Below are 113941 nucleotides of genomic sequence, written 5' to 3' on the forward strand. Positions count from 1 at the left end.
GACGGGGATTGCCGCAAAAATGTGGATTACTTCAGGGTGACGCCGGAACGTGGATCGGCGGCCAGACGGCGAAGCTCCTGTTCCACCAGACCGATAACGTCCGGTTCCAGGTCAATCAGCGGTGCGCGTACATGATGACCGTCAAACCCGCGCAGATTCATCGCTGCTTTCACCAGTTGCGGCTGGCCGAAACGGCGGGCAAGGGCACGGTACGGATACCAGAGACGGTGCAGTTCGCGGGCCGTATTGGCATCGCCGTTCTCCAGTGCGCGGTAGGTCGCCAGAATGATCTCCGGCAGCGCGCCGCTGTTGGTGGTGCTGATGCCGTCAAAACCACACATCATCGGCCCTAAAAATGCCAGATCGGAAGCGCAGAACAGACGCAGACGTCCGCCCAGACGGTTAGCAATCTGGTCGATAGCGGTCGGGTTCAGATCACCCTGTTTGATGCCGACCACGCCTTCGATATCGGCCAGTTGTTCCAGCACCACCGGCGGCAGCGTTATGCCGATACCCGGCGCGTTATACACCAGAATGCCGGTGCGCGATAACGGTGCCATCTGTTTGAAGAAGCTGATGATTTGCGCATCGGTCACTTCAGACACGAACGGAGGCGTAACCATTGGCAGGCCGCCCAGATCGCCCGCCAGTTGGGTTAAATCACGTACAACACGGGCGTCGGATCCGGCGCTGCACAGCATCACCGGCACACGGTCGCCGACCACTTCCATCACATGACGGAACAGTGTGGCGCGTTCGTCTGCGGTCATCGCCGGGAATTCACCGTAGGTGCCGCCAATCAAAATGCCGTCATAACCGAGGCCGATCACCCGCTCGATGTTGCGTGATAACCCGGCAAAATCAAACTCGCCACCTGCCGTAAAAGGCGTCACGGTAATGTTAAAAATCCCCTTCAGGCGTGCCTGACTTTCACTGATGTCTTTCATTTATTCGGTTCCCATCATCTTGTTAAAGGCAAAATCAAAGTAAGGTCAGCGGACGATCCACCGTGCCGAGGGCGCGATAGCCGCTTTCGGTGACCACGATGGTTTCGCTGACGCCGACGGTGAATTCACCGTAAATGCGCAGCGCAGGCGGGATATGGAAGGTCATTCCCGGTTGCAGTTCGGTGGTAATGCCGCTGTAAAGGCTGAGGATCGCGCCTTCGCCCCAGTCCGGTGCGAACGACACGCCAATCGAATAGCCGGTGCGTTTTTTGAAGTTATCGGTGTAGCCTGCGCGGTCGATGACGGCCTGACACGCCAGATGTGGCGCTTCACAGGTTGCCCCCGGCCGGATGGCATCGAGCGCAGCCTGCAAGGCTTCCTGACAGACTTTCTCCATTTCCAGCGCAATGGCAGGCGGTTTGCCGAGCCACGCCGAACGCATCAGGGCGGCGTGATAACGGTCGTGCGTGGCGGCCATTTCGAGGAAAATCGGGTCGCCGTCCAGAATTTTACGGCGACGCCATGTGCCATGCGGTACGCCGGTGCGCGGGCCGCTGGAGACCAGAGGTTCCATGCCCATGTATTCCGAACCGGCGGCAATGGCCGCGCCCATCATGGCGGAGACCAGGTCGTTTTCCGTGGCACCTGCGGCAATCGCCGCGCGGCCTGCCAGCATCCCCGCATCGACGTAACGGGCGGCGTGCGCCATTTTTTCCAGTTCCGCGTCCGATTTCACGGCGCGCAGTTGTTCGATCACCCCGGCCGCATCGTGGATAGTGCCGATTTCAGCCTGCAACGCTTCATACACGGCAATCGGCAGGAACCAGCCGCGCTTGTCGATACCAATCCGGCTTTTCATCCAGCCGCGCGCTTTGAGTACATCAAGCAGGAAATTCACCGGATTATCGCCGTCGGTATAAATAGCGGCGTCGCGGATAAAGGTGTTGGAGATGAAGTTAAAATATTCCAGCTGACGGATAACAAAAACCGGGTCGCCTTCCACCGGCAGCACCAGCGTCTGGAAGGTGTAATAGCCGGGGGTTTGCTGGCCGGTCAGATAAAAGATGTTTTCCGGGCCGGTGATCACCATCACGTCCAGACCGGCGTTCACCAGTAACTGGCGCGCCTTGACCATGCGCTGTTGGTATTCGGCTTCACGAAATGCGGATTCTGCGCCGGGTACGACGCGGCCCAGATCGGGCAATGCTGTTGCTGTCATTGTTCAAACTCCTGAATAAATTCTGCCTGAGAAGGGGTAAAGCGGATGCCGAGCCCCGCGCCCGGCTGGCTGCTGAGTAACCCCTGATGATAGGTAAGGCCGTGAACCGGGTCGTTGCCCAGCCCGTCGGCACCGTAAAGTTCTGCATAGGCGGGCTGGCAGGCACGGGCGACGTGCAGCGCAGCGGCGGTAGCGGCACCGCCTTCGTTCATCTGACCGATCATAAAAGGCACACCGGCAGCGTTGAGTCGTCGGGCGGCGTCAATCGTCGGCGCAATGCCGCCCATTTTGACCAGTTTGAGATGGGCCATGATCTTGCCGTTAAGCTGCAAAATACGGTCTAAATCCGCCTCGCTGCTCATGCTTTCATCGAGCATCAGCGGCACCGGGCTGGCGTCGGCAAGGGCCGGAAAATAGTGCGCATTGGCATCGGACACCGGCTGTTCGAGATAACGCATGTCGAATTTCGCCAGCGCCGGTAAATGGCGGCGGGCGTCCTCCGGCTGCCACTGGCCGTTAGCGTCAGCAGACAAACTGATCTCATACCCGAACCGGCGGCGCAGGGCACTGAGACGCGCTTCGTCTTCGGCAAATGAGGCCACGCCGACGCGCAGTTTGAGCTGGGTAAACCCGCGTTCCACGTAGGCGGTGGCCTGTTGCAGCATCTGATCCATCGGCGTCCAGAACAGCGTCTGGTTGGTGTGATAGCTGACCGTTTCGCTGTTTTCCGCCCCGGCCAGTTGCGCCACGCTGATGCCTTCCTGACGGGCGATGAGATCATGCAGCGCGATATCCAGCAGCATCCGCGTCGGTGCCAGAAAATCCGCCAGCAGGTGCGGCAGAGTGAGCAGCAGCGTGCTGGCAGGCTGGCTGAGATCCAACTGATGCAGCGCCCGGATCACGTCACTCAATACCCGTTCGGCGGGGTAGCCATTGAGATAAGCGATGTTGATACGCACTTCGCCCAGTCCGTTGACGTTTTTGTCTTCAAGCAACAGATACAAGGTGTCCAGCCCCGGCACACTGCCGGAAGAGGCGGTGTAAAGTTGCAGATGCGGATAACGCAAATCGGCGCGATATAACGTAGCTTTCACCGGCTTCCCCTCAGCGTTTCAGCATTTTTAATGCGACATCGCAGTAAATTTTGCTGCCCGCTACGAATTCATCGATGGGGATAAATTCATCGGGTTTATGCGCAACGGCCAGAGAACCGGGGCCGATGATGATGCCTTTGGTACCGAGACTGCGGAAATGCACTAAGTCGCATCCTCCCTGAAAGCCGAACGGGCCGGGTTCCGGATTGCCTTGTGCGGCGCAGGCTTCCACGCCCGCCACCACAATCGGGTCATCGGAATCGGTTTCCGTCGCGCCGCCGGTGGTCGGCTTATAAGTGACGATTTCGCTGCGCACACCGAACTTGTCGTGCGCCAGTTGCAGTAAATCCTGAATTTCCTGTTTGACGGCGTCTTCGTCTTCGCCCGGCACCATGCGGCGGTCGAGCAGCAATTCGCAGGCACCCGGCAGCACGTTATCGGCATGGCCGCCGTTAATGCGGGTCACTGTCAGGCTGGCATTGCCGACCAGCGGATGGCAGCGGCAGCGCACGGTGTGCTGGTGCGTTTCTTCCACCAGCCCGAGCAATTTTGCCGCGCGGAAAATGGCGTTTTCGCCCAGTTCCGGCGTACCGGAATGCGCGGTAACACCGTGAACGCGAACCAGCGGACGTAAACTGCCTTTGTGTGCCGAATACGTGGTGTTAGACGTCGGTTCGCCGATCACCACGTAATCGATATGTGCCGGGGCTTCGCGGACGTAAAACTTCGCGCCTTCGCTGGCGACTTCTTCATCGGCGACGAAAATCGCCATCAGCGTGCCGCTCCAGTCATTCCGGTTGGCGGCGAGCCAGCGCATGGCTTCGATCATGGCGATCAGCGGGCCTTTGGCATCGCAGGCACCGCGGCCATATAACCTGCCATCGCGTTCGGTCAGGGTGAAGGGATCCTGCTGCCAGCCTTCACCGGCGGGAACGACGTCGATATGGGTGTTAAAGGCAAAGCACGGGCCGCTGCCGTTTTCCAGCCTGCCGATGACGTTGGTGCGTCCCGGCGCGTACTCGCTGAGCGTCATGTCGAAACCGATTTCACTGAGCATGGCGCTGATCAGTTCTGCCGCTTCGCGTTCGCGTCCCGGCGGGTTTTCGGTGTTAATCGCGACCAGTGCAGCCAGATCGCGTTTCATTCTGCTGATATCGGGCGATGAAAGGCTCATCGGTGTCTCCTGAAAACAGTGTTGTGGCAAAAGTCAGGCCCCTGGTGAGGGCGCAATAGGTGTCTGGTGGTGCTGAAAATGATCAATGTAAGATTTGATCTAAGAAACGTTGCGCCCGCAGGCTGACGTCGCCGCCGAAGAATTTTTCGCCGGTCGCGTTTTCGATAATCTCGCCGTTTTCCATAAAGACGATTTGGTTGGCGGCGCGTTTGGCGAAGCCCATTTCATGCGTCACCACAATGCTGGTCATGCCCTCGGCGCTGAGATCGGCCATCACATCCAGCACTTCGCGGATCATTTCCGGGTCGAGTGCCGAAGTGGGTTCATCAAACAGCATCAGTTTCGGTTTCATCGCCAGCGCACGGGCAATGGCGACGCGCTGCTGCTGGCCGCCGGAAAGCTCATCGGGGAACGCATCGGCTTTATCCGGAATACGCACTTTGCCGAGCAGTTCCAGCGCCTGCGCTTCGGCTTCGCTCCGGCTGACGCCCAGCACGGTCATCGGTGCCAGCATGATGTTTTCAGCGGCGGTCAGATGAGAAAACAGTTCGTAGTTCTGGAATACCATGCCGATATCCTGGCGCAATTTATGCGGTTCCATGCTGGCGTGGGTGATGTCCTGATTGCGGAAGAAAATCGAGCCGCCCTGGATCGGTTCCAGCAAATTAATGCAGCGCAGCAGGGTGGATTTTCCTGAGCCGGACGGGCCGATCAGCACCACGGTTTCGCCCTGAACCACATTCAGGGAACAGTTTTTAAGCACGTGTTGTGCGCCAAAATGTTTATCGACGCCGATGATTTCCAGAACGGGTTTGGATTTACTCACGGGCCTCTCCTCAGTTTGGCGTGCTGCTGCGCAGCAGGCGTTCAGTCAGTGACAGCGCGGGTTTCTTGCGCTTTTTAGGATCCAGCGAGCGTTCCAGCCACGCCTGTCCGACCATGAAAATGGAGGTCAGCACCAGGTAGTAAATCCCGGCGGCGCACAGTGCTTCGAAATAGCGGAAGCTGGCGCTGGCGGTCTGGTTGGCGATCAGCAGCAGTTCCTGCACGGCAATCACTGACACCAGCGCACTGGATTTCAGCATGCTGATCATCTGATTCCCCATCGGCGGCAGCACAATCCGCGCCGCCTGTGGTAACACAATCTTGCGCATGATCTGGCTTTGGGTCATGCCGAGCGCCATGCCTGCGGTTCGCTGACCGCTGCGCACGGCCTGTAAACCGGAACGTAAAATCTCTGCCATATAGGCACCTTCATTTAATGAAAGCGCCATCACCGCACAGGTAAAGGCCGAGAAACGCAGGCCGAAAGTCGGCAGTACGTTGTAAACAAAAATAATCTGGAACAGCACCGGCGTACCGCGGAACAACCAGAGATAAAAGAACGCCAGTACGGAACCCGCCCGGAAGCGGGATTCCTGCAACAGGGCCAGAACCAGCCCTGCGATAATGCCGAAGAACAACGAGCACACCGTTAACAACAAGGTCATTAATGCGCCCTGAAAGAACGCCGGTGAGAACAGGTATTGCCAAACAAGATCAAGCGACATGAACTTTCCTCAACGTCAGGGCAACGCTTTTCTACACTTCAGGATGTCAGAAAATGGATACGGAAGCCGGGAACTGCCATTTGGTGATGAGTTTCTGGTAAGTGCCGTCTTTCACCAGATCCTGAAGACCTTTTTCCAGCAGCGATTTCATTTCGGCATCGCCTTTACGCACAGCAAAACCGATATGGGTGTCAGCTTCAAACTCGTCACCGACGGCTTCGAAGGTGTCACCTTTTTCGCTCAGTAAGGCCACGGCACCCGGTGTGGAAAGGAATTCCGCGTCAGCCCGTTTTTGAGCCACCGCCACGGCGGAATCCGTCGCGGCCGGGAAGGTCAGTACGGTCAGCGCCGGTTTTTTGGCATCCAGACATTTCTGGTTATCCGCCCGCGCCTGACTCTCTTCAATCCCGCCCAGCGTCACGGCAATGTTTTTGCCGCAGAGCGACAAATCGCGGCCGGTGATTTTTTCCGGATTGCCTTTCGCCACAATCACCCGGCTGCCGATTTTCAGATACGGCACAAAATCCACCTGTTCAGAGCGGGTCGGGTTGATGTACATCGCCGAGTTGATGATATCGAGGCGTTTCCCCTGTAACGCAGGGATCAGCCCTTTGAACTCCATCGACATCGGTTCCGGTTTCAGCGCCAGTGCTTTCGACAGGGCGGTGATCAGATCGATATCGAAACCGGTCAGCTTGCCGTCTTTGGTGAATTCAAACGGCATGAACGTGGCAGCAGTGCCGTACGTCAGCTGACCTTTGCTGACCAGTGCAGGCGCGGCGGCCTGGCTGAACAGCGGGGCACTCAGGCAAATAGCGGCCAGAGAGATGGCGGCATATCGACGCAAAAAAGCTTTTTTTGACATGACAGACTCCCGTTTCCCATGAGCAGGATTGCTCTTTGTGTCTCATTAAATACAATTAAATTTGTGAGTCAAGGCTCTTTTTTGGTGCATTAATTGCACGATTTGGGGGCTTTATAACCAGACTTCACCATCCTCAAGGCTTGTGATATTGTACAAACCTAAACAACAAATACTTTCAGGTACTGCAACTCCATGACCCAAACTACGACAGCCAGCGGAAGGCGTCTGGCAAACCAAATCCTTGACCTGATACGTGAAGCAAGATTTGAGCCAGGTCATCATCTCAGGGAACAACAACTGGCCGATATGCTCGGCGTTTCGCGCACGCCGGTACGTACTGCGCTGAAATTGCTGTGTGAATTGGGGATTATCGAAGCCCGGCGCAATCAGGGTTTTTTTCTGCTGAAAGCCTTTGATGAACTTCAGCGGATCAGCATCGATATTCCCGCCAGCAGCGATCAGGATTTGTATGAGCAACTGGTGAAGGATCGCATTGCCGGAAAGTTGCCGGATTCCCTGACCCAGACGGAAATCGCACAACGCTATGACGTCGATCGCGGGGTGCTGGCGCGGACATTGTTGCGGCTGGCGGAAGACGGTCTGATCGCCCGTAACAAGGGGCATGGCTGGTCGTTTTTACCGACGCTCAATACTGACGTGGCGCTGAGTAACGGCTACGGTTTCCGTCTGATGATTGAGCCGGGCGCGCTGATGGCGGCAGGTTTTCACGCCGATAAAAGCGCACTGCGGCGTCTGCGGATGCAGCATATCTATCTGATTACTCACCCGGATATTCTGGCCGTGGATGGCCGTCAGATTTTCGAAACGGACGCCACCTTCCACGAGCTGCTGGCGGAATTCAGCGGCAATATTTTCGTTTTACAGGCGATCCAGCAGCAAAACCGGCTGCGCCGCCTGCTGGAATTCGGCAGTTACACCAATAAACAACGCGTGCGCGAATGGTGCGAGGAACATGTCGCGATCATCGACGCCGTGCTGGAAGGGCGGATGGAGGCGGCGGCGGAGATGATGCGCAGTCACCTGCAATCGGCTTATCAGATGGTGCTCAACAAAGTCAGCAAGGTTGGGTGATCCGCTGTTTTTGTCATACGTAAACCAGAGGAAAAAGTGATGGATTTTGGTATTCAGGGCCGCGTGGCGCTGGTCAGTGGTGCGGGCGGCGGCTTAGGCCGTGCGATGGCCATTGCCCTGGCGGGCGAAGGCGTTCAGGTGGCGGTCTGCGGGCGTACGCTGAGTGCGTTGCAGGAGACGGTCAGCCTGATTAAAAAGCAGGGCGGCACCGCGCAGGCGTGGGTGCTGGATCTGACGGCACCGGAAAGCTTCGATGACGTGCTGATGCAGATCCGCCGCACACTGGGTCCGGTCGGGATCCTGGTTAACAACTCCGGCGGGCCGCCGCCGACCAAAGCCGCAGGTGTCGCGCCGGAAGCCTGGCAGACGCAATTTTCAACCATGGTCAGTTCGCTGATCCAGCTCACCGATAAAGTGCTGCCGGATATGCACAACGCGGGCTGGGGGCGGATCATTACCAGTACGTCGTCCGGCGTTATTGCCCCGATTGCCCGTCTCGGGATGTCGAATACGCTGCGCATGGCGCTGGTCGGCTGGTCAAAAACACTGGCTTCTGAAGTCGCGGGCGACGGCATTACGGTTAACGTCATGGTGCCGGGACGCATTTCTACTCAGCGTTTGGGGCAGCTTGATGCCGCCCGCGCCGGGCGTGAAGGCACGTCGGTGGAAGACGTTGCGGCGAAAAGTGCCGCCAGCATTCCGGCCAGACGTTACGGAAAACCGGAAGAGTATGGCGCGGTGGCGGCGTTTCTCGCCAGCCAGCAGGCTTCGTATATGACCGGTTCAGTGATCCGCGTGGATGGCGGCATGATCCCGTCAATATAAGCACTTCATCTGAGCGTGATGTCACGGCAGCGTGGCGTGACATCACAGATATTAACCCTGCTAATTTATAAGTCTGCTCCATAAGAATGCATTATGTTGGTGCACTCTTGTGATGCAGAGCCTTACATTCGGCTTAATTTTTTCTGGTCTTCCCGGTTTTTCTTCCCCTCCCGTAATCGTTTTCTCTTATATCTTGCGATGTTAGCCCCGGCGACGGGCGTTTTTCCGCTGTGCGCCGGAGATTGGCGTAAATCTTGCTTTTATCAGTCACGCTTATTATTCACACCAATAACGACAGCCCGGGGTAAACCCTTTTCGCGCAAGATGGAGACCGAGATGAATCTCAGACGTCTGAAGTACTTTGTGAAAATCGTCGATATCGGCAGCCTGACGCAGGCCGCTGATGTTCTGCACATCGCCCAACCGGCATTGAGTCAGCAACTGGCGACACTGGAAGGGGAATTGCAGCAACAATTGCTGATTCGCACCAAGCGCGGCGTCACTCCCACCGAAGCCGGTAATATTCTTTATTCCCATGCGCAGGCGATTTTACGCCAGTGCGACCAGATCCACAGCGCGGTCAACAACGCCGGTCAGTCGCTGAGCGGGCAGGTTTCAGTCGGTCTCGCGCCGGGAACGGCGGCTTCTCAGCTGGCGCTGCCGTTATTACAGGAAGTCCGCAAGCAGCATCCGGGTATTCTGTTGTATCTCAACGAGAATTTCGGCACCGCGCTGGGCGATTTAGTGCTCAACGGGCGCATGGATATGGCCGTGTTTTACGCCACCCATACCGCGACCGGGCTGAGCAGTCAGCCGCTGATGAAAGAAGATTTGTATCTGGTCGGAGCGCATTCCGTGCCGAATCCGGGGAAATATGTCGAACTCAGTGATGTGGCGAGACTTAACCTGTTTATGCCGCGTTCGCACAATGTCATGCGCCGTCTGGTGGATGATGCCATGGCGGTGCGCCGTTTAAGCGCCAATATTATTGGTGAAATTGAATCCTCCGCCACGCTGACGGCTGTTGTCGCCAGCGGGCTGGGGTCGACTATCCTGCCGGAGTCTGCCGCCCGTGCCATGACCGGCCCGGCGAAAGCCTGGATGTCCTGCATCAGCAGCCCGTCGATACAGGTGCCCCTTTCACTTTGCGTGTCAGAAACGCTGGCGTTATCGCAGGAAGCGATGGCCGTGAAGAAGATCCTGCTGTCGCTGGTCTTCGAACAAACCGCGCCGGTGCTGGAACCGATGCTGGTGGCAAGTTAAGCGGGACGTAAACGGTCAGCAGACCAGAACAGGGCAAAAAAATCCCCGGCGTATGCAGGTTGCCGGGGAAGAAGTGGAAGAAGTGAATGTGCTTATTTGGGCACCGGATTGTAGTTATCGATATAACCCGCGATTTTCTTGCCCACCAGCGTGAGCAGCGGACCGGCAAACACGCCTCCTAAACCGGCGACGATCATTAACCGGTCATCGCTTGCATCCCGCGAAAGAACAAAAATACTCACCAGCATCCCGGTGAAACAAGAAACGACAATTTGCAGAAGACAGGCTTTCAACTCTTCAATAAACGGCTTACGTGTTCTCAGCATGATATAGCGGACAAATCCGCCCCACGCCGACATCCCGACAATAGCAAGTATGATACCGTGCTCCATTAATACGATATCCCGGGCTTGTGCTGCACCAATCATGACCTTTTCCTCAGAAGTTAAAATTAAACCGATATAAAACGAATGCGGTCAAATTAGCAGCAGAGGCGTTCCGGCGAAAATCACAAGGCAACACATTTCAATGTGAGGTTTTGAGGCGGTTATCACAGGGGATGTAAAAATATAAATGAGCTCACGGAACAATGGAATACAGGGCGAAGGAGATTCCGGCGGGCAGCCTTCCCCTGTTGAAAGGGGAAGGTCCATGTTCTTTTATTGTGCCGAAGGATACTCACTCAGCACGGACATTTCCCCATTTTCCCGCCTTCGCTCGGGAACCTCGCTTCCAGACATCGCCGGTGGAATTCGCGCTCGGTCATGGGTTGCATTTCCGGGTGCCGGACCTGCATATGCCGGACATAATTCTGATAATCCTGCACGCCGACCATCAGGCGGAAACTTTGCGCGGTGCGTTTGATCGCCAGTTTCAGCCAGTCGGTGACATTGTGCGGTTTTGGCTGCACGGTGAATAAAGGCTGGCAGCGGATAATGTGCAGCGCAGCAGGCCGCGATATTTTGAATAACGCGCGTGACTCAGACATGGCGGGCCTCGCGACGTTGTACGATGGCGGTTTCATGCACTGTCGGGGTGTCGGATTGCAGCGCGCGGCGGATAACGAAGAACGCTGAAATCAGCATAGTGACCGCCACCAGCATGAAGAAGCCGCACAGGATGGCGTTGATCTGATTGTTCAGCACGATGGTATGCATGTCTGCCAGCGTTTTGGCCGGTTTGATGAGTTCGCCACTGTCGATCCCGGCATTGAATTTCTTCGCCTGCGCGAGGAAGCCAATTGACGGTTTTTCATGGAAAATCTTCTGCCAGCCCGCTGTCATGGAGGTGATAAACAGCCAGACGGTCGGCAAAATAGTCACCCACGCATAACGCTGTTTTTTCATTTTGAACAGCACGACGGTCCCCAGGATCAGCGCCATCGACGCCAGCATCTGGTTACCGATACCAAACAGTGGCCACAGGGTATTGATGCCGCCTAACGGGTCCACCACGCCCTGATATACGAAGAAGCCCCAGCCTGCGACGGCGACGGTCGTACCGGCGAAGGTGCCTATCCAGGAACGGTTATTGGCCAGAGAAGGGACGGCGACACCCACCAGATCTTGCACCATAAAGCGGCAGGCGCGGGTGCCGGCATCCACGGCGGTCAGAATAAATAAGGCTTCAAACAGGATGGCGAAGTGATACCAGAAAGCCATCATCGCGCGACTGTTGAACACCTCGGTAATAATGTGCGCCATCCCGACGGCGAAGGTCGGTGCGCCACCGGCACGGGAAAGTACCGACTGTTCGCCGACATCTTTGGCGATCTGGGTCAGGATTTCCGGCGTGATGACAAAGCCCCAGCCGTTGATCACCTGCGAGGCACTTTCCACCGTGGTGCCGATCAGGGCTGCCGGTGAGTTCATGGCAAAATACACACCCGGGTCGATAACGGAGGCACAAATCAGCGCCATGATCGCCACGAAGGATTCCATCAACATCGCGCCGTAACCGATAAAGCGGATGTGACTTTCGCGCTCAACCAGTTTTGGCGTGGTGCCGCTGGACACCAGCGCATGGAAACCCGAAATCGAGCCGCAGGCGATGGTGATAAACAGGAACGGGAACAGGCTGCCGGAGAACACCGGGCCGCTGCCATCAATAAAGCGGGAGACGGCGGGCATTTTCATTTCCGGCATCGCGAAGACGATACCGACCGCCAGACCGGCGATCACGCCAATTTTCAGGAATGTCGACAGGTAATCGCGCGGCGCCAGCAGCAGCCAGACCGGTAAAACGGAGGCGATAAAGCCGTAGATCACCAGCACCCAGGTCAGCGTGGTGCCGTGCAGGGTAAAGAATGGCCCCCAGTAAGGATCGGCGGCGACATTGCCGCCATACACGATGGCCAGCATCATCAGCACAAAGCCAATCACCGACACTTCTGCGATTTTCCCCGGACGCAGGAAACGCATATAGATGCCCATAAACAGGGCAATCGGAATGGTGGCGGCAATGGTGAACAGACCCCACGGGCTGTCAGCCAGCGCCTTGACCACCACTAAGGCCAGCGCGGAAAGAATGATGATCATCACACCGAGCGCGCCGAGCATGGTCACGACGCCAGCGAAATGACCCAGTTCCTGTTTCGCCATTTCACCCAGAGAGCGGCCATCGCGACGGGTGGAAATGAACAGGATCAGGAAATCCTGTACCGCGCCCGCCAGCATCACGCCGATTAAAATCCAGATGGTGCCCGGCAGAAAGCCCATCTGAGCCGCCAGGATCGGGCCGACCAGCGGGCCTGCGCCTGCGATCGCCGCAAAGTGGTGACCGAATAACACCCATTTGTTGGTCGGCACGTAATCCAGCCCGTCGTTATGACGTTCGGCAGGCGTCAGGCGTTTGTCATCGAGTTCAAAGACTTTTTCAGCGATAAACAGACTGTAGAAACGGTAGGCAATGCTGTAACAGGCAATGGCGGCGACCACCAGCCAGAGGGCATTAACGTGTTCGCCACGGCTCAGGGCCAGCATTCCAAAGGCAAAAGCCCCGATTAACGCCACCACCAGCCAGGTAATCCCGGACTTGACGCTTTTCATGATGTACAACTCCTTGTGAGTGGTCCTGCGCAAGGCGGGCCACTTTTTATGTAGAGAGTGTGAGGTAGAGAGGTAAGGGTCGGCGCAGCCGTCATAACGTTGCACCTATGTTAAATTACTGTTTAAAAATAATGTTTTTGAACAAAAAAGTATGAAGTTAAAGATGAATCTGTGATGGGGTTGACGCTTTGCGCAGGGAACGCAGACCGGCTGGCAGAAAAGTTGTGGCGGGGTAGCAAAAAAACAAAAAAAAACCGGCCACGAGGGGCCGGTGTGTTCTCAGAGGTCAGTGATTATTCAGCGGTTGCTGGTTTTTCCTGGCCTGGTTTGTGGTCACGCATCTGTTCCATTTTGGCAGCGCGTTTCTGGTAGTTCTCATTGAACTGTTTTTTCTGCTCAGGTGTCAGCAGGTTGTACATTTTGTTTTCAGCACGGGCGCGGTCGAGCAGACGGTCAGACTGGGCTTTGGTGATGGTATCAATTTGCGATTTCACTTTGGCTTCATCGAAGCTGTCGGACGCCACCAGGCTGTGCATCTGATCCATCTGCGCTTTCATTGCTGCGCGGTCAGGACGCGCGCCGCTGTCTTTCATGATCTCTTTCATCTGAGTTTTTTGCTGCTCAGTCAGGTTCAGGCCAGCGAACGGACTCATGTGGTGCGGGCCTTTATGGTGCAGCATTTTGCCGTGCGGCGCGGTCGTTGCGTCAGTTGCCGGTGTGGCGGTGGTTTCAGCAGCGAACGCGAAAGAAGCAGAGCTAAGAGCCAGAGTTGAAGCCACAATCATTGCGGTAAGTTTACGCATAATTAAATTCCTCATTGGAGATTCAGGCAATTCGCCCGTTTTGTTTCGACGTAAACAAGTCTACTCATTCCAATGAATAGTAATGCGGGGAAGATGTAAAAGAGTGAAAGGCGAAATGTCATTTTTCCGGCGATCATGGAGAAAATGTTTAGAAAGCGTAAGGTTGCGCGAACAGGTGTGAAGGATGGTTCGGATAAATCTCAGTAATGCGGTGAGTAACCACATTAACACGGTGAATGTTTCACCACCAGACCTCTCTGGTAAAGAGTGATGAATGTTGTGCCGCGGTTTACTTCAGGTAAAAGCGCCACAATCAGGCATAATAGTTATCATTTGATTAACAACATCTATAACAGTGCTGATGACTTATGGCTGAATCCCGTTACGAAACGCTGGCGCGCACATTGCGCAGACAAATTGAGACCCAGGTCTGGCTGCCGGGCGACCGTCTTCCTTCATTACGCGATACCTGCAAACAATCCGGCCTGAGTCTGATGACGGTATTGCAGGCGTATCAGTTGCTGGAAAGTCAGGGCGTCATTGTCGCCCGTCCGCAGTCCGGCTATTACGTGGCGGCGGGAGCGCAGCGTCCGGTGCGGGCTGCGGCAGATGAACGGCTGCATGCGGCGGAACAGGTGGACGTGAATGACGCCATTTTCGATATTCTGAAAGCCGGGCAGGATCCTTTTGTCGTGCCGCTCGGTTCAGCCTTTCCTGATCCGACACTTTTCCCTCAGCCCCGTCTGGCGCGTTCTCTTGCCAGCGCCGTCCGCCGCATGTCGCCGCACAGTGCGATTGCCAATCTGCCGCCCGGCAACGAAGAACTGCGCCGCAGCATTGCCCGGCGCTATGCGCAGAACGGCATTGAAGTGGCCCCGGATGAAATCGTCATTACCTCGGGTGCGATGGAATCCCTTGGTCTGAGTTTGCAGGCGGTAACCGAACCGGGCGACTGGGTTGCCATTGAGTCACCGGCATTTTATGGCGTATTGCAGGCCATTGAGCGGCGCAAATTGAAAGCCGTCGCCATTCCCACCGACGTGCGATACGGCATGGATCCGGATGCACTGCAACAGGCGCTGGAAACCTATCCGGTCAAAGCCTGCTGGCTGATGTCGAGTTTTCAAAATCCGCTGGGATGCAGTTTGCCGCCGGAGAACAAGGCAAGGCTGGTTGAGTTGTTGCACAAGCATCAGGTGGCGCTGATCGAGGACGACGTTTACAACGAACTGCATTTTGGCAGCGAGCGGACAGTACCGCTGAAAGCGTCGTCTTACCGCAGCGAAATTCTGCATTGCTCCTCTTTTTCAAAATCTCTCGCACCGGGTTTTCGTGTGGGCTGGGTGGCGGCGGGAGCGTATGCCGAACGTATTCAGCGCCTGCAACTGATGAGCACCTTGTCAGCCAGCGTGCCGGTGCAACTGGCGCTGGCCGATTATTTGCACAAGGGCGGTTACGATACGCACCTGCGGCGTTTACGGCGCATGCTGGAACAACGGCAGCTGGCGATGCGTCACGCGATCCTGGCGGAGTTTCCGGTGCAGGTGTCGGTGACGCAACCGGCGGGGGGCTATTTTCTGTGGCTGGATCTGGGCGATAACGTGGATGCGGCGCGGGTTTATCAGCGCGCGCTGGCCAAAGGCGTCAGCGTCGCGCCGGGCACCATGTTCTCCGCCGATGAGCGTTTCAGTCACTGCATCCGCATCAATACGTCGTTCGAATGGGGACCGCACACCGCGCGCGCCATCTCGGTACTGGCGGCGCTGGTGGCGGAAGAGATTAACGGGTAAAAGTCACGTTTCAGACATCCTGCTCGCGCAACGTTTTGCCGACGTTGCCGCCCGGATGCACTTTCAGCAGGCGCTGCTGATCGAAGCCGTTGCGCAGCATAATGTTGCCGCACAGTGCATCGAACACCGCCAGCACCAGCACGATGGAGGTGGTGGCCAGCATATTCAGCGGGTCGATTTCCCGCCGGATATGCGTTTTCAGCACCAGCGTGGCGGCGCGGGCAATCGCCGAATCCAGATTCTCCGTGACACTGATGATCGCCACCCCTTTGGCTTTCAGCGTCGGTAACAGGCGCGTCAGCTCTTCGGAGTTGCCGCCGCGGGAAATCAAAATCATCAGATCGTTGCTGCGCATAAAACCCAAATCGCCGTGCGCGGCATCGGTGGCGCTGAGATACACCGCAGGCTGTTCAACGCACGCCAGCATATGCGCGATTTTCCGCGCCGCAATCCCCGACGTGCCCACGCCGGTGACCGCAATTTTGCCCTTACAGCCGGTCACCAGCGTCAGCAGTTGCTGCCAGATATCGGCATCAAGATGGTGCTGCAATGCCAGCAATTCCTGACTGTAGGTTTGCCAGCCCTGACACGCGAGGGCAAATTCTTCCTCTGCATTCATTCGGTTTCCCCCTGCATCAGGCGGCGGTATTTCATGCTGTCGTTGTACATCTCATGGAATACGCGGTATTTGCGATCGTAATACTCTTTGATTTTGTTGGTCTGCGGCGTGACGGTTTTGCCGATACGGCTCATCGCCGCCATGGCTTCCGGCAATGAGTCATACGCGCCCGCCGCGACGGTGCCCATCATGGCGCTGCCGAGTAACATCGCTTCGCTTTCTTCCGGCAATAACATCGCGCAGCCGGTCGCGTTGGAATGCTCCTGCACAAACACCGGGTTCTTGGTGCCGCCGCCGCTGGCCATCATGGTATCGATGCGGTAACCGCTCTGGTTCATGGTCTCGATAATGTGACGGGTGCCGAGCGCCAGCGCCTGAATGGTCGCCAGATAATGCAGCGCCATGTCTTCCGGCGTGCGTGACAGTTTCAGCCCGGTCAGCGTACCGGTCAGCGTCGGATTGGCGCGCGGTGAACGGTTGCCGTGGAAGTAGGGCAGCATATGAATGTCTTTGGTCAGGAAGGCGATATTCTCCGGTTCGCCGGCCATTTTGCGCAGGATGCCGTTCAGCACTTCATAAATCGTTTTGCCGCTGTCTTTGCCCTGTTTCAGCAAATCCTGATAACACGGGTGCGACTGGATCACGTGGTCAATCAGTGCGCCTGTCGTGGATTGCCCGCCTTCGTTCAGCCAGTAATCCGGCAGGATCGCCGAATAATACGGCCCCCAGATGCCGCCGATATAACGCGCGCTGCGCGACATCGCCATGTGCGCCGTGGAGGTGCCGCCAATCAGCGCGATGCGGTTGTCGAAATCGGCGGATTCACCGGAAGCGCCGCTGGCCCCGAGAATGCCGAGGCTGCCTGCGTGGGCGTCAATAATCGACACGCTGACCGCCGTGCCCGCCATCAGCCCCATTTCCGCCGCGGCGCGCTGAGTCAGGCCGTGGCCGAGCGGTTCGCCCATGGTTTTCACTTCGCTGCCGATTTTCGCCGCGTTGTTTTCCAGCAAATCTTCCAGCCCGATCTGGCGGAAATAGCTCGGGTCCCAGCGGTCTTCGTGACCGATGTAGGTCCATTTGCAGACGGTGGAACAGAGTGACCGGGTGGTGTCCTGCGTGGCGCGCCAGGTCAGGAAGTCCGGCAGGTCAAACAGATGCCCGACGTTGTTCCAGGTGGTCGGCATATGCTGTTTCAGCCACAGCAATTTTGGCGTCTGCATTTCCGGCGAAATAATCCCGCCGACAAACTCCAGCACGCGGTGACCGGTGGCGTTGATGCGCTCAGCCTGCGTGATGGCGCGGTGATCCATCCACACAATGATGTTCTGCTCGCTGCGTCCGGACGGGCTGACAGTCAGCGGTTTGCCTTCTTTATCCAGCACCACCAGCGAACAGGTGGCATCAAAGCCGATGCCTTTGACCTGAATCGGGTTGATGTCAGCCTGATTGACCGCGTCTTTTACCGCGTTACAGACCGACTGCCAGATCTCATCGGAAGATTGCTCAACGAAATCGGCTTTCGGGCGGTACAGCGTGATCTCACGGCTGGCCTGACCGACCATGCGGCCGGTCATGTCGAATACGCCCGCACGGGCGCTGCCGGTTCCTACGTCAACTCCAACAAAATAACTCGCCATGTTCTTTCCCTTCGGTAAAAAGCTTTCGCTTAAGATTTTCTGTTTTGCAGAGCGATAAACAGGATCAGGACGCCGCCCCACAGGGCCATTGTCAGGTAGCTGCTGACGCCCATCAGGTTCAGGCCGCTTTCCAGCATTTGCAGCACGATCAGCGCCAGTACCAGCCCGATGACCCGGCCAAATCCGCCGTCGGGGTTAATCCCGCCGAGTACGGAGGCCAGAATGGTCACCAGCAAATACGAATCGCCATAGCCTGCTTTTGCCGAGTTAAATTTGGACATCATCAGCAGTGCCGCGCCCCAGCCGAGCAGGGCGGAAAGCACGTACACCGCAATGGTCACTTTGTGAGTGTTGACGCCGCTGAACCGTGTGGCCTGTTCGTTGGACCCCATCAGATACAGACTGCGGCCGAGGGTGGTGTGTTCGAGTAACACCCACAACAGCAGTGCCACCAGCAGGAACAACAACAGGGCGACGGGGATGCCCAGCAGGCTGCCGTTGCTGAGATACTGGATTGCCGCCGGAAAGCCGGAGATCACCGCGCCGTTGGTCAGCAGAATATTCAGTCCGGCAATCAGCGTCATGGTGCCGAGCGTTGCCAGAATCGGCGAGACACCGATATACGCAATCAGCGCGCCATTGAGCACGCCAATCGCCACCGCCACCGCCAGACCGGCGAGCATCGCCAGCACGAAATATTGCGGCTGACCCGGATGCGCCACCAGAATGGCGGCCATCGCCAGCGAACAGGCATTCGCACCGGCAATCACGGAAAGGTTGATGCCGCCGGTGAGCATGGTGATGCCCATCCCCAGCGCCAGCATGCCCAGCACCGGCAACTGCGAGGAGATCGACTGGAAATTGCCGACGCTGTAAAAACTGCCGCCCAGCGTGAACGAGAACAACACGGCCACGGCGACGATGATCAGCAACTGCAAACGGATGATGCGGTCGCCGGGGAAGAATCGGGTTAAGGTCGTCATGTCACATCCCCTTTGCCAGTTTGCGTTTTTCATTCCACGCGGTGCTGCTGATGCTGACCAGAATGATCACGCCGCTGAAAACCTGATGCCAGTAAGACGAAATACTCAGCAGGGTCAGGCCGTTTTGCAGGAAGGCCAGCAACATCACACCGAGAAGGGTGCCGGTCAGCGAGCCGCGCCCGCCGGTCATGCTGGTGCCGCCTAATACCACCGCCGCCAGTACTGTCAGTTCATAACCCAGCAAAGAGTTCGGGGCGACTGACTGGGTAATTTGCGCCTGTACCACGGCGGCAATGCCCGCCAGTAATCCCATAAATCCGTAGACGTAAAAATGCAGCCGCAAGATGTTCAGGCCGAGGCGCAATGCGGCGTCACGGTTGCTGCCCATGGCATAAATCTGACGCCCCACGCGGGTGCGGTTCATCAGTACGCCGGTGGCGATAATCACCCCCAGCAGGCTGAGCAGCGGCAGTGTCAGGCCATAGTCGTACCCGTCGGCGGCCGTAAAGGAGAACCAGTTAATGCCGTTCATAAACCAGTCGGGGAAACCGTACAGCCAGGTGCCGTTGGTCAGATACACCAGCAACCCGTAGAACAGGTTCAGCGTGGCGATGGTGATAATGATCGCCGGAACGCGCAGCCAGTACACCAGAAACCCGTTGACCAGCCCGAGCAGCAAGCCGGTGCCCATCGACAGGGCAAACGCCAGCGGAAAGCTGCCGCCATGATGAATGATGTAGCTCGCCATCACGTACTGGCCGATGGAAGTGACGGCCGGGAAGGAAATGTCGATGCCACCGGCAATCAGCACCACAAACAGTCCGCAGGCCAGAATGCCGAGAATGGCATAACTGGTGGCGACGTCAGTCAGGTTGCCGAGCGTCATAAATTCACGGGTACTGAGACTCAGGCCGATGACCAGCAGCAGTACCAGCAATCCCAGCCAGAATTCATGCCGGGAGAACAGTTTCGAGAGAGAAGTGTTAGCCATTGATCGCCTCCGCAATCTGCGCTTCGCTGCTCTGGTGCGGCGCGAATTCCGCCACCAGCTGGCCTTTGCGCATCACCAGCACGCGGTGACTGTTGTAATATGCTTCAGGAATTTCATCGCAAATCATCAGCACCGCCATGCCGGACTCCGCCAGATCGCGGGCGATGCGATAAATTCCTTCTTTGTTGGCGATATCCACGCCGACGGTCGGCGAATCGAGGATCAGGATATGCGGCTGCGTCGCCACCCATTTGGCGATGGCGATACGCTGCGCATTCCCGCCGGAAAGCGTCTTCACCGGTAAACCACTGTCCGAGACTTTGATGTTCAAATCGCGGATCAGGTCTTTTACCACTGACGCGGCCTTGCGGTGATCCATCAGCCCGGTGCCGGTATGCAGCTTGTCGAAAATCGACACCAGCGTGTTGTCGTAAATGGATTGCTCCATGATCAGCCCCTGCGTCAGCCGGTCTTCCGACACATAAGCGATACCGTGGCGGATAGCGTCGCGGTTGCTGTGAAATTTCACCGCCTTGCCGTTGACGCGGATTTCGCCGCTGTCCGGCTGGCTCATGCCGAACAGGCTCAGACAGAGTTCGGTGCGCCCCGAACCGAGCAGGCCGATAACCGAGGTGATTTCGCCCTGACGCAACGACAGCGAAATATCCTGATACTGGCCTTTGCGGCTCAGATGGCTGACTTCCAGCAGCGGCGTCACGTCGGCGGGCGCGCGGTGCGGCAGATGACTGTAGGTAAAACGCTGTCCGGTCATCAGGAACGCCAGCTCATTGCTGTCGAGTTCACTGGCCGGATAGGTGCCGACCAGTTTGCCGTCGCGCATCACACTGATCCGGTCGGCGACTTCCATCACTTCATCCAGACGGTGACTGACAAACACCACGCAGATACCGGCGGCTTTCAGCTCATTCACCACCCGCAGCAGGCCGTTGACCTCGGTGCGGGTCAGGGACGCCGTCGGTTCATCCATGATCACCAGACTGGCGTCAGCGGCGATGGCACGGCATATTGCCACTAACTGGCGGTCGGCGATCGACAGCTTTTCGACTTTACGATCCGGATCCAGAGAAACTCCGACCCGTTGCATCGCCGCCACAGCTTTTTTGCGCATTGCCTCGCGATGTACCCAAAAATCACCCCCCGGTAAATAACGGTGAATGGCAATATTTTCGGCCACCGATAAATTGGGGAATAAAGACAAGTCCTGATAAATCACCTGAATGCCGTAATAAGAAGAAAGTTGCGGCGTCAGGGTGTGAAAGAGTTTTCCGTCCAGCGTAATGGCCGCGCCTTTTTCCGGCTGATAAACCCCGGAAATGACTTTAATAATAGTGCTCTTTCCGCAGCCGTTCTGACCCGCAAGACAATGCACTTCGCCTTTATTCAGCGTCAGGCTGACATTATCCAGCGCTAATACGCCGGGGAATTTTTTACTGATTTTCTCGAGGCTGATAAAAGCCTCAGCAGGGGCGGGGGACGTGCGCGAACTGGACGACGGAGTGAGAGTGTTCATCACATTATCCTTACAACATACCCTTCATACTTCGCGCTGTGGATGCGTTGGCTGCACTCGCTCACCCGAATCACTTACTTATGTAAGCTGATCGGGATTCACTCATTTGCCGCCTTCCCACAACCCGAATTATTTAGGGTATAAGTTTTCAATGTCTGATTAGAAATTCAGATACGGCACAGCAAACATCGCCGTATCTGTTTCTATTTGCCTGGTGTGGCGCTGGAGATAAATTTATCTCCGGTAAATAAAAGAATTAAAAAACGAAATCAGAAGCCGAGTGATTTCGCATTCTCTGGTGTGACTTCCAGAATCTTATTAAAACGAATCACGTGTTTATCCATGTCCACATCAGCTTTGCCTAAACCTTCGATACTCAGGTCTTTGGTGACTTCTTTACCCTGCAACAGCTGGTCGGCGACGGTGACTAAAGCGTAACCGGCATCTTTCGGATCCCACAGCAGCACTTTCTTCACATCACCGCGCATCAGGTATGGCGCAGCCTGAGCAGGCATGGCGATACCCACAACGGCGATTTTGTTTTTCGCCCGTTTCTGCTGAACGGCCTGACCGGCACCGATCGGGCCGAGGGAGCCGAAACCGATAATCCCTTTCAGGTCTGGATAGGTTTTCATCAGATCCAGCGTGGTGGAGTAAGACTTATCGATGTTTTCTGCCACCGGCAGGCGTGAAGTGACTTCATGCATATCCGGGTATTTTTCTTTCTGATATTTAATCGCGGCATCTGCCCAGGCGTTATGCAACGGCACGGTCAGGGAACCGACATAAATAGCGTAACCGCCTTTGCCGCCCATATCTTTTGCCAGCTCATCCATATTCGCTTGCGCATATTTCTGGCTGTCGATGGTTTCGATATCCCACTGACCAATCTGCTGATCCGGCGATTCATGGGTTAATACCACGATGCCCTGATCGCGGGCTTTTTTCAGCACCGGCTCCAGCACTTTGGCATCGTTCGGCACCACGATAATGGCATCGACTTTTTTGGCGATGAGATCTTCAATCACTTTGACCTGCTGCGCCGGGTCCGGCGTTGACGCACCGACCTGATAGGCATTCACATCCAGTTTTTGCGCGGCTTCTTTTACGCCGACTTCCATGCGGGTGAACCAGGGAATGCCGGTGACTTTGGCGACGACGGCGATGTCGTAAGGCTTGGCGGCGAATGTCGGTGTCGTGAATAACATGCATGCTGAAACCACACATGCGTTAACTAATGCGAGGTTAAATTTCATGTCTGTACCTTTCTTATGATGTTCTGTTCTGGTGTAGGGGAACGGGCAGTGGTGATGTAATCCACATTCAGAGATTAACTGAAGGGGAAAGCGGTTTTCGCGCAGACGTGAATGGAATGTGATCAAAGTCCTTTATTGTTAATTTATGCATTCTTTAATGTTAAATCTAAGTTAATTAAAATCTAAAGTCAGTGGCCGGGAAGACAGTTGCGGCGCGTTACCGATAACAAATTAACTTTAATGGATCATATTATTAACAATAAATGAACATTGCGGGCGTGAAGGCGCCCTTTTTCAGAAAGCAAAGCGACCTGCTGCGTTTTATTTGCGCAGAGTGTGAGGGCAGTCACGCAGATCCGATGCGCGATAAAAGTGCGTGCGCAGCACCGCAAAGGTGCAGTCGTTCTTAAGGGTGCATGGCGGATACGCGCCGGATCACAGTCCTGCACAATAAATCCCGCCGAAATGAAAATAACTCCCTGCATACTCATTCTTTACCCCTCGTTGCTGTGAAAGGGGATTTTTTCTTTTATTCATTTTTTATGCAATTAAAGTGAATAACAGCCGGTTTTAAGTGGTTGTTTTTTCTGGATGTGACTTTTTTTATTCACTTTTTTCCTTTGCTGGCATGAAGACTGCACTCTATGATGTGACTGAGTGAGATTATTTATTAACTTTTAAATAACAAACCAATAACCAAGTTTCCTGCCGGTATGGGGGGCAGGCTCCTGCACCCTGAATTCAGCCAGTCACTGGCCTTACATTGAAGAGGTTTATATGGAACACCAACAGCAACCGCAAAACGTCAGCCGCCAGAACTTCGATGACTGGATGGTGCCGGTGTATGCCCCGGCGGCGTTCATTCCCGTGCGTGGCGACGGATCCTGGCTGTGGGATCAGGCTGGCAAAGATTATGTCGATTTTGCGGGCGGCATCGCTGTCAATGCGCTCGGCCACGCGCATCCGGAAATTCGTAAAACCCTGCATGAGCAGGCGGATAAAGTCTGGCATCTGGGTAACGGCTACACCAACGAACCGGTGCTGCGTCTGGCGAAACAGCTGATTGATGCCACCTTTGCGGACAAAGTCTTTTTCTGTAACTCCGGCGCAGAAGCCAACGAAGCGGCGCTGAAACTGGCGCGTCTGGCTGGCAATAAAGCGGGCGGCGAAAAGAATGAAATCATCGCCTTCAAAAATGCCTTCCACGGACGCACCTTATTTACCGTCACCGCAGGCGGTCAGCCGAAATATTCTGAAGATTTTGCGCCGCTGCCTCCGGCCATCACCCATCTGCCGTTTAACGATCTGGCGGCGGTGGCCGGACAGATTTCCTCCCGCACCTGCGCAGTGATTGTCGAGCCAATTCAGGGCGAGGGCGGCGTGGTGCCTGCGGACAGTGAATTCCTGCAAGGTCTGCGCGAACTCTGCGACAAACATCAGGCCGTGCTGATTTTCGATGAAGTGCAGACCGGCGTTGGCCGCACCGGTGAGCTGTATGCCTATCAGCATTACGGCGTGGTGCCGGATATTCTGACCAGCGCCAAGGCGCTCGGCGGCGGTTTCCCGATCGGCGCAATGCTGACCACGGATCGCCTGGCGGCGTTATTCCAGCCGGGCACACACGGTACCACTTACGGCGGTAACCCGCTGGCGACGGCGGTGGCGGGCAAAGTGTTTGAACTGATCAATACGCCGGATGTGCTGTCGGGTGTCAGTAAACGCCACGAATGGTTTATCGCCGGGCTTAAGCGTATCAACGACCGCTATCAGGTGTTCAGCGAAGTCCGTGGTCAGGGGCTGCTGCTCGGGGCGGTGATGAGTGAACGTTATAAAGATCAGGCCAAACAACTGAACACGCTGGCGGCAGAAGAAGGGTTAATTGCGCTGATTGCCGGACCCAACGTGCTGCGTTTTGCGCCATCACTGATTATTCCCGGTGCGGATGTGGAAGAAGGGCTGAACCGCCTGGAACGTGCCGTGGCGCGCCTGTGCGTATGATTCATTGGGTTAAATGAGGTAGAGCATCATGATGTTGATTCGACCTGTGCGGCCCGGCGATCTCGCCGATATCCTGCAGTTGTCAGGCAAAACCGGCATCGGTTTAACGTCTTTGCCCAAGGATGAAGCGCATTTACGCGGGCGTATTGAACGCTCTGTGGCGACCTGGGAAGGTCGTCTGGATAAAGGCGAGCAGGGTTATCTGTTCGTGCTCGAAGACACGGAACAGCAGAAAGTGGTGGGTGTCAGCGCCATTGAAGTCGCCGTCGGGCTGAGCGAACCCTGGTACAACTTCCGCCTCGGTACGCTGGTTCATGCCTCTAAAAGCCTGAATATCTATAAGCCGGTGCCGACCCTGTTTCTCAGTAACGATCACACCGGTTACACCGAACTTTGCACGCTGTTTCTCGATCCGGATTGCCGCCACGGCAAAAACGGCCAGCTGCTGTCGAAAGTCCGCTTCCTGTTTCTGGCGGCGTTCCGCGAGTATTTTTCGCGCAAGGTGATTGCCGAGATGCGCGGCATGTCAGACGACAGCGGCCATTCACCGTTCTGGGACAGCGTCGGGCGGCATTTTTTCGGTATGGAATTCGCCGAAGCCGACCGCCTGACCGGCATGGGACAGAAATCCTTTATCGCCGAACTGATGCCCAAACACCCTTTATATACCGAACTGCTGAGTCATGAAGCGCGCGAAGTGATCGGCGAAGTCCATCCGCAAACCGCCCCGGCGCGGGCCGTGCTTGAAGGGGAAGGGCTGCGCTACGAAGGTTATGTGGATATTTTCGATGCCGGCCCGACGCTCGAAGGAGAAATCGACCAGTTGCGTGCGGTAAAAGAGAGCCGCCTGCTGCCGGTGCGTCTGGCAGAACACCGCAGAGACCGCGACGAGCCGCTGTATCTGGTCGCAAACGAGCAATATCAGAACTTCCGTGCCCTGCTGATACCCGGCGGCGAAACGCCGGAAAATCTCACCCTTAACGCCGAAGAAGCTGAATTGCTCGGCGTGGGCGAGGGCGATGCTTTACGCGCCGTGGCACTTTTTCCCGGCAGCACGATCACGCCTGCCACCCAAATTCTCAAAAAGGAAAGTCTCGCATGATGCAACCTGCACTTTTTATTCAGGGCCAGTGGCGCAGCGGACAAGGCGCGCAGCTGAACAAAACCAATCCGGCGGATAACACCTTGTTATGGTCGGCGCTGAGCGCCAGTGCGGAGGATGTCGATGCCGCCTGTACCGGCGCACGCACGGCATTTCCGGCATGGGCGCGTAAAACCGTGGCCGAACGCGCAGAGGTGATTCAGCGTTTCGCGGATCTGCTGACGGAACACAAAACCCGGCTGGCGGAAATCATCAGTCAGGAAACCAGCAAACCGCGCTGGGAAACGCTGACCGAAATTCAGGCGATGATCGGCAAGGTGGCGATTTCACTTGAGGCAAATCAGCAACGTACCGGTGAGAAACACACGGCAATGCCGGACGGTGAAGCCGTACTGCGCCACCGGCCACACGGCGTGCTGGCAGTATTCGGCCCGTATAACTTCCCTGGTCATCTGCCGAACGGCCATATTGTTCCGGCCCTGCTGGCGGGGAATACGCTGGTGTTCAAACCGAGCGAGCTGACGCCGAAAACCGCCGAAGAAACGGTGAAATTATGGCAACAGGCCGGGTTGCCGGACGGCGTACTGAATCTGGTTCAGGGCGGACGCAGCACCGGCGAGGCACTGGCGGCCTGCGCCAATATCGACGGCCTGCTGTTTACCGGCAGCGCGGGCACCGGCTATCAGTTGCATCGTCAGCTGGCGGGGCAGCCGGAAAAAATTCTGGCGCTGGAAATGGGCGGCAACAATGCGCTGATCGTCGAGCCGGTGAAAGATATTGATGCGGCAGTCAATCTGACCCTTCAGTCGGCGTTCATTTCTGCCGGTCAGCGTTGTACCTGCGCACGCCGTTTGCTGGTGAAAGCGGGCGCGGCAGGCGATGCGTTTATCGCCCGTCTGCTGGATGTGACCATGCGACTGCGCATTGGTGGCTGGAACGACGAGCCACAGCCGTTTATGGGCGGTGTGATTTCTGATGCGGCGGCACGCAACATGCTGAAAGCGCAGGATGAGTTGCTGGCGCTGGGCGGCAAGCCGTTGCTGTTGCTGACCCGTCCGGATCCGCTCAATACCGTGCTGACGCCGGGCATTATCGATCTGACCGGCGTGGCGGGCATTCCTGATGAAGAATACTTCGGTCCGTTGCTGAGCATTTACCGTTACAGCGATTTTGATGAGGCCATCGCGCTGGCCAATCAGACACGCTTCGGGCTGGCGACCGGGCTGATCTCCGCTGAGCGGGATCAGTTTGAGCAGCTATTATTGGAAGCAAGGGCAGGCATTGTTAACTGGAACAAACCGCTGACCGGCGCGTCAAGCAATGCGCCTTTCGGTGGCATCGGCGCTTCAGGTAATCATCGCCCGAGTGCGTATTATGCGGCGGATTATTGCGCCTGGCCGATGGCCTCGCTGGAAACAGACAAGCTGGAACTCCCTGCGACGTTGTCGCCTGGTATTGATTTAAGTGCAACCTGAGGAGACAGGCATGTCCGGATGTGAAGCAAATTTCGACGGATTAGTCGGGCCGACCCATCATTACGCGGGGCTGTCGTTCGGTAACGAAGCCTCGACAAAAAACCAGAACGCGGTGGCAAACCCGCGTCTGGCGGCAAAGCAGGGCCTACTGAAAATGAAAGCGCTGGCCGATCTTGGTTTTGCGCAGGGGATTTTGCCGCCGCACGAGCGCCCGCATCTGAGCACGTTACGCAAGATGGGCTTTGGCGGCAGCGACCGCGAAGTGTTGCTCAAGGCGCAGGCCTATTCGCCGCGTCTGCTGTCATCGCTGAGTTCGGCATCCTCCATGTGGGTCGCCAATGCTGCCACGGTTTCGCCGTCGGCAGACAGCGCGGACGGGCGCGTGCATTTCACCGTCGCCAACCTGAACAATAAATTTCACCGCGCCATTGAGGCGGAAACCACGTCCGCGATTTTGCGTGCCACGTTCCATGCTGATAAGTATTTTGCCCATCATGATGCGCTGCCGCAGGTGGCGGCGCTGGGCGATGAAGGGGCGGCTAATCACAACCGGTTATGCGGTGCCTACGATAAACCCGGCGTGCAGGTATTTGTTTACGGACGTGACGGGCTGGTCACCGGTGAAAACGAGCCGGTGCGTTATCCGGCGCGTCAGACACGTTTAGCCAGCGACGCCGTGGCGCGTCTGCATCAGCTTGATGAAAAGCGCACGGTGTTTATTCAGCAGAATCCGCAGGCCATCGACAGCGGTGTTTTTCACAACGACGTGATTTCGGTCAGCAACGGCAACGTGCTGTTCCACCATGAACAGGCGTTTGTGAATTCAGATAAAGCGCTGGCGGAAATCCGCAAAAAAATGGCGGCACTTGAGCTGGATTTCTTACCCATAGAAGTGCCGCAATCGAAAGTATCGCTCGACGATGCGGTGGCGACGTATCTGTTTAACAGCCAGTTGCTGAGTAAAACGGATGGCAAAATGATGCTGGTGGTGCCGGAAGAATCGCGGCAGCACAGCGGCGTCTGGGCGTATCTGTCGGCGCTGAAAGACAGCGGCGGACCGGTCGATCAGATTGAAGTGTTTGATCTGCGCGAAAGTATGCGTAACGGCGGCGGCCCGGCCTGTCTGCGTCTGCGGGTGGCGCTCAACCGCAACGAACTGAATGCAGTAAATGTCGCCTCGCTGATGAGTGACAGTCAGTTCGCACGGCTTAACACCTGGGTGGACACGCATTACCGTGACCGGATGCAGGCCAAAGATCTGGCGGATCCGCAACTGCTGACCGAAGTGCGCACGGCGTTAGATGAGCTGACCAATATTCTCGGGCTGGGTGCGATTTATCCCTTCCAGCGCTGAGGCATCACAGGAGTGAGTGTATGTTTGATTTACTGGCGACGACGCTTTCCGGCGACGCGGTGACAGAACCCGCCGGACAAACCGAAATGCTGGACTGGCAATGGCGCGGCGAAGGTATCCTCGAACTGTCACCGCGTCAGCCGTGTGAGGTGGCGGTGGTGATTTCCGCCGGTATCCACGGTAATGAAACCGCACCGATAGAATTGCTGAATCAGCTGGTCAGCGAATTACTTTCTGGCGAACGGCAACTGCGCGTCCGGCTGCTGGTATTGCTGGGTAATCCGCCATCGATGCGCCTGAACAAGCGTTTTGCCGATGCGGACATGAACCGCATGTTTGGCGGGCGTCATGCGCGTTATACGCCAAACGATGAAACCCGCCGGGCGCAGGAACTCGAGCAGGTGATGGCGCTGTTTTACCGCAGTGCGACGGCTGCGGGCACCACGCAGCGGTTCCATTACGATTTGCACACGGCGATCCGCGGATCGAAACATGTGCGTTTTGGTTTATTGCCGCTACAGTCGCGACCAAAAAGCGACGCGATGCTGGCGTGGCTCGGGGCCGCCGGGCTGGATGCGCTGGTGCATCACCGTTCGCCGGGTGGCACTTTTACGCATTTCAGCAGCGATGTTTTTCAGGCTGACAGTTGCACACTCGAACTGGGCAAGGCGCTGCCATTTGGCAGCAACGATCACACGCAGTTCACCGGTATCCGCCGCGCGCTGGAAACGCTGGTCAGCGGCGAACCGTTGCCCGTGCGTGAAGCCACTGCGCCGCTGATGCATTACCGCGTGGTGCAGGATGTGATCCGCTCAGAAGACGATTTCCGGCTCTTTATCCCGGCGGATGCACTGAATTTTACGGCGTTCACCCAGGGTTTTGTGATCGCGCAGGAAAGCGGCAAAACTTACCGGGTGGAAGCGGAGGAGGAAGTGGTGTTGTTCCCTAATCCAAATGTGGCCCTGGGATTAAGGGCAGGGCTGATGCTGGTGAAGATGTGATGAGTAAAAGCAATGTAGTTGCCATTAAAACCCCACCCCAATCCTCCCCTTCGCAGGGGAGGGAGCAGCTCGAGTGTTTACTCTTCCCCCTGCGAAGGGGGAGGCGGGGAGGGGGTATTAATGGCGGCACGAGAAGCTGAGGTGTGTGCAGGGAATGATGTTGCCTGCCAGCAAAATCGCCCCGGCATGAACCACACCAAAAGAAAAGGGCCCTGATTTTCATCAGGACCCTTTTCTTTAATATGGCGGTGAGGGAGGGGTTCGAACCCTCGATACGATTTCTCGTATACACACTTTCCAGGCGTGCTCCTTCAGCCACTCAGACACCTCACCGTGTTCGTTACAGCGCGAGCATTGCAACGGGGCGCTACTATAGGGAGACAGCCGAAAAGGGTCAAGCAGAATTTCGGCGTTTTGCATCAGACGCTCAGAGTCTGTGCAGCCCTGCCGGATTGATCTCCAATCTGTGAAACACCTCAATAGTCGTTGTTACTGAGTGCCATTCTCTCAGGCTGCTGGCAATGAGAGAAAGGTTTCACCCCCGCCTGTTTTTTATACTCAATCCGCGTTCCTTCCTCACAATAATTTTCAATCAGGATACAGCGGAAATGACTTCATCACCTGCCTTTGAAAACCCGTCTGAAATGTCGAAAGTCGTCTTTGGTATGCCCGTCAAACTTTTCTGGGGCTAGATCGCCATTGCTATTTTTATGACCGGCGATGGCGTCGAACTGGCTTTTTTATCGAAATACATCATTGATATCGGCTTTAACGTTTCGCAAAGCGCGATGGTATTCACCGTCTATGCCGTCACTGCTGCGATTGCCAGCTGGTTGTCCGGCGGCATCAGTGAGATTTATGGCCCGCGTAAAATTATGGCGCTGGGCGTTGTCTGGTGGGTCGTGTTCCATGTGCTGTTTATCCACTTCGGACTCGCTGCCAAAAATTATCCGTTAATTCTGGTGTTCTACGCGCTGCGCGGTTTTGCCTATCCGCTGTTCTTCTACGCGTTCTATGTGCTGGTTGTACAAAGAACACCTTCACACAGACTGGCGTCGGCGACCGGGTGGATCTGGTCGATGTTCACTATCGGTTACGGCATTATCGCTTCGTTTCTGCCGAGCATTGCTGTTGTGACTGGAGCATCGGCAGGGATCGGACTGGCGATCACCGAACTGATGATCCAGCTCGGCGCCACCGTCGTGATGGTGGATAAGGCTCCACAGGTTGTCGTGCAGGCCGGGAAACTCACCGGTGACGGGTTCGGGATCGCGGCTGATTTGTCGGACATCGACGCCATTCCCGCGCTGATTGAGCAGGTTATCGGCCGTTACGGGAGGATTGATATTCTGGTGAACAACGCCGGGATCGGCATTCTCGAAGCGGCCTCTCAGGTGAAAAAAGAGAACTGGGATGCCACATTGTTAGTGAATCTGACCACACCCTATTTTCTCTCGCAGGCTGCCGGAAAGTACATGATTGCTCAGCAATACGGGCGCATTGTGAATATCGCCTCGCAGGCGAGTGTGATTGCGCTGGAGAATCATGCGGCGTATTGCACCAGCAAGGCCGGTCTGGTCATTGCCTCAAAAGTGCTGGCAGCGGAGTGGGGGCAATTCGGCATTACGGTGAATACAATCTCACCGACGGTGGTGGAAACGGAACTAGGTAAACGTTACTGGCAGGGCGAAAGAGCGGTGTCCATGACAGCCAAAATTCCCGCAGGTCGATTTGCGATGCCGGATGAAATTGCCGGTGCGGTAGCCTATCTGGTCAGTGAAAAGGCCGGGATGATCACCGGCGAAAATCTTATCGTTGACGGTGGCTATACGATTATCTGAGGTCGGTTTTACGAATTGTGCAAACCAAAAAAAAAGGTCCTGATTTTCATCAGGACCTTTTTTCTTTAATGTGGTGGAGAGAGAGGGGTTCGAACCCTCGATACGATTGCTCATATACACACTTTCCAGGCGTGCTCCTTCAGCCACTCAGACACCTCTCCAGCTGTCAGCCACACCGCAGTGCTGCTGACCGGCGCTAATGTAGGGAAAACTGAGGTCAGCGTCAACCCTCTTTTGCAGGATCTTTACCGATTAGACAAACTTAGAGCAATCTGATGATTTACAGAGCAAAAAATGCGTGAAGGATGAGCAGCGGTTATGCGGTCACGTTGCGTGATTAATCTCGCTTATCATCGTGAATAAATAATTAGCATAACTGCATAAAAGCACAATTTACCGGCAAACGCTTTTTGTGACGGCGAAATAGCAAGATATGTTGTGGCGATCGCCGGTGGTAGCGGTATAACAATGCACTCTAAAAAAATGCTTCGTATAAGAACTGCACAAGTCACCATTTGAAGCAGAGTTTATCTATCAGATAAGGACAGGGGTCTTTCTTGAGTCAGTCAAATAACACTACATCGCAGCACCGGACGGCGATACCCGCCGGTGCGGGCACGTTATTCTTCGTTCAGACATTCGCGACGCTCGGCTTTGCGGTGCTGTATTCCACGCTGGTCCTGTACGCGACCAAAAAACTCGGCTTCAGCGAAGATAACGCCAACGCCATCATGGGCGTGTTCGGCGCGTTCAACTACGGGCTGCACATGTTCGGCGGCTACCTCGGCGGGCGTTATCTCAGTAACCGGAATCTGTTTGTGCTGGGCATGGTGTTGCAGGTCTTTGGCTGCGCACTGATTGCGCTGGAGGGCGTGACCGGGTTGTACTGGGGGCTGGCAATGTTCCTGACCGGCAGCGGGCTGAATGTCACCTGCCTGAATATGATGCTGACGCAGCGATTCGCGCCGGACGATGACCGCCGGGAATCCGCGTTTCTGTGGAATTACGCCGGGATGAACCTCGGCTTCTTTATCGGTTTTGCGGTGGCAGGGTATTTCCAGCTGAGCGAAAACTACCGTGCGCTGTTCCTGTTCGCCACGCTGGGGAATGTGGCGGCGATTGTCGTGACGATCTCCCGCTGGTCAATTCTGGCTGATATCAGTACGCCGCTGAAAGACGTCAGCCGCAGTCAGTGGTTGCGCAGACTGGCGGTCGGTATTGCCATTCTGATCGTGCTGGTGCCGGTGATCCGTATGTTGCTGACCCACGCAGAATTCAGCAGTTACTTTGTCGTCGCGCTGGGCATTGTGATTTTCGCCTTGATGACGCTGGTCACTTTCCGCCATCGTGATGCGGATGAACGCCGCCGGATGAAGGCGTATCTGCTGCTGGCGCTCGGTTCGCTGGTGTTTTGGACGTTGTATCAGCTGGCACCAATGGGGCTGATGTTGTTCTCTGAACATAATATCGATCTGAACGTTTACGGTATCCGCGTGGCACCGCAGTGGATCCAGAACATCAATACTGTTGTGATCGTCATTGGCGGCCCGCTGATGGCGCTGTGGTTCAATCGCCTGCGCCAGCGCGGCTGGAACATCGATATTCCGGCGCAGTTTTCGGCATCCCTGTTCTGTATGGGGCTGGGCATGCTGGTTCTGCCTTTCGGCATCCATTTGGCGGGCGGCGACGGTCTGGTGGCGTTCAAATGGATTGCCATCAGCTATCTGCTGCAAAGTATCGGTGAGTTACTGATTTCGCCGATCGGCTACGCCATGATTGGCAAACTGGCTCCGGCGCGTTATCAGGGCGTGATGATGGGCTGCTGGATGATGGTTACAGGCGTGGCCTCGGTACTGGCGAGTTACATTTCCGGGCTGATGCCACAAAACGCGGGCAGCACGCCGGTGCTGACCAATCCGGGCTACAGCCAGGTATTCAATGCACTGGGCTGGGGGGCGGTTGCGACGGGTGTTGTGCTGCTGGTGCTTATTCCGCTGCTGCGCCGGATGATCCGCCGCGAGCCTGCCACCGCCTGATGTTATCGCAGTATCACCATGTCACCTCACAAGCCCCGGATTCCGGGGCTTGTTCTTTTTTACTCCACAGGGTTGCATCCTGATGATATTCAGGGAAATCTGTCTGTTCACAGGAGGCTTCCCCGATGAACATTATTTTTTACCACCCTACAGCTGATGCAAAACCCTGGATTGACGGAATAACCCAACGATTGCCACAGGCCAACATGCGCGTGTGGAATGCCAGCGATGACCAGCCGGCGGATTATGCGCTGGTCTGGCGACCGCCGCATGCCATGCTGGCGGCGCGTACCATGCTGAAAGGCATTTTTGCGCTCGGGGCGGGGGTCGATGCGATCCTCACGCAGGAACAGCGTCAGCCGGGCACCTTGCCTGCCGGTGTGCCGCTGTTGCGCCTTGAGGATACCGGCATGGCGTTACAGATGCAGGAATACGCACTGGCCTGCGTGCTGCGTTATTTCCGCCGGATGGATGAATACCAGCTGTTCCAGCAACAGAAGCAGTGGCGTCCGCTGACACCGCACTCCCGCAGTGATTTTACTGTCGGTATTCTCGGTGCCGGCGTGCTCGGCAGTCGCGTGGCAGAGGCGCTGGTGGCGATGCAGTTTAACGTCCGCACCTGGAGCCGCAGTGCCAAGTCGCAGCAGGGCGTGCAGAGTTTCTTTGGTGATGATCAGCTGGCGGCGTTCGCCGGGGGCTGCAAAGTCCTGATCAATCTGTTACCCAATACCCCGCACACCGCCGGTATTCTCAATCATCAACTGTTCACACATCTCCCGCATAATGCCTATCTGATTAACCTTGGCCGTGGCGGACATCTGGTGGAAGGCGATTTGCTGCGCGCGCTCGACAGCGGGCAGATTGCGGCGGCCACGCTCGACGTTTTTGTCGAAGAGCCGTTGCCGGGCATGCACCCGTTCTGGTCGCATCCGCGTGTCAGCATCACGCCACACGTCGGTGCGGATACCTTGCCGGAGCAGGCGATGGACAGCATCGTCAGCAATATTCTGGCGATAGAAGCGGGGCGCGAGCCAGCCGGACGTGTCGATCCTGCGCGGGGTTACTGACTTTCATCTGCTAACATTATCAATGCTGCGGTTATTTCGCCGCAGCGGAATACTTTCGAGGAGAGCACATGCCGTACCCGGTTGATTTACATATGCATACTGTTGCCAGCACCCACGCCTACAGCACGTTACATGATTACATTGATGAAGCAGCGGAAAAGGGCATTAAGCTGTTTGCCATCACCGATCATGGCCCTGATATGGCCGATGCGCCGCACTACTGGCACTTTATGAATATGCGGGTCTGGCCGCGTCTGGTAAACGGGATCGGTATCCTGCGCGGTATTGAATCAAACATTAAAAACATTCATGGCGATATCGACTGTACCGGCCCGATGCTCAAAGAAATCGACGTCATTATTGCCGGTTTCCATGAGCCGGTCATGCAACCTGTCGATAAAGAGACCCATACTGCGGCGGTGATTGCGGCGATGGCTGGCGGTGAAGTGCATATTATTTCCCATCCGGGTAACCCGAAATACCCGATTGATATTCCGGCCGTGGCGGCCGCTGCCGCGAAATATAACGTCGCGCTGGAGCTGAATAATTCGTCGTTTATTCATTCACGCGTCGGCAGTGAGCCAAACTGCCGTGCTATTGCGCTGGCAGTCAAAGAAGCCGGTGGCTGGCTGGCGCTGGGATCGGATTCGCATATCGCGTATTCCCTCGGCGGCTTTGAACATTGCGAACGTATTTTGCGCGACATTGATTTCCCGCAAGACCGTATCCTTAACGTCAGCCCGCGTCGTTTCCTTGATTTTCTGGAAAAACGTGGCCGCGCGCCCATTGCTGAATTAAGCGAACTGTGACATTGTCGCGACCAAATTGCGGGTGATTAACCCTTTTCACTGTCTGATCTGGTGACTGTTATGAATGAATTTTCCATTGTCTGCCGTGTGCTGCGCACGCTGTTTTACCGCCAGCCGCAGGATCCGTTACTGGTTCCGTTGTTTGGTCTGATTCAGGACGGGTTGCTTAAGGAAACTTCTTAAGAGTGTGAAATATGATGTAGCCCGCCTTAGAGACATTCTTATCAATATTGATAAGAATGTCTCTAAGGCGGCGGGTATGACCTTAATACTCATATTGAAAACACATGATTTATTTAGCTATATTTTCTCTTCGAATTCGACTTATAAATGGTTTGTGAGATTTCTGACGTAAATATATCTTCATCGAGAAAATCCAATAGTGCTTTTATTTCTCTTTTTCCTTGTGGCATAACTATTTTTTCTACACCAGATTTAGTATTTGTAGTTAACGGGAAGTTGATTTTTGTTGCTGCTTGTTTAAGTTTTGAAATTGTTTGTGTATTCAATGTTCCGCTTTTATTAATAAGCGTAACTTTTGTCCTGATAACTGTGTCTGCAATAGCATCTAGTTTAAAGCCCGGAGGTATTTCAAAAACATTGTGCAACGCAAAGTCATTTACTTCTTTGTCCGTTGCTTCTACGAAGTAATTAGACATATCGAAAATACTTCTTAATTTGAAGAAGCTTTTAAATTGAATATCGTCACCATTAATTATAGCTACCAATTTATCATCGAGGTTAAATCCAACATTATCCGCTTTACTGAAAGTATTGGGCGAGCTTAATAAGTTCATGATAAAAGATTTTGATGTATCAAGTATTTGTTTTTTATTAAAGGTTTGTATTGCAATGAGATTATTATTTTTTGGGGAGGCAATACCTACGAACAACGCTTTTATATGTTTTGCATCTATCAGTTTTGGATCCCAAACTGGAATGGCTGTATTTCGGGTTACTGCATCAATAAGTGCCGCAGATTCTTTGAAGTTAGTAAGTTCAAAGCATTCACCGTAGTTCGGAGTATAACCAGCATAAAAACTAATTGCTGTGCTATGGTGTGATTCAAAGTGAAGTTTTTGTTCGCTAAAAATCTTATTTATAGTTGAACTGGCAGTGCTATCTAATTCGATGCGCAATATTTTAGTTGCGACATTAGCATCCATTAAAGCGAATAGGGCCATAATATCACCGTTTTACATGTAAGAAAGTGTAATCTGTAAGTTTAACAACTGGGAATTGTTTTCCTTTGATATCGGTAATAACATCTTTTGAGATCAAAACGAATCCAACGCCTGTATCATCTTCAGCCTCATAAAATTTATAACCATGTAAAGACAATACAGGGTTGAAATTATAATTTTCAGAGAAGCAAATATAAAAAAGTAGAGAAAGATAAAAGAAAATAGCATACTCTTTTTTTTCAGCTATTGAATCTGTTCCTAATAATGGGAAAAGATAGCTCAAAAAGTAATTTGTAACCTCTTTGTTGGCAGGCGAAAGAGAGTCGATGTTTTTATGTAATGTTTCTAATTTCAACTCCGCAAACTTTACTAATCCCATACAAAGCAACCAGCTTAGGGCTGCAGTGATTAAGCTGTATTTTACCAGCCAGTTAGAGTTCGTCACCCAGCCGATGAAGACCAATGTTACACATACGGGAGCAATAGAGCTTGCAGTGAGTAATAATCTCGCTAATTTATTCATTTAACACCACTCCTTCTGATACTGTTTTTTCATACAGTACTATAGGGTAGTTCTTGGATGGTTTCCACCTATCGTTATTATGACTAACTATATCAATCCCATGATTTATAAGAAAAATCAATGTTTTTTACAAAGCACGTTATGCTTATTAGAGAGATTTTCACCAGTATATTTATAAGTTACATCAAAAACCAAAACCCGATTGATTAGTTTCATCTTGTCGAGCATTGCTGATTGATACGCTCTTGATTGTCTCTAAGAAACTCTCTTTCGACGAAATGGCTTCGTCAAGAATACCTTGCTTAGACAATGATATGTAAAGAGCCGCAGAGTAGGCCTGGCAGTTGATTGACCGTTCAGGATTAAACTCAATATCGGTGAACGCATCATATTCAATGATTTGCTCTGCAAGTTCTCGCTGTTTCCTCAACGCGCTAATGTAAAGCCAGTCATAAAAAGCTGTCTGAGGCTCTAACTCCCACTCTTTGCCGAAAAACTTGAATCCAGTTAGTCGACCAGAGGTGAGAAGGCGCTTATCTTTTTTTGCTTCGCGGGGAGTCATTTCAAACATATCGACAAAGGGCCCCCCACGCTGAAAGACTTTACTACCCTGAAAAGCACATTCGATAGTTAAAGTCCGCTGCTGTTTAAGCGTTGTAAAAGACAGATTGAAAGCACTCAATGCAACTCCGAGGGTATCCCGCGACTTGCTGGAAATCTCAAGAATTTTTTCCACATTAGGCAGGCTTGTTTTGGCTGCTTCATGGAGCGAGTCAATAGACTTCTGTTTTTGTGAAACTGACATGCCCGGAAACCAAGTGAAATCTACAAGCTCAGTTTTAACGAAGAGCGATTTTTCATTAATAGGGACGTATACGGGTCGTTGTGCCATTGAACTACCTTATCGAACAAATGAACGGGAAGCGAATAGCCCGCCTCCCGTAGCTTGGAGTTTTACCTGCCTTCCAGCAAGTAGGCCTTCGTAAGCTGCTTTCGCCTCTTGCTTGTTAAATGCAGCACCAAAGATATATTGCGGTTCAATTGTATCAAATACTAACACTTCTGCTTGTACATCTGTAGTGTCGTAAGGTTGCAAGCGTTGATCTTGCCGCGATGAGAAATTTTCAATTTCATTGAACATGCCAGAGAGCGATGCGAGATTTTGAAGTTGGGGTAAGGGTTGACTGCTAATCCTTCCATCGGCTGCATTATGACAACAAAATGCACAAGGTTTTGTCCAAAGTAATGACGGCTGTAAAAGCAAGACCACCCATTCAACTTGAGGGTTATCTGCACGTAGACCGAAAAACATATGGTGATTAGGACGTGTAATTGATAGACAGGAGGCATCCCTATGCCCATCCCATCTACCTTCGTCATTAATAACCGCTGCAATACGACGCTCTGATGCGTTTCCTATAGGAACTATCCCATGTTGCATAATGCTTGCTAAATTATCAACGCGAGTGAAGTGTATAAGGTGCTTAATGCCACGTTCAGTGACGATTTGTTGTATCTCACGAATTCGCTGTGTCATTTTGTAATCCCCAAAGATTATTTTTTCTTACAATCTATTGATGATTTTGTTGAATAAGAAGTGCTTACATAACTTTATACTAAATTAAGACGATTCTCATGGCGTGAAGGTGTTTTTTAGTGATAACCACCATATGGATAGTTTTAATTTTGTTAAAAACCTATGTGAGTAAATTTGTAATTGGCATTAAAAAATATTTCGGCAACCCGAAATACCCGATTGATATTCCGGCCGTGGCGGCCGCTGCCGCGAAATATAACGTCGCGCTGGAGCTGAATAATTCGTCGTTTATTCATTCACGCGTCGGCAGTGAGCCAAACTGCCGTGCCATTGCGCTGGCAGTCAAAGAAGCCGGTGGCTGGCTGGCGCTGGGATCGGATTCGCATATCGCGTATTCCCTCGGCGGCTTTGAACATTGCGAACGTATTTTGCGCGACATTGATTTCCCGCAAGACCGTATCCTTAACGTCAGTCCGCGTCGTTTCCTTGATTTTCTGGAAAAACGTGGCCGCGCGCCCATTGCTGAATTAAGCGAACTGTGACATTGTCGCGACCAAATTGCGGGTGATTAACCCTTTTCACTGTCTGATCTGGTGACTGTTATGAATGAATTTTCCATTGTCTGCCGTGTGCTGGGCACGCTGTTTTACCGCCAGCCGCAGGATCCGTTACTGGTTCCGCTGTTTGGTCTGATTCAGGACGGCAAGCTGCGTGAACACTGGCCGCTGGAGCAGGATGCGTTGCTGATCCGTTTGCAGGAAAGCGCCAATCCTGAAGCGCTGGCCGCTGAGTTTAACCGTCTGTTTGTCGGCTCAGAATGCGCGGTATCGCCTTTCCGCAGCGATTACGTTGAGGGTGCCAGCGAAATGGATGTGCGGACATTCCTGCAACAGCGCGGCATGCCGTTGGGTGAAACACCTGCCGACCATTTCGGTGCCATGTTACTGGCGGCCTCCTGGCTGGAAGACCAGTCGCAGGAAGACGAAGTCAGTGCGCAGATTACCCTTTTCGATGAGTTACTCTTCCCGTGGTGCGGAAAATTCCTCGGCAAAGTAGAAGCCCATGCCACCAGCGGTTTCTACCGCACGCTGTCTGAAATCAGCCGCGAAGCCTTGCAGGTCATGCGTGACGAGCTGGAAGAACAGTTACCGCAGGATCTGGATGACGCGGAAGAAGACGACCAGTAATCCTGACGACTGACATAAAAAAGCCCGGCGGTGAGTGATCACGCCGGGCTTTTTTATGGCAAGGTTTTGCCGGTCAGTCAGTGAACGGGATCACCAGTTGTCCCGGTTTCACTTCTATCCCTTTCGCCAGTTTTTTCGCCATCGCTTCGCCTTTGCTGCGATCGCCATTAAGCACATACGCCGGGCGCTGGTTGAAATAGGTGTTCAGCGAGTTGTTCAGATAAGGCATCAGGCCTTTCATCACGTTATCCATTTTCTCAGGTTTGATGGTGTAATCAGATACCTGCATATCCCGCAGGAAAATGGCGCCTTTTTCACGGTCATAGGTCGGATGCGCTTTCAGGGTCAGATGCATATCGGCTTTCTGCGGGCCGAACAGGGAGGAAATATCGACATGAGCGTCACCGGTCAGCGTCACGATGCCCGGCTCAGCGCGGCCAATCTGGCTGCTGAGATGGGTCAGTACCAGTTTTGCATCCACCAGTCCCGGAACACCCAACTGTTTTTCGAAGTTGTTGTTCTTTTGCAGATAATCATTCACCTGCTGTTCGCTGATGGTGTACTGCGTCAGCTGGTTACAGCCTGCCAGCAGGCTGGCACACATCAGTACGGCGGCACCTAAAAATCGCTTTGTCATTCTTCCCTCATTACGTAAAAACTATTTTGTCAGCATGACCGCAAAGCGGCATTACTCCAATCAGACAACGCTGATTAGCCTAAGTGCTGAAGGGAGGGAAGAAAAGGGGAAATTGCCGGAAGCGCACTTCCGGCAGATAAGGTTGACGGGCTTAACTTGCCAGGCGGGTCAGTAAATTAACCTGGGTTTGTTTCGCCATGTTGTCGCGATAAGCCTGAACACGTGAAGGCCAGTCGATACCCTGAACAATCGACAGTGAACGCAGCAGCGGCCACAGGTTAATATCATCCTCAGAAAGTTCGCCATTCACCGCATTCGGCTCGACGATCAGCTTGTCGAGTGCGCGCAAATCCTGACTGATTTTCTTCACCAGACCTTCGGAATGTTGCAGGTGTTCCGCGAAGCTGCCACTGGCGGCCTGTTTTTTATCGGAGAAGTATTTACGGGCTTCCGGCGTGGAGAACTCTTCCAGCGGCGCGGTAGCAAAACGCGGCAACAGCAGGCGACCGGTGTATTCAGAAACCTGACGCAACCATGCGGCCACCTGGGCATTCAGCGGGCCGGTCAGCAGCGGCTTACCGTCGCTTTTGTCGATGTAATGCACGATGTCCATGCTCTCCGGCATGAAGCCGCCATCCTCTTTTTGCAGGATCGGCACCATCTTTTTACCCACCATCGAAACGGGCGTTTTTTCATCGTCGTTGAGCAGCACCTTGATCTCAACCGGGATATTTTTCAAACCGAAAATCATGCGTGCTTTCACGCAGAATGGGCAATGTTCGTAAACGTAAAGTCTCATCGTTTTTAGCTCCTGTTATCGCCGGCGCTGACCTGTAGGGTGCATGAAAACTGCCGGATGTAGGTTCGGATTTTATCTAACGCTATGATTCAGTATGGGTATAGATGCGGGTGAGATCAAACCTACCTGTCATGCTTGTCGCTGTCACTGTGTTGGCTACGCTCGTTTACCCGAATCACTGACCTTTGTCAGTTCATCGGGATTCACCCGCTTGCCGCCTTGTTACAACGCCAATCATTTTGGGTATTAAAAAATGAGTAAAAGATCAGCCACCGCTGAGCATGGCCGGTTCGATGCGGCGCAGGTTGAACTGCCAGTACAAACCGGTGAGGGTAATGAAACCCACGACGCCGAGTAAAAACCACGGCAGCTCAGGCAGATCCAGGGCGCGGCCGGTGTCGTACATCCAGCCGCCACCGGTGTAACCGATAACGCCGCCAAGCGCCAGACCGAGACGGCTGAAGCCCATGTAGCTGCCGCGCGCGCGGGCATCGGCCAGTGATGCGCTGAGGGTTTCACGCGCCGGTTCGGCAATAATGGAGCCGATATAGAAGAAACCGATCAGCAGCAATAACGGATTGATAGAAGTGACCAGCCCGACCGGCAGCAGGCTGAGTGTCATGATCAGCAGGCCGAACATCAGACGCTGTTCGAGACGGAAACGTTTTTCGCTCCAGCGGGCAATCGGATACAGCAGCGTCAGGGACAATACGGCTTCGACGGCATACATCCATTTCACCGCCGCCGGACTTCCGGCAACATCATTGACCGCGATCGGCAGCATCAGCATCACCTGCACGGTCAGCATGTAATAGCCGGTCAGCGTCAGCACATAAGCCAGAAAACGACGGTCGCGTAACACGCGCATCATGCCTTCGCGCATCGGCGTACGCAGGGTGGAAATACGGTAAGCGGGTAACAGCCAGGCGTTGCAGGCCGCTGCCAGACAGAAAATAGCGGCACCCGCCCAGCAGACATAATGAAAATCGTACTGCAACAGCCAGCTGCCGATCAGGGCGCCAATGACGGCACCCGCGCTGTCCTGCATCATCATCAGGGAGAAGAAACGGCTGCGCTCGTGCGGACGGGTGAGTTTGATGACCAGCGCGGTACGCGGCGGATCAAACAAGGTGCCGCCAAGGCCGGAGAGAATACAGGAGCACACCAGGATCCACGGCTGGTCAGCCATCGCCATGGTGGCAAATCCGGCGGCACGCAATAACATGCCGGTGATGATCATCGGTTTTGCGCCAAAGCGGTCGGCAATCGCGCCGCCAAAAATGCCTAATCCCTGCTGTGTCAGCTGACGTACGCCCAGTGCCAGACCGACGGCCATGGCGGCCCAGCCAAGCTGATCGACAAATCGGATCGAGATCAACGGAAAAACCACGAAAAAGCCTAAAATAACCAGCGCGTTGTCTAATAACAGAAAATACTTACCCAAGCTCCGAGCTTGTGATACCAGAGACATGCTTCACCATGAGCGATTATTTGTATCCTGTCCGGCAGATACAGAAAGGAGAAAAGACGCATCCAGTCTGAACCGGAATCGGGCAATTAGATAGGGCGCTATTGATAATATTTTTTTATCGTCAAGCCGCGTTCTGACTGGCAGAATTAGCGGTGATCTGTCGTTTCCTATAAATTCTATTTATCGACCCATGCGGGATGTGGAGGGAAGGGATGTTTGGCTACAAATCTGCCGTGCCAAAGGTGCGGCTTACCACTGACCGGATGGTCCTGCGCCTGGTTCATGACCGCGATGCGCACCGGCTGGCTGAATACTACGCTGAGAACCGGGCGTTTCTGAAACCCTGGGAACCGGTCAGGGATGAAAGTCATTGTTATCCTTCCGGCTGGCAGGCGCGTCTGGGGTTAATCACCGAGATGCAAAAACAGGGCAGTGCTTATTATTTTATCCTGCTCGATCCGGACGAAAATCGTGTGATGGGCGTGGCGAATTTCAGTAATGTGCTGCGCGGTTCCTTCCATGCCTGTTTCCTCGGCTATTCGCTGGGTCAGGAATGGCAGGGCAAAGGGCTGATGCAGGAAGCGTTGCAAACCCTTATCCGCTATATGCAACGTCAGCAGAAAATGCACCGCATTATGGCCAATTACATGCCACACAATAAACGCAGCGGTCAGCTTCTCGAACGCCTCGGATTTGAACGTGAGGGTTACGCGAAAGATTACCTGCTGATCGACGGCAAATGGCAGGACCACGTGCTGACGGCACTCACCTGGCAAGAATGGACACCCCCGTCCCGATAAGGAGAGCAAGATGAAACATGAACTCAGCGCCCGGGAAGCCCGTGTCGTGGGCTGTATGCTGGAAAAACAGCTCACCACGCCAGAACAATATCCGATGACCCTCAACGGCCTGACCACGGCCTGCAATCAGAAAACCAACCGCGAACCGGTCATGGAACTGAGCGAAAGTGACGTTCAGCAAACGCTGGATCTCCTGCTGCGTAAACACATTATCCGCACCCTCAGCGGCTCGCGCACCATGAAGTACGAGCATCGTTTCTGTAACTCTGAATTCGGCAATCTCAAATTTTCCCCGCAGGAAGTTGCGGTGGTGACCACACTGTTGTTGCGCGGCGCACAGACGCCGGGCGAGCTGCGCACCCGCACCAACCGCCTGCATGATTTTTCCGATGTCGGCGAAGTTGAACAGACGTTGACCGAACTGGCGAACCGCGAAGACGGCCCGTTTTGCGTGCGTCTGGCCCGCGAACCGGGCAAACGTGAAAGCCGGTTTATGCATCTGTTCAGCGGCGAAGTCAGTGACGCGGCCAGTGCCGCCGACGAACCTGCGTTCAGTGCCGCGCCGGAGAGTGCCGGTCTGGCGGCACGGGTAGAAACGCTGGAGGCGGAAGTCGCGGAACTGAAGCAGCGTCTGGAAAATTTGTTGCAGCATCTCGCCGATTAACAGGAGCAGAGTGTGAGTAAATTGCGTATTGGTGTTATCGGGCTGGGCGGTATCGCGCAAAAGGCGTATCTGCCGGTACTCAGTCATGCACAAAACTGGACGCTGGTGGGCGGTTTTTCCCCTAATCAGCAGAAAGCGCAGGCGGTCTGCGACAGTTACCGGATGGCGAATTATTCGCGGATGGACGAGCTGGCAGGGCAGTGTGACGCCGTTTTTGTGCACAGCAGCACCGACAGCCATTTTGAAGTGGTCAGGCAATTGCTGGCGCAGGGCGTGCATGTGTATGTTGATAAACCGCTGGCTGCAGAACTTGATCAGGCTGAACAGTTGGTTGAACAGGCGCATAAAGCAGGTAAAACGCTGATGGTCGGTTTCAACCGCCGCTTTGCGCCGTTGTACCGCAAGCTGAAGGACCAGATGCAAAATCCTGCGTCGTTGCGCATGGATAAGCACCGTACGGACAGCGTCGGCCCACACGATCTGCGCTTCACCTTGCTGGATGATTATCTGCACGTCGTCGATACCGCGCTGTGGCTGGCGGGCGGCAATGCCAGTCTGGAAAGCGGCCTGATTCAGATTAACGAAGCCAATCAGATGCTCTACGGTGAACATCATTTCCTGTGCGGCGAAACGCTGGTCACTACATCGATGCATCGCCGTGCGGGCACTTTCCGCGAGAGTGTTCAGGCGGTGACTGAGGGCGCGGTGTATCAGCTGGACAACATGCAAATCTGGCGCGAAGAGCAGCAGGATATTCTGACGCAACTTCCGGTACCGGGCTGGCAAAGTACGCTGACGCAACGTGGATTTGTCGGTGCCATTGAACACTTTGTCGATTGTGTGAGCAATCACACTGCGCCGGAAACCAGCGGTGAGCAGGCGATTTATGCGCAGGCAATGATCGAGAAAATCTTGCAGGCAGACTAGGGAATACCGCGCAGGATGGTGCGGTTAACAATCTATAACAACATAAAACAACTGCCGGTGGCTATTGCATGGCGGATGCGTAGACTAAGCGCATCTTTGAGCCATGCCGGTTCATCTTTCACGCCTGCTGATGCAGGCGTGGTCGTTTAACTGTCTGAATTAAAAACAAACCGGTAAACAAGAAAAGTGACATGAATCTACTTAAATCTTTGGCAGCCGTCAGTTCAATGACGATGTTCTCACGTGTATTAGGTTTTGCCCGCGATGCCATTGTGGCTCGTGTGTTTGGCGCCGGAATGGTCACCGACGCCTTTTTTGTGGCGTTCAAACTGCCCAATTTACTGAGACGTATTTTTGCAGAAGGCGCATTCTCGCAGGCTTTCGTGCCGATTCTGGCGGAGTACAAAACGCAGCAGGGCGAGGAAGCCACGCGCACCTTTATTGCTTATGTGTCGGGGCTGCTGACACTGGTTCTGGCGATAGTCACGGTGCTGGGTATGATCGCTGCGCCGTGGGTGATTTATATTACCGCGCCGGGCTTTGTCGATTCGCCGGACAAATTTGCGCTGACCAGCTCGCTGCTGCGCATCACCTTTCCGTATATCCTGCTGATTTCACTGGCCTCGCTGGTCGGGGCGATCCTTAACACCTGGAACCGTTTCTCGATACCCGCTTTTGCACCGACCTTCCTCAACGTCAGTATGATCGGTTTTGCGTTGTTCGCGGCACCGTATTTCCATCCCCCGGTGCTGGCGCTGGCCTGGGCGGTGGTGGCCGGTGGGTTGCTGCAACTGGGTTACCAACTGCCGCATCTGAAGAAAATCGGCATGCTGGTGTTGCCGCGTCTGAATCTGAAAGATGCCGGTGTATGGCGTGTGATGCGCCAGATGGGACCGGCGATTTTAGGGGTGTCCGTCAGCCAGATTTCACTGATCATCAACACGATTTTCGCCTCGTTTCTGGTCTCCGGCTCAGTGTCGTGGATGTATTACGCTGACCGCCTGATGGAGTTTCCTTCCGGCGTGCTGGGCGTGGCGCTGGGCACCATCCTGCTGCCGTCGCTGGCACGCAGCTTCTCCAGCGGTAATCACGGCGAATACAACCGCCTGATGGACTGGGGGCTGCGTCTGTGTTTCCTGCTGGCGCTGCCAAGTTCTGTGGCGCTGGGCATTCTGGCAAAACCGCTGACGGTTGCCTTATTCCAGTACGGTAAATTCAGTGCCTTTGATGCTTCGATGACCCAGCGCGCGCTGGTGGCTTATTCCGTCGGGCTGATGGGGCTGATTGTGGTGAAAGTGCTGGCACCTGGCTTCTATTCGCGTCAGGACATCAAAACGCCGGTGAAAATTGCCATCATCACCTTACTGATGACGCAGGTGATGAACCTCGCCTTTATCGGGCCACTCAAACACGCCGGGCTTTCCCTGTCGATTGGGCTGGCGGCCTGTCTGAATGCGTCCCTGTTGTACTGGCAACTGCGTAAGCAGGACATCTTCCAGCCACAACCGGGCTGGAGAATTTTCCTCATCAAGCTGATTGTTGCCGTGGTAGCAATGTCCGCAGCATTGCTTGGCATGATGTACGTGATGCCAGCCTGGGACGTGGGCGGTATGGCCTATCGTCTGGCGCGTCTGGCGGCCGTAGTGGCCGTGGGCGTGGTGGCTTATTTTGCTGTGCTCGGCCTGCTGGGTTTCCGTGTGAAGGAATTTGCCCGCCGGTTAGATTGATTCATCCGAATCTCAGAAACACAAAAGGGCGCCTGAGCGCCCTTTTTTAATGCCACAAACCGCGAATTACATGCGTTCTACGGTTTCGATACCCAGCGTATCCAGACCGGTTTTCAGCGTGCGCTGAGTCAGCAGTGCCAGTTTCAGACGGCTGTTGCGGCTGGTTTCGTCTTCTGCGTTCAGGATCGGGCAGTGCTCGTAGAAGCTGGAGAACAGACCGGCCACGTCGTACAGATAAGCGCACATGGTGTGCGGCGTGCCTTCGCGGGCGACGACAGTCAGCACTTCTTCGAACTGCAACAGGCGGGTGGCCAGCGCGGCTTCGCGTTCTTCGCTCAGTACGACCGGTTGGGTCAGGCTGTTCACGTCGATGTCAGCGCGTTTGAAGATGGAGGCCACGCGGGTGTAGGCATATTGCATATAAGGCGCGGTGTTACCTTCGAAGGCCAGCATGTTGTCCCAGTCGAAGATGTAATCCGTGGTCCGGCTTTTTGACAGGTCGGCGTATTTGATTGCGCCGATACCTACCGCGTTCACCAGTTTTTCCAGCTCTTCAGCGTCTTTCAGTTCCGGGTTCTTTTCCGTGATCAGCTTACGTGCGCGGTCAATCGCTTCATCCAGCAGATCAGACAGTTTCACCGTGCCGCCAGAGCGGGTTTTGAACGGCTTGCCGTCTTTGCCCAGCATCATGCCGAACATATGGTGTTCGAGCGCCACGGAATCCGGCACATAACCGGCTTTACGGGCGATGGTCCACGCCTGCATCAGGTGCTGATGCTGACGGGAGTCGATGTAATACAGAACGCGATCCGCACCCAGTGTTTCGTAGCGATATTTCGCGCAGGCGATATCGGTGGTGGTGTACAGGTAGCCGCCATCTTTTTTACGGATGATGACGCCCATCGGGTCGCCTTCTTTGTTTTTGTATTCATCAAGATAGACAACCACCGCGCCTTCGCTGTCGACCGCCAGCCCTTTGGCTTGCAAATCGGCAACGATGCCCGGCAGCATGCTGTTATACAGGCTTTCACCCATCACATCGTCTTCGGTCAGGGTGACGTTCAGGCGGTGATAGGTCAGCTGGTTTTGCTTCATGGTCACGTCGACCAGTTTGCGCCACATTTGCAGGCAATATTCGTCGCCGCCCTGCAACTTCACCACGTAGCCACGTGCACGTTCGGCGAAGGCTTCGTCTTCGTCATAGTTTTTCTTGGCGGCACGGTAGAATTCTTCGAGGTCAGACAGGTTCATGTCCGCCGCGTTTTCGTTCTGCACTTTTTCCAGATAGGCGATCAGCATCCCAAACTGTGTGCCCCAGTCACCGACATGGTTAGCACGGATCACTTTATGACCGAGCAGTTCATTGGTACGCACGGCCGCGTCACCGATGATGGTGGAACGGATGTGACCGACGTGCATCTCTTTTGCCACGTTCGGTGCAGAGTAGTCGATGACGATGGTTTGCGGTTCAACCGGCGTGATGCCCAGTTTTTCGTCGTTAAGTGCGCTGTCAACGTGTGCACCCACGAAAGCAGGGTCCAGGAAGATATTGATAAAGCCCGGTCCGGCGATTTCGACTTTGTGAGCAATACCGTTCAGGTCTAACAGTTCAACCACTTTCTCTGCCAGTTGTCGTGGTGGCATACCGAGTTTTTTCGCCACGGACATAACACCATTAGCCTGATAGTCGCCAAACTGTGCTTTAGCGGACTGACGGACTTGCGCTTCGCTGTCGGCAGAAGCGCCTGCAGCGATCAGCGCCTGGCTGACTTTATCTGAAAGAAGTGACTGAATATTCACCGAAGTACCTTTATTTAGGAATGTGGTTGTTTGCTGTTCATCCCAATGCGGACGAACCTAAAATGATGCGTGTTTATATCATATTAGCCCCGCGGCGTCAGTATCGCCGCATGAAGGCAGGTGAGGAAAACGCGTTTCTGCGGCATGTCTCTGGCAACCGGATGAAAGGCTGTGTAAATTACCCGACCCTGAAGACAAGCAAACTAAAATGAGACAGGATAACGGCCATGAAACAGGTGACTGAGTTAGAGGATTTAGCCGGAGATTTGCCGCGTTTTGTCGGTGTGCTGACGGCGTTTGCCGCCAAATTGCAACTCAATCTCGGCGATTTTCATGCGGATCATATTTCAGTCCGTTGCCATCAGAACACCACGGCGGACCGCTGGCGGGCAGGGCTGGAACAATGCGGCAGCCTGCTGAATGAAACCCTGATTAACGGGCGGCCGATTTGTCTGTTTTCGCTTAACGCGCCTTTGCAGGTCGGCCCGCTGAGTATCGATCTGGTGGAATTGCCGTATCCCGGTGATAAGCGTTATCCGCATGAAGGCTGGGAACACATTGAGATTGTCCTGCCCGGCGCGGAAGACGAATTATCTACACGGGCGCTGGCACTGATTGCCGATGAAGCACTGATGACACCCGGTATTAAGCTGAAACAAAGCGCGCCGAAAGGAGAAAACGAACGTTTGCCGAACCCGACGCTGGCGATAACCGACGGCTCCGTGACCATCAAATTCCATCCGCACAGTCTGCGTGCGATTGTCGCCAGTGAAAGGGAAGACCGCTAACGTTGCAATGTCTGCAACGCGGCTTCCATGCGATCCAGCGCTTTTTCCAGTAATGCGCGCTGGCAGCCGAGATTGATACGTACAAAGGCCGGTGCGCCGAAATCCGCTCCGCCTGAGAAACCGACACCGGCTTCAACAAAGAAGCGGTAAGGATCCTGTACCGGCAGCGCACTGGCATCAATCCAGCCGAGATAAGTGCCTTCGGGTGCCAGCATGCGCAATCCCGGCATGGCGTTGATTCTGGCGGTGACTAATTCGCGGTTACCGCGCAGGTATTCAAGCTGCGCGACAAGCCATGCTTCACCGTCGCGGTAGGCGGCCGTGGCGGCGACATAGGCCAGAATGTTGACGTGCGGCACAATGCCTTTGCTGGTTTCCAGAAATTTACGGCGTAATTCCGCATTCGGGATAATCGCCATCGAGGCGCCCAGACCGGCGAGGTTGAAGGTTTTTGAAGGTGACATCAGCGTGATCGAACGCTGTGCGGCATCGGCATTCAGTGCGGCAAACGGAATGTGCTTCAGGCCCGGTTCGAGGATCAGGTCACAATGAATTTCATCCGAGCACACCACCAGATCGTGACGTTGTGCGAAAGCGTGCTGTTCGAGTAATTCCTCGCGGCGATAGACCGTTCCGCCCGGATTATACGGGTTGCACAACATCAGCAGTTTTTCGCTGCCATCAAGCTGGTTTTCAGCCGCTGCAAAATCGGCCACCCAACGCTGTTGCTGCTCATTCACATTAACAGATTTAAACTGTCGTCCTTCCGATTGCGCCGCCTGCATAAAAGGAGGATAGACAGGCATCGGCATCAGACTGGTGTCATGCGCAGCAACGACAGCGCGCACGGCGACGTTCAATCCGCACACCAGCCCCGGCAACCAGACGATCCATTCGGGCCTGATCGCCCAGTCATACCGTTCTGCCATGCGGCTGACCACTAAATCAGTCAGTTCCGGCGGAGTAAAACCATACCCGAAGACGCCTTCGGCGACGCGTTGCTGTAACTCTTTGATAACCTGCGGCGGAGACGTGAAATCGGTATCGGCTACCCAAAGTGGAATCACATCCTGATGGGAGTATTTATTCCACTTAACGCTATCACTGTGACTGCGGTCTACCCATAAATCAAAATTGAGTGTCATAGTTAGCTTTCCTAAGCAAGCAGGTTGGGCGGGGATGCTCATCTCAAAGCCTACGCGACATGGCCGGTTACAGACAAGTGTTGTAGCATAATGCCGTAATCAGGAGAGATCACATGACTAAATTAGAAGTGTGTTGTTACAGCGTGGACTGTGCGTTGACAGCAGAACAAGCCGGAGCCGATCGCGTCGAATTATGCGCCAGTCAGGCTGACGGCGGTATTACGCCGAGTTACGGCACCCTGAAACTGGCGAAGGAAAAAGTGACCATCCCGGTACATCCGATTGTACGTCCGCGGGGCGGTGACTTTTGCTACAGCCAGAGTGAGTTTGAGGTGTTGAAAAGTGACATCGCCTGTATCCGTGATCTCGGCTTTCCCGGGCTGGTCGTCGGTATGCTCGATGCGGAAGGGCATATTGATATGCCAAGAATGCGGGAAGTGATGGCGCTGTGCGGCGATATGGCCGTGACATTCCATCGCGCATTCGATATGTGTCTTAACCCGAAGATCGCATTAGAGCAGTTGACTCAGTTAGGGGTGGCGCGCATTCTGACTTCAGGCCAACAGCAAAATGCCGAGGTCGGATTACCGATGCTTCGGGAACTGAATCAGCTGACGCGTGGTCCTATTATTATGGCGGGCGCGGGTGTGCGGCTGACCAACCTGCAAAAGTTTGTCGATATCGGGCTGACCGAATTGCACAGCTCAGCAGGGCGTCAGGTGCCTTCTTCCATGCGCTACCGCAAAGCCGGTGTCACCATGAGTTCTGACACGGATTTTGATGAATTCAGTCGTTATTGCGTAGACGGCGATATTGTTGCCGCAATGAAAAGCACATTGCAGTTTGACGATGAAATATCCCGCACGGCGTAACGACAGCAAATTTAACCGGGTCACACGACCCTTATTGCGTCGCCCTGCGCAAGTACCAGGCCCCGTCACATTGGCGGGGCTTCTTTTATTTAAAACAATCATTTATATCATTAAGGGGTACTCTTGGGGTGCTGATACACATCTAAATACCCGTGCAATAAATGAGAATCCCCAAAAATAAATTAAAAAAAACCGGGTTTCCCCGGCAGCTTACGCTCTGCTTTGCATACTTTCGAAAAGCTCCTTTCCCTTCTGCCTCTGCCTATCGAGATGGTCCGCTAAGTCTTGAATGTGGATCATCCGTGGCGACTTCTGGCTATCGCTGGCGCGGAAGGTTGGTACCGGAAACTGCCCAATTGCGGCTTTGCTCTCGGCTGTTGATGGTTTCATGCCGAAATAACGTTCTGCTACATCAGAGAGGCTAATGGTGGCTGTTTCAAACTCGGCCATTAATAAAAAAGCTGTGTTCATAATTTTTCTCCACACGTTTAGTTATAGCCGGCTGCACACCGGCTTACTGACTGATCCGAAAACGGCCGTAATATTTCCCAGCTCGCCACCAGGGCATTTTCTCCCCAGGCGGCATTGCTGGCGCAAACTCAACTGGAACAAACCACAGATTCAGCATTCGTTTCACAAGTAACCGTCTGACTAAATGCGAGCGGTTTGACTCAGTCATGCAACATCCGGTTTGAAAGATGTCTGTTGAATCGCAATAGCTAGGCGCTGACCGGCTGCCTTTTGAGCCGGAATACTGGCAATTACCTTTGGCCTTTCTTTGTCTGTATTGGCACAAATGCCTCCCCAATTTGAAATCTCGAAGAAGTTTTCCAGATCAAGAGATGTGCTCTTGTTGGCTAACTCTTCGATCATCAACACAACCCCCTGAACCGGACGATGTTTAAGCAGCTCCTGAATTGCGTAGCCGAATGCATTGATCATCACGGCGTGGAACTGGATGTAATCCCGTTTGTATTCAGCGGGTGAAACAGAATGGTGAAGATCCTTGATAGCGGTAAAGCTAAGCCACGCCTCCCAGATGTCGTAAATATCACCTGTTGAGACTTCATTCCCCTTACTGACAGAGAATTTTGCTGTTGCATCACTCAGCGCCTTAAAGCTGATCCACAACTCGCTTTTGGCCGGAACAACATTGTGCTCAAAGTCAGTGATCACTGAGAAAAGTTCGTGAGTAGAAAGGAAAGACACCATGCTTTGGGCAACAGCATCTCTTCCGTTGTAAACCATATTGATGGCGGCGGACGGTTTCGAGACGTTGTTATTTATGTCAGAGAAAAACTGCTGCCTTACTTTTAGCGGTAATTTCTGTGTCAGCATCAGAGGAACTGAAACCGAGGTGCTGTAGTTCCGGCAAAACTCGCTGATCCCGGCGGCGCGGTGCTGACCATCAAATAATTTAATTTCTGCATCCATAGGGAATCTTACGATGCCGACGTTTGTGTTTCCGAACGGTTCGAATTCAATATCAGAATCGCAGTTACCAACCAGCGGCGGAATAATGAAGGCCGTCTTGGTTTCAACTGAATTGACTAAGTAGTCATGGAATTTTTTAACCCGCGTTTTGTTAATTTCGCGCTGTGAACGGTCCAATGCATGGCCGAAATTATCAGACGACAAGACTCTGGTCAGCGTTCTGCCCGGAATAGCCATCAGCAAAACATACGTGTCGCCCTGAAAACCGTATGACGCAGGGAACTCGAAGTAATATTCCATCTGTGTTTTATCAGTCATGGCTCATTTCCTTCTGCTCGATTACTTCCAACCCCAGCTTTAAAGCCAGTGCATATTCCGCTCTGGCGCCCGCACTGGAGTGCCAACCTGCCAGCAGGTAAATAGCTTCAGCGCGCTGCAGCATCGTCAGTCCAATAGCCATGTAATCTGCCTCAGTAAGTCCGTCCGGCAGGGTCGCAGGATTAAGCGGGACATGCTTTTCGAATGAAAGATTCAGCGCAGCCTGGTTGAAAGAAGGGCGATTGGAATAGGGCCGACCGGTCATCGGGCCGGCGATGTACACTTTCATGACTGATCTCCTGCTGGCGCTACACGCTCGAATTCGATCACCCAGACCCACGGGTTAGCCTGCCAACTGCCCTCACCGTAAATCGACTCCCACAACCAGGAATACACTTCTTTAGCGCTGCGGCTGGCACCACCGAAATACTGATCACCGGGATTAATGCAGTAGCGGCCAGAGGCTGGAAGCTGGCAAATACCTTCGCGGACTGCATCACCTGAACTGATATCCTGAAGACGCTGAACGCCTACATTGATTATTTCCAACTGAATACGGCTTGCCCAGCGAGGCATGTGGATGGATGGAACCCAAGAACCTTCGTATTGCATGTTCTCGGTGTGAGGCTTCCAGAATGCATCATCAGGAATTGACCATAGGCCATAATTGCCGGGTCGCTGCTCGCAGCTTGCGCGATATACTCGTGCTGCATCTGGGCCACCAGTCTTTACCAGATTTTCTTGCCAGTCGATTGCACAGCCATCTTCGTTACCAAGGGTCGCGAACGTCTCCCGCACCCAGAGTTGATCGCCAGGCTGACCCAGTGGGCAGTTACGGTAATCTCCAGCTTTAACCTCACCGGCCAATTCATTACCGGCGAGTTCACAGCCCATGTTCACATCGCGAAGCGGGAATTTAACCACCCGCCGCGTCTGCGTTTTGCGACCACTGAGAATGGCCTTAACCATTTCAGCGTTGAATAAGATAGGGCGCTCTTTCATAGTTAGTCATTCCAGCAAGAGATTTCTTCATCGATGCAGTCATCGATCACATCGACAGTAAGCGCCTGGGCGGCGACCAAAGCTCTGGATAGAAAGTTTTTCCTCTGCGGGTCGTACCAGTCATGAAACTCTGGTGTCCAATACTCTTTCCCCATCCCTTTCCATTCTTCGATAGCAATCTCCGCAGCCATGCCATCCAACCAGCAATCGGCAGAAACTAACGCCGTTTCGCGGATATAGCCTTTTATGTGATGTTTACGCCAAACTGGTGACAACTTTGAATCGCAGAAAGGTTTGAAGCGGACGGCCCAGCGGCGAATGAAACGAGCATGAATTGATTTATTTTTCATAGTTGCACTCCTAAATAAGTGATTGCCATAACCACGCCGAGGATCAGATAGAAAGCGATATCAGTTTTCATGAAATACCCCTTTAGCTGATTTCGGCGTGAGCGAATCCCTTGCCAGTGATGGCAATTAATAAAATTCAGCGGTTTAAATTATCTTTGGGCTTCGCCGCCCAGAGCGGAAATAAGGTTCGAAATCAGCGCGGAATACTCGCTGGTCACCAGAATGAAATCGGCATTAAAGCGCGCGGCAAAATCTTCGCGGTCGATGTCGTCGTTCTGATCGGCCAGGGTGTCGCTCGGTTTCAGCTTTTTCAACATGAATGCATCGTTGATCTGGAAGCTGACGCGTTCCTGCCAATCCATCGAAATCTGAGTGACCAGCTTACCGTTTTCGATGTGGCTGCTGATTTCGTCGCTGACCAATGCCTGTTTCTTACAGCGGATTGTGCCGCCTTCTTCCAGAATGGCTTTCAGCTCGGCTTCATCCTGCAAGGCAAACGTAGCTGGCGGCTCACCGGTGCGCACCCAATCGGTCAGGGTCAGCTCGATAGGCGTTTCCATGGTCAGCGGCACCACCGGCAGGGAACCGAGGCTTTTGCGCAGTAACGCCAGCAGGTCTTCAGCCTTTTTGGTGCTCACCGCGGCGACCATGATCAGACGGTTATCGAGGTCAATCCACATAAAGGTCTGGCTGATACGGCTGAACGCGCGCGGCATCAGGGTATGCAGCACTTCATCTTTCAATGAATCCTTTTCGGTTTTCTTCAGCTTTCGATGCTGCTCGTTTTGCAGCTGATCAATCTTGTCCTGCAACTCTTGTTTGATGACCTGCGCCGGAAGGATTTTCTCTTCACGTTTCGCGCAAATCAGCAGCTGGTGACCGGCGGAATGGACAAGCTTTTCGGTACCGAACTTACCCATCGGCGATACCCAGCCGGTTTTCGCCATGTCCTGGCTGCCGCACGGCGAGAAAACGAACTGAGCCATCTGACGTTGCATTTCCGCTGCATCGAGCACGATATCGCGGCTCATGCGGTAAATCTGGACGCTTTTAAACCAAAGTTCTTTCACGTTAATCACTCCTGTTATGCCCACTGCACTGGGCGTGGAACTCACACACATAGAAAAGGGCCACCGGTGTTGCACTGGGTGTGCTGGTGGGGCCAGCGAACCCTTGTCTATGTATGCGAAAAAATTGGCGGTGGTCATGATCAGAACACTATCTTCGCTCCCCCTGATGTTGGATGGTTGAAGAGTCATGCCACCGCCGAAAGACAACTACACACAGCAATTATCGAGGTTCCACGTCGATCTGATTGGGCGGCGGGAGTCGAACCCGCAATCGGGTAGGGAACCCGACCATCACCAGGATGCTTTGCACAACGGTGTGAATCATCCCCCTGAGCTCTCACTTCTCAGTCCGGTTCTCCACGCTTAACTCCACTCGGGCCGCTTCGCGTTGCGGCTTGTGTGGCTACCTGTCCCCACCACTCGCGAAAAGTGGACCAGAGACAAGAATGATTCACACCGTTGTGTGCTGGTCTTTCCCAGCCGTCACTGCCATGAGAGTGCAGGCAGGTCACTGACCAGATAACGCGCTGGATCAACTCGCGGTTGTGGTGGCCGGTACTGAACTATCTCCGGCATATGTCCATGGCGGCCCGGATTTACGGACTGGCTCCGGCGCATTTTGATAGCGCATCAACCTGCGCATTCACCACAACGGGAAGAACACTGGGACTGTGGTCATACTGGGTTTATGGTAAGTGAGTTCATCAACCCCCCAGTGTTCTTCCCGTTGTGAAGCAGTCGTCAACTTCTGGTTTACATCTGAACTTGTAAAGATGGCTTACAGGTTCCCGCTATTGCGATGGTCGTTGTGATGTTGATGAGGTAAATATACTTACAAGTAAATTTAAAGTAAATACCTTGGAGTAAATAAAATGACAGGACGTGGCTATATCTTTGAATGGTGGGGCAATTTATTTGAGTTTGTGGAGGGGTAAGAAAAGTAACTAACAATGAAAGGATTGAAACTGAGGGGGTTAATATGCTTTTGATTCAATTGGTTAAAATTACTTTACACCAAAGAACCTGATAATGATCAGAGTGACTGCCAAGGATAGAATAAGAACTCCAACCCTTTTCCATGCAATTTTCGTCCCATCGCCATGGATTTCAACCAATGAAGGAAGGGGCGAAACCTCACTGCCGCAATGTTTGCACTTCAAAGCCTGGCGCTTTATAGGCTCAGCACAAAAAGGGCATTCGCGTAATTCAGATGATTTTACAGATGGATTGTGTAAGGACGGGATAATCAGGACATGAATAATCGCAACGATAAAGATGAGGAAACCATAGAGCCACCATGCCCCGAAAGACCTTCCTTTACTTTGAGCAATAAACGCCGGGATTAGCCCGAGCACGGCGGCAATAATTAAAAGTTCCATCAATGATTATTCCTTTAGAATCAATGATAAGTCATGGCAGGTTCGCTATTTTAGCGTCAACAACAACGCCTATAATTTTGCAATTACCATTAATTTCTGTCATTGGCCACTGAGGATTAAGAGCCTTCAAAAATTTCCGCCCGGCGTCCTCAACGTATTTTTTAAATGTAGCTTCATTGTCAGATTCAAGCTTTGCAACAACCAATTTACCGTTCGTCGCTTCGACCTCTGGATCAACTAAAATTACCATTCCTTCAGGTATGCTGAGCCCGGCTGGCGCAGTCATTGAGTCGCCTTTCACGTCAAGCCAAAATGAATTTTCTGAACATTCAACTGTAGTTTCAAGCCAACGATCGATGCTTTTTTGATGATAAGGCTCAATAGCTTCAGACCATGCCCCAGCACTAACCCAGCTTATAACGGGGTAAACACCTGCCGTGTCATTAAAACCGGCAAACGAGACATTACTGCTCTCAGCTGATATTCCATCCATCCAGCCTCTACTGAGTTTTAAGGCGTCTTCTATTTGTCTGACGGCCTTCTCCCCGATATTTCTCTTTCCGGACTTGCCTTCAGGGTAAAGCATTCGAGACACAACTGTAACATCGATACCAGTAGCCTCAGAAAAGGCTCTCTGCGTTTCAAATCGCCCTACCAACTCTTTCAGTTTAAGTCGGCGGCATTCGTATATTTCGGAATTATTGTCTTCTTTCATGACTTCATCTTACTAAAAATTACTCTTAGGTAAATGACCTGTGAGTATTGATTAAAGTTTACTTGTAAGTATACTTTGAGTAACTAACTCAGGAGGAAACATGGACACGCTAAGAATTTATCTCAATGCCCTGAGCATCGGTGAGCAACGCGACTTTGCAGCTAAATGCAGCACCTCCGTTGAATACCTTCGCAAGGCAATCAGTAAGAAACAAAAATTAGGCCCCGCTTTATCAGTACTTATCGAAACAAACTCTGACGGTGCTGTAAGCCGTAAGGATCTGCATCCAGATGACTGGCAGGGAATTTGGCCTGAATTGAATTCTATGATCCCAGCCGCCTGAATATAACTACCAAAGGGAAAACAACATGGTAGACCTGAAATCAGTAGTTAAAGCAATGTGCAAAGCCTATCCCGGCGGCCGGTCGGCAATGGCTGGCGCTCTGGGCATGACTGAAACGCAGTTCAACAACAACCTGTACGAAAAAAACGGCTGCCGGTTCTTCGAAATTGTTGAGCTGGAAGCGATGGAAGACATCAGCGGTACCAACCACCTGGCGGATTATTTTGCTCAGCGCCGGGGAGGCTTTTTCGTTGAAATCCCCAATCGTGACGAACTGGACCACGTTGATCTGTTTATCAAAGGGGTAAAGGTAGCGGCAAAGAGCGGGAAGGTTGATCAGCAAATCAATGCGTCAATTGCAGATGATGGCGTTATTGACCAGGACGAAAAGGCCGAAATTATGGCTCTGCATCGTAAGCATCTAGCTGCCCGCGATGAGTACGTGAAGTCAGTTGTGGCTTTGCATGAAAGGGTTGACGCCTCAGGAGTGCAGTCCCGAGGCGTCGGTGCATTAACAAATCGTGTGGAGTAATTAACGCATGAACAGTCTACTCATAAAAGCTGGCGTTCCGCAAATGCGCTGTAAGTCAGTGACTGGCGGAGTCGCGTGCTCTTTCTCGTATGAAGTGATGATAGGTAACCGCTGGATGCCGTGCAACTACCAGTTCGCGGCGTGGTGGGTAGGTTATGTCTGTGAGCACAGCCGGAAGGTGAGCGCATGTCTGAAGAAATCCAGAAGCTGGACCGGAACTACAAGGATTGGCGTGGCGTTGTGGTACACGTCGTGGGCTTCGACAGAGCAGGGGATCGCGTCATCTTCATGCGCGCCGGTTACCCGCATGAGTGCGCACAGCCTACTGAACAATTCCGGCGAAAGTTTAAGAGGGTCCTATGAGCGTTAAGTTATCCGCATATGTCTGGGATGGTTGCGCTGCTGCCGGTTTAAAAATATCGGCGGTGGCCATTATGGCGCGCCTCGCTGACTTCAGTTCTGACGAGGGCCTGTGCTGGCCGTCTATCACTACGATTGCCCGCCAGCTGGGTGCAGGTGAAAGCACTGTGCGTACAACGCTGGGCAAACTTGAGGCTGACGGCTGGATCACCAGTACCCAGCGCCGCAAGGGAAACCGCAACACATCGAACATGTACCAGCTGAATATTGCAAAGCTGCGTGCAGCTGCTGAACCGTCAGATTCTGACACATCAAAATCTGACACATCAAATTCTGACCGGTCAAAATCCGACGCATCAAAATCGAGCACGAATACCGGTTTTCACCCGCCAGAATCTGGGGGGGATCCGTTAGTAAATTCAAAACAAGATCCATCAGATATTAAAACCCCTTGTCAGCCTGCTGCGCAGACCGACGCAGAAGTCGAAATTACTGATCAGGCTAAACAGGTTCTGAATTACCTGAACCAGACCACCGGCTCACGCTATCAGGTCAGCAAATCCTCACTGGATAACATCCGCGCCAGACTGCGTGAAGGCTTCACCCGTGAAGAACAGCAACTGACCGTTGATTACATGCATGCCAAGTGGGGCGGCGATCTGGAAATGGCCGAATACCTGCGACCGTCCACGCTGTTCCAGCCTTCAAAGTTCCCTGGCTACCTCGAGGGAGCCAACGCATGGAATCGTGCTGGCCGCCCAGCTCGTAAAAACGGGAAGTGGGATCGCGGCGAAGTAGCCGTTGATACCTCAGAACGCGATTCAGCTTACCGCCGGTTCATCAGTGGCATTGCGGCGGCCAAAGCCCCGAGTAATTTGGAAAAACTGGTTTGTACCGAGGCAAGTAAGGCAAGTGTGCGCGGCATGCGCAGTGATTTCGCGATCAGCACCTGGAATCGCATCTGGAAAGAATGCGCCCAGCGCCAGCAGGGAGTGAAAGCCGCATGACTTCTGAATTTGCAAGCACCACACCGATCGAACACAAAGACCGCTGGCAGACGCCGGTTGAAGTCTTCACTGCGCTGGATCTGGAGTTCGGTTTTTATCTTGATGCTGCAGCTGACCACCAGAACGCGCTGTGCGCCCGGTACCTGACTGAAGGCGATGATGCGCTGGCTGCTGAGTGGCAAAGCTACGGCGCAATCTGGTGTAACCCTCCATACAGCGCGATCACCCCGTGGGTTGAGAAGGCCGCCGAGCAATGCCGCGCCCAGCACCAGCCGGTGGTAATGCTGCTGCCCGCCGATACCTCAACAGGTTGGTTCTCGCTGGCGCTGACTACCGTCGACGAAATCCGCTTTATCACTGATGGTCGTCTGTCCTTCATCAATGCCGGTACCGGCAAGCCGGGGAAGAACGGAAACAGCAAGGGCAGCATGCTGGTTATCTGGCGCCCATTCATCAAGCCGCGCGGCCAGTTCACCACGGTTTCACGTGATGTCCTGATCACCGCTGGCGCTGACTATCTGCAGGAGGTGGCTGCGTGAGCCTACTACAGCAAATTTGGATGAATGCATATTCAGGATATCTGAAGGCCATATCCATCACCGGTGAATATTGCCCGGCTGATTACACCGCGGCGCGGGAACATGCTGATGCGGTGCTGAATAGCCTTATCAAGGCGGGGGAGATTGCATGCAATTAACCCTGCCATTCCCGCCAAGCGTCAACGGTTACTGGCGCTCTACCAGAAAGGGCGTGCTGATCAGCGAGCGCGGGCGGATCTTCCGGTCAAATGCGCTGGCGTCAATTTATCAGCAGTTGCGCAGCCGACCGACGGCACTACTCACCGAACTGGATGTGCATCTGGTTCTCTACCCGCCGACCAGGGCGAAACGCGATTTAGATAATTTTCAGAAGGCGCTGTTTGATGGCCTGACCCACGCGGGGATCTGGAAGGACGACAGCCAGATCAAACGCATGCTGGTCGAGTGGGGACCGGTTACCAAAGATGGGAAGGCAGAAATAACGATTACTGATTTCAAAACCGCCGGTGTGCAGCCGGTTTAACCTGTGGAGAGATTATGTCGAACAGTTTGCTGTCAGGAAAAGTGGTAACGATGTCGAGCCGTGAGATTGCTGCGCTGGTGCAGAGTAAGCACAGCAATGTCAAACGGTCGGCAGAACGGCTGGTGGTTGCTGGTATTTTAAGCGCGCCGTTGGAGCACACCCCCTATCAACACGAACAGAACGGGGAAGAATATCAGGAGTACTGGTTCAATAAGCGCGATTCGCTGGTGCTGGTTGCCCGGCTGTCGCCCGAGTTCACCGCCGCAGTAGTTGACCGCTGGCAGGAGCTGGAATCGAAAAGCCAGTTACCTCAGTCTTTGCCGGAAGCTCTCCGCATGGCTGCTGACTTGGCCGAAGAAAAACAGGTACTGGAATCTCAGCTGGCGCTGGCGGCGCCGAAAGTGGAATTCGTTGATCAGTACGTCATGGCTAAGGGATCTATGGGATTCCGCGCCGTCTGTAAATTGCTGCATGCGAAAGAACCGGAATTCCGGATGTTCCTGCTCGAGAAAGACATTGTTTACCGGCTGGAAGGCCAGTTGACGCCAAAGGCCAATCATTTAGAGGCAGGGCGGTTTGAGGTGAAAACCGGTACAAGCCTGAATAGCCAACATGCATTCCGTCAGGCGCGCTTCACGGCGAAGGGTGTTGAATGGGTTGCCGGGTTGTGGGCTGGCTATCTGCGACAGAGACAGGGGAACCCAGCGTGAGAGCATTACTGAAACCATACCCGCAGCGGGATCTGGGGATCGTGCTGTTACGGCCGCCGGGTGACCTGCTGCAGCATTTCAGCGGGAAACGCCTGTTGATCACCGATGAGCCGGCTGACCTGCGCGGCGCGGCAGACGGACTGGTACCGGTGGAGGCTCAGCCGTTATCGCGTGATCCACGCCTTGCAATATTTCTGACCTCAGAGCCGATTATCAATCTGGTTGACGGGTGGGATGCCCTCACGTTGTGGGTTAAGCGCAATCGCGGTTGCCAATGCACCGACTTTGGCGGCCAGTACCATCATCACGAACTGATTCAGTCTCGCCGTGGGCGTGGCGTGGTGTCCCTATGCTGGTCCCATGACAACGAATATCACGGGAAAGGATCCGAGAAACTTGATGCAGCGGCCCGGGCGAACGCCACTGAATTTGTGTCTGAGATGATCCGTGCACGCTCCCGGTTACCTGCCGGCCACCAACTGACTTTGCCGGAGCTTTGCTGGTGGGCTATCAGTAACGGTCTGGCCGCCCATCTGCCGGAGGAAATTATCTGCGAGGCGCTGGGGATGAGATACCGGCCGCCTGGCGAACAGCTGAAGGAATCCGATATCAACCCCGGCGAACGCGAGCCACGTGAAGTGCTGACGAGCAACATCAAACCGGTGCTGGCGCTGGCAATCGATCCGGAGACGCCGGAATCTTACCTTCGTATCCCGAAGCGCCGCCGGTACGAAAACACGAAATACACTCAATGGGTAAAGCGCCAGGCATGCTGCGGCTGTGGCAATGGTTCTGATGATCCGCACCATATAACCGGCAATGGCTTTGGCGGTATGGCAACAAAAGCGCATGACCTGTTCGTGATCCCGCTGTGCAGACGGTGTCACGACTCACTTCATGCGAATACCCAGGATTGGGAAAACGAACACGGTACACAGGAACACCTGTTACTGACGACATTAGACCGCGCGCTGGCGATGGGTGTGATCGCTACCGGCAAAGCAAAATAAGTGTGGAGACAATAATGCGTGATATGCAGGAAATTTTATCCCGTTGGGGCGTTTGGGCGAGAGATAACAGTGGTATTGACTACTCCCCAATTGCTGCGGGGTTTAAAGGTCTTTTGCCACCATCGGGTTCCTCAAAACCTTCATGTAGTGATGATGACGGATTAGTTATTGATGGTTGCGTAGCCCGGTTAAAAATAAGCCGGGTAGATGAATTTGAATTGATTATTTTGCATTACATTTATAATGTATCCAAAAGGGAAATAGGAAGGAGGAAAAAAAAGAGTGAAAAGCTTATAAGAATAAAAATGATGCTAGCTGAAGGTTTTATTGAGGGATGCTTAAGTACTTTAAGTGTTACCTTAGGATCCGATTAATGTATTAATAAAGCACTCTATGAGTGCTTTAAAACTTATGTAAGCATGCGGAGTTAGCATGAAAAAAGCTATATGTGCTAATGAAAAGCCTACACCAAGGACAATCAGTACAACCCAGAGTATTTTTTTTTGCCATTTAATTCTTTTTGTTAATGTGGCGAATATATTTTGGAAGCTACTAGCTATGCCCTTGTATTCTTTCTTCATTTTTTCATCTTGTCGCTCTATCTCATCACTGAGTGTTTCTAAAGTATGTTTTTGATTCCACACCATAAGAGCAACAAGAAGAGTGAAAATCCAGCAACCTATTAAAACTGCAATATTAACCCAAAACTCATAACCAAAATCAGCCGATTTTTTCATCTGGGTAGCAACTATAACCGTTGCTACAGGTATACCAAGGATCTGGTTTTGAATGTCAGTTATTGCTTTATGAATTTTTCCTGTGTATTCAACCTTTGCTGCTTCTAGTTGATCACGTATTTTTTCATAAGAAAAATCAGAGGCGAAAATGTTGTATCCATCGGAAAAGCTAATTTGAAGTGTCTCTAAATTAGCCAATAGATATTCAAATCTAATTTCTGATGGTATATTTTTAACTAGATTAATGACGGATTTTCCGAGTATTGCTAGCTTTTGATCCCGATGCATCCCATCCTCAAGCGAGGATTTTATTTTGTCCAAGTGCTGCATATCAGCATTTTCAATATCACTGCTAATGTATCTTACAGGTAGAGAAAACCTGCCAGAATCAATGAAAATAAATTCGCCTTTATCTTTATCGAAATAGGCAGCGGCTTCTTTTAATGTTTTTATGAAAGAAATTAATAATCTATATTTAGTAATACTTAGTGGTGCTTCAAGGCTTTTACTATAGAAATTCTCTTCTATTAAATGATAATTATTTTTTTCCTCAAAACAACAGCCCGTATTTTTCAAGAGAGCATCAAAATTCAAGGCTAGGATGCCGAGCCCAGTTCTCGGTTTCTCGATAAATAAATCAATTGTCGCACCTTCTTTAATGCTATCTGGTTGTGCATTTTTTAAGCTAAGTCCAGAGTCATCAGCATTGTCATCCGAAACAAGATTTGTGATTAAGTCCACCATTTCTTTATCAGAAAGTGTAAGACTACCACCGCTACCATCGTGCTCAAATCGTACACAATGGTAGATTTTTTCAAGATCGGAAAACTTAATTCTACTCATCTATTTAAGATTCTGGTTGTATTTCTTTTCTAAGACGTACCAATAAATCTTTAGGTAAATCTCTGATAGTAAGGGTTTCATCTTCATTGAAGACAACTTGACCCTCTTGAATAGCTGTCCTGGTAAATTCAATTTTCCACTGTTTTGTTTTTCCAGAAAATTTAACCAGACGGCGTAGAACTCGCTTGTCAGGAACAAAACCTTCGGTAAGCTTGATGTCAGGTGAAGATAGTACCTCAACAAGTTCAACCGGGTCACTAGGCCATAGTTCATTGGCAAATGGTTCAATATGCAATGGTTCGTCGTTGTTAGCTAAATCATAGCAAATCATATGAGCTTTAGTGAAGAATGCATCACGCTCTTCCTCATTGAAAGCTTTTGAAGTTGCAAAGCTTTCAAGAGCTGCGATTAGAGTATTGCTTTCGGTAGCAGCAACGATATTGCTATTACAGCCCAGAAATGCTTTAAAATACTCAGATACCTTGTCTTGTTTTCTACCTTTAATAAAGCTTAAATACCTTTCTGAGCCATCTGTCCAGCTAGTTATATCAATGCGGCCAGCTAGCCGAAATCCATTTATGTCGAGATACAAGCTGTCTTCAACATCCTTGTCTGCAGTAAGTGCCGCACCAAGCTCTTCAGTCAATATAGCAACATATAAAAATTCTTTTTTATCGCGAGTGATGTGGCATATAAAAACATGTCCTCCTGTCGCAGCAGTTTTTGAAGCTTTTGTAGCCAGGGTATTCATCATTAGAATGGATAATTCATAGAAGCCGCTTTCACGAGTTACAAAGTGCTCTCGAACATATTTTTTTACGGGGAAATTTTCCTCATCATCTTCAAATCGGCCATGCGATTTGCCAGCTCGTTTTGCATATGTATCTGATAGTTCGTCTACGAGTCGCTGAACAGTGCTTGTAACAGTGAGTTGCTCGTCACGCGGGTCGACAGTGAATACGCCTTCATTCTTGACTAAATCGTGTACGACAACCGAGACTATTGTATTAGGGGATTTTTCTTGGGATTGATGTGTCGCTTGTGCAGTCATAATTAAGTCCATTTTATGGGTAATTGGCTAATAGTTTCAATTGGTTATTATTTTTTTCTAATGCTCAAACTAATTTACACTCAGATTCCTAATAAATCATTAGTGCGGTCCGCAAAAATCATTGTAATCTGTTAAGAGTGGTCACGTAGTCACAAAGCTTAGACAATCTCAGAACCTCGCCCCGGCGGGTTTTTTTGTATACTTCCAAAACGATTTAAAAAATGGCTGCTATCCTTTTTCAAAAAGGAGATGGCTATGAAACTTCTAAAGAACGAATTCGATTACAAGATGTGGATGACCTACGACTTTCTGCGCCTTGATGATTCTTTAAGTCCTTTGTTCGACCACGATTTGCTTGAACGTGAGCTTTTAGCCCAAATGCCCCATGAATTTCCTTGCGTTGCTTGCATCACGAGGGGAGCAAGCGCATATGAGCCTGATGTTGCAAAGTTTCTATACCGAAATGAGGTGGAGGAAATTGCAAAAAGTATGGGGATCAGTGTCATGCAAAATGACGCTGCTACAATCTCGTTCGTTCGGTAATTGCCTGCTATCTTATGCAAAACATTACACGAGAAAACGGGCATGAAACTTCTGAGCAATGAATTTGAATACCGCGAATGGATAGTTAAAGACTACCTCCATCTTGATGAAGAATTCCCATCTATTTTTGAACCTGACGAACTTGAAAGAGAAATTTTGCGCCTGGCTCCAAAGGAGTTTCCTTGTCTCGCGCAACTCGTAGAGAATGAGTCAGATTATCCCATTCAGTCTGTGCAATTTGTTTACCGATCTCAGGTTGAGGATTGGGCAAAGCTGTTTGGGATCATCAATTAGACAAAATCAGTATTTCAATGGGTTGCCTGCGGGCGGCCTTTTTTTATGCCCTCAATTCGGTTGTGAGGACACCAGTAGCGATAAGTTTTATTAAATGAAAAAAATGCCCCGGCATCTGCCAGGGCTTAACTGTTTGTGGAATGGGCGGCGTACATGATGCTGATAACATCGTGCACGCCATTCGCCCGTTAGTTGGTCACGAGCGAACCGAGGCCCATTGCTGATGTGCACACAGCAAATGGAGCCTATCAAAAAGGGCGTCTCTGATCTATGAAAAATACTGTGAATTTAAACAGTATAAATATTGTTTGTGCTGACTCACTCCAATACATCAAAACTTTACCTGATAACTGCATTGACCTGATAGCCACGGATCCTCCGTACTTCAGGGTTAAATCATGTAAATGGGACAATCAATGGCCTGACGAGTCATCTTATCTGGCATGGCTTGACGAGATGTTTGCGGAGTTTTGGCGCGTACTAAAATCCTCTGGCAGCCTGTACGTCTTTTGCGGTTCGCGTTTGGCAACTGACACGGAGGTACTCATGCGTGAGCGGTTCAAGATTCTGAACCACATCATCTGGGCCAAACCTTCTGGGCCATGGAACAGGCAGCACAAAGAAGACTTGAGGTCGTATTTCCCAGCCACTGAGCGGATCCTCTTTGCTGAGCATTACAGCGGTCCTTATAGAGGTAAGGCATCAAGTTATTCCGCGCAGTGCAAGGAACAGCGCAAAAATACGCTCAAGCCTCTGGTTGATTATTTTAGTGATGCCCGCAAAGCCTTGGGGATAAGTGCTAAAGAAATTCATCAGGCAACTGGTAAGCAAATGGCTTCACATTGGTTCAGTGAGAGCCAGTGGCAATTACCCAGTGAGAAAGACTATCTGGCGCTTCAAGGCTTATTTGATCGCGTAGCCCGCGAAAAGCATGCCCGGCAAGAGTTGGAACTTCCTCATCATCAGTTGGTAGTTGAATATCATTCATTATCCAGACGTTATGCGGATCTGATGGATGAGCTAAAGCGGTTGCGGCGGCCTTTCACAGTAACGAGTCTCGTACCGTTTACTGACGTGTGGACGTATAAGTCAGTTCCGTATTATCCCGGTAAACATCCTTGCGAAAAGCCAGCCGAGATGATGAGAGACATCATCAACGCCAGCAGCCGACCGGGTGATGTAGTGGCTGATTTTTTCATGGGATCAGGTTCCACGATAAAAGAGGCCATCAAGCTGGGACGTTTCGCGCTGGGCGTGGAACTCGAAGAGGAACGGTATAACCAGACGTTGGGAGAAGTATTCCCTGAACAGTCGAATACCTCATAACACATTACAGCCCCGGCATAGTCTGGGGCTTTTTTATGCCCTCGATTCGTGGAGGACAATAACAGCGATAAGGGGTTTATCAATGTCCGAGCCGGTATCAGCTTCAGCGGCTTCAGCGGCGCTTGCCACAGTTGGCGTCTTCGGCTGGTTCACCGGTCTGGATTACGGTGTGGTTTTCGGTGCATTTGCTGGCGCTGTGTTCTACGTCACGTCAGCCGTTGACCTGTCAGCGTGGCGTCGCATTTCGTATTTCGGCGTTTCATTCATGTGTGGCCTACTGGGTGCCGGTGTTGCTGGCGCGAAGTTGGCTGTCTGGCTCAGTTACCCTGATAAACCATTGGATGCCTTGGGCGCGGTGATCATCTCCGCACTGGCGGTGCAACTGCTTACGTTCGCCAGCAACCGGGCAAAGAACCCAACATCACTGATTGATCGGTGGAGGGGGCAAAGTGGTAATAAATGACCCGCTGGTAATCCTGAACGTGGTGGTGTGTACGCTGGTGGTTATCCGGCTGAGCTTCTTTCGAAAGAACGGGGCTACACACCGCCGCTGGGCGTCGTGGCTGGCCTACCTGCTGATCCTGATTTACGGCCATGTCCCGCTGCGCTTCCTGTTCGATCATTACGACGGCACGCGCTGGGCCATCCTCTTACTGAACCTCGTTATCTGCATTGCGATATTCGCCGTGCGCGGGAACGTGGCGAAAATCATTAAAGTCCTGAGACTTCCGCAATGACAAAAGACCAATTTACCCGGGCGGCTTCACTTAGCGCCGACTTAGCCACGCGCTGGTATCCGCACCTGGTATCAACGATGGCTGAATTCGATATTTCCACGCCAGCGCGCCAGGCGGCATTCATTGCTCAGATTGGCACGGAATCAGGCGGCTTTAAAACGCTGTCCGAGTCGTTCAACTATTCGATTGCTGGTCTGGCTGTGTTTACCCGCCTCACAGCATCACAACGGGAACAGCTCGGTCGCCGGAATGGGGAAGGACCTCTGCCGGTAGAGCGCCAGCGCGCAATTGCCAATCTTGCCTATGGTGGCCGGTACGGCAACAAAGCGGCGGGTGATGGGTATAAATTCCGTGGGCGCGGTCTGAAGCAAATCACGTTCCTCGATAATTATCTGGCCTGTGGCCGCGCGCTGGGTATCGACCTGATCAGCAATCCTGATCTGCTGCTGCAGGATGAATACGCGGCGCGGTCGGCGGGCTGGTTTTGGAAGGCCAATAACTGCAATAGCTTTGCCGACTCCGGCGACTTTGTGGGGCTGACCAAGCGCATTAACGGCGGTGACAACGGTCTGGCTGATCGTCAGGCCCGATATGCTGTCGCCAAAAAGGCATTAGGCATCTGAGGATCCCCCAGTGGAAACATCGCTGTTTACTGCTCTGCTGAAGGCTTACTGGAAAACGGCAGTCGCAATTGTGCTGGCAGCCGCGCTGGCCTGGTGGATTGAAGGACTGCGCTGGGACGCCGACGTTTCCAAACGCAATGAAGCCCACACCGCCGCGTTGAAGAAACAAAGCGATCAGGCCGTCATTGACCTTACCAACCAGCAAAAGCGCACCGAAGCGGCACAGGCCGCGCTGGCGGCGCTTGATACCAAGCACACAAAGGAAATGGCAGATGAACAGGCCAAGAATGAGAAGTTGCGTGCTGATGTTGCTGCTGGTACTCGCCGGGTGCGGATCGCGGCAGCAAACCTTGCCACCAGACAGCTCATCCGGGACACGACTTCCGGCACCGGCAGCCTGGGCGATGCAGTACAAATCGACCTCACGCCAGCAGGTGGATCAGCTGTTCTCAGTCTCAGAGAGTCAACCAGCAGAGACGACCAAGTGATCCAGTATCTTCAGGGCTATGCCGCTGAAGCCCAGAAACGTTGCCAAATTAACTGACAGGAAAAATTCATGACCGTAAAAGCAAAATTCCGCTGCCATTTCATTCAGAAGGCAGATGACGATTCAAGCCGCACCATTCACATGAGCGTGGTTACTTCCGGCAGCCACGAAAATGAAGCCTGGTCAAAGCTCACTCCGGGCGGCCAGATTCAGATGCATATTTCAAACCCTGACGCATTCAATCAGTTCGAGCAGGGCAAGGAATACTACGTCGAAATCCAACCTGCGGACTGAGTTGGCATTACAGCAGGCATTCACTGAATGCCTGTGATAATGCTTTATTAGGAATTGTCTTAGATATAAAATTAAAACTCTTTAACGAACAGGGGTTTGTTTTATATGAAAGCTTTATGGGTGATTGCTCTTATCTGCGGTGTAATTGGTTTCGTCCAAGGCGTACTGTCTGTATTTGCTGCAAACAGTGCTCCACAGCAAGCTGCTGGCGCTGCGATGGGTATTGCATGGGCCGTTATTCCCTACTGTATTTGCAGAGCGATTCAACAAATGAAGCCGCAAGAAGTTGTGATAAAAAAAGATTAATTCCTTGCGATGAAAATACTACAACCGCCTTTGGGCGGTTTTTTTATGTCAATAAAAAGGTGCTTCATTATGAAAGTCACTATTGATGGTGACCAATATGCGCCTGTGTGCAATTCGGGTAACAATGCAATGCCAGTCCTGAATTATAGTATCAAATGAAACTATTAGCAATGAAAGGTACTCCCGGCAGGGGGCCTTGCCACGGGGCGGCGGACTCGCGGAAAACGGCTAGTTTTCGCGATCTAGGGTCATCATCATCATCTGTGCAGGTTATTGATTTTGCAGTATGCGAAATTGCAAAGATGTCGAATCGTTTAAAAAGTGTTCACCATCATGGACCAAGAAATTGCCTCGCTCAAACTCAACATCAACCAGCTTGCAGGGATCACCGGTGTGCATCGGCAGACGGTCGCGGCGCGCCTTAAAAACGTCGATCCGGCACCGGGCAGTAACGCGAAACTGAAATTATTTTCCGTCACCGATGTGTTAACCGAATTGATGATCCCGACGGTTTCTGGCGACGTGGCAGAAATGACGCCGTCCGATCGGCTGGCGCACTGGAAAGCCGAGAATGAGCGGCTGACCTTTGAACAAAGCATGGGGCAGCTCATTCCTGCAGAAGATGTGGCAAGAGAGTTTTCAGTGATGGCGAAAGCCGTGGTTCAGGTGCTGGAAACGTTGCCGGACGTACTCGAGCGAGATTGCGCGTTACCGCCGTCCGCCGTGATGCGTATACAAGATATTATTGATGATCTGCGTGACCAGATTGCGCAGAAGGTCACTGATGCAGAGCCGGAGGAGGTCACGTCTGAGGAGGACTGATGGCAAAGCGGGCTTCAGCGCGTGGCATCCGGAGAGATGTACCGGGCATTCTTCGCGCACCGCGGCGCATGCTGGTTGCCGATGCGGTCAGCCAATATATGCGCGTGCCAATGGGGGCGGGAAACTCCGTTCCCTGGGATCCGAATCTTGCACCGTATGTTGTCGACCCCATGAACTGCCTGGCATCCCGCGAGTACGACGCCGTGATCTTCGTCGGTCCGTCCCGGACAGGTAAAACCATCGGTCTGATTGACGGCTGGATTGTTTACAACGTTGTCTGCGACCCTTCGGATATGTTGCTTATCCAGATGACGGAAGAGAAGGCGCGTGAGCACAGCAAAAAGCGCCTTGACCGGACCTTTCGCAGCAGCCCGGAAGTGGCTAAACGCCTGAGCCCGCGCCGTAATGATAACAATGTATACGACCGGACATTCCGGGCAGGGAACTACCTCAAAATCGGCTGGCCCTCTATTAATATTATGTCCTCGTCCGATTATAAGTGCGTTGCACTGACGGACTATGACCGATTCCCCGAAGATATTGACGGTGAGGGTGACGCTTTTACGCTGGCCTCAAAACGTACGACGACATTTATGTCTTCGGGCATGACGCTGGTGGAGAGCTCACCGGGTCGCGATATTCGTGATACCAAATGGCGCCGCAGTTCACTGCATGAAGCCCCGCCGACCACCGGAATTCTTTCTTTATATAACCGTGGCGATCGCCGACGCTGGTACTGGCCTTGTCCGCACTGCGGCGAACACTTCCAGCCCGCAAAAGACGTTGTACAGGGTTATCAGAATATTGCCGACCCTGTGGTCGCCAGCGAGGCGGCATTCATAGAGTGTCCGCATTGCCGGGGAAAAATCACAGCAGGTCAGAAACGCGCACTTAATCAGAGAGGCGTCTGGCTTCGTGACGGTGAACAGATTGACCGTCATGGCACTGTCACGGGGACAGCCAGACGATCGCGCATTGCGTCATTCTGGATGGAGGGGCCTGCCGCGGCGTACCAAACGCTTTCGCAGCTGGTCTACAAGTTGCTTTCCGCTCAGCAGGACTACGAGGCGAACGGCAGTGAAGAAACCCTTAAAGCGGTGATCAATACTGACTGGGGTCTGCCTTATATCCCTCAGTCCAGCGTTGAGCAGCGCAAATCCGAAACCCTCATGGCGCGCGCCTCGACCGTGACCAAGCGCACCGTGCCTGACGGGGTGCGGTTTCTGGTGGCGACCGTTGACGTACAGGGCGGACGCAACCGGCGGTTCGTTGTGCAGGTGATCGGCTATGGCGCCCACGGTGAGCGCTGGGTCGTTGACCGATACAACATTAAACAGTCGATGCGCACGGGGCCGAACGGCGAAAGCCTGCCGATTGACCCGGCTGGCTACCTGGAAGACTGGGATTTACTGCGAACAGACGTACTGGATAAGCAGTGGCCACTCAACAGCAATCCGGGTGTTTTTCTGCCCGTGCTGGCGATGGCCGTCGATTCCGGCGGTGAAGACGGTGTCACCGGCAATGCCTATGAGTTCTGGCGTCAATGCCGCCGTGATGGGGTGCACAAGCGCGTTTATCTCTTCAAAGGCGACAGCACCACCCGCAGCAAGCTGATCACCAAGTCACTGCCGGACAATACCGACCGCCCAAACCGCCGGGCGGAGGCCCGCGGCGACGTGCCCCTCTATCTTCTGCAATCCAATATGCTTAAAGACCGGATCAGTAATGCGCTTCAGCGCGATACGCCGGGGGCTAACTACGTTCACTTTCCTGACTGGCTGGGGGAGTGGTTTTACGACGAACTGACCTATGAAGAACGGGGTGCTGACGGCAAATGGACGAAACCTGGCAAAGGAGCGAACGAAGCGTTTGACCTGATGGTTTACGCCCATGCGCTGGTGATTTTGCGCGGGTACGAACGGATAAACTGGGAAAAACCGCCTGATTGGGCACAACCCATTGAACAGTCCGCGCCGTCTTCACCTTCTGACTCACCCGCACCGAAACCCCGCAGTAATCACCCAAAACCGAAAACAACCCGTGCTAAGACAGAGGATAAACCTTCTGCCTGGGCGCCATCGACATCAGGAGGCTGGGTATGAATCAGGCCGATATTGAAGACATGATCCAGCAGTATATGACCGCTGAACGCGCCGTCTTGCAGGGGAAATCCATCACCTTCAACGGGCAGTCCATGACGATGGAAAACTTAAGCGAGATACAAAAGGGTCGCGAGAAATGGGAGCGACGGCTCAGCACGTTACTGGCAGCGCAGCGCGGGCGACCGCAATACCGGCTGGCGAGGTTTCCGCGATGAGCCTGATTGATGATGCCATTGGCATATTTTCGCCGGGCTGGAAAGCCTCCCGGTTGCGGTCCCGTGTGGCTATCAATGCCTATGAGGCAGCATTGCCGACCCGTACGCACCGGGCGAAGCGGGAAAACCGCAACGCAAATCAGCTCACGCAGTTTGCTGGCCGGTCGATCAGGGAGCAGGCACGCTGGCTGGACAATAATCACGATCTGGTGATTGGCCTGCTGGATAAACTCGAAGAGCGCATTGTCGGCGCTCGCGGAATTGTGGTTGACCCGCAGCCCATCCTGAAAACGGGGCTGGTGGCCGATGAGCTCTCAAAACAAATACGGGCAGCCTGGGCAGAGTGGTCCGTTTCGCCCGATGTGACAGGGCAGTTTACCCGCCCCGTACTTGAGCGGCTGATGGCAAGAACCTGGCTGCGCGACGGAGAGGTTTTTGGCCAGATGGTACGGGGTTCAGCCCCCGGACTTACCCCGACGGCGAAAATTCCATTCTGGGTTGAGGCGCTGGAGCCGGACTACATTCCTTTAGAAATGAACGATACCGGGAAGGGTGTTTGTCAGGGGATCTATCTCAACGACTGGGGTCGCCCGACAAAGTATGTCGTCTATAAAAATCTGGTGACTTCAGGTGTGGCGCTCGGTAACACCAAAGAAATCGCCGCAGACGGCATGATGCACCTGAAATTCATGCGCCGGCTTCATCAGGTCCGGGGAAACAGCCTGCTGTCCGGCATTCTGATCCGCCTGAGCGCACTGAAAGAGTATGAAGATTCTGAACTGACGGCCGCACGTATTGCTGCCGCGCTGGGTATGTACGTCAAAAAAGGAGACGGGCAATCTTACGAAAGCGCGGATGGTAATGGTAAGGACTCCCGCGAGCTCAATATTGAGCCCGGCATGCTCTTTGATGACCTAGAGCCCGGCGAAGAAATCGGGATGATTAAATCGGATCGTCCCAATCCTAACCTTGAGTCGTTCCGAAACGGGCAACTCAGGGCGGTGGCCGCCGGCAGCCGAAGCAGCTTTTCCAGCATCTCGCGTAACTACAACGGTACATACAGCTCACAGCGGCAGGAGCTGGTTGAGTCTTTTGAAGGCTACGGAATTCTTCAGGATGCCTTTATCGCAGCAGTGACCCGCCCGATGTACCGCAGCTGGTTGCAAATGGCGATCACGGCGGGCGTGATCAATGTCCCGCCTGATGTGGATATGGCGACGTTGTTTAATGCGGTTTACAGCGGGCCGGTAATGCCATGGATTGACCCGATGAAAGAGGCTAATTCCTGGCGCGTGCTGTTGCGCGGTGGCGCTGCGACGGAAGGGGATTGGGTCAGGGCGCGCGGTGCGAATCCTGGTGATGTTAAACGCCGCCGCAAAGCGGAAGTTGATGAAAACAAAACGTTAGGTCTGGTCTTCGACACGGACCCGGCAAACGATAAAGGGGAAGCCAGTGCGAAAGAATCCAAGAAATAAACTGGGGGCGTCACCCAAAGCCTCTGCGGGGGATAAAAGCTGGTTCCGCATGAAGGCCAGCGGTGACAAGACCGCCGATATTTATATTTATGACGAGATTGGTTACTGGGGCGTCACTGCCCGCCAGTTCGCCAGCAGCATGAAAGCGTTGGGCGATCTGGATCATATCAATCTGCATATCCACTCGCCGGGCGGCGACGTCTTTGACGGCATTGCCATTTACAACCTGCTTAACAGCCATACGGCGAGCAAAACCGTGTTTATCGACGGTCTTGCCGCCTCAATGGCCTCGGTGATTGCCATGGTGGGTAACCCTATAATCATGCCTGAAAACGCCATGATGATGATCCACAAACCCTGGGGGATCACCGGCGGCGACGCCAACGACATGCGCGACTACGCCGACCTGCTGGATAAGGTCGAGGCCGTGCTGATCCCTTCGTATGCCAAAAAAACCGGTAAAACCTCCGACGAACTCGCCCTGATGTTGGGTGAGGAAACGTGGATGACCGCTCATGAATGCCTTGAGCACGGTTTTGCCGACCAGATCTCTACCGCGGTGCAGGCAATGGCCCGCATTAATTCAAAACGTATCGAGGAATTCGACGCTATGCCTAACGCACTGAAAAACATGATCACTAAGCCGAAAGCGACTACCCAGAACCCGCCAGTGCCGCAGAATTCGCCCGCTGCACCGGTTGTTCCTGCCCCCGCCGCACTGGATGAAAATACCATTCGTAATCAGGTGATTGCGGCGCAGAAACAGCGCGTAACGGGGATCAAAGACCTGTTCGCGATGTTCGGCGGCCGCCATCAGGAATTGCAGGCGACGTGCATCGAAGACATCGACTGCACGGTCGAGCAGGCCAAGGACAAGCTGCTGGTCATGCTGGGCAAAGACGCCAGTCCGTCCAATAAAAACGGCAATAATGCGCACATTCATGCCAGCAACGGGAATTTCACCGGCGACGGGATCCGCCAGGCGCTGATGGCGCGCGCGGGCTATGAAGACCGCCAGAATGACAACGTGTATAACGGCATGACCCTGCGTGAATACGCACGAATGTCGCTGACCGAGCGCGGGGTCGGCGTTGCCGCTTACAATCCGATGCAGATGGTGGGATTAGCGATGACGCACACCACCTCCGATTTCGGCAATATTCTGCTGGATGTGGCGAACAAATCTCTGCTGCAGGGCTGGGAAGAGTCTCAGGAGACCTTTGAAGCTTGGACGAAGAAAGGGCAACTCTCCGACTTTAAAACGGCTCACCGCGTCGGGCTGGGAGGCTTCCCGTCGCTGCGTAAGGTACGCGAAGGGGCAGAGTACAAATACGTCACGACGACCGATAACAGCGAGACCATTGCGCTGGCCACTTACGGTGAAATTTTCTCCATTACCCGTCAGGCCATCATCAATGACGATCTGAACCAACTGACCGACGTGCCGATGAAAATGGGCCGCGCCGCGAAAGCCACGATCGGCGATCTGGTGTATGCCGTGCTGACCAGCAACCCGAAATTGTCAGACGGCAAGGCGTTGTTCAGCAGCGATCATAAAAACCTAGCAACCGGTGCCATTGATGTCACGAATCTGGATGCGGGCCGCCAGCTGATGCGCGTGCAGAAAGAGCCAACCACCAGCCGCACCCTGAATATCCGCCCGGCGTTCCTGCTGGTGCCTACCGCCCTCGAAACCGTGGCAAACCAGACCATTAAATCTGCCAGCGTGAAAGGCGCCGACGTTAACGCCGGTATCATCAACCCGATCCAGAACTTTGCAACGGTGATCGGTGAACCGCGTCTGGACGACAACAGTGCCAAGTCCTGGTACCTGGCCGCTGCACAGGGTATGGACACCATCGAGGTGGCTTATCTCAACGGTGTCGAGCTGCCTTACATCGATCAGCAGGAGGGGTTCAGTTCTGACGGCATTGCGACGAAAGTGCGCATTGATGCCGGTGTTGCGCCGCTCGATTACCGCGGTCTGGTGAAATCCTCCGGCCAGTAATCATCCCCCCGTTGTCCGAATGCCCGTAAGGGCTTTTTTTATACCTAAAATTCGCCCCCTTCCGGGGCGTCTGGAGTTTTCCAATGGCTAAGAATTTTGTACAGGAAGGACAGACGATTTCCATTACCAACACCAGCTCAGCTGCAATCGTAAGCGGCGATCCCGTGGTACTGGGTTCCCTGGTGGCTGTCTCTCTGGTGGATATTGCCCCGAATGAAACCGGTGAAGGCATGGCTGAAGGGGTATTCCTGCTGCCAAAAGTCTCCGTAGATGCCATTCCCGCAGGCACAAAAGTATATATCGCGGACGGCGAAATCCAGCTGGCGTCTGCGGATGCCGTGGCCGCCGGCATTGCCTGGGAAGCTGCCGCCGCGGGTAGCACCGTCGTTGAAGTGAAAATCAATGGCTAATGCCTTTGATGCGTTTGCCGCGCGGATGGATGCGGTAACGACCGCGCGGTTTGGGCGGGAGGTGGTGATTAATGGCACCGTGTTCATTGGTGTTGAAAGCCATTTTCTGCCCGAGATGGGGCCAGTGAGCGGCGATGGCCTATCTGTAGTGGTTTTTTCTCCCGGTTACCGGCCGCATCGTAACGATCAGGTGGTTTATCAGGGAGAAAGTTACATCGTCACCCGTCATCAGATGTTCAACGGGAAGCCGCAAATCTGGCTGGAGTAAGGGGAGGGAATATGACCATCAAAGGGCTTGAGCAGGCCATCGCCAATATGAACAGTATCAGTTCGACGGCTGTTCCCCGCGCCTCGGCGCAGGCGGTTAACCGGGTGGCGGGGCGGGCCATCAGTCGCAGCAGCAGCACGGTGTCAAAGGAAACAAAGGTGCCGAGAAAGCTGGTCATGCAGCGTGCAAAACTGAAAAAGGCCACGATAAACCGGCCGGTTGCCACGTTAAAAATCAACCGGGGTAATTTACCGGCCATCAAGCTGGGCGCGGCGCATATGCGTGTTTCACGCCGTCAGGGCAACATACACGGGCAGGGCAGCGTACTCAAAATAGGCCGCTTTACATTTCGGAATGCATTTATTCAGCAACTGGCTAACGGCCGGTGGCATGTGCTCCAGCGTTCCGGGAAAAGCCGGTACCCGATTGAGGTCGTGAAGATAGCTTTAACCACACCACTCACGGAAGCGTATACCGCAGAAACAAACCGCCTGATGCAAAGCGATATGCCGAAAGAAATGGCTTCCGCCCTGAAAAATCAACTGAGGCTGATCATTAAACGATGATAAAGCACCCCAAAATCCGCAAAGCCGTGCTGGATGCGCTGAAACTTTCGGTGACCGATCCTTCCGTCACCTGGTATGACGGCCGCCCAAGTTTTCTTACCGCTGAAGACCTGCCTGCCGTAGCCGTCTACCTTTCCGGTGCTGAACCCACCGGCGAAACCCTTGATGAAGATGAGTGGCGGGCAACGCTTCACGTCGAGATATTTCTTAAGGCGGTGAGTCCTGACACCAATCTCGACCTGTGGATGGAACAAAACATTTACCCCGTAGTGGGTGACATCCCGGCACTTTCAGACCTTATCGAAAACATCACGCCCGAAGGCTATGACTATCAACGCGATGATGAAATGTCGACGTGGGGCTCCGCTGACCTGCGTTACACCCTGACTTACATAATGTGAGGAATTTATGACCACACAACTCGAACCGACCAAAGGCGCGGGCACAACACTCTGGATTTACACCGGCAGCGGTGATCCCTATGCCAATCCGTTATCGGATCAGGACTGGACACGGCTGGCAAAAATCAAGGAGCTGACGCCGGGTGAAATGACGGCCGAATCCTATGACGACACATATCTCGATGATGCCGACGCCGACTGGAACGGCACAGCGCAGGGGGCTAAATCCTCCGGCGACACATCTTTTACACTGGCCTGGAAGCCAGGAGAAAGCGGCCAGCAGGATCTGGTTAACTGGTTTTACGATGGCACGGTGCGCGGGTACAAAATCCGTTATCCCAATACTGCTGTCGATGTCTTCCGTGGTTGGATCAGTAGCCTAGGTAAGGCGGTCCCGGTAAAAGAGGTGATTACCCGGACGGTAAAGATCACCAATACGGGCAAACCTGCTTTGGCCGAAAGCAATCAGACCGCCGCTTTACCGGTGACCGGCGTTACCGTCACGCCGTCAACAACCAGCGTGGTGGTCGGACAAAATGCGGTGATAACTGTGGCGGTTCTTCCTGACGGGGCGACAAACGGCTCGTTTAATGTTGCGTCTGCAGATCAGACCGTCGCCACGCTGACGGTATCGGGTAATACAGTCACAGCGAAGGGCCTCAAAGTGGGCACTACACAAATCATCGTGATGACCAATAATGGCCAGAAAGTAGCTATCTGCACATTGACCGTCACGGCGGCATAACGGAGCGAGCATGTTTTTAAAAACGGAACTGTTTGAGTTTAATGGGGCAAAAACCACGCTCTGCGAACTGTCGGCTCTGCAGCGCGTCGAGCTGTTGCATTATCTGGCCGCGCAGGAAAAAACGTTGCCCAAAGATGAACCCGACCAACAAATCCTGTCCGCCTCGCTTGTAGAACTGAATATCCGCGCGGGTGCGATGGTGGTCGCCATGTCACTGTGGCACAGCGAGTCACCGAAGCCGGATATTCAAGACCTCCAGCAACAGGTGATGAGCACATGGCCGGTAGAGGCCATCGGGAAGGCGGATACTCAGGTCAAGGTGCTGTCGGGCATGATCGAAAACCTTCAGGTAAACGAACAGGATACTCAGGGATCTGAAAACGCCGACAATACCGGGGAAACAGCGGAAAAGCGCTAACCCGTGAAAAGGATTTTGTCATGAAGCTGGCACGTGAGTTCAAACGACCTGACTGGCGCGCCATGCTTTCTGATATGTCCTCCAGCGATCTGGAGGAATGGCACCGCTTTTATGAGTCCCATTACTTCGAAGATGCGCTGCTTGATACACATTTCGCCGCGCTGAACCTTAATATTTTGTCGCTGGTATGCGGGGAAACCGATATTAACCTGGGCCATTTCAGTCTGCTAAAACCTCATGTGGTGGAGGAGCAGCCGGATCTCGATGATGAACAATTAATGGCTATCGCAGAAGGTCTGTCAGGAGGAGTTCGCTATGGCCCAGCCCGTGGGTGATTTGGTTGTCAGCCTTGATGTTGATGCCGCAAAATTTAATGAACAGGTTAGTTATGTCCGCAAGCAATTTACCGGCTTAGGGGCGGACTCGACGAAAGCCGGGACGCAGGTCCAGCAGGCATTCTCTAAACAGGAACTTGCTGCACAACGGGCCGGTATTTCTATCGGACAATATAAAGCGGCCATGCGTATGTTGCCGGCACAGTTTACCGATATTGCTACCCAGTTGGCGGGCGGGCAAAGCCCATGGCTAATTCTACTTCAGCAGGGAGGGCAGATTAAAGATTCGTTTGGTGGAGTCGCGAATGTTGCCAAAATACTGCTGACATATATCACCCCGCTGAATGCTGCGATCGGCGTTGGCGCCGTGGTCTTTGGTAGCCTTGGCATGGCTGTATATAAAAGCCGGCAGGAGATTGCAGAAGCCAGCAAAATCATTCAGGGATCGTTAGGGTTAAGTGGCAGTGCTGCGGAAAAGCTGGCGCAAAATATTCGCGCTATTGCTGATTCGTCTGGCGACTCGATTAAAAGTGTCGCCGATCTCTTCATCACCACGAAAGATGGCGCTGACGAAGCAACGCAGAAAATGATTGCAGTCGGATTCAGTTATCTCGACGCCAAAGCTAAGGTCAGTGAATACAAAGGATCATCTGACTTTACCAGCCTCAATGCCCAGATCGAAGCGCACCGACTTAAGGTTCTCGGTATTCCGGATGCGTGGACCGACGCGGAAGTGGCTGTCAGAAATTATTATTCGGGTGTGAACTTAGGCAAGCAAAACGTCGCATTAGGGGGGGCTATTGATCCCATCGTTGGCGTTCTTGAGCAGGCGAAGCAGTTAAGGGGGGACCTCACAAAAGCCACGATAGACGGTAACCTTGCAACACAGAAATCAGTGGAATGGATAAATAAGGAATATCTGGCTACGGATGCTGTTGCAGGAGCTGAAGCTAAACTCAAAGACGCCAGGGAACAGTCGCGGAGAATTGCCTTCTCGGGTGATGCTACCGCTATCGCGAATGCGCAAAAACTCATTGTCCTGCGTGAAAAAGAAGTTGAGCAGGCCAAGAAACGGCAAGAACCGAAAAAAACGCGGGTCACCACTTCTGCGGGAGACCGGGCAGAAGACAGCGCCCAAGGCGATTTACTGTCTCTGCAGGCACAGTTGAACGTGTTGCAGCAGCATGCCAGCGTAAACGATGTTATCAGCCAGCAACGCAAAGATCTGTGGCAAACCGAAAATCAGTACGCAGTACTCGAGCAGGCGGAAAGCAACCGACAATTGTCTGCACAGGAAAAATCCCTGCTGGCACATAAAGATGAAACGCTGGAGTACAAGCGGCAACTGGCTGCGCTGGGCGATAAGGTCGTTGCCCAGCAACGACTAAATGCGCTTTCCGATCAGGCCGATAAATTTGCCCAGCAGCAGTCGGCAAAACGCGCCGCACTGGATGCCCAGGCGGAGGGGGTTTCCTCTCGTCAGGCTGACCGCGCGGCCACCTTGCAGCGTCTGCAGGAAACCTATGTGTTTAATCCCTCTGCCCAGCAACGCGTTCTGCAGGAACAACAGAAAACGTATGATGCAGAGGACGCTTTGCGGTCAAACTGGGTGACTGGCGCGAAACAGGGCTGGGCAGAATATGCCGAATCAGCAACGGATGTTTTCACTTCCGTTCAGCAGGTCGCACAGGCGGGATTCAATGGTCTTGCTGACAGCCTGACGAGTCTGACGACTACCGGTAAAGCGAGCTTTAAAGAGTTTGGCGTCTCAATTTTAAAAATGATCAGTCAGGTTATCAGCCGGTTGATTGTTGCCTATACGATTCAGTCTGCGATGGGATGGATAAGTGCAGGCAGTGTCAAATCCTCCTCAAACACATCCTTTTCCTCGGGCGCCTACAGTAATTTACAGCTGGCTTATAACGGCGGCTACATCCGGGAGTTTGACGTGGGCGGCTACACCGGGCACGGCGGTAAGTATGAACCTAAAGGCATCGTTCACGGCGGAGAGTTCGTTTTCACCAAGGAGGCGACCAGCCGTCTGGGCATAGCCAATCTTTATCGCCTGATGAAAGGGTATGCAACGGGTGGCTATGTTGGTAATTCAGAGTTGGGTGGGGGAAGATTTGGATCTTCCGGCATTAGCGTTTATGCGCCGGTGACCATCGACCAACAGTCAGCTGCGGGTGAAACCAGCTTCAGTGATACGACAAATACTGCCAAACAGCTGCAGGGCATCGTTCAGCAGGTTCTGTCTGAAAGGCTCAGGAAGGAAATGTCGCCGGGGGGGCTGTTGTATAAAAAGTGAATGAATTATTGATGCTTTGAAAGTAATTGTTTTGATTTTCCCTGATGGTAGGATGTGATTATTCATAAAGGATTGGGGAATTGTTGTGAAAATTATAGGGTTCGTAGCATTTGTTATTGGCATGGTTATTATCATTTCAGCCACCTTAATGGACGTTAGCGTTGCCACTGAGGCTGGTTATAGAGTGAATAATATAGGCCTGATTTCAACCAGGCAGAACGGAATAATCGCAGGTGGTTTTATTACTCTTTGTGGCCTATTGTTGGCTATATTTGGAGATAGAATAAAAATCAATGCGGTAAGTGTTAAGAAATGTCCATATTGTGCTGAGCTAGTTAATATCGAAGCTAAAAAATGCAAACATTGCGGGAGTGAAATATCTTTAGAGAAGATCTCTGAAAAAGAGGTGGTTAACAAAGAGGGGATGCCTGATTTTAATTATCCAAAATATCTTTTTATTATAGTTGGCGTCGTTTTTGTTGTAATAATTTCAATACTTTTTATTCCTAAGTTGTAAAAGTGAGATGGCATTCTAGTTTGCATTTCCAACTTGATAAAGATAATTAAATAAACCTATTCAATATCATCAACCCGCTCCGGCGGGTTTTTTATGGGTGAGATATGGCGACTGATACCTTTACCTGGCGAACGCAAAAAAGTGCACAGGGTACCGACACGGTCAGAACGCTGCAGGCACAGTTTGGCGATGGCTATAAGCAGGTTGCCGAAAGCGGCATTAACGTGAACGACGAAAGTTGGAGCCTGAGCTGGACCGGAAAAAAAACGGATGCGGCTACGATCCGGAAATTCTTACTGAGCCACGTAATTTCATCGTTCTGGTGGACAAATCCCTGGGGAGAGAAATATTTATGGCGTGTCAAATCTGACTCCCTCTCGGTCAGTTTTCCCGCCGGTAATAAAGCCACGCTGACTTTTACCTTTGAAAGGGCCTTTGCGCCTTAATATTAATACAGTCCTGAAAGGCTGCCTGCGGGCGGCTTTTTTTATTGGGAGAAACCATGAGCTTTACGCAGGATGTACAGGCGCTTGAGCCGGGGCAGCTGATCCAGCTTATTGAGATTGATGGTACTCAATTTGGTTTGGATACTGTTTTGCGCTTCCATGCGCACAATATCGACTTCGAAGGCTGGAATGCTTTTGCCTCGGAAAACCTGCCCTCCATTATCTGGCAGGGCAATGAATATGATCCCCATCCTTATGAGCTTACCGGTCTTGAATTGACCAGTACGGGTTCTCAGCCTGTACCCACGCTTTCTATCGGTAACGTAGGCAATTACGTCACGGCGCTGTGCCTGCAGTATGACGATATGGTGAAGGCGAAAGTCAAAGTTCACACGACGCTGGCGAAATACCTCGATGCGGCTAACTGGACATCCGGTAACCCCACAGCCAGCCAGACGGAAGAGCGGGTTCAACTCTTTTATATCAACGCCAAAAAAGCCGAGACGCGCATTCAGGTCGACTTCGAGCTGTGTTCTCCTTTCGATGTCCAGAGCCTACAACTGCCGACCCGCCAGATAACCCCAGTGTGCACCTGGTGCATGCGAGGTTGGTACCGCACTGGCACCGGGTGTGATTACGCGGGTTCAAATTACTTCCTCAAAGACGGCACGCCAACAAATAATCCGGCGCTCGACGTTTGTGGTGGGCGAATGTCAGATTGCAAATTGCGTTTCGGTACAGAAAATCCGCTGCCATTCGGCGGGTTTCCGGCGGCAAACTTACAGGGTAAATAACCATGCGCGAAAAACTGATGAATGAAATCCGTGCGCATGTATCAGCCGAATATCCAAACGAAGCCTGCGGCCTGATCGTTGAAACCGGTACCGGTCAGCGGTTCATACCCAGCCGAAATATCGCTGATAAACCTGCTGATACTTTCACGCTTTCGCCCGATGACTACCTGGCAGCCACTGAGTTGGGTGATGTCATTATGGTGATCCACTCGCACCCCGATGTGGTGCAGCTGGTGCCGTCAGAAATGGACCGCATCCAGTGCGACCACTCCGGCGTTGAGTGGGGGATCATGTCGTGGCCGGACGGTGATTTCTGTACGCTGTCACCGCGCGGCGATCGTGAGCTCTCGGGGCGGCGCTGGGTGCTGGGGCATGCTGACTGCTGGTCACTCATCATGGACTACTACCGGACGGAACACGGCATTATCGTAAACAACTACTCGGTTGACCGTGAATGGTGGGTTAATGGAGAGGAAAATCTTTATGACGATAACTGGCAGGCGGAGGGGTTCGTAGAGGTTGATGCCAGCGGCATGCGGCCGGGAGACATGATCATGATGCGCGTTCAGGCGCCGGTGACCAATCACGCGGCGATTTATCTTGGCGAAAACATCATGGTTCACCACCTGTTTGGCAACCTTTCTGCCCGCGTTCCGTACGGCAAATATTATCGTGACCGGACGGTGCGCGTCGTCCGCCGTAAGGAGTTAATGCATGTTTAAGACAATGACGCTGAAAGGTGGTCTTGCGAAGAAATTCGGTAAAGTTCACCGGTTCCACGTGGCGGATCTAAACGAGTTTCTGCGCGCGATGTGCTCGCAGGTGCAGGGATTCAAAAAGTACGTATCGAATGCTCACCTCAACGGGGTGAAATTCGCTTTTTATAACGGCAAGAACAACATCTCGATCGAAGAATTCGACATGTCAGCGGCAGCTACCGAATACACCATGGTGCCAGTCATTGAAGGCGCAAAGCGCGGAGGGACCTTACAACTCGTCATTGGTGCAGTGGCTTTAGTTGCAGCATTTTTTACAGCAGGGACGACTATGGCTGCGTGGGGAGCTGCAGTGTCGGCCACAGCAGCGGGCACCGCGACCGCTTCTATGGCTGCGGCGACTATTTTATCGGGGGTTGGTTTAAGCATGATGCTCGGTGGTGTAGTTCAAATGTTGACGCCGCAGCCGGGTTTCAATGTTGGATCTTCCTCAAGCACTGATAACAAAGCCAACTATGCGTTCGGCTCGCCAGTGAATACGGTGGCTATGGGTTATCCGGTACCGCTGCTTTATGGTCAGCGTGAAATCGGCGGTGCAATAATCAGCGCGGGGATTTTCTCCAGCGATCAGCAGTGAAAAAAATACAATTTCCAACTAACCCGCTTCGGCGGGTTTTTTAATGGGTGAAATATGCGACTTCTTGAAGGTGATACCATTATCCAGGGTGCAAAAGGTGGCGGGGGCAGTGCCCATACACCAGTCGAACAGGCCGACGATCTGCTCTCGGAAGCAAAACTAAAAATGGTTATCGCCCTTTCAGAGGGTGAGATTCAGGGTGATCTGGTTGCTCAGCAAATTTTCCTTAACGATACCCAGCTGGCTAACGACGACGGCACGTATAACTTCACCGGTGTAAAATGGGATTACCGCAAAGGAACGCAGGATCAGACCTATCTGCAGGGCATGCCGGAAATTGACAACGAATCTTCCGTAGGCATTGAAGTCAAAGAAGCCTCGCCGTGGACACGTCAGTTTTCAAACCTGACGCTCGATGCCATCCGTATCAAGCTGAGCCTGCCTATTCAGTATCAGTACAAAGATAACGGTGACATGGTGGGTACCGTCACCCAGTATGCAATTGACCTTTCTACTGATGGCGCCGCCTACAAGACAGTGGTAAACGGCAAATTCGATGGGAAAACCACATCGGAGTATCAGCGAGATCACCGTATTGATCTCCCCTCCGCCACTACTGGCTGGACGATACGTGTCCGGCGCATCACCGCCGATTCGACTTCGACCAAACTCATCAATGCCTTCAAAGTATTTTCATTTGCTGAGGTGATCGACAGCAAGCTGCGCTATCCGAATACTGCACTGCTCTATATCGAACTGGATTCCAGCCAGTTCAACGGAAGCGTGCCGAAAACAACGTGCAAGCCAAAGGGAAAGCTGATCCGGGTGCCCACCACCTATGATCCGGTAACCAGAACTTACAGCGGGACGTGGGCAGGTGATTTCAAAATTGCCTACAGCAATAATCCAGCGTGGATTTTTTACGACCTGGTGCTGGATGAAATTTACGGCATGGGCAACCGCGTAGACGCAACCATGATCGACAAATGGGAGCTTTACAGCATCGCGCAATATTGCGACGCGGCAGTGTCCGATGGCGCCGGCGGCACCGAACCACGCTTTACCTGTAACGTTTTCATTCAGAGCCAGCAGGACGCTTATACCGTTTTGCGAGATCTTGCCGCAATCTTCCGTGGGATCACGTTCTGGGGAAACGACCAGATATTTGTGCGCGCTGATGTGCCACAGGATGATGTTGATTTCACATACCACAGCTCTAACGTAGTCGACGGCCTGTTCACCTACGCTGGTGGTTCCTATAAAAACCGGTTTTCATCCTGTCAGGTCAGTTGGTCTGATCCGGGTAATCACTTTTCCGACACCATTGAAAGTGTTTACGAGCCAGAACTGGTAGAGCGTTATAACTGGAATGAAACTCAGCTGACGGCAATTGGTTGCACCTCTCAGAGTGAGGCACACCGTCGCGGTCGCTGGGTGATCCTGTCAAATGCGAAAGACGGTACGGTCTCATTCGGCGTCGGTCTTGATGGTTACATTCCGATGCCCGCTGAGATTATCGGGATTGCCGATCCGTTCAGAGCCGGGAAAGCCAACGGTGGCCGCATCAGTGCGGTGAATGGCAGAAATGTCACGCTTGATCGTACAGCTGACTATGGGATCGGCGATCGTCTTGTGGTGAATTTACCGGATGGTACAGCGCAGACCCGGACAATCAGCGCCGTGAGCACCGATAAGAAAACGTTCACGGTGGCAACAGCATACCGGATGACGCCGGTCGCTGGCGCTGTATGGGCCATCGACAGCGATAACTTAGCGATTCAGTATTTCCGGATCACGTCCATCGCGTCGAATGATGACGGCACCTTTACGGTTGCCGGTGTTCAGCACGACCCAAATAAATACCGGTATATCGATGACGGCGTAAAAGTCGACTCTGCGCCGATCACCGTGACGCCAACCAACGTCATGAAAGCACCTGCCAATATCGTGGTCACAGAAGTTGACCATATCGCGCAGGGGCTTACCGTTGCGTCGCTGCGGGCGTCTTGGGACAAAGTGGAAGGGGCGATCAATTACACCGCGCAGTGGCGCAAAGACAACGGCGACTGGGTAAATATTGGCAAGACCAGTGCGCAGGGTTTTACCGTTCAGGGAATTTATGCGGGCGTGTACGACGTGCGCGTCCGGGCGATCAACGCCGTCGATGTGTCCTCTCCGTGGGGATACGCTGATTCGACTACATTGAACGGCAAGATAGGCAAGCCGGGAACACCAACCAATCTTTTGGCAACCAACAATGTCGTGTGGAATATTGATATCACCTGGGGTTTCCCGGCTGGATCTGGTGATACGGCTTACACCGAACTCGAGGTAACCACAACAGCGGACGGACTTAACCCGCAGTTCCTCGCTTACGTTCCGTATCCGGGGGTGAGCTACCAGCACGGGCCAATGCCGGCAGGTGTGAGACGCTGGTACCGGGCACGCCTTGTTGACCGAATCGGAAATACCGGTGACTGGACTGGTTTTATTGAAGGAGCGAGTAATGCCGACGCCGATGACATCCTCGGCGATATCATTGAAGACTTCATGAATTCAGAAGATGGAAAGGCGCTTTTGGCGCCATTACAAACCAGCCCTGAAGCCATTTTGCAAAACGTGATGGCAACTTACGATACGGTGAATCAGCAATGGGCTCAGTATGGCGACAATAAAGCGGGGATCATTCAGGCACAAAAAGTCGCGGCTGATGCCGAAAGTTCTGTGGCTCAGTTAGAAACGGATGTGGTGGCTCAGTTTGCCGAAACGGAAGCGGCGCTTCAGGAAAAGTTTACAGCATACGCGGATGCCTCAGGCGGCTCAGCTATTTACACGCTGAAAACCGGTTTGAAATATGGTGGTGTTAATTATGACGCAGGGCTCTCCGTTGCAGTCACTATAAATGGCTCAACCGTTGATACCCGTGTTGCCATCAACGCAGATAAATTTGTTATCGCCAGTGGGAGTGGCAATAACATTTACTCTCCTTTCACGGTACAAAACGGCCAGGTCTTCATCTCTCAGGGCTTTATCGGCAATGGATGGATCACCAATGCGATGATCGGCGATTACATCCAGTCGAATAACTATGTGGCAGGCGTTACAGGCTGGAGGCTTGATAAAGGAGGCACATTTATCAATATGGGGACTTCCGGCAATGGTGGCAAGAAATCTACAAACGTAACGGACAGCGTGAAAGATGAAAACGGTGTTCTTCGCGTTCAGGTTGGCTTAATTACGGGGGTCTGGTAATGGCTAACTGGGGTATTCAGACGTGGGATGCAAACGGGAACCCGAACAACACCGGTATAGTGCCGGTGTTGGTTGTGGCCACCGTGTATTTGAGTGCCGGGCAGGTTTCCGGCACGTATTCTCACAGCGTGCCGACAGGATTTAAAGTTGCCGCAATTCAGTCACCGATTACTGGTGATGCATATTCTGGATCACGCCGAAAAGTTACTGGCACTGGTGGCACGATAACAATCAGCGATGCGAATGGAGACTATTCAGCCGGGACATATACCGCTGATGAGTGCTGGTTAATCATTTATTTGGTGAAAGTATAATGGCAACCTGGGGCGCACTATTTACTGATCAATACGGAAATCCGTGGATTACACCGGACACAACGCCGATGTGTCTTGTGCAGAAGATTGTTTTAACACCGTCGACGGGGGGATCCTACAATTTGCCGGTGAACTCATCTTCGCCGTTTATTATTGCCTGCCACGCCACGGTGGCAAATACGCTTTTCTATATCAGAAAGGTTGGTTCGACTTATACCCTAAATTACTCAGTATCAGGTGTCGGCGGAAGTCCGGGCACGGTGACAATTTATATTTTTGGATACGTCATCCCGCAGCCTTTACCGAAATGGGGCGTTGCTATATGGAACGCTGCCGGGCAGTGCATTTTAACCAATGAAACAAAGGTGATGAACCCGCCGGTTGGGTACGGAACGATTGGGTCAACCACGGACATTGGCTATCTCGTTGATAAGACCGTTGCAGGAAAGTGGGCGGTTCTGCCGCGCGTGATGGGTATTGTGGTGGGGGTTTTAGGCACCACTCAGCCACGGCCTTGGACTTCTCCCATTGATACCTCTGCGTATTATAACGGGTCATCTACGAGGCTGCGCGCAGGGACCCGGGATGCGCCTGGTGAAGAATTACATAATGTTGGGTATTCAAATTCAAGAGACCAAATATTTGCAATAGACGTTTCCCGTTATTAATCAATCAGTAACATAAACGATCGTTAAAAACGATCAATCTTAAATAATTGATCTGTTTAACCAATTATCCCGCCGTAATATTCATTGCTACTGTCCTTTTATCTACGTTAAAAGGGACGAAAACATGAAGAATATTTTGATGGTGCTGACCATTGTTTTGCTGGCATCCGGCTGTGCCGGTGTGCTTGAAAAGCAGGAATCTGTTTGTTCTGGTACTGCCCTTATCGGAGGACAGGAAGCCACTGTGCAGATTTATAGCGTTCGGCAGGTTGGCAGTCAGACCCAGTATAAGGCTGGTGATCCGTTCGGCTGGCGCTGGGTAAGCAAGGCGAATTTCATCAGTACAACGTGCGATAAATAACCCCACAAATTCACATAAACCCGCTTCGGCGGGTTTTTTTATGCCTGGAGCAAAACATGTCGGCAGGAACTATCTCATTAACCAACAACTCCGCAACCGTGACGGGTACTGGTACCGCCTTTACCACTGACTTAAAAGCAAACGACTTTATCGTCGTTATTGTCGGTGGAGTGACCTATACGCTTGGGGTGAAAGCAATAGCATCTGCAACATCATTAACGTTAATCACGCCATACAACGGACCTACAGCGACAGGAAACGCTTGGAATGCTGTACCGAATGCAACTTTAGTTGGTATTACCGCGCAGGTGGCCGCTGACGTGGCAAAGGCTATTCGCGGGTTGAATCTGGACAAGGCGAACTGGCAGCAGGTTTTCAGCGGTACTGGAACAGTTACCGTAACACTCCCCGATGGCTCAACTTATACCGGCCCGGCATGGAGCAGCATTACGAACTCGCTTGCTGGGAAAGCAGACCTAACATCAGGGGCAGTCGCAATTAGTCAGGGTGGGACGGGTGCAAACACAAAAGATGCAGCAAGAACAGCATTGGGCGCAGCGCCGACAGCCAGCCCCGTGTTCTCTGGGACGAGCACATTTGCAGGTATCACCGCAACCATTGTCACAGCGAATCAGGGCAGTTTCTCGAACAACTATGGTGAATGTATTAATCTTTTTCCTATAGCAGATAATCTACCTGCGTTTATTCGTGGAAAACTTTACGACGGGACTTTGCACTGGTATTTGGGAAAAGGTTCTTCATCAACCAGAGATTTAGCCTGGAGCAATTATCTAGGGCCAAATTCCTTTAACCTCCTCAATTCAGGAGCGAGCACTATTGTGTGTGCGTCTTCCACCTATACCTTCCAGACGAATGGAACAGCTAATGGGACTAACTGGAACTCAACATCAGACGGAAGAATTAAAAAAGATAAAACTAAATTAACCAATGTAATGGACGTAATTAATGGCCTGACTGGATATTCCTATCAGAAGAAAATAAATGCATTGAATGATTTGCCGGAATTTGTAGAGGATACTGGGGTCCTTGCCGAAGACTTGCTGAAAGTCATCCCAAGTGCTGTTTCTGATATCGGCGATGGTTTTGATGTGTATGGAAACCCGATCAAGGATGTTCTCACCGCTAACTACTCTGCGATAATCCCGTTCCTGATTGAAGCCTGTAAGGAGCAGCACGCCAGAATAGAAGCGTTGGAACAAAAGTTATTGCAGACGGAGACGGAACAGACCTCATAACTTTCTATACCGGTGATAAACCTGACTCGCCTCAAAAATCCCTATCCTGATTTTCTTATGCTAGGCTCATAAAAAACTTTGAGGTGCTTATGCTTACAGATGAAGAACATTTGTTAATACGTCAGGAGATCGGTGATGCGGTCGCTGTTGTCCTTGAGCAAGGTAAGATAGTGAGTGTAGAAACAATCATTACGCAGCTGGAGCAGAAACAGCAAAAAGTGGTTCATCTGCATCATAAAGATAGGTTCAAGCACGCCATCGAATATCTGATCTCAATGTCATAAAAAAGCCCTCGCAAGAGGGCCAGTGAACATCACCAAATTTAGTTTCGGAACGAGAGCTATGCTCCCGAAGAGATATTAGTGGTTTTAATGAATTTAGCTTAAGAAAAAAGGTTTCGTAATTAAAGAAACTCTGGGATGTTTTACCAATAAAAAAAAGCCCGCTCGGACAGCGGGCTAATATCAAAGTTATCAACATTACTTAGTACTGGAAGGTAGTCACTCCATCCAATGTTAATTTTAGTTTAAGACAGTATAAAAGCTATCTTTTGGTCAAAAAGAACCCACCGGCTAGGTGGGCTATTCAAGGATAGGAATACTTTATGCCTTGGCAGGCTTGCTGCTCTTTTGTCAGCTGAACTAAGCGTAGTCGGTGTGAGGAAAATTGATAGATTGCCGACTCATAATTTACATCTTCTGGCAGCCTGAACTTATGAAGCATGAGTTTCTAACTATAACGATCTGTTTAGCAGCTTTTGAGACAATGTAATCGTTATATTTCCCAGCGAAGAAGAAAAGCGCAATCAGGAACAACCAACGATATTTCATTTGCACTCCATTGGTGAGTCATTGATACGGATTTGGGGTAGGCACAAAAAACCCGGCTCGGTGGCCGGGTTAAGCAAAATTAAAGGGAGGCTTTAGCAAATTCAATGATCGATTTTTCATCATCATGCTTAAAGTGAGCAATGTGGTGTCTATCAAAGGTTTTTCTAATTTCATCCATCGCCTTAGACTCGATTGAGTTAGGGGCTGTATGTCCGTCGATAGTGAACAGCACATTTTTTAGAGAAAGGATATTCTCTGCAGCAGCTCTGGTCACGCGTGAAACCCAAGAATCACAGTGCTCCATCATTTTACCTGGCTGGCTCTGAACAAAGGCCAGCGGTTTGATAGCGCAGAGAACTTCTTCTTCTGATTTCGCGACAAATGGCATAGTAAAACGAGTGAGCTCTCCCCCGAAAGTTTCCTTCCTAAAAGAGTCCCTTAGCTCAGCATAGGTGTTAAGCCGACGACGAAGCTCCTTGGCTAAGATTTCTTCTCTACGTTCCTTGCTGAAGTCAGAGTGATTCACAAATTGATTATAAATTCTTAATAACTCTTTTTCAGGATCGTTCGCCATTACAACTCGCGTAGAGCTGAAATGAAAAATTGATTCCCTTCTCATGGTCAAGTAGTTGAAGAAATTGGCTAGCTGTTCGTCGGTCTGGAAATGGTGACTTTGCTCCTGAGCAAAACGAAGCTCTCTAGCAACAGCATCTTTTGCTAAAGGGAAAATAGTGTCGTCTCTAAAGAAAGCGCTGATCCTAGCATCGTTGCTCTGGGTCAGCATAAAATGGAATGTTCGTTTTTTTGGCGAGCACATGACTACACCGATGTTTGCGAATTCCTCAGTCTCCGCATAAGGTGCATATCTCACAATGCTGTAGAGGCATGGAGTGTTCATGTTATTTTGCTCCAAAAATCAACACTATTTGCTTTATCAAGCGTATCTTCGATGAAAGCAATAAACTCGGCATTATCTTCAGGTTGTTCCAGGCACCACTCTTCAGGTATTTTCGCTAAAGAGTTCTGTAATGCGCTTCTGGCTGCAGCAAGTTCATCTTCACATTCTTGTTGGTCAACAATGTCAAACAGCCAATTTCTATGTCTTGCGCCGTAAACATGCATCTCAAAATCGTCATCAGCTTCATCATGGGCGAAGGCGAGGTTATGATCAATGAGGTAGTGCCTATTGTTATAAAAATCAAAGATTATGTTTACATTTCCACCCAGAGGAGAAAGCGTTCTATCTGCATTTTTAACCCATCTATCAAATAGATAAATTCTTTTTTGCGCCGGAATTTCAACTTTAGAATGGGCCTGACCAAATGTAATAGAGCCAGCACCTGGTATAAATTTCGTGGCAAATGCGTAACCTGGCTGCAACTCACCTTTGAGTTCTGGTACAAATTCAACTAATGCAGACTCTATTTCTACTATCTCGAAGTCAGGGATAGATAACCCCATCGCTTTAGCTAAGCACCCCGCAATCCATTCTGCCATTAACTGCTTTGGTGGGAGACTTGGCCTACCTTTAATTACATAAAGTTGCTCATCTTCACATTTGCACAGAAAAGGACGGGTAGACCCTTCAGGAATCCGCCTGATGAACTCTTTCACCTTCATTACTTCATTATCCATGCTGCAAAGATGATCCTTGTTGTTATCTAACGGCTATGCAATTTCTAGAATATGTGAACATATCCATTATTTAATTTCATTGGCATAACCACATGATAGATCGGATTCTTTGCTTCACAAATGCTGGGGTTTTACTCAGTGGTTTGAAGTATGGTGTTAAGGCTGATACCAATCGTCCGCGCTTTCCCACGTATCCTGCAGCATCACATCAATCACTTCTTTATCATGAGTCGTCCCGCCCATCACCGACATCCCATCACTGCCAGCTCGGCGAACGCTGAACGTAGCGCCCGGGTAATTTCTTTCCAGCCTTTGCTCAAACTCAACTTTGAAAGCCTCGACCGCGCCGGCGGGCAGTTGCTTGGTTTTATCGATCAGCAATTCAACGTGCATAAAACCCCCTCATTCGATTCCCAGCCATTCATTCGCATCATCAAACATCTCTTCCACTATTCCGGACAGAATTGCTTTCTGCGCTTTGCTGGCGTCCGTGTTGATACTGCTTAGCGTCACCATTGGCTTAACTTTCACGTCAGCATCATGGAAGGTGCCATGTACGCGCTTGGTAAGTTCAGCCAGGATCAGTGCGTTGGCGTTCGGCACACCGGCCATATTTCTTTTGTCGTAAATTAGCTCAACAAACATGAAAACACCTCATTTAACTATACTGGTTGCATGTACAGTATAATTAAATTTTCAACTGATCAACCGATGACTTCAGTTCAAGTGATGCAAATTTATCATGGAGCGACTGAGGGTAGATTTCTCTATACACCTTCCACAGAATATCCAACGACTTGTGCCCAGTAACCTGTGCAACCTCTTCCAGGCTAAACCCAGCCTCAAATAATCGGCTTGCACCTTCTCGGCGAAGGTCATGGTAATGAAGGTCTTCTACTCCCAGTTCTTTAGTAACCTGCCGAAACGTTTGAGTTAGAGAACGCTCCTTATATGGAAACACGCAATCGCTGTTCTCTGGCTGTCTTTCCAGTATTTCCCAAGCTTGGCCGAGGAGAGGAACAACCATGTGATTGCCTTCTTTTTTCCGTGGGTCTTTCCTGTCACGAACCAGAACAGCTCTATTCTTCTTATCGACATCAGACCATTGAATGCGTGTAACTTCGCCTATTCTCATACAAGAAAGTACGGAGAACATTAGAATGTCGGCAAAGGGGGCGCCAGAATAGGATGTCAGCGTTTTTTCCTTCAATCGTTCAATGATCATATCCAGCTCAATACTGGTGGGCCGGCGGCTTCGAGTGTTCCCCGCACCGATGATCCCCATCTGGCGCATGGTTTCTCTTGCGGTCACAAAAGCATCATAATCGACGGAAATATTGAAAAGTGGCTTGGCGGAACTAAGTGCCTTACCAATATAATTGATATCATGCGCCGCAGTAGAAGGCTGTACGGTTTTACGCCTCATAACTGCATGATCAATATACGAAGCTGTAGTTAGCTCGTTTAAGGGGATGGACGAAATATAAGACCTTAGGACCAGGTTTAGTGTTTCTCTTTTTGACCGCCCAAACTTTACATGGGGATGATCCATGTACTTTTGAATCAATTCACCCAGTGTCAGTATTTTTTCTGAAGGTCTGGCAGTAAGTGGCAATCCGTTCTGCTCAATGTCAGCGACACGATTGATCCCCCATGCTTTGGCTAAACTTTGCTTGGGGAACGTTTTCCTCTCACGATGAAGATAAACACCATCTTCTTTGACGCCGACAGTGCAGCGATAACGCAATTCACCTGAAGCGGTGACTCTCTTCTCAATACTGTAATAGGCCATGTCAAACTGCCTCAGGGGGTGCTGTAGGGGGTGCCGAGGAGAATAAAATAGCCTAAAACGTTTGTATAATCGACAATAATATACAGTATAAATATACAGCATAATTGCCATGGCGTTGATTTTAAAGAGTAAAAAATTATCCAGTCCGCCGCGTCATCCGTCACATTGGCGGGGCTTTTTTTATGCGCTCAGCCCCAGGTGAGCAATGCCACGCCAAACATTCCTGCTTTCACGACCAGGCACATCACAAAAAGGCCTAAAACAATCACGGCCCGGTCAAACAGGAATCGGATCCTTCTGCGCATTGGTTTCCCCACGAAATATTCGCGTACTGGTGAATAGGTTTTGCCGAGTTTATACACGAAATGATATGAATCAATCCATTGATTAAGCATACAGAGAGGAAGATTTACAAAGGCTTGTGATAGGGCGCAGGAGGCTACTTCTCGTAGAAATTTTTAATTCTGATGGCGACGTCGATATTTGCCCAGTGTAATTCGTTCTCCTGATGCAGGCTGCTGCTGCCATCTTCCCAGGAAACGTAATACGACACGTTGTCCGCTTGTGATTCAAAAGTATTCATGACAGTACCTTTGATTTCACCGGATCTGTGTTTCACGATGCTGCCTTTAGGGAACTTCATACATCCTCCCGTAACGTCAACGACGATCTCCGCCAGAAAACCCCGATAGCTTTCTGAAAGGTTAGACCTTTTTAACGCAGGATGTACAGCGCAGCGTGAGAGAATATACGGATAAAGTGTGAGGATGATTGACAGGGCACATGCCGCCAGAAAAATCTCCGGCGGCAAAAAGGCAGGTTATGGCTTGCGTGCAATCAGCAAGGCACGGCGTGGTGCCGGATAGCCTTCGATGGTTTTGCCCGGATCGTTCGGGTCGAGGAATTCCGCCAGTGATTCGCTGGTCATCCAGTCGGTGCGACGTTGCTCTTCCAGCGTAGTGACGCTGACGTCCGCAATACGCACATCAACAAACCCACATTTGATCAGCCAGTTTTTCAGTGCGGCGGCGGAAGGGATGAAGTAAATATTGCCCATCTGCGCGTATCGATCCCCCGGCACCAGCACCTGTTCACTGTCGCCTTCGATGACTAAGGTTTCCAGCACCAGTTCGCCTTCGCTGACCAGCTGATTTTTCAGCTGCAGAAGATGATCCAGGGGCGAACGACGATGATACAGCACGCCCATGGAGAAAACGGTATCAAACGCATTCAGTTCAGGCAGTTGCTCGATGCCCAGCGGCAGTAAATGCGCACGCTGATCGCCGCCCAGTAATTTACGTACGGCCTCGAACTGACACAGGAAAAGCTGCATCGGGTCGATACCGACCGCCAGATGTGCGCCTGCGCCAATCATGCGCCACATATGGTAACCGCTGCCGCAGCCGACATCTAAAATGGTGCGCCCCGCCAGCGAGGAAATGTGCGGAAGAACGCGATCCCATTTCCAGTCTGAACGCCATTCGGTATTGATTTCCACGTCGTACAGCGAAAACGGCCCTTTGCGCCACGGCATCATGTTGCGCAGCAGATTTTCAATCCCTTCGCGCTGACCGGCTGGCAAAGGCACTTCCATATTCGCGCTGACGCTGTGCAGCAAATCCAGACGCTCCGGCTGCAACAACGGCAGGCGATCGACGGAGTTAAACCACAATTTGAACTTGCCGTGCAGGGATTCTTTCTGCCATGCGGTCAGCTGTGAAGGCAGGGTATTGAGCCAGGGACTTAACGGCCCTTTGGCGATAACGCGATAAAAATCACCAAAATCAATCATTGTGCGTCTCCGGCTTTCAGCGCAATCAGTGAGCCGAAGTTAAAGCACTGGAACCAGACTTCCGTGTGCTGGAAACCAGCCTGACGGAGGCGGGCTTTATGGGTTTCAACGGAATCGGTCAGCATGACGTTTTCCAGCATGCTGCGTTTCTGGCTGATTTCAAGTTCGCTGTAACCGTTCGCCCGTTTGAAATCGTGATGCATATTGAACAGCAACTCGCCGACATCTTTGTCTTCAAAGCTGAATTTTTCGGAAAGCACCAGCGCCGCGCCTGGACGCATGCCCTGATACACCTGATTCAGCAAACGCTGACGGTCAGCGGGTTCGAGGAATTGCAGGGTAAAGTTGAGCACCACCATCGAGGCGTTTTTCAGCTCGATATCCAGAATATCCGCTTCGATGACGTTTACCGGTGTGTCCGCGCGGAAAGCATCAATGTGGCGACGGCAACGTTCCACCATGGCGGGGGAGTTATCGACAGCAATAATTTCGCAGCCCGGCACCTTAATGTTGCGACGCATTGACAGCGTGGCAGCACCCAGCGAACAACCCAGATCATAGACATTGGAGTCGGGTTGTACGAAACGCTCGGCGAGCATGCCAATCATCGAAATGATGTTGGAATACCCCGGAACAGAGCGTTGGATCATGTCGGGGAAGACTTCAGCGACACGTTCATCGAACGTCCAGTCGCCAAGTTTATCTATCGGTGCAGAAAACAGCGTATCGTGGTTTGCCATAGCGGTGAGTCAGGCCAAAAAGATTGTGGGTAAAAAGTTGAGGGCAGATTTTAGCAGATACTGGCGCAGGCAGATACCTGCGCGCCCGGGAGTTACGTCAAAAGGGCATCAGAACGGTGGGGGAAAGGGGCAGCGATCAGTCAAAATTCAGAAATTGAGACCACGGCAGATAGATAATATTGACCACCACCATCAGCACCAGCGAAATATACGTGGCTGCCATGCCATTGCGGCGCCAGGCGAACTCCCGGTTTTTCAATCCGTAATAATGGAATAAACGTCCAAGGATCAGTAATAAACCGCAGGCGTGCACGGTCCAGATGGCCGCTCCGTTCATTTCCATATACAGCAGTAATAAACAGCCGATCGGCAGATATTCAACGGCGTTGCCGTGAACGCGGATGGCGGTTTGTAATTCATAGGAGCCGCCGTCGCCGGTGGCAATGCGGTATTGCATCCGCAGACGAACAACATCGAAAGAGAGTTTGATTAAAAGTATGGCGGCAAGCACGACATATAACGCGCTAATCATGGTGACTTCCTTGGTTAATCCCTGTTTCCCGGCGGAACAATACGGCGGTTCCGCAGCGCCACTATGATAACGGGACGGGGCAACACTGTCGTCAGAAAAACACGAAAATTCTCAGAACAGCGCATCCTGTTCCGGCCAGTCTGGCGCGGGCTGAACGGAAGGCAGACGCTGGCGCAGATCCTGCCACAGGCTGCGTGCCTGCTGAGGCGCATCGGAACAATCAGGCGTATGAATAAACAGGTAAGGCGACAGCCCCTGAGATTGCCAGTCGCTGAGCTTAGTGATCCACTGGCCAAACAGCGGGCGGTTGGCGTCCAGGCTGTCCCCGCCGATAAACCGTACAATGGGCCGCGAGGCGGTCGCCAGCGCATGCACTGGCAGGACAGGTTTTTTCCGCTTCGCTTCACGTACCGCTTCTGTCACCGATTTTGAACTGTGAACCGGGCGGCTGTCGAGAATGGCACGGTTAATGCCGCGCTGATGTAATCCCTGATTCAGCGCCCGTTCGGCGTCACCTTTATTGAAGAATTCCCCGTGACGCACTTCCACGCCGTAATCAAAACCGGCGGGCAGGGCATCCAGAAATTGCCATAAACGGTCGAGGTGCACCGGGGCAAACGTGGCCGGAAGTTGCAGCCACAGTTGCCCGATACGTTCACCGAGCGGTGCGAGTGTGCGGTAAAACATATCGACCTCTTCCTGACAGTTCGACAGCGCGGCTTTATGGCTGATGGCGGAAGGGAATTTGAAACAAAAACGAAAGGTCTCCGGCGTCATGTCGCGCCAGCGCATCACCACATCCTGTTTGGGCAGGGCGTAAAAAGTCGTGTTGCCTTCGACACAATTGAAGTACCGCGCGTAATCCGCCAGATCACGCAAACCCACCTGTGTCCAGGCGTTGTGGTGCCATTGCGGTAAGCCAATATACATATCGCTGCTCCCTGTTTTCTGAGCCGGAATTCCCAAATAAAACGCCGCCTCATCGGGCGGCGTTCAGGCATGAAAATCAGGGTAACGTTACTCTGGCAGAGCGGCAAGCACTTCGGCAGTGGAACGTACGCGGCTGATACGCGGGAAAATAAACTGCATGCTCGACTGATGATGATCGTTGTTGTGCGCGCTGCACGCATCTTCAGCGATCACCAGCTCATAGCCGTGTTCCCAGGCGTTACGCGCCGTCGATTCCACGCCGATATTGGTGGAAATACCCGCCAGCACGATGCTTTTAATGCCGCGACGGCGCAGTTGTAAATCCAGATCGGTGCCGTAAAACGCGCCCCACTGACGTTTGATCACCAGCAGATCGCTGTCGGTCACGCCCAGTTGTTCCGGGAATTCCCACCAGCTTGCCGGTAAACCGCCTTCCGGCGCAGCCGCAGGAATATCGACAGGCTGCTTCAGCGCTTCGTCGAAGGAATCAGACCAGCCGACGCGGACCATCACCACCGGCGCGCCCAGCTTACGGAAACGGTTTGCCAGTTCAGTGGCATTATCCAGCACCTGTTGTGCGGTGTGCGGGCCCCCCGCGAACGGTAAAATCCCTTTCTGTAAGTCGATCAGCACCAGCGCGGTGGTTTTAGGGTCAAGTTTCATGTTTAGCTCCCGGTTTTCAAAATGGGTAATGAGAGAAAGGAATCATTTACTGCGTGTACAAAGGGGATTGCGCGAGTCTATGCTAACGGGCGGATCAAATTGGGGATAATTTTGTTAAATTATGTGTAGCAAGCAACAGGTGTGAATTTCCGCGCCTGCGTTGACGTGTTCGCACTTATCCTTCGCCGGAAATTCCTTTATAATAGCCGCCTTTTTTCGACCTGAATAAAACCCATTCCGCGCGCTGCTGAGTTTTGCGGCGGGCGACCAGAGTCAATAACCGTTTCTGTGCCTGTGAGCCATGAGGCCGGGTAGTGGGATCAAAAGGATACCGTTATGCGTACTGTATATTGTGGAAAACTGAATGCGTCCAATGTGGGCCAGGAAGTAACATTGTGTGGCTGGGTTAACCGTCGCCGTGATTTGGGTGGTTTGATTTTCATCGATATGCGTGACCGCGAAGGCATCGTTCAGGTTTTCTTCGACCCCGATCAGGCAGAAGCCTACAAACTGGCGTCTGAGCTGCGTAACGAGTTCTGCATCCAGTTAACCGGCACCGTGCGTGCGCGCCCGGAAAGCCAGTTCAACAAAGACATGGCGACCGGTGAAGTGGAAGTGTTCGCCAGCAAGCTGAACATCATCAACCGCTCAGAATCGCTGCCGCTGGACTCCAACCACGTCAACACCGAAGAAGCGCGTCTGAAATACCGCTATCTGGATCTGCGCCGCCCTGAAATGGCGAACCGCCTGAAAGCGCGTGCCAAAATCACCAGCTTCGTGCGTCGTTTCATGGACAGCCATGACTTCCTCGACATCGAAACCCCGATGCTGACCAAAGCCACGCCGGAAGGTGCGCGTGACTATCTGGTGCCAAGCCGTGTGCACAAAGGCAAGTTCTACGCCTTGCCGCAGTCCCCTCAGCTGTTCAAACAGCTGCTGATGATGTCCGGCTTTGACCGTTATTATCAGATCGTAAAATGCTTCCGTGATGAAGATTTACGTGCTGACCGTCAGCCAGAATTTACCCAGATTGACGTGGAAACATCTTTCATGAGCGCCGAACAAGTGCGTGAAGTGATGGAGAAACTGGCCCGCGAACTGTGGCAGGAAGTGAAAGGTGTGGATCTGGGCGACTTCCCGATCATGACTTTCGCAGAAGCAATGCGTCGTTACGGTTCCGATAAGCCGGACCTGCGTAACCCGATGGAAATGGTCGATGTTGCTGACCTGATGAAAAACATCGAGTTCAAAGTGTTCGCCGATCCGGCTAACGATCCGAAAGGCCGCGTGGCCGCATTGCGCGTGCCAGGCGGGGCTTCCCTGAGCCGTAAGCAAATCGACGAATACGCTAAATTCATCGAAATCTACGGCGCGAAAGGTCTGGCTTACATCAAAGTGAATGAAGTCGCGAAAGGCCTGGAAGGTATCCAGAGCCCGGTGGCGAAATTCCTTAATGAAGACCTGCTGTCAGCGCTGATTGAACGCACCGGCGCACAAGACGGCGACATGATCTTCTTCGGCGCAGCCAGCGCCAAGATCGTGACCGACGCGATTGGCGCGCTGCGTCTGAAAGTTGGCCGTGACCTGAAAATCACCAAAGAAGACATGTGGGCTCCGCTGTGGGTCATCGACTTCCCGATGTTTGAAGACACCGACGAAGGCGGCCTGAGTGCCATGCACCACCCGTTCACTGCGCCAAAAGACATGACCGCAGAAGAACTGGCGGCGAACCCGGTTTCCGCTATCGCGAACGCCTACGACATGGTAATCAACGGCTACGAAGTGGGCGGCGGTTCTGTGCGTATCCACCGCAGCGAAATGCAGCAGACCGTGTTCAGCATTCTGGGGATTAACGAGCACGAACAGCGCGAGAAATTCGGCTTCCTGCTCGACGCCCTGAAATACGGCACGCCTCCGCATGCCGGTCTGGCATTTGGTCTGGATCGTCTGGTGATGTTGCTGACCGGTACGGATAATATCCGTGACGTGATCGCCTTCCCGAAAACCACCGCTGCGGCGTGTCTGATGACCGAAGCCCCAAGTTTTGCCAATCCGGCATCACTGCTGGAGCTGGGCATTGCGGTAGTCGCGAAAAAAGAAGTGACACCAGACACAAATACAGAGAATAACTAATGAGCTATAAGCGTCCTGAGTCGATACTGTGCGTCATCTACGCCAGCAACACCGGCAGGGTGCTGATGCTCCAACGTAAGGATGACCCGAACTTCTGGCAGTCGGTAACCGGCAGTCTGGAGGACGGGGAATCCCCGGATCAAACCGCGCAGCGTGAAGTTCTTGAAGAGGTCGGTATCGACATTGCAGGTGAAAACCTGACTCTGCAGGACTGCGACCGCTGCGAGGACTTTGAAATATTTGCGCATTTGCGCCATCGCTATGCTCCCGGCGTGACCCGTAATAAAGAACACTGGTTCTGTCTGGCGTTACCCGACGAGCGTGATGTGGTTCTCACCGAACATCATGCATACCGGTGGCTCGATAAACCGGCAGCGGCAGCGCTGACGGTCTCTCCGAGCAACCAGCAGGCGATTGAAGAATTTGTAAACTATTCGGTCTGTTAAGACTTTAGACTTTTTGGAGATATTTATGGCAGGTCACAGTAAGTGGGCCAACACCAAGCACCGCAAAGCGGCGCAAGATTCTAAACGCGGCAAAATTTTTACCAAAATCATTCGTGAGCTGGTTACCGCAGCACGTCTGGGCGGCGGCGATGCAGGGTCAAACCCGCGTCTGCGCGCGGCTATTGATAAAGCGCTGTCCAACAACATGACCCGCGATACCCTGAACCGCGCGATTGCGCGTGGCGTCGGCGGTGACGAAGACACCAACATGGAAACCATCATTTATGAAGGTTACGGCCCGGGTGGCTCTGCCATCATGGTTGAATGTCTGAGTGATAACCGCAACCGTACCGTGGCGGAAGTGCGTCATGCCTTCACCAAAACCGGTGGCAATCTGGGTACTGACGGTTCCGTGGCTTACCTGTTCTCCAAAAAAGGGGTGATCACTTTCGCTCCTGGCCTGGACGAAGACGTGCTGATGGAAGCCGCGCTGGAAGCGGGCGCAGAAGACATCATTTCTTACGATGACGGCGCTATCGACGTCTTCACCGCCTGGGAAAACCTGGGCGAAGTGAAAGACGCGCTGGAAGCGGCAGGTTATAAAGCTGATTCCGCAGAAGTCACCATGATCCCATCGACCAAAGCCGACATGGATGCAGAAACTGCACCGAAACTGTTGCGCCTGATCGACATGCTGGAAGATTGTGACGATGTGCAGGAGGTTTACCACAACGGTGAAATCTCCGACGAGATCGCAGAAACTCTGTAATCTCAGTGCCGCCGGTGGCTGCCACCGGCTGGCTATCCTGTTGTGCCTCAGCAGTTTATACTCTCCCCAACTTTCCAAAAAAAACGACAACACAAGGCGTTGACTGGCTATGGCTATTATTCTGGGGATCGACCCCGGTTCGCGTATTACCGGCTATGGCATTATCCGCCAGACAGGGCGTCAGCTGAGCTATCTCGGCAGCGGTTGTATCCGCACCGTGGTTGACGACATGCCGGGGCGTCTGAAACTGATTTACGCCGGTGTGTCGGAAATCATTACGCAATTTCAGCCTGATTTTTTTGCCATCGAATCCGTGTTTATGGCGAAAAACGCCGACTCGGCATTAAAGCTGGGACAGGCGCGTGGTGCGGCGATAGTCGCGGCGGTAAATCAGGATTTGCCGGTGTTTGAGTACGCGGCGAGGCAGGTGAAACAGACCGTCGTCGGTACCGGTGCCGCTGAAAAATCGCAGGTGCAGCATATGGTGCGTTCGATCCTGAAATTACCGGCGAACCCGCAGGCGGATGCCGCCGATGCGCTGGCGATTGCCATCACCCATTGTCACATGAGCCAGAATGCCATCCGGCTCAGCAGCGATAAATTGCAGATGGCGCGCGGACGTATGCGATAGACGCCGCAAGTCCATTGGGCTGGATATCCATCCAGCTTTTTTTATGATATAAACATCGCTGCTTTTGACCTGATAAGGAAAATGAACGTGATAGGCAGACTACGAGGCATTATTCTGGAAAAACAGCCCCCTTTGGTGCTGCTTGAAACCAACGGCGTGGGCTATGAAGTGCATATGCCGATGACCTGTTTTTATGAATTGCCGGAACTGGGCCAGGAAGCTATCATATTCACGCAATTTATCGTCCGTGAAGATGCCCAGTTGCTCTACGGATTTAACGATAAACAAGAGCGCGCGCTGTTCCGTGAACTGATTAAAGTGAACGGCGTCGGGCCGAAGCTGGCGCTGGCGATCCTGTCAGGCATGTCGGCACAGCAGTTTGTCAGTGCGGTCGAAAAGGAAGAAATCACCGCATTAATTAAGTTACCCGGCGTCGGTAAGAAAACCGCAGAACGCCTGGTTGTCGAAATGAAAGACCGGTTTAAAGGATTAAACGGTGATCTATTTAACAGTCATACTGATATCACGCTACCTGCATCGTCGTCGAAAGCTAAAGAATCTGACGCCGAAGGCGAGGCCGTTGCAGCCCTGATATCCCTCGGATACAAACCCCCAGAAGCCAGCCGCATGATCAGCAAGGTTGCCAAACCGGGCGCCGAATCTGAAACGTTAATTAGAGAAGCGCTGCGCGCGGCGCTGTGAGGTAAACGATGATTGAAGCTGACCGCCTGATTTCTTCCGAAGTCTTCAGTGAAGAAGAGGTCATTGACCGTGCGATCCGCCCGAAGCTGCTCAACGAATACGTCGGTCAGCCTCATGTGCGCTCGCAAATGGAAATCTTTATTCAGGCGGCTAAGCAACGCAAAGATGCGCTCGATCACCTGTTGATTTTCGGCCCTCCGGGACTGGGGAAAACCACGCTGGCTAACATCGTGGCGAACGAAATGGGCGTGAATTTACGCACCACGTCGGGGCCGGTGCTGGAAAAGGCCGGTGATCTGGCCGCGATGCTGACCAATCTCGAGCCGCACGACGTGCTGTTCATCGATGAAATCCACCGTCTTTCGCCCGTCGTTGAAGAAATTCTTTATCCGGCGATGGAAGACTATCAGCTGGATATCATGATCGGTGAAGGCCCGGCGGCACGTTCCATCAAACTTGATCTTCCGCCCTTTACCCTGATTGGTGCCACCACCCGCGCGGGTTCCCTGACGTCTCCTTTGCGTGACCGTTTCGGGATTGTGCAGCGTCTGGAGTTTTATCAGGTGGCCGATTTGCAGCACATTGTCGGCCGCAGTGCGTCATGCCTTGGGCTGGAGTTGTCGGAAGAGGGCGCGCATCAGATTGCCCGCCGGTCACGCGGTACGCCGCGTATCGCCAACCGTCTGTTGCGCCGTGTGCGTGACTTTGCCGAAGTCAAAGGCGACGGCACCATTAACGGTGATGTGGCCAACGGCGCGCTGGATATGCTGGACGTCGATGCCGAAGGCTTCGATTACATGGACCGCAAACTGCTGCTGGCGATTATCGACAAGTTCACCGGCGGACCGGTCGGACTGGATAACTTAGCGGCGGCGATCGGCGAAGAACGCGAGACGATTGAAGACGTCATCGAACCCTTCCTGATCCAGCAGGGCTTTATTCAGCGCACACCGCGCGGTCGCATGGCAACCAATCATGCGTATAAGCACTTTGGTATCGCGAGAGAAACGGAATAACCGGTTCTTTGCGCAGGGTTCTGTGCCAGAAAGCCAAACGGACGCCCTGAGCGTCCGTTTGGCTTATCTCAGCCAGCAGAAATTACTGACTGACTTCACAGCGGCTGACCATCCGCCAGTGACGCGGCAACTCCCGCACTTCGCCGGACAGCGTGATTTTTCCACGCGCATGAATATCCCTGCTCGACGACCCTACCTGTACCTCGACAAAACCCGGTTCCACGATGCGTTTACCCGCATGATTTGTGAAATTCAGCATGTCGATGGGGATGCTGAAACTCAGCGTGGCGGTTTGTCCGGCGTCCAGTTCAACGCGTTCGAAAGCCTTGAGTTCCTGCACCGGACGCACCAGTGATGCCACGCAGTCGCGCAGATAAACCTGCACCACTTCGCTGCCCGCCTGCTTACCGGTATTGGTCACTCGTATCTGCACCTCAATGTCGCCATTTTCGATGGCGACAGGATGCTGACTGAGCTGAAAATCATGGTAACGGAACGTGGTGCTGCTCAGCCCGTAACCAAACGGGTATTGTGCGCCAAAGTGGAAGGCAATCGGCGTGCCGCCACTTTTCAGTTTGTGATTGTAATAATAGGGCATCGCCCCGGCGCTTTTCGGCACGGATACCACCAGACGTCCCGACGGTGCCTGTTTGCCGCTGATGATATCGCTGATCGCGCGGCCGCCTTCCTGACCGGGCGCGAAGGCCATCAGATATCCCGCGACGTCGTCTTCCAGCCCGCCGAGAGAATACGGACGGCCTCCGGTCATCACCACAATGGTCGGTTTGCCGGTCGCCACAATGTCTTCGAGCAACTGCTGCTGAACGCCGGGCAGTTGCAGGCTGTCAGTATCAGAACCTTCTCCGACCGTTCCGCTCTGGAACAATCCGGCCAGATCACCGACAAATACCAGTGCGACGTCACTCTCCTGCGCCAGTTTCACCGCCTGCGGAATAAGTGCGGTGCTTTGTGAGACCGGTGAATTTTGCATCGGGGTTCCCGCATCGCCGGGGAATACCGGCGCACCGGCGGTGCGTTTTTCGAGAATATGGCAACCTTTGGCATAACGGATATTTTGTTCACCGTAAGCGTCGCGCAAAGCCTGTAACGGCGTGATGACCTGTTCTGTCTGCGCTTCCATTTCGCTGATGATCAGATGCACCGGGAAGCTATAACCGCTGAGTAAGGCCAGCGGATCATCTGCCGTCGGGCCGATGACGGCGATTTTCTGGCCGGACCGGGGCCTGAGCGGCAGGATGCCATTGTTTTCCAGCAAGGTGATGGAACGGACGGCGGCTTGCCAGGCCAGTTCCCGTGTGGCGGGTTGCTGCAATTGCGGCTGAGGCACACTGGCGTAAGGTTGCTCAAATAATCCGAGGCGGAATTTTTCGGTCAGCACGCGGGCGACAATCTCGTCAATTTTCGCCATATCAATCAGACCCCGCGACACCGCATCGGCCAGATGTTGCGCGCAGTCGCCTTTCGGCAATTCGATATCCAGACCGGCATTAAACGCCAGCGCGGCAGATTCCGCATCGTCATGACTGACGCCATGATGCTGATGCAGCAGACTGACGCCACCGTAGTCGGCGACAATCAGGCCATCGAATCCCCACTGTTCGCGCAACAGTTCCGTCAGCAGGAAGTGATCGCTGTGGCACGGCTGGCCGTCGATATCATGATAAGCAGGCATTACCGAACCGGCATTCGCCAGTTTTACCGCCATTTCAAACGGCAGCAGGAAAGTGTCATTCAGCTCGCGGAAACCGAGATGTACCGGCGCATGGTTGCGCGCCCCTTCGCTGAAAGAATGCCCGACGTAATGTTTCAGCGTTGCCAGCAGGTCACGTTTTTCGCCCTGCAAACCGCGCACGTAAGCCGTCGCCATGACGCCAACCAGATACGGATCTTCGCCAAAGGTTTCCTCGGTACGTCCCCAGCGCACATCGCGCGACACATCCAGCACCGGCGCCAGCCCCTGATGACAACCGACACTTTGTGCTTCGTCGCGGATCGCGGCGGCAATCTGCTCCATCAGTTGCGGATCCCACGTGGAGGCATAACTCAGTGATGAGGGAAACAGCGTGGCATCTTTGCACAACAGGCCGACCAGACACTCTTCGTGGAACATCGCCGGAATACCCAGCCGCGTGTCTTCCACCAGCGTTTTTTGCAGCCGGTTCAGCGCCCGTACGCCTTCCGCCGGGCTGACCACATGCGTGCCGAGCGGGCGGGTAATTTGCCCCGCGCCGGACTTCAGTTGTTGTTCCAGCGCGTCACTCTGCTTGTGACCGGCAAAATCGTCGCTGAGATCGGTACGCTCCTGATGATTGCCGTTGCTGTCGAGGATCAGCCAGAACGCATGCATCTGGGCGAATTTTTCCTCCGGCGTCATGCGTGCCAGAAGATCGGCGACGCGGGTGGCAACGGGTTGTGAAGCATCCTGATAAAGGTGAGTCATCTTGCATCTCCTTGATTAATCAAAGGGCGGGTACCGCTGAGAACGGGTTCCTCTTCGCCGCCGAAAGAACGGCGGGTGGCGAGGGATGCCGCGATGTTCTGCATCGTGCGGCTGTTAAGTTTGTAGGTAAACAGCAGGGCGGCCATCAGCAGGAACAAGGCACACGGCACCAGCGTGAACAGTGAATTGATGGTCAGCATCACGCCAGAGCTTTGCGTGGCGGCATTCGGCACATAATCGACCATGCCGAGAACCCAGCCGACAATGGCGCCGCCCAGCGCCAGTCCGAATTTGATGGCAAACAACGCAGTGGAAAACACCAGGCCGTCAAGACGGCGGCCGGTGCGGGATTCCTCGTGATCGACCACGTCGGAGAACATCGTCCACTGCAGCGGCGTCGTGAGATTCTGGATAAAACTGAACACCAGATTGAAGGCGAAAATAAGGCCAATGGAAGGAGACGGGATAAAGAAAATAGCCGCGTTACACACCACAAACGTCAGGATCGTCCACTGATAGGATTTAACCCGGTCGAATTTTCCTAATAATTTTTCAGACAGTAACGCGCCAAATAATGAGGCGATCATGCCAAAAACAATAAAATTGAAAATCAGATCCGGCCGGGCGAGAACATATTTCACGTAATACATGGTCGCGGAGCCACGGATTACCACCGCGCACAACAGCAGAATATTAAAAATAAATACGATGCGCCATTGTGCGTTATTCCACAGTAATTTCAGATCGCTCAGCATCGAACCGGAGGTGTCATTGCGCGGATGATAACGCTCGCGCGTCATGGCGAAACAGCAGAAAAATAATACGATGCCGAGTAATCCCATCAGGCTCATGGCGTAGAAATAGCCTTTTTGCGGATTGCCCGCGCCCAGTTTTGCCACCAGCGGCAGGGCAATCACCGTCACCACCAGTCCGCCGATAAATGACAGCGCAAAGCGCCACGACTGCAACGAATGACGCTCGCGCGGATCCAGCGTTAACGCCCCCGGCATCGCGCAATACGGCACATTAATGGCGGAGTACACCAGGCTTAATAAGGTATAAGTGATTGTCGCGTAGATGATTTTCCCGGTCGGGGAGACATCCGGCACGTAAAACGTGATCAGGCAACAGACACCAAACGGGATTGCAAACCACAGCAGCCAGGGACGGAATTTCCCGTAGCGCGAGGTTGTCCGGTCTACCAGTGCGCCGATACAGGGATCCACACAGGCATCCACGGCACGCACGACTAAAAATAATGTGCCCATAATCGCGGCGGGTAAACCAAAAACATCCGTGTAGAAATAGGCCAGAAACAAGGTCGCAGTTTGCCAGACCAGCGCACTGGCCATATCGCCGAGTCCGTAGCCAATCTTATCTTTTACTGAAAGAACCGGAGTGATCATCATTATTTGTTACCTGCTTTGGGTAAGGAGAGATAACCGACTGAAATTAATTAATGTCTTTGACGAAAAGAAAGATAAACAGCATGGAGAAGTAAAATGTTGCCAGAAGTATTGTGAATAGAATCGAGTCAGACAATTGAGGAAACGAATATACAAATTACGTTTTTTGATTTTGTTTTTTATTTGTGAGCGGGTTCAAACTGAGCGCGGGCTTTTGGCCTGACTTGCAGAAATCCCTGCTTTTGGTGTCAATTTCGGGGCAACTGGTGTTTAATTAAGAGTCATTCCGTCTTAGTTTGGAGTTAAAGGTTGTATGTCCCATATCAGCGCTGGCGTGGAATACGCACTGCATTGCCTGCTGTTTATCGCCCATCCGCAGGGAAGTGTGACGGAAGCCAGTGTCCGCGATTTATCTGAACTTCAGGGCGTGCCCTTTGATTACGTCGCCAAACTGTTCACCAAACTGCACAAAGCGAAACTGATCATCGCCACCGAAGGTGCGAAGGGCGGCATCCGGCTGGCGAAACCGCCACACGAGATCACCGTTCTGGATGTAGTTGATGCTATCGACGGGCGTAAAAAGCTGTTCGACTGCAAGGAAATCCGCAACCGCTGCGCCGTGTTTGACAACGATCCGCCTGCCTGGGCGAGTTCGGGCCTGTGTGCGATCCATTCCCTGATGATCGACGCCGACAACAAAATGCGCGATGTGCTGGCTGCGCAAACCCTGGCCGGACTGGCCTCGCAGTTTGGCCGTAAAGCGCCTCCGGAGTTCGAACAGCAGATCACCCGCTGGTTAGGTGATAAAGGCTCGCGCCGCATTATCTGATTCCTTGTCTTTTTTTATTTCACACTGGCACTTGCCAGCGGGATAGCATTGCGCGTATTTTTAACTACGACAAAGTTAGTCCTAGTTTAAATGCGCGCCGTTAACGGCGAAGATCAGGAAGGAAAAACATGAAAATTCTACACGTCGATGCCAGTTCAAAATTTCATCAATGGTCAAATTCCCGGGCACTGGGGCGTTACTTTATTGAGCAACTGGAACAGAAAGGGGTCGATATCGAGATCGACTATCTCGATGTGACGGAAGATGTGCAGCCGCACGTGTCAGCGGAATTTGTGCAGGCGACCTACACGCCGGAAGCGCAACGTACGGACCGCATGCGCGACGTGCTGGCGGAGTCCGACGCCCTGTGTCAGCGCGTGATGGCAGCCGATGCGCTGGTCTGTGCGATGCCGATGTATAACTGGACGATCCCGTCGACGTTTAAAACATTCATCGACAATATTATCCGCACAAACATCACCTATGACCTGCACGCCGACGGCAGCATTACCGGCAATCTGGGCGATAAGAAAGTATTGTTTATCACCACGCGCGGCGCGGATCTCAGTGAAGGCAGCCCGTTCGCCAATATGGATGCGATGACGCCGGTACTGAAAAATGCGTTTGGTTTTATCGGCGTGGAAAACCCGTGGTTTGTGGATGCGCAGCCGCTGCAATTTTCCGATGAAGCCGCGCGCGAAGCCGGTTTAGCCAAAGCACGCGGTGAGCTGGATGCCGTTTGCGGTGAATGGGCGCAGAGCCTGATTTGCGCAGAAACCACCCCCGTCTGAGCCGTAAACGCATAAGTGACGCTCAGGGATGAGCGTCGGTCTGCACAAAGTCTGAAGCCGATCACAGTTTCATCATCTGGCGAATATTACGACTTGTTTCTGTTTCCGATTCGCCAGAGAATCCGTTTCAGAAAGCAGGATTGTTACTGTCTGACAGGCAAAACCTAAACTTCTCGTTTCTTCGTGTATGACGAAGAGACCGGACGTTTAGGTTTTTTTTTGGCCTGAATTCAGGGGCAGGCCGCCCCTTTGAAATACAACGGCAATGTCGTGCACGACGCCCTTACTCTGATGAGACAACACCATGGAATACAGAACATTAGCCGATGAAATTCTCCGCGGAGTGGGCGGAAAAGACAACGTCAACAGCGTGGTGCATTGTGCCACCCGTTTACGCTTCAAACTGAAAGATACCCGCAAAGCCGATGCTGCCGGGCTGAAAGAAAATCCGGGTGTGATCATGGTGGTCGAAAGCGGCGGTCAGTTTCAGGTCGTGATCGGCAACCATGTTGGCGCGGTGTATGACGCACTGGTCAAAGGCAGCGCGCTTTCTGAAAACAGTGAGGATGACACCGACGATAAAGGCAGTTTGTTTGCCCGGGCGATAGATGTCATCTCCGGCATTTTCACGCCGTTTATCGGCATCATGGCGGCATCGGGGATCCTGAAAGGTTTTCTGGCACTGGCGCTGGCCTGCGGCTGGCTGATGCCGGAAAGCGGCACTTACAAAGTCTGGTTCGCCGCCAGCGATGCAATGTTCTACTTCTTCCCGCTGGTGATCGGTTACACCGCCGGTAAGAAATTCGGCGGGAATCCGTTCGTCACCATGATGATTGGCGGGGCGATGGTTCACCCGCTGATGATTGCCGCCTTCGAGGCACAGCAGCCCGGTGCGCAGAGCGAGCATTTCTTCGGTATCCCGCTGGTGTTTATTAATTACGCCTCATCAGTGATCCCGGTGATTCTGGCTGCGTGGGTATCAAGCTGGCTGGAAAAACGCGCGATGAAAATTCTGCCTTCTTCACTGCGCAACTTTATCACCCCGCTGATTTGCCTGATGGTGGTGGTGCCGCTCACCTTCCTGGTCATCGGCCCGGTCGCGACCTGGGCGAGTCAGCAACTGGCCAATGGCTATCAGTTCGTTTATCACGTCAGCCCGATGGTCGCGGGTGCCTTTATGGGCGCGCTGTGGCAGGTATGCGTGATCTTCGGTCTGCACTGGGGGCTGGTGCCGCTGATGATCAACAACTTCAGTGTGCTCGGTCATGACACCATGCTGCCGCTGTTACTGCCTGCGGTAATGGGCCAGGTCGGTGCGGTCGCCGGTGTGATGCTGCGCGCCAAAGATGCACGGACAAAGGCACTGGCGGGTTCCGCAATCAGTGCCGGTATTTTCGGCATTACCGAACCGGCGGTTTACGGTATCAACCTGCCGCGCCGTCGTCCGTTTATCTTCGGCTGCGTCGGTGGTGCGCTGGGTGCGGCGGTACTCGGTTACTTCCAGACCACGGCGTATTCCTTTGGTTTCGCCAACATTTTCACCTTCACCCAAATCATTCCACCGACAGGCTTCGATAAGACCGTCACCGCCGCGATTGCCGGCACATTGATTGCCCTGTTATTTGCGGCACTGGCGACCTATTTCTTCGGCATGAAAGAAGAAGCAACGCCGGAAGTCAGCGAAAAGGCTAAAGCCGATGCAGTACAGGCCCCGCGTGGAAAAACGCTGATTGCCAGCCCGATGACCGGTGCCTGTATCCCTCTCGAGAATGTCGGGGATCCGACCTTCGCCAGCGGCCTGCTGGGCAAAGGTGTCGCGGTGGTGCCGACGGCGGGACGGGTGGTCTCACCGGTGAACGGCACCGTGGTGTCCCTGTTCAAAACCCATCACGCCATCGGGATTGAATCGGAGGACGGCGCAGAAATCCTGATCCACGTCGGCATCGATACGGTGAAGCTCGACGGTAAATTCTTTACGCCACACGTTGACGTCGATGCGGTGGTGAAGCAGGGCGATTTGTTGCTGGAATTCGACGTGCAGGGGATCACGGATGCCGGTTACGACCTGACGACGCCGGTGCTGGTCACCAACAGCGACGATTATCTCGACGTCATTCCGGCCGGTGTCGGTCAGGACGTCAGCGAACAGACACCTTTACTGACTTTATTACGATAACGACCAGAGCCTGGAGGTTCACATGAACAAGCAATTCCCAAAAGGATTCTTATGGGGCGGTGCTGTTGCCGCTAATCAGGTTGAAGGGGCTTACCTGACTGACGGAAAAGGGTTATCTACTTCGGATCTGCAACCGCAGGGCGTTTTCGGCCCGGTGCAGGAACGTACGGAAGGGGATTTCGGCGTGAAAGATGTCGCCATCGACTTCTATCATCGTTACCCGGAAGACATGAAGTTGTTCGCCGAAATGGGCTTTACCGTCCTGCGTACTTCCATCGCCTGGACGCGCATTTTCCCGCAGGGCGATGAAGCGCAGCCGAACGAAGCGGGTCTGGCATTCTATGACCGCCTGTTTGATGAAATGGCGAAATACGGCATTACGCCGCTGGTCACGCTTTCTCACTACGAAATGCCGTACGGCATCGTAAAAAAACACGGTGGCTGGGGCAGTCGCGACACCATCGGTTTCTTCGAGAATTACGCCCGCACGGTGTTCACGCGCTATAAAGACAAAGTGAAACACTGGCTGACTTTCAATGAAATCAACATGTCGCTGCACGCCCCGTTCACCGGCGTCGGCTTGCCGGAAGACAGCAGCAAACAGGCAATCTATCAGGCCATCCATCATCAGCTGGTCGCCAGCGCCAAAGCAGTCAAAGCCTGTCACGAG

Annotated in this window: 121 protein-coding genes, 2 tRNA genes and 3 pseudogenes (1 of these 126 running past the window's edge); 75 read left to right on the forward strand and 51 right to left on the reverse strand. The window is 52.8% G+C overall.

Going from position 1 to position 113941, the window contains the following annotated elements; genetic code table 11:
* Positions 1–26 precede the first annotated feature (26 nt).
* From J9880_RS15880 to J9880_RS15910, 7 genes are all read right to left on the reverse strand, one after another.
* A complete protein-coding gene (locus J9880_RS15880; protein ID WP_095922436.1) occupies positions 27–947 on the reverse strand; it encodes a dihydrodipicolinate synthase family protein in 921 nt (306 codons plus the stop codon).
* 34 nt (positions 948–981) lie between these two features.
* Complete coding sequence (locus J9880_RS15885; RefSeq protein ID WP_095922435.1) at positions 982–2166, reverse strand: M24 family metallopeptidase; 1185 nt, start codon at positions 2164–2166, stop codon at positions 982–984.
* Positions 2163–3260: a mandelate racemase/muconate lactonizing enzyme family protein gene (locus tag J9880_RS15890; protein WP_232769584.1), complete on the reverse strand. Its 1098-nt coding sequence runs from the start codon at positions 3258–3260 to the stop codon at positions 2163–2165. Before J9880_RS15890 ends, J9880_RS15885 begins: the two co-directional genes overlap by 4 nt.
* 10 nt (positions 3261–3270) lie before the next feature.
* Positions 3271–4434 (reverse strand): M20 family metallopeptidase, encoded by a 1164-nt coding sequence (locus tag J9880_RS15895; RefSeq protein WP_095922433.1) that lies wholly within the window; start codon positions 4432–4434, stop codon positions 3271–3273.
* An 82-nt stretch (positions 4435–4516) separates the two neighbouring features.
* Positions 4517–5260 carry an amino acid ABC transporter ATP-binding protein gene (locus J9880_RS15900; protein ID WP_095922432.1) on the reverse strand — a complete coding sequence of 248 codons (744 nt, stop codon included), beginning with the start codon at positions 5258–5260 and terminating at the stop codon, positions 4517–4519.
* A gap of 10 nt (positions 5261–5270) precedes the next feature.
* Entirely contained in the window at positions 5271–5984 is a 714-nt protein-coding gene (locus tag J9880_RS15905) for an amino acid ABC transporter permease (protein ID WP_095922431.1), read from the reverse strand.
* Positions 5985–6030: 46 nt separating this feature from the next.
* Positions 6031–6849, reverse strand: coding sequence for an ABC transporter substrate-binding protein (locus J9880_RS15910; RefSeq protein ID WP_119822283.1), 819 nt, complete (start codon positions 6847–6849; stop codon positions 6031–6033).
* Between the two features lie 192 nt (positions 6850–7041).
* On the opposite strand from J9880_RS15910, the gene J9880_RS15915 reads away from it, so the two are divergent.
* From J9880_RS15915 to nac, 3 genes are all read left to right on the forward strand, one after another.
* Positions 7042–7941, forward strand: a complete 900-nt coding sequence (locus J9880_RS15915; protein ID WP_095922429.1) for a GntR family transcriptional regulator — start codon at positions 7042–7044, stop codon at positions 7939–7941.
* A 39-nt stretch (positions 7942–7980) separates the two neighbouring features.
* A complete protein-coding gene (locus J9880_RS15920) occupies positions 7981–8766 on the forward strand; it encodes an SDR family oxidoreductase (RefSeq protein WP_232769585.1) in 786 nt (261 codons plus the stop codon).
* Between the two features lie 336 nt (positions 8767–9102).
* Complete coding sequence (gene nac, locus J9880_RS15925; RefSeq protein WP_095922427.1) at positions 9103–10029, forward strand: nitrogen assimilation transcriptional regulator NAC; 927 nt, start codon at positions 9103–9105, stop codon at positions 10027–10029.
* A gap of 92 nt (positions 10030–10121) precedes the next feature.
* On the opposite strand, the gene J9880_RS15930 is transcribed toward nac, so the two are convergent.
* The 4 genes from J9880_RS15930 to spy form a co-directional block, all read right to left on the reverse strand.
* A complete protein-coding gene (locus J9880_RS15930; RefSeq protein WP_119822284.1) occupies positions 10122–10457 on the reverse strand; it encodes a phage holin family protein in 336 nt (111 codons plus the stop codon).
* 254 nt (positions 10458–10711) lie between these two features.
* Positions 10712–11017: a YbdD/YjiX family protein gene (locus tag J9880_RS15935; RefSeq protein WP_119822285.1), complete on the reverse strand. Its 306-nt coding sequence runs from the start codon at positions 11015–11017 to the stop codon at positions 10712–10714.
* The gene (locus J9880_RS15940) at positions 11010–13076 is read right to left on the reverse strand and encodes a carbon starvation CstA family protein (protein WP_232769586.1); all 2067 of its coding nucleotides are present in this window, start codon (positions 13074–13076) and stop codon (positions 11010–11012) included. Before J9880_RS15940 ends, J9880_RS15935 begins: the two co-directional genes overlap by 8 nt.
* 293 nt (positions 13077–13369) lie before the next feature.
* The gene (gene spy / locus J9880_RS15945) at positions 13370–13879 is read right to left on the reverse strand and encodes an ATP-independent periplasmic protein-refolding chaperone Spy (RefSeq protein ID WP_232769587.1); all 510 of its coding nucleotides are present in this window, start codon (positions 13877–13879) and stop codon (positions 13370–13372) included.
* A 368-nt stretch (positions 13880–14247) separates the two neighbouring features.
* Here spy and J9880_RS15950 point away from each other — a divergent pair, with 368 nt between their 5' ends.
* The gene (locus tag J9880_RS15950; RefSeq protein WP_232769588.1) at positions 14248–15669 is read left to right on the forward strand and encodes an aminotransferase-like domain-containing protein; all 1422 of its coding nucleotides are present in this window, start codon (positions 14248–14250) and stop codon (positions 15667–15669) included.
* A gap of 10 nt (positions 15670–15679) precedes the next feature.
* Here the strand turns inward: J9880_RS15950 and J9880_RS15955 are convergent, their stop codons facing one another.
* From J9880_RS15955 to J9880_RS15980, 6 genes are all read right to left on the reverse strand, one after another.
* Positions 15680–16288 (reverse strand): KpsF/GutQ family sugar-phosphate isomerase, encoded by a 609-nt coding sequence (locus tag J9880_RS15955; RefSeq protein ID WP_095922419.1) that lies wholly within the window; start codon positions 16286–16288, stop codon positions 15680–15682.
* Positions 16285–17925 carry an FGGY-family carbohydrate kinase gene (locus tag J9880_RS15960; protein ID WP_095922418.1) on the reverse strand — a complete coding sequence of 547 codons (1641 nt, stop codon included), beginning with the start codon at positions 17923–17925 and terminating at the stop codon, positions 16285–16287. Before J9880_RS15960 ends, J9880_RS15955 begins: the two co-directional genes overlap by 4 nt.
* 29 nt (positions 17926–17954) lie before the next feature.
* Positions 17955–18908: an ABC transporter permease gene (locus J9880_RS15965; protein ID WP_095922417.1), complete on the reverse strand. Its 954-nt coding sequence runs from the start codon at positions 18906–18908 to the stop codon at positions 17955–17957.
* Position 18909: 1 nt separating this feature from the next.
* Complete coding sequence (locus tag J9880_RS15970; protein ID WP_232769589.1) at positions 18910–19899, reverse strand: ABC transporter permease; 990 nt, start codon at positions 19897–19899, stop codon at positions 18910–18912.
* Positions 19892–21430, reverse strand: a complete 1539-nt coding sequence (locus J9880_RS15975; RefSeq protein ID WP_119822290.1) for a sugar ABC transporter ATP-binding protein — start codon at positions 21428–21430, stop codon at positions 19892–19894. The genes J9880_RS15970 and J9880_RS15975 overlap by 8 nt, the downstream gene beginning before the upstream one ends.
* Before the next feature lie 269 nt (positions 21431–21699).
* Positions 21700–22686: an autoinducer 2 ABC transporter substrate-binding protein gene (locus tag J9880_RS15980; RefSeq protein WP_095922414.1), complete on the reverse strand. Its 987-nt coding sequence runs from the start codon at positions 22684–22686 to the stop codon at positions 21700–21702.
* Between the two features lie 777 nt (positions 22687–23463).
* Between J9880_RS15980 and J9880_RS15985 the strand changes: the two genes are divergently transcribed.
* From J9880_RS15985 to astE, 5 genes are read left to right on the forward strand one after another with little or no spacing between them, the layout of a single operon-like run.
* On the forward strand, positions 23464–24684 hold the full coding sequence (locus J9880_RS15985) for an aspartate aminotransferase family protein (RefSeq protein ID WP_119822291.1): 1221 nt from the start codon (positions 23464–23466) through the stop codon (positions 24682–24684).
* Positions 24685–24712: 28 nt separating this feature from the next.
* Entirely contained in the window at positions 24713–25786 is a 1074-nt protein-coding gene (gene astA / locus J9880_RS15990) for an arginine N-succinyltransferase (RefSeq protein WP_232769590.1), read from the forward strand.
* The gene (astD, locus tag J9880_RS15995) at positions 25783–27261 is read left to right on the forward strand and encodes a succinylglutamate-semialdehyde dehydrogenase (protein WP_232769591.1); all 1479 of its coding nucleotides are present in this window, start codon (positions 25783–25785) and stop codon (positions 27259–27261) included. The genes astA and astD overlap by 4 nt, the downstream gene beginning before the upstream one ends.
* A gap of 10 nt (positions 27262–27271) precedes the next feature.
* Positions 27272–28615: an N-succinylarginine dihydrolase gene (astB, locus tag J9880_RS16000; RefSeq protein WP_095922410.1), complete on the forward strand. Its 1344-nt coding sequence runs from the start codon at positions 27272–27274 to the stop codon at positions 28613–28615.
* 20 nt (positions 28616–28635) lie between these two features.
* Positions 28636–29616, forward strand: coding sequence for a succinylglutamate desuccinylase (astE, locus tag J9880_RS16005; protein ID WP_232769592.1), 981 nt, complete (start codon positions 28636–28638; stop codon positions 29614–29616).
* Positions 29617–29859: 243 nt separating this feature from the next.
* Here the strand turns inward: astE and J9880_RS16010 are convergent.
* Positions 29860–29949, reverse strand: a tRNA-Ser gene (locus tag J9880_RS16010).
* A 377-nt stretch (positions 29950–30326) separates the two neighbouring features.
* Between J9880_RS16010 and J9880_RS16015 the strand changes: the two genes are divergently transcribed.
* A complete protein-coding gene (locus J9880_RS16015; RefSeq protein WP_232769593.1) occupies positions 30327–31457 on the forward strand; it encodes a GolD/DthD family dehydrogenase in 1131 nt (376 codons plus the stop codon).
* Between the two features lie 71 nt (positions 31458–31528).
* On the opposite strand, the gene J9880_RS16020 is transcribed toward J9880_RS16015, so the two are convergent.
* Positions 31529–31618: transfer RNA gene (locus J9880_RS16020), tRNA-Ser, on the reverse strand.
* Positions 31619–32014: 396 nt separating this feature from the next.
* Between J9880_RS16020 and J9880_RS16025 the strand changes: the two genes are divergently transcribed.
* The 4 genes and pseudogenes from J9880_RS16025 to J9880_RS16040 all read left to right on the forward strand — a co-directional run.
* Positions 32015–33493, forward strand: a complete 1479-nt coding sequence (locus J9880_RS16025; RefSeq protein ID WP_119822296.1) for a peptide MFS transporter — start codon at positions 32015–32017, stop codon at positions 33491–33493.
* A 125-nt stretch (positions 33494–33618) separates the two neighbouring features.
* Positions 33619–34560 (forward strand): glyoxylate/hydroxypyruvate reductase GhrA, encoded by a 942-nt coding sequence (ghrA, locus tag J9880_RS16030; protein ID WP_095922405.1) that lies wholly within the window; start codon positions 33619–33621, stop codon positions 34558–34560.
* 68 nt (positions 34561–34628) lie between these two features.
* On the forward strand, positions 34629–35369 hold the full coding sequence (locus J9880_RS16035; protein ID WP_095922404.1) for a phosphatase: 741 nt from the start codon (positions 34629–34631) through the stop codon (positions 35367–35369).
* Positions 35370–35429: 60 nt separating this feature from the next.
* Positions 35430–35543 (forward strand): annotated as a pseudogene (locus J9880_RS16040) (molecular chaperone); the annotation flags it as partial.
* Between the two features lie 122 nt (positions 35544–35665).
* Here J9880_RS16040 and J9880_RS16045 read toward each other — a convergent pair.
* The 4 genes from J9880_RS16045 to J9880_RS16060 all read right to left on the reverse strand — a co-directional run bounded on the left by J9880_RS16045 (position 35666) and on the right by J9880_RS16060 (position 38613).
* Positions 35666–36553: a Kiwa anti-phage protein KwaB-like domain-containing protein gene (locus J9880_RS16045; RefSeq protein ID WP_232769594.1), complete on the reverse strand. Its 888-nt coding sequence runs from the start codon at positions 36551–36553 to the stop codon at positions 35666–35668.
* A gap of 4 nt (positions 36554–36557) precedes the next feature.
* Positions 36558–37076 (reverse strand): hypothetical protein, encoded by a 519-nt coding sequence (locus tag J9880_RS16050; protein WP_232769595.1) that lies wholly within the window; start codon positions 37074–37076, stop codon positions 36558–36560.
* 184 nt (positions 37077–37260) lie between these two features.
* Positions 37261–37968 (reverse strand): DarT1-associated NADAR antitoxin family protein, encoded by a 708-nt coding sequence (locus tag J9880_RS16055; RefSeq protein WP_121019442.1) that lies wholly within the window; start codon positions 37966–37968, stop codon positions 37261–37263.
* A 9-nt stretch (positions 37969–37977) separates the two neighbouring features.
* A complete protein-coding gene (locus J9880_RS16060) occupies positions 37978–38613 on the reverse strand; it encodes a DarT ssDNA thymidine ADP-ribosyltransferase family protein (protein ID WP_232769596.1) in 636 nt (211 codons plus the stop codon).
* A gap of 200 nt (positions 38614–38813) precedes the next feature.
* Here J9880_RS16060 and J9880_RS16065 point away from each other — a divergent pair.
* Together J9880_RS16065 and J9880_RS16070 are read left to right on the forward strand one after the other, a co-directional pair.
* Positions 38814–39155 (forward strand): annotated as a pseudogene (locus J9880_RS16065) (phosphatase); the annotation flags it as partial.
* 60 nt (positions 39156–39215) lie between these two features.
* Complete coding sequence (locus tag J9880_RS16070) at positions 39216–39800, forward strand: TorD/DmsD family molecular chaperone (protein WP_095922403.1); 585 nt, start codon at positions 39216–39218, stop codon at positions 39798–39800.
* 73 nt (positions 39801–39873) lie between these two features.
* On the opposite strand, the gene J9880_RS16075 is transcribed toward J9880_RS16070, so the two are convergent.
* The 3 genes from J9880_RS16075 to mdtH form a co-directional block, all read right to left on the reverse strand.
* On the reverse strand, positions 39874–40437 hold the full coding sequence (locus J9880_RS16075; RefSeq protein ID WP_095922402.1) for a lipoprotein: 564 nt from the start codon (positions 40435–40437) through the stop codon (positions 39874–39876).
* 151 nt (positions 40438–40588) lie between these two features.
* Positions 40589–41236, reverse strand: a complete 648-nt coding sequence (gene grxB, locus J9880_RS16080; protein WP_131693196.1) for a glutaredoxin 2 — start codon at positions 41234–41236, stop codon at positions 40589–40591.
* 265 nt (positions 41237–41501) lie between these two features.
* On the reverse strand, positions 41502–42707 hold the full coding sequence (mdtH, locus tag J9880_RS16085) for a multidrug efflux MFS transporter MdtH (protein ID WP_095922400.1): 1206 nt from the start codon (positions 42705–42707) through the stop codon (positions 41502–41504).
* A gap of 212 nt (positions 42708–42919) precedes the next feature.
* On the opposite strand from mdtH, the gene rimJ reads away from it, so the two are divergent.
* The 4 genes from rimJ to murJ all read left to right on the forward strand — a co-directional run bounded on the left by rimJ (position 42920) and on the right by murJ (position 46825).
* On the forward strand, positions 42920–43507 hold the full coding sequence (gene rimJ, locus J9880_RS16090) for a ribosomal protein S5-alanine N-acetyltransferase (protein ID WP_013575017.1): 588 nt from the start codon (positions 42920–42922) through the stop codon (positions 43505–43507).
* A gap of 10 nt (positions 43508–43517) precedes the next feature.
* Entirely contained in the window at positions 43518–44171 is a 654-nt protein-coding gene (locus J9880_RS16095) for a YceH family protein (protein ID WP_232769597.1), read from the forward strand.
* A 12-nt stretch (positions 44172–44183) separates the two neighbouring features.
* Positions 44184–45098: a Gfo/Idh/MocA family protein gene (locus tag J9880_RS16100; protein ID WP_232769598.1), complete on the forward strand. Its 915-nt coding sequence runs from the start codon at positions 44184–44186 to the stop codon at positions 45096–45098.
* A 191-nt stretch (positions 45099–45289) separates the two neighbouring features.
* Positions 45290–46825, forward strand: coding sequence for a murein biosynthesis integral membrane protein MurJ (gene murJ / locus J9880_RS16105; RefSeq protein ID WP_095922396.1), 1536 nt, complete (start codon positions 45290–45292; stop codon positions 46823–46825).
* A gap of 66 nt (positions 46826–46891) precedes the next feature.
* Here murJ and argS read toward each other — a convergent pair whose 3' ends face one another.
* Positions 46892–48625: an arginine--tRNA ligase gene (argS, locus tag J9880_RS16110; RefSeq protein ID WP_232769599.1), complete on the reverse strand. Its 1734-nt coding sequence runs from the start codon at positions 48623–48625 to the stop codon at positions 46892–46894.
* 227 nt (positions 48626–48852) lie between these two features.
* Here argS and J9880_RS16115 point away from each other — a divergent pair, with 227 nt between their 5' ends.
* Positions 48853–49413: a VOC family protein gene (locus J9880_RS16115; protein ID WP_119822303.1), complete on the forward strand. Its 561-nt coding sequence runs from the start codon at positions 48853–48855 to the stop codon at positions 49411–49413.
* Here the strand turns inward: J9880_RS16115 and J9880_RS16120 are convergent.
* The gene (locus J9880_RS16120) at positions 49410–50558 is read right to left on the reverse strand and encodes a MalY/PatB family protein (RefSeq protein WP_119822304.1); all 1149 of its coding nucleotides are present in this window, start codon (positions 50556–50558) and stop codon (positions 49410–49412) included. The two genes, J9880_RS16115 and J9880_RS16120, sit on opposite strands and share 4 nt — an antisense overlap.
* A gap of 113 nt (positions 50559–50671) precedes the next feature.
* On the opposite strand from J9880_RS16120, the gene cutC reads away from it, so the two are divergent.
* A complete protein-coding gene (gene cutC / locus J9880_RS16125; RefSeq protein ID WP_232769600.1) occupies positions 50672–51430 on the forward strand; it encodes a copper homeostasis protein CutC in 759 nt (252 codons plus the stop codon).
* Positions 51431–51640: 210 nt separating this feature from the next.
* Here the strand turns inward: cutC and J9880_RS16130 are convergent, their stop codons facing one another.
* From J9880_RS16130 to J9880_RS16165, 8 genes and pseudogenes are all read right to left on the reverse strand, one after another.
* Positions 51641–51901: a pyocin activator PrtN family protein gene (locus J9880_RS16130; protein ID WP_119822305.1), complete on the reverse strand. Its 261-nt coding sequence runs from the start codon at positions 51899–51901 to the stop codon at positions 51641–51643.
* A 204-nt stretch (positions 51902–52105) separates the two neighbouring features.
* The gene (locus J9880_RS16135) at positions 52106–53182 is read right to left on the reverse strand and encodes a DGQHR domain-containing protein (RefSeq protein WP_232769601.1); all 1077 of its coding nucleotides are present in this window, start codon (positions 53180–53182) and stop codon (positions 52106–52108) included.
* Positions 53175–53471: a DUF4406 domain-containing protein gene (locus tag J9880_RS16140; RefSeq protein WP_232769602.1), complete on the reverse strand. Its 297-nt coding sequence runs from the start codon at positions 53469–53471 to the stop codon at positions 53175–53177. The genes J9880_RS16135 and J9880_RS16140 overlap by 8 nt, the downstream gene beginning before the upstream one ends.
* On the reverse strand, positions 53468–54184 hold the full coding sequence (locus J9880_RS16145) for an ASCH domain-containing protein (protein ID WP_232769603.1): 717 nt from the start codon (positions 54182–54184) through the stop codon (positions 53468–53470). Before J9880_RS16145 ends, J9880_RS16140 begins: the two co-directional genes overlap by 4 nt.
* Positions 54185–54186: 2 nt before the next feature.
* Entirely contained in the window at positions 54187–54534 is a 348-nt protein-coding gene (locus J9880_RS16150) for a hypothetical protein (RefSeq protein WP_232769604.1), read from the reverse strand.
* A gap of 149 nt (positions 54535–54683) precedes the next feature.
* On the reverse strand, positions 54684–55565 hold the full coding sequence (gene rdgC / locus J9880_RS16155; protein WP_232770481.1) for a recombination-associated protein RdgC: 882 nt from the start codon (positions 55563–55565) through the stop codon (positions 54684–54686).
* Positions 55566–56731: 1166 nt separating this feature from the next.
* Positions 56732–56983 (reverse strand): annotated as a pseudogene (locus tag J9880_RS16160) (zinc ribbon domain-containing protein); the annotation flags it as partial.
* A gap of 31 nt (positions 56984–57014) precedes the next feature.
* On the reverse strand, positions 57015–57698 hold the full coding sequence (locus J9880_RS16165) for a LexA family protein (RefSeq protein ID WP_232769606.1): 684 nt from the start codon (positions 57696–57698) through the stop codon (positions 57015–57017).
* A gap of 100 nt (positions 57699–57798) precedes the next feature.
* Here J9880_RS16165 and J9880_RS16170 point away from each other — a divergent pair, with 100 nt between their 5' ends.
* The 10 genes from J9880_RS16170 to J9880_RS16215 all read left to right on the forward strand — a co-directional run bounded on the left by J9880_RS16170 (position 57799) and on the right by J9880_RS16215 (position 63096).
* Entirely contained in the window at positions 57799–58041 is a 243-nt protein-coding gene (locus J9880_RS16170) for a transcriptional regulator (RefSeq protein WP_133822228.1), read from the forward strand.
* Between the two features lie 25 nt (positions 58042–58066).
* Complete coding sequence (locus J9880_RS16175; protein WP_133822229.1) at positions 58067–58573, forward strand: YmfL family putative regulatory protein; 507 nt, start codon at positions 58067–58069, stop codon at positions 58571–58573.
* A gap of 186 nt (positions 58574–58759) precedes the next feature.
* Positions 58760–58936: a DUF4222 domain-containing protein gene (locus tag J9880_RS16180; RefSeq protein ID WP_133822230.1), complete on the forward strand. Its 177-nt coding sequence runs from the start codon at positions 58760–58762 to the stop codon at positions 58934–58936.
* A complete protein-coding gene (locus tag J9880_RS16185) occupies positions 58933–59940 on the forward strand; it encodes a conserved phage C-terminal domain-containing protein (RefSeq protein ID WP_232769607.1) in 1008 nt (335 codons plus the stop codon). The genes J9880_RS16180 and J9880_RS16185 overlap by 4 nt, the downstream gene beginning before the upstream one ends.
* Positions 59937–60479, forward strand: a complete 543-nt coding sequence (locus J9880_RS16190; RefSeq protein WP_232769608.1) for a phage N-6-adenine-methyltransferase — start codon at positions 59937–59939, stop codon at positions 60477–60479. The genes J9880_RS16185 and J9880_RS16190 overlap by 4 nt, the downstream gene beginning before the upstream one ends.
* Positions 60476–60637 (forward strand): hypothetical protein, encoded by a 162-nt coding sequence (locus tag J9880_RS16195; protein WP_232769609.1) that lies wholly within the window; start codon positions 60476–60478, stop codon positions 60635–60637. The genes J9880_RS16190 and J9880_RS16195 overlap by 4 nt, the downstream gene beginning before the upstream one ends.
* The gene (locus J9880_RS16200; protein ID WP_232769610.1) at positions 60628–61002 is read left to right on the forward strand and encodes a RusA family crossover junction endodeoxyribonuclease; all 375 of its coding nucleotides are present in this window, start codon (positions 60628–60630) and stop codon (positions 61000–61002) included. Before J9880_RS16195 ends, J9880_RS16200 begins: the two co-directional genes overlap by 10 nt.
* Positions 61003–61016: 14 nt before the next feature.
* Entirely contained in the window at positions 61017–61712 is a 696-nt protein-coding gene (locus J9880_RS16205; RefSeq protein ID WP_232769611.1) for a phage antirepressor KilAC domain-containing protein, read from the forward strand.
* Complete coding sequence (locus J9880_RS16210) at positions 61709–62722, forward strand: DUF968 domain-containing protein (protein WP_232769612.1); 1014 nt, start codon at positions 61709–61711, stop codon at positions 62720–62722. Before J9880_RS16205 ends, J9880_RS16210 begins: the two co-directional genes overlap by 4 nt.
* Positions 62723–62736: 14 nt before the next feature.
* Positions 62737–63096 carry an antiterminator Q family protein gene (locus J9880_RS16215; RefSeq protein ID WP_232769613.1) on the forward strand — a complete coding sequence of 120 codons (360 nt, stop codon included), beginning with the start codon at positions 62737–62739 and terminating at the stop codon, positions 63094–63096.
* Here the strand turns inward: J9880_RS16215 and J9880_RS16220 are convergent.
* Positions 63082–64302: a hypothetical protein gene (locus tag J9880_RS16220; protein WP_232769614.1), complete on the reverse strand. Its 1221-nt coding sequence runs from the start codon at positions 64300–64302 to the stop codon at positions 63082–63084. The genes J9880_RS16215 and J9880_RS16220 overlap by 15 nt on opposite strands.
* Before the next feature lie 4 nt (positions 64303–64306).
* Entirely contained in the window at positions 64307–65353 is a 1047-nt protein-coding gene (locus tag J9880_RS16225; RefSeq protein ID WP_232769615.1) for a nucleoid-associated protein, read from the reverse strand.
* 255 nt (positions 65354–65608) lie between these two features.
* Between J9880_RS16225 and J9880_RS16230 the strand changes: the two genes are divergently transcribed.
* The 33 genes from J9880_RS16230 to J9880_RS16390 all read left to right on the forward strand — a co-directional run bounded on the left by J9880_RS16230 (position 65609) and on the right by J9880_RS16390 (position 91281).
* Positions 65609–65896, forward strand: a complete 288-nt coding sequence (locus J9880_RS16230) for a hypothetical protein (RefSeq protein WP_232769616.1) — start codon at positions 65609–65611, stop codon at positions 65894–65896.
* Between the two features lie 42 nt (positions 65897–65938).
* The gene (locus tag J9880_RS16235) at positions 65939–66190 is read left to right on the forward strand and encodes a hypothetical protein (RefSeq protein ID WP_232769617.1); all 252 of its coding nucleotides are present in this window, start codon (positions 65939–65941) and stop codon (positions 66188–66190) included.
* A gap of 270 nt (positions 66191–66460) precedes the next feature.
* Positions 66461–67516: a DNA-methyltransferase gene (locus J9880_RS16240; protein WP_232769618.1), complete on the forward strand. Its 1056-nt coding sequence runs from the start codon at positions 66461–66463 to the stop codon at positions 67514–67516.
* Between the two features lie 82 nt (positions 67517–67598).
* The gene (locus J9880_RS16245; RefSeq protein ID WP_131693179.1) at positions 67599–67979 is read left to right on the forward strand and encodes a phage holin family protein; all 381 of its coding nucleotides are present in this window, start codon (positions 67599–67601) and stop codon (positions 67977–67979) included.
* The gene (locus tag J9880_RS16250; protein WP_131693178.1) at positions 67966–68253 is read left to right on the forward strand and encodes a phage holin family protein; all 288 of its coding nucleotides are present in this window, start codon (positions 67966–67968) and stop codon (positions 68251–68253) included. Before J9880_RS16245 ends, J9880_RS16250 begins: the two co-directional genes overlap by 14 nt.
* The gene (locus J9880_RS16255; protein ID WP_232769619.1) at positions 68250–68876 is read left to right on the forward strand and encodes a glycoside hydrolase family 19 protein; all 627 of its coding nucleotides are present in this window, start codon (positions 68250–68252) and stop codon (positions 68874–68876) included. The genes J9880_RS16250 and J9880_RS16255 overlap by 4 nt, the downstream gene beginning before the upstream one ends.
* A 10-nt stretch (positions 68877–68886) precedes the next feature.
* Complete coding sequence (locus J9880_RS16260; RefSeq protein WP_232769620.1) at positions 68887–69420, forward strand: lysis system i-spanin subunit Rz; 534 nt, start codon at positions 68887–68889, stop codon at positions 69418–69420.
* 12 nt (positions 69421–69432) lie between these two features.
* Positions 69433–69657: a type 2 periplasmic-binding domain-containing protein gene (locus tag J9880_RS16265; protein ID WP_232769621.1), complete on the forward strand. Its 225-nt coding sequence runs from the start codon at positions 69433–69435 to the stop codon at positions 69655–69657.
* 105 nt (positions 69658–69762) lie between these two features.
* Positions 69763–69963 carry a hypothetical protein gene (locus J9880_RS16270; protein ID WP_095921843.1) on the forward strand — a complete coding sequence of 67 codons (201 nt, stop codon included), beginning with the start codon at positions 69763–69765 and terminating at the stop codon, positions 69961–69963.
* A 333-nt stretch (positions 69964–70296) separates the two neighbouring features.
* Positions 70297–70785, forward strand: coding sequence for a DUF1441 family protein (locus tag J9880_RS16275; RefSeq protein WP_232769622.1), 489 nt, complete (start codon positions 70297–70299; stop codon positions 70783–70785).
* Positions 70785–72887: a phage terminase large subunit family protein gene (locus J9880_RS16280; RefSeq protein ID WP_232769623.1), complete on the forward strand. Its 2103-nt coding sequence runs from the start codon at positions 70785–70787 to the stop codon at positions 72885–72887. The genes J9880_RS16275 and J9880_RS16280 overlap by 1 nt, the downstream gene beginning before the upstream one ends.
* Positions 72884–73102, forward strand: coding sequence for a hypothetical protein (locus tag J9880_RS16285; protein ID WP_131693174.1), 219 nt, complete (start codon positions 72884–72886; stop codon positions 73100–73102). Before J9880_RS16280 ends, J9880_RS16285 begins: the two co-directional genes overlap by 4 nt.
* A complete protein-coding gene (locus J9880_RS16290) occupies positions 73099–74577 on the forward strand; it encodes a phage portal protein (protein ID WP_232769624.1) in 1479 nt (492 codons plus the stop codon). The genes J9880_RS16285 and J9880_RS16290 overlap by 4 nt, the downstream gene beginning before the upstream one ends.
* Positions 74578–74626: 49 nt before the next feature.
* Positions 74627–76585: a ClpP-like prohead protease/major capsid protein fusion protein gene (locus J9880_RS16295; protein ID WP_232770482.1), complete on the forward strand. Its 1959-nt coding sequence runs from the start codon at positions 74627–74629 to the stop codon at positions 76583–76585.
* An 83-nt stretch (positions 76586–76668) separates the two neighbouring features.
* Positions 76669–76995, forward strand: a complete 327-nt coding sequence (locus J9880_RS16300) for a DUF2190 family protein (RefSeq protein WP_232769625.1) — start codon at positions 76669–76671, stop codon at positions 76993–76995.
* The gene (locus J9880_RS16305) at positions 76988–77263 is read left to right on the forward strand and encodes a DNA breaking-rejoining protein (RefSeq protein ID WP_232769626.1); all 276 of its coding nucleotides are present in this window, start codon (positions 76988–76990) and stop codon (positions 77261–77263) included. The genes J9880_RS16300 and J9880_RS16305 overlap by 8 nt, the downstream gene beginning before the upstream one ends.
* An 11-nt stretch (positions 77264–77274) precedes the next feature.
* Positions 77275–77829: a phage tail protein gene (locus J9880_RS16310; protein WP_232769627.1), complete on the forward strand. Its 555-nt coding sequence runs from the start codon at positions 77275–77277 to the stop codon at positions 77827–77829.
* Positions 77826–78230 (forward strand): phage minor tail U family protein, encoded by a 405-nt coding sequence (locus J9880_RS16315; RefSeq protein ID WP_232769628.1) that lies wholly within the window; start codon positions 77826–77828, stop codon positions 78228–78230. Before J9880_RS16310 ends, J9880_RS16315 begins: the two co-directional genes overlap by 4 nt.
* A gap of 7 nt (positions 78231–78237) precedes the next feature.
* Complete coding sequence (locus tag J9880_RS16320; protein WP_133822250.1) at positions 78238–78975, forward strand: phage tail protein; 738 nt, start codon at positions 78238–78240, stop codon at positions 78973–78975.
* Positions 78976–78985: 10 nt separating this feature from the next.
* The gene (gene gpG, locus J9880_RS16325; RefSeq protein ID WP_133822251.1) at positions 78986–79393 is read left to right on the forward strand and encodes a phage tail assembly chaperone G; all 408 of its coding nucleotides are present in this window, start codon (positions 78986–78988) and stop codon (positions 79391–79393) included.
* Positions 79394–79413: 20 nt separating this feature from the next.
* A complete protein-coding gene (locus J9880_RS16330; RefSeq protein WP_133822252.1) occupies positions 79414–79728 on the forward strand; it encodes a phage tail assembly protein T in 315 nt (104 codons plus the stop codon).
* On the forward strand, positions 79709–82036 hold the full coding sequence (locus tag J9880_RS16335) for a phage tail tape measure protein (protein ID WP_232769629.1): 2328 nt from the start codon (positions 79709–79711) through the stop codon (positions 82034–82036). Before J9880_RS16330 ends, J9880_RS16335 begins: the two co-directional genes overlap by 20 nt.
* A gap of 85 nt (positions 82037–82121) precedes the next feature.
* Positions 82122–82553 carry a zinc ribbon domain-containing protein gene (locus J9880_RS16340; protein ID WP_131693152.1) on the forward strand — a complete coding sequence of 144 codons (432 nt, stop codon included), beginning with the start codon at positions 82122–82124 and terminating at the stop codon, positions 82551–82553.
* Positions 82554–82657: 104 nt separating this feature from the next.
* A complete protein-coding gene (locus J9880_RS16345) occupies positions 82658–82999 on the forward strand; it encodes a phage tail protein (RefSeq protein ID WP_131693151.1) in 342 nt (113 codons plus the stop codon).
* A gap of 56 nt (positions 83000–83055) precedes the next feature.
* A complete protein-coding gene (locus J9880_RS16350) occupies positions 83056–83793 on the forward strand; it encodes a phage minor tail protein L (protein WP_131693150.1) in 738 nt (245 codons plus the stop codon).
* Between the two features lie 2 nt (positions 83794–83795).
* Positions 83796–84515, forward strand: a complete 720-nt coding sequence (locus tag J9880_RS16355; RefSeq protein ID WP_232769630.1) for a C40 family peptidase — start codon at positions 83796–83798, stop codon at positions 84513–84515.
* On the forward strand, positions 84508–85146 hold the full coding sequence (locus J9880_RS16360) for a tail assembly protein (protein WP_131693148.1): 639 nt from the start codon (positions 84508–84510) through the stop codon (positions 85144–85146). Before J9880_RS16355 ends, J9880_RS16360 begins: the two co-directional genes overlap by 8 nt.
* 54 nt (positions 85147–85200) lie before the next feature.
* Positions 85201–88398: a host specificity protein J gene (locus tag J9880_RS16365; protein WP_232769631.1), complete on the forward strand. Its 3198-nt coding sequence runs from the start codon at positions 85201–85203 to the stop codon at positions 88396–88398.
* Positions 88398–88712 carry a hypothetical protein gene (locus J9880_RS16370; RefSeq protein ID WP_133822257.1) on the forward strand — a complete coding sequence of 105 codons (315 nt, stop codon included), beginning with the start codon at positions 88398–88400 and terminating at the stop codon, positions 88710–88712. The genes J9880_RS16365 and J9880_RS16370 overlap by 1 nt, the downstream gene beginning before the upstream one ends.
* Positions 88712–89380: a hypothetical protein gene (locus J9880_RS16375; protein ID WP_133822258.1), complete on the forward strand. Its 669-nt coding sequence runs from the start codon at positions 88712–88714 to the stop codon at positions 89378–89380. Before J9880_RS16370 ends, J9880_RS16375 begins: the two co-directional genes overlap by 1 nt.
* A gap of 124 nt (positions 89381–89504) precedes the next feature.
* On the forward strand, positions 89505–89741 hold the full coding sequence (gene cor / locus J9880_RS16380; RefSeq protein WP_119822349.1) for a phage exclusion lipoprotein Cor: 237 nt from the start codon (positions 89505–89507) through the stop codon (positions 89739–89741).
* A gap of 56 nt (positions 89742–89797) precedes the next feature.
* The gene (locus J9880_RS16385) at positions 89798–90997 is read left to right on the forward strand and encodes a tail fiber domain-containing protein (protein ID WP_232769632.1); all 1200 of its coding nucleotides are present in this window, start codon (positions 89798–89800) and stop codon (positions 90995–90997) included.
* Positions 90998–91086: 89 nt separating this feature from the next.
* Positions 91087–91281 (forward strand): hypothetical protein, encoded by a 195-nt coding sequence (locus J9880_RS16390; protein ID WP_232769633.1) that lies wholly within the window; start codon positions 91087–91089, stop codon positions 91279–91281.
* Positions 91282–91906: 625 nt separating this feature from the next.
* Here the strand turns inward: J9880_RS16390 and J9880_RS16395 are convergent.
* The 11 genes from J9880_RS16395 to J9880_RS16445 form a co-directional block, all read right to left on the reverse strand.
* Complete coding sequence (locus tag J9880_RS16395) at positions 91907–92725, reverse strand: DUF3037 domain-containing protein (protein ID WP_120131889.1); 819 nt, start codon at positions 92723–92725, stop codon at positions 91907–91909.
* On the reverse strand, positions 92722–93462 hold the full coding sequence (locus J9880_RS16400; RefSeq protein WP_120131888.1) for a HipA family kinase: 741 nt from the start codon (positions 93460–93462) through the stop codon (positions 92722–92724). Before J9880_RS16400 ends, J9880_RS16395 begins: the two co-directional genes overlap by 4 nt.
* Positions 93463–93618: 156 nt before the next feature.
* Entirely contained in the window at positions 93619–93855 is a 237-nt protein-coding gene (locus J9880_RS16405; RefSeq protein ID WP_232769634.1) for a DinI-like family protein, read from the reverse strand.
* A gap of 9 nt (positions 93856–93864) precedes the next feature.
* Positions 93865–94107, reverse strand: a complete 243-nt coding sequence (locus J9880_RS16410) for a DinI-like family protein (protein WP_232769635.1) — start codon at positions 94105–94107, stop codon at positions 93865–93867.
* Positions 94108–94150: 43 nt separating this feature from the next.
* A complete protein-coding gene (locus J9880_RS16415; RefSeq protein WP_232769636.1) occupies positions 94151–95254 on the reverse strand; it encodes a site-specific integrase in 1104 nt (367 codons plus the stop codon).
* Between the two features lie 439 nt (positions 95255–95693).
* Positions 95694–95897, reverse strand: coding sequence for a hypothetical protein (locus J9880_RS16420; protein ID WP_095922391.1), 204 nt, complete (start codon positions 95895–95897; stop codon positions 95694–95696).
* Between the two features lie 177 nt (positions 95898–96074).
* The gene (gene cmoB, locus J9880_RS16425; RefSeq protein WP_095922390.1) at positions 96075–97046 is read right to left on the reverse strand and encodes a tRNA 5-methoxyuridine(34)/uridine 5-oxyacetic acid(34) synthase CmoB; all 972 of its coding nucleotides are present in this window, start codon (positions 97044–97046) and stop codon (positions 96075–96077) included.
* A complete protein-coding gene (cmoA, locus tag J9880_RS16430) occupies positions 97043–97786 on the reverse strand; it encodes a carboxy-S-adenosyl-L-methionine synthase CmoA (RefSeq protein ID WP_095922389.1) in 744 nt (247 codons plus the stop codon). The genes cmoB and cmoA overlap by 4 nt, the downstream gene beginning before the upstream one ends.
* A gap of 136 nt (positions 97787–97922) precedes the next feature.
* Positions 97923–98318, reverse strand: a complete 396-nt coding sequence (locus J9880_RS16435) for an MAPEG family protein (protein WP_095922388.1) — start codon at positions 98316–98318, stop codon at positions 97923–97925.
* 111 nt (positions 98319–98429) lie between these two features.
* The gene (locus tag J9880_RS16440; RefSeq protein WP_095922387.1) at positions 98430–99248 is read right to left on the reverse strand and encodes a DUF72 domain-containing protein; all 819 of its coding nucleotides are present in this window, start codon (positions 99246–99248) and stop codon (positions 98430–98432) included.
* Between the two features lie 87 nt (positions 99249–99335).
* Positions 99336–99911, reverse strand: a complete 576-nt coding sequence (locus J9880_RS16445; protein WP_095922386.1) for a hydrolase — start codon at positions 99909–99911, stop codon at positions 99336–99338.
* Positions 99912–100247: 336 nt separating this feature from the next.
* Between J9880_RS16445 and aspS the strand changes: the two genes are divergently transcribed.
* The 6 genes from aspS to ruvB all read left to right on the forward strand — a co-directional run bounded on the left by aspS (position 100248) and on the right by ruvB (position 105608).
* Entirely contained in the window at positions 100248–102044 is a 1797-nt protein-coding gene (gene aspS, locus J9880_RS16450) for an aspartate--tRNA ligase (RefSeq protein WP_095922385.1), read from the forward strand.
* Positions 102044–102490, forward strand: coding sequence for a dihydroneopterin triphosphate diphosphatase (gene nudB, locus J9880_RS16455; protein WP_095922384.1), 447 nt, complete (start codon positions 102044–102046; stop codon positions 102488–102490). Before aspS ends, nudB begins: the two co-directional genes overlap by 1 nt.
* A 25-nt stretch (positions 102491–102515) precedes the next feature.
* Positions 102516–103259, forward strand: coding sequence for a YebC/PmpR family DNA-binding transcriptional regulator (locus tag J9880_RS16460; protein WP_013575035.1), 744 nt, complete (start codon positions 102516–102518; stop codon positions 103257–103259).
* Positions 103260–103368: 109 nt separating this feature from the next.
* On the forward strand, positions 103369–103890 hold the full coding sequence (ruvC, locus tag J9880_RS16465) for a crossover junction endodeoxyribonuclease RuvC (RefSeq protein WP_015696865.1): 522 nt from the start codon (positions 103369–103371) through the stop codon (positions 103888–103890).
* Between the two features lie 87 nt (positions 103891–103977).
* Positions 103978–104592, forward strand: coding sequence for a Holliday junction branch migration protein RuvA (gene ruvA / locus J9880_RS16470; protein ID WP_095925158.1), 615 nt, complete (start codon positions 103978–103980; stop codon positions 104590–104592).
* Positions 104593–104600: 8 nt separating this feature from the next.
* Positions 104601–105608 carry a Holliday junction branch migration DNA helicase RuvB gene (ruvB, locus tag J9880_RS16475; protein WP_047610532.1) on the forward strand — a complete coding sequence of 336 codons (1008 nt, stop codon included), beginning with the start codon at positions 104601–104603 and terminating at the stop codon, positions 105606–105608.
* An 82-nt stretch (positions 105609–105690) separates the two neighbouring features.
* Here the strand turns inward: ruvB and J9880_RS16480 are convergent, their stop codons facing one another.
* Together J9880_RS16480 and J9880_RS16485 are read right to left on the reverse strand one after the other, a co-directional pair.
* Complete coding sequence (locus J9880_RS16480; RefSeq protein WP_232769637.1) at positions 105691–108069, reverse strand: glycoside hydrolase family 3 N-terminal domain-containing protein; 2379 nt, start codon at positions 108067–108069, stop codon at positions 105691–105693.
* A complete protein-coding gene (locus tag J9880_RS16485; RefSeq protein ID WP_232769638.1) occupies positions 108066–109478 on the reverse strand; it encodes an MFS transporter in 1413 nt (470 codons plus the stop codon). The genes J9880_RS16480 and J9880_RS16485 overlap by 4 nt, the downstream gene beginning before the upstream one ends.
* A gap of 310 nt (positions 109479–109788) precedes the next feature.
* Between J9880_RS16485 and J9880_RS16490 the strand changes: the two genes are divergently transcribed.
* From J9880_RS16490 to J9880_RS16505, 4 genes are all read left to right on the forward strand, one after another.
* Entirely contained in the window at positions 109789–110304 is a 516-nt protein-coding gene (locus J9880_RS16490; RefSeq protein ID WP_095922381.1) for an RrF2 family transcriptional regulator, read from the forward strand.
* Positions 110305–110432: 128 nt separating this feature from the next.
* Entirely contained in the window at positions 110433–111095 is a 663-nt protein-coding gene (locus tag J9880_RS16495) for an FMN-dependent NADH-azoreductase (protein ID WP_195817243.1), read from the forward strand.
* 304 nt (positions 111096–111399) lie between these two features.
* Positions 111400–113271 (forward strand): PTS beta-glucoside transporter subunit IIABC, encoded by a 1872-nt coding sequence (bglF, locus tag J9880_RS16500; protein ID WP_133823724.1) that lies wholly within the window; start codon positions 111400–111402, stop codon positions 113269–113271.
* Between the two features lie 22 nt (positions 113272–113293).
* A protein-coding gene (locus J9880_RS16505) for a glycoside hydrolase family 1 protein (protein WP_095922378.1) crosses the window boundary here: on the forward strand, positions 113294–113941 show its start. The gene runs 750 nt beyond the window's last position; 648 of the gene's 1398 nt are visible here — the first part of the coding sequence; the start codon lies at positions 113294–113296; its stop codon lies beyond the right edge, outside the window.

Origin of the sequence: Rahnella victoriana, from assembly GCF_021276285.1 — a bacterium.
Classification (GTDB): domain Bacteria; phylum Pseudomonadota; class Gammaproteobacteria; order Enterobacterales; family Enterobacteriaceae; genus Rahnella; species Rahnella victoriana.

Excerpts from the sequence above, each read along its gene's own strand:
- J9880_RS15880 (WP_095922436.1), bottom strand. The coding sequence starts at position 947 with ATGAAAGACATCAGTGAAAGTCAGGCACGCCTGAAGGGGATTTTTAAC.
- J9880_RS15885 (WP_095922435.1), bottom strand. The coding sequence starts at position 2,166 with ATGACAGCAACAGCATTGCCCGATCTGGGCCGCGTCGTACCCGGCGCA.
- J9880_RS15895 (WP_095922433.1), bottom strand. The coding sequence starts at position 4,434 with ATGAGCCTTTCATCGCCCGATATCAGCAGAATGAAACGCGATCTGGCT.
- J9880_RS15905 (WP_095922431.1), bottom strand. The coding sequence starts at position 5,984 with ATGTCGCTTGATCTTGTTTGGCAATACCTGTTCTCACCGGCGTTCTTT.
- J9880_RS15910 (WP_119822283.1), bottom strand. The coding sequence starts at position 6,849 with ATGTCAAAAAAAGCTTTTTTGCGTCGATATGCCGCCATCTCTCTGGCC.
- J9880_RS15915 (WP_095922429.1), top strand. The coding sequence starts at position 7,042 with ATGACCCAAACTACGACAGCCAGCGGAAGGCGTCTGGCAAACCAAATC.
- J9880_RS15920 (WP_232769585.1), top strand. The coding sequence starts at position 7,981 with ATGGATTTTGGTATTCAGGGCCGCGTGGCGCTGGTCAGTGGTGCGGGC.
- nac (WP_095922427.1), top strand. The coding sequence starts at position 9,103 with ATGAATCTCAGACGTCTGAAGTACTTTGTGAAAATCGTCGATATCGGC.
- J9880_RS15930 (WP_119822284.1), bottom strand. The coding sequence starts at position 10,457 with ATGATTGGTGCAGCACAAGCCCGGGATATCGTATTAATGGAGCACGGT.
- J9880_RS15935 (WP_119822285.1), bottom strand. The coding sequence starts at position 11,017 with ATGTCTGAGTCACGCGCGTTATTCAAAATATCGCGGCCTGCTGCGCTG.
- J9880_RS15940 (WP_232769586.1), bottom strand. The coding sequence starts at position 13,076 with ATGAAAAGCGTCAAGTCCGGGATTACCTGGCTGGTGGTGGCGTTAATC.
- spy (WP_232769587.1), bottom strand. The coding sequence starts at position 13,879 with ATGCGTAAACTTACCGCAATGATTGTGGCTTCAACTCTGGCTCTTAGC.
- J9880_RS15950 (WP_232769588.1), top strand. The coding sequence starts at position 14,248 with ATGGCTGAATCCCGTTACGAAACGCTGGCGCGCACATTGCGCAGACAA.
- J9880_RS15955 (WP_095922419.1), bottom strand. The coding sequence starts at position 16,288 with ATGAATGCAGAGGAAGAATTTGCCCTCGCGTGTCAGGGCTGGCAAACC.
- J9880_RS15960 (WP_095922418.1), bottom strand. The coding sequence starts at position 17,925 with ATGGCGAGTTATTTTGTTGGAGTTGACGTAGGAACCGGCAGCGCCCGT.
- J9880_RS15965 (WP_095922417.1), bottom strand. The coding sequence starts at position 18,908 with ATGACGACCTTAACCCGATTCTTCCCCGGCGACCGCATCATCCGTTTG.
- J9880_RS15970 (WP_232769589.1), bottom strand. The coding sequence starts at position 19,899 with ATGGCTAACACTTCTCTCTCGAAACTGTTCTCCCGGCATGAATTCTGG.
- J9880_RS15975 (WP_119822290.1), bottom strand. The coding sequence starts at position 21,430 with ATGAACACTCTCACTCCGTCGTCCAGTTCGCGCACGTCCCCCGCCCCT.
- J9880_RS15980 (WP_095922414.1), bottom strand. The coding sequence starts at position 22,686 with ATGAAATTTAACCTCGCATTAGTTAACGCATGTGTGGTTTCAGCATGC.
- J9880_RS15985 (WP_119822291.1), top strand. The coding sequence starts at position 23,464 with ATGGAACACCAACAGCAACCGCAAAACGTCAGCCGCCAGAACTTCGAT.
- astA (WP_232769590.1), top strand. The coding sequence starts at position 24,713 with ATGATGTTGATTCGACCTGTGCGGCCCGGCGATCTCGCCGATATCCTG.
- astD (WP_232769591.1), top strand. The coding sequence starts at position 25,783 with ATGATGCAACCTGCACTTTTTATTCAGGGCCAGTGGCGCAGCGGACAA.
- astB (WP_095922410.1), top strand. The coding sequence starts at position 27,272 with ATGTCCGGATGTGAAGCAAATTTCGACGGATTAGTCGGGCCGACCCAT.
- astE (WP_232769592.1), top strand. The coding sequence starts at position 28,636 with ATGTTTGATTTACTGGCGACGACGCTTTCCGGCGACGCGGTGACAGAA.
- J9880_RS16015 (WP_232769593.1), top strand. The coding sequence starts at position 30,327 with ATGACCGGCGATGGCGTCGAACTGGCTTTTTTATCGAAATACATCATT.
- ghrA (WP_095922405.1), top strand. The coding sequence starts at position 33,619 with ATGAACATTATTTTTTACCACCCTACAGCTGATGCAAAACCCTGGATT.
- J9880_RS16035 (WP_095922404.1), top strand. The coding sequence starts at position 34,629 with ATGCCGTACCCGGTTGATTTACATATGCATACTGTTGCCAGCACCCAC.
- J9880_RS16045 (WP_232769594.1), bottom strand. The coding sequence starts at position 36,553 with ATGGCCCTATTCGCTTTAATGGATGCTAATGTCGCAACTAAAATATTG.
- J9880_RS16050 (WP_232769595.1), bottom strand. The coding sequence starts at position 37,076 with ATGAATAAATTAGCGAGATTATTACTCACTGCAAGCTCTATTGCTCCC.
- J9880_RS16055 (WP_121019442.1), bottom strand. The coding sequence starts at position 37,968 with ATGGCACAACGACCCGTATACGTCCCTATTAATGAAAAATCGCTCTTC.
- J9880_RS16060 (WP_232769596.1), bottom strand. The coding sequence starts at position 38,613 with ATGACACAGCGAATTCGTGAGATACAACAAATCGTCACTGAACGTGGC.
- J9880_RS16070 (WP_095922403.1), top strand. The coding sequence starts at position 39,216 with ATGAATGAATTTTCCATTGTCTGCCGTGTGCTGGGCACGCTGTTTTAC.
- J9880_RS16075 (WP_095922402.1), bottom strand. The coding sequence starts at position 40,437 with ATGACAAAGCGATTTTTAGGTGCCGCCGTACTGATGTGTGCCAGCCTG.
- grxB (WP_131693196.1), bottom strand. The coding sequence starts at position 41,236 with ATGAGACTTTACGTTTACGAACATTGCCCATTCTGCGTGAAAGCACGC.
- mdtH (WP_095922400.1), bottom strand. The coding sequence starts at position 42,707 with ATGTCTCTGGTATCACAAGCTCGGAGCTTGGGTAAGTATTTTCTGTTA.
- rimJ (WP_013575017.1), top strand. The coding sequence starts at position 42,920 with ATGTTTGGCTACAAATCTGCCGTGCCAAAGGTGCGGCTTACCACTGAC.
- J9880_RS16095 (WP_232769597.1), top strand. The coding sequence starts at position 43,518 with ATGAAACATGAACTCAGCGCCCGGGAAGCCCGTGTCGTGGGCTGTATG.
- murJ (WP_095922396.1), top strand. The coding sequence starts at position 45,290 with ATGAATCTACTTAAATCTTTGGCAGCCGTCAGTTCAATGACGATGTTC.
- J9880_RS16115 (WP_119822303.1), top strand. The coding sequence starts at position 48,853 with ATGAAACAGGTGACTGAGTTAGAGGATTTAGCCGGAGATTTGCCGCGT.
- J9880_RS16120 (WP_119822304.1), bottom strand. The coding sequence starts at position 50,558 with ATGACACTCAATTTTGATTTATGGGTAGACCGCAGTCACAGTGATAGC.
- cutC (WP_232769600.1), top strand. The coding sequence starts at position 50,672 with ATGACTAAATTAGAAGTGTGTTGTTACAGCGTGGACTGTGCGTTGACA.
- J9880_RS16130 (WP_119822305.1), bottom strand. The coding sequence starts at position 51,901 with ATGAACACAGCTTTTTTATTAATGGCCGAGTTTGAAACAGCCACCATT.
- J9880_RS16135 (WP_232769601.1), bottom strand. The coding sequence starts at position 53,182 with ATGACTGATAAAACACAGATGGAATATTACTTCGAGTTCCCTGCGTCA.
- J9880_RS16140 (WP_232769602.1), bottom strand. The coding sequence starts at position 53,471 with ATGAAAGTGTACATCGCCGGCCCGATGACCGGTCGGCCCTATTCCAAT.
- J9880_RS16145 (WP_232769603.1), bottom strand. The coding sequence starts at position 54,184 with ATGAAAGAGCGCCCTATCTTATTCAACGCTGAAATGGTTAAGGCCATT.
- J9880_RS16150 (WP_232769604.1), bottom strand. The coding sequence starts at position 54,534 with ATGAAAAATAAATCAATTCATGCTCGTTTCATTCGCCGCTGGGCCGTC.
- rdgC (WP_232770481.1), bottom strand. The coding sequence starts at position 55,565 with ATGAGCCGCGATATCGTGCTCGATGCAGCGGAAATGCAACGTCAGATG.
- J9880_RS16165 (WP_232769606.1), bottom strand. The coding sequence starts at position 57,698 with ATGAAAGAAGACAATAATTCCGAAATATACGAATGCCGCCGACTTAAA.
- J9880_RS16170 (WP_133822228.1), top strand. The coding sequence starts at position 57,799 with ATGGACACGCTAAGAATTTATCTCAATGCCCTGAGCATCGGTGAGCAA.
- J9880_RS16175 (WP_133822229.1), top strand. The coding sequence starts at position 58,067 with ATGGTAGACCTGAAATCAGTAGTTAAAGCAATGTGCAAAGCCTATCCC.
- J9880_RS16180 (WP_133822230.1), top strand. The coding sequence starts at position 58,760 with ATGTCTGAAGAAATCCAGAAGCTGGACCGGAACTACAAGGATTGGCGT.
- J9880_RS16185 (WP_232769607.1), top strand. The coding sequence starts at position 58,933 with ATGAGCGTTAAGTTATCCGCATATGTCTGGGATGGTTGCGCTGCTGCC.
- J9880_RS16190 (WP_232769608.1), top strand. The coding sequence starts at position 59,937 with ATGACTTCTGAATTTGCAAGCACCACACCGATCGAACACAAAGACCGC.
- J9880_RS16200 (WP_232769610.1), top strand. The coding sequence starts at position 60,628 with ATGCAATTAACCCTGCCATTCCCGCCAAGCGTCAACGGTTACTGGCGC.
- J9880_RS16205 (WP_232769611.1), top strand. The coding sequence starts at position 61,017 with ATGTCGAACAGTTTGCTGTCAGGAAAAGTGGTAACGATGTCGAGCCGT.
- J9880_RS16215 (WP_232769613.1), top strand. The coding sequence starts at position 62,737 with ATGCGTGATATGCAGGAAATTTTATCCCGTTGGGGCGTTTGGGCGAGA.
- J9880_RS16220 (WP_232769614.1), bottom strand. The coding sequence starts at position 64,302 with ATGAGTAGAATTAAGTTTTCCGATCTTGAAAAAATCTACCATTGTGTA.
- J9880_RS16225 (WP_232769615.1), bottom strand. The coding sequence starts at position 65,353 with ATGACTGCACAAGCGACACATCAATCCCAAGAAAAATCCCCTAATACA.
- J9880_RS16230 (WP_232769616.1), top strand. The coding sequence starts at position 65,609 with ATGAAACTTCTAAAGAACGAATTCGATTACAAGATGTGGATGACCTAC.
- J9880_RS16235 (WP_232769617.1), top strand. The coding sequence starts at position 65,939 with ATGAAACTTCTGAGCAATGAATTTGAATACCGCGAATGGATAGTTAAA.
- J9880_RS16240 (WP_232769618.1), top strand. The coding sequence starts at position 66,461 with ATGAAAAATACTGTGAATTTAAACAGTATAAATATTGTTTGTGCTGAC.
- J9880_RS16245 (WP_131693179.1), top strand. The coding sequence starts at position 67,599 with ATGTCCGAGCCGGTATCAGCTTCAGCGGCTTCAGCGGCGCTTGCCACA.
- J9880_RS16255 (WP_232769619.1), top strand. The coding sequence starts at position 68,250 with ATGACAAAAGACCAATTTACCCGGGCGGCTTCACTTAGCGCCGACTTA.
- J9880_RS16265 (WP_232769621.1), top strand. The coding sequence starts at position 69,433 with ATGACCGTAAAAGCAAAATTCCGCTGCCATTTCATTCAGAAGGCAGAT.
- J9880_RS16270 (WP_095921843.1), top strand. The coding sequence starts at position 69,763 with ATGAAAGCTTTATGGGTGATTGCTCTTATCTGCGGTGTAATTGGTTTC.
- J9880_RS16275 (WP_232769622.1), top strand. The coding sequence starts at position 70,297 with ATGGACCAAGAAATTGCCTCGCTCAAACTCAACATCAACCAGCTTGCA.
- J9880_RS16280 (WP_232769623.1), top strand. The coding sequence starts at position 70,785 with ATGGCAAAGCGGGCTTCAGCGCGTGGCATCCGGAGAGATGTACCGGGC.
- J9880_RS16285 (WP_131693174.1), top strand. The coding sequence starts at position 72,884 with ATGAATCAGGCCGATATTGAAGACATGATCCAGCAGTATATGACCGCT.
- J9880_RS16290 (WP_232769624.1), top strand. The coding sequence starts at position 73,099 with ATGAGCCTGATTGATGATGCCATTGGCATATTTTCGCCGGGCTGGAAA.
- J9880_RS16295 (WP_232770482.1), top strand. The coding sequence starts at position 74,627 with ATGAAGGCCAGCGGTGACAAGACCGCCGATATTTATATTTATGACGAG.
- J9880_RS16300 (WP_232769625.1), top strand. The coding sequence starts at position 76,669 with ATGGCTAAGAATTTTGTACAGGAAGGACAGACGATTTCCATTACCAAC.
- J9880_RS16305 (WP_232769626.1), top strand. The coding sequence starts at position 76,988 with ATGGCTAATGCCTTTGATGCGTTTGCCGCGCGGATGGATGCGGTAACG.
- J9880_RS16310 (WP_232769627.1), top strand. The coding sequence starts at position 77,275 with ATGACCATCAAAGGGCTTGAGCAGGCCATCGCCAATATGAACAGTATC.
- J9880_RS16315 (WP_232769628.1), top strand. The coding sequence starts at position 77,826 with ATGATAAAGCACCCCAAAATCCGCAAAGCCGTGCTGGATGCGCTGAAA.
- J9880_RS16320 (WP_133822250.1), top strand. The coding sequence starts at position 78,238 with ATGACCACACAACTCGAACCGACCAAAGGCGCGGGCACAACACTCTGG.
- gpG (WP_133822251.1), top strand. The coding sequence starts at position 78,986 with ATGTTTTTAAAAACGGAACTGTTTGAGTTTAATGGGGCAAAAACCACG.
- J9880_RS16330 (WP_133822252.1), top strand. The coding sequence starts at position 79,414 with ATGAAGCTGGCACGTGAGTTCAAACGACCTGACTGGCGCGCCATGCTT.
- J9880_RS16335 (WP_232769629.1), top strand. The coding sequence starts at position 79,709 with ATGGCCCAGCCCGTGGGTGATTTGGTTGTCAGCCTTGATGTTGATGCC.
- J9880_RS16345 (WP_131693151.1), top strand. The coding sequence starts at position 82,658 with ATGGCGACTGATACCTTTACCTGGCGAACGCAAAAAAGTGCACAGGGT.
- J9880_RS16350 (WP_131693150.1), top strand. The coding sequence starts at position 83,056 with ATGAGCTTTACGCAGGATGTACAGGCGCTTGAGCCGGGGCAGCTGATC.
- J9880_RS16355 (WP_232769630.1), top strand. The coding sequence starts at position 83,796 with ATGCGCGAAAAACTGATGAATGAAATCCGTGCGCATGTATCAGCCGAA.
- J9880_RS16360 (WP_131693148.1), top strand. The coding sequence starts at position 84,508 with ATGTTTAAGACAATGACGCTGAAAGGTGGTCTTGCGAAGAAATTCGGT.
- J9880_RS16365 (WP_232769631.1), top strand. The coding sequence starts at position 85,201 with ATGCGACTTCTTGAAGGTGATACCATTATCCAGGGTGCAAAAGGTGGC.
- J9880_RS16370 (WP_133822257.1), top strand. The coding sequence starts at position 88,398 with ATGGCTAACTGGGGTATTCAGACGTGGGATGCAAACGGGAACCCGAAC.
- J9880_RS16375 (WP_133822258.1), top strand. The coding sequence starts at position 88,712 with ATGGCAACCTGGGGCGCACTATTTACTGATCAATACGGAAATCCGTGG.
- cor (WP_119822349.1), top strand. The coding sequence starts at position 89,505 with ATGAAGAATATTTTGATGGTGCTGACCATTGTTTTGCTGGCATCCGGC.
- J9880_RS16385 (WP_232769632.1), top strand. The coding sequence starts at position 89,798 with ATGTCGGCAGGAACTATCTCATTAACCAACAACTCCGCAACCGTGACG.
- J9880_RS16390 (WP_232769633.1), top strand. The coding sequence starts at position 91,087 with ATGCTTACAGATGAAGAACATTTGTTAATACGTCAGGAGATCGGTGAT.
- J9880_RS16395 (WP_120131889.1), bottom strand. The coding sequence starts at position 92,725 with ATGAACACTCCATGCCTCTACAGCATTGTGAGATATGCACCTTATGCG.
- J9880_RS16400 (WP_120131888.1), bottom strand. The coding sequence starts at position 93,462 with ATGGATAATGAAGTAATGAAGGTGAAAGAGTTCATCAGGCGGATTCCT.
- J9880_RS16405 (WP_232769634.1), bottom strand. The coding sequence starts at position 93,855 with ATGCACGTTGAATTGCTGATCGATAAAACCAAGCAACTGCCCGCCGGC.
- J9880_RS16410 (WP_232769635.1), bottom strand. The coding sequence starts at position 94,107 with ATGTTTGTTGAGCTAATTTACGACAAAAGAAATATGGCCGGTGTGCCG.
- J9880_RS16415 (WP_232769636.1), bottom strand. The coding sequence starts at position 95,254 with ATGGCCTATTACAGTATTGAGAAGAGAGTCACCGCTTCAGGTGAATTG.
- J9880_RS16420 (WP_095922391.1), bottom strand. The coding sequence starts at position 95,897 with ATGAAGTTCCCTAAAGGCAGCATCGTGAAACACAGATCCGGTGAAATC.
- cmoB (WP_095922390.1), bottom strand. The coding sequence starts at position 97,046 with ATGATTGATTTTGGTGATTTTTATCGCGTTATCGCCAAAGGGCCGTTA.
- cmoA (WP_095922389.1), bottom strand. The coding sequence starts at position 97,786 with ATGGCAAACCACGATACGCTGTTTTCTGCACCGATAGATAAACTTGGC.
- J9880_RS16435 (WP_095922388.1), bottom strand. The coding sequence starts at position 98,318 with ATGATTAGCGCGTTATATGTCGTGCTTGCCGCCATACTTTTAATCAAA.
- J9880_RS16440 (WP_095922387.1), bottom strand. The coding sequence starts at position 99,248 with ATGTATATTGGCTTACCGCAATGGCACCACAACGCCTGGACACAGGTG.
- J9880_RS16445 (WP_095922386.1), bottom strand. The coding sequence starts at position 99,911 with ATGAAACTTGACCCTAAAACCACCGCGCTGGTGCTGATCGACTTACAG.
- aspS (WP_095922385.1), top strand. The coding sequence starts at position 100,248 with ATGCGTACTGTATATTGTGGAAAACTGAATGCGTCCAATGTGGGCCAG.
- nudB (WP_095922384.1), top strand. The coding sequence starts at position 102,044 with ATGAGCTATAAGCGTCCTGAGTCGATACTGTGCGTCATCTACGCCAGC.
- J9880_RS16460 (WP_013575035.1), top strand. The coding sequence starts at position 102,516 with ATGGCAGGTCACAGTAAGTGGGCCAACACCAAGCACCGCAAAGCGGCG.
- ruvC (WP_015696865.1), top strand. The coding sequence starts at position 103,369 with ATGGCTATTATTCTGGGGATCGACCCCGGTTCGCGTATTACCGGCTAT.
- ruvB (WP_047610532.1), top strand. The coding sequence starts at position 104,601 with ATGATTGAAGCTGACCGCCTGATTTCTTCCGAAGTCTTCAGTGAAGAA.
- J9880_RS16480 (WP_232769637.1), bottom strand. The coding sequence starts at position 108,069 with ATGACTCACCTTTATCAGGATGCTTCACAACCCGTTGCCACCCGCGTC.
- J9880_RS16485 (WP_232769638.1), bottom strand. The coding sequence starts at position 109,478 with ATGATGATCACTCCGGTTCTTTCAGTAAAAGATAAGATTGGCTACGGA.
- J9880_RS16490 (WP_095922381.1), top strand. The coding sequence starts at position 109,789 with ATGTCCCATATCAGCGCTGGCGTGGAATACGCACTGCATTGCCTGCTG.
- J9880_RS16495 (WP_195817243.1), top strand. The coding sequence starts at position 110,433 with ATGAAAATTCTACACGTCGATGCCAGTTCAAAATTTCATCAATGGTCA.
- bglF (WP_133823724.1), top strand. The coding sequence starts at position 111,400 with ATGGAATACAGAACATTAGCCGATGAAATTCTCCGCGGAGTGGGCGGA.